Annotated in this window: 107 protein-coding genes, 2 tRNA genes, 1 pseudogene and 1 riboswitch (2 of these 111 only partly in view); of the genes and pseudogenes, 49 read left to right on the plus strand and 61 right to left on the minus strand. The window is 68.2% G+C overall.

Features of this window, described 5'->3' with window-relative positions; all coding sequences use genetic code 11:
• Positions 1–130, plus strand: the final stretch of a protein-coding gene (locus GON09_RS11875) for a pseudouridine synthase (protein ID WP_213934423.1). The gene continues 845 nt to the left of window position 1, outside the view; 130 of the gene's 975 nt are visible here — the last part of the coding sequence; the start codon falls outside the window, past its left edge; its stop codon occupies positions 128–130.
• Between the two features lie 73 nt (positions 131–203).
• Complete coding sequence (locus GON09_RS11880) at positions 204–992, plus strand: hypothetical protein (protein WP_213931943.1); 789 nt, start codon at positions 204–206, stop codon at positions 990–992.
• 15 nt (positions 993–1007) lie between these two features.
• Here the strand turns inward: GON09_RS11880 and GON09_RS11885 are convergent, their stop codons facing one another.
• Positions 1008–2036: an ABC transporter permease gene (locus tag GON09_RS11885; RefSeq protein ID WP_213931944.1), complete on the minus strand. Its 1029-nt coding sequence runs from the start codon at positions 2034–2036 to the stop codon at positions 1008–1010.
• A 130-nt stretch (positions 2037–2166) separates the two neighbouring features.
• Between GON09_RS11885 and GON09_RS11890 the strand changes: the two genes are divergently transcribed.
• The 3 genes from GON09_RS11890 (at position 2167) to GON09_RS11900 (ending at position 5729) form a co-directional block, all read left to right on the plus strand.
• Positions 2167–2724 carry a TetR/AcrR family transcriptional regulator gene (locus GON09_RS11890; RefSeq protein ID WP_213931945.1) on the plus strand — a complete coding sequence of 186 codons (558 nt, stop codon included), beginning with the start codon at positions 2167–2169 and terminating at the stop codon, positions 2722–2724.
• A gap of 91 nt (positions 2725–2815) precedes the next feature.
• Positions 2816–4441: a helix-turn-helix domain-containing protein gene (locus GON09_RS11895; protein WP_213931946.1), complete on the plus strand. Its 1626-nt coding sequence runs from the start codon at positions 2816–2818 to the stop codon at positions 4439–4441.
• A gap of 112 nt (positions 4442–4553) precedes the next feature.
• A complete protein-coding gene (locus GON09_RS11900; RefSeq protein ID WP_213931947.1) occupies positions 4554–5729 on the plus strand; it encodes a flavin-containing monooxygenase in 1176 nt (391 codons plus the stop codon).
• On the opposite strand, the pseudogene GON09_RS28980 reads toward GON09_RS11900, so the two are convergent.
• Together GON09_RS28980 and GON09_RS11910 are read right to left on the minus strand one after the other, a co-directional pair.
• A pseudogene (locus GON09_RS28980) lies at positions 5681–5794 on the minus strand (redox-regulated ATPase YchF); the annotation flags it as partial. The gene GON09_RS11900 and the pseudogene GON09_RS28980 overlap by 49 nt on opposite strands.
• The gene (locus GON09_RS11910; protein WP_213931948.1) at positions 5791–7554 is read right to left on the minus strand and encodes a GNAT family N-acetyltransferase; all 1764 of its coding nucleotides are present in this window, start codon (positions 7552–7554) and stop codon (positions 5791–5793) included. The gene GON09_RS11910 and the pseudogene GON09_RS28980, both read right to left, overlap by 4 nt.
• 55 nt (positions 7555–7609) lie before the next feature.
• On the opposite strand from GON09_RS11910, the gene GON09_RS11915 reads away from it, so the two are divergent.
• Positions 7610–8389 (plus strand): alpha/beta fold hydrolase, encoded by a 780-nt coding sequence (locus GON09_RS11915; RefSeq protein ID WP_213931949.1) that lies wholly within the window; start codon positions 7610–7612, stop codon positions 8387–8389.
• A gap of 141 nt (positions 8390–8530) precedes the next feature.
• Here the strand turns inward: GON09_RS11915 and ychF are convergent, their stop codons facing one another.
• Both ychF and GON09_RS11925 read right to left on the minus strand, forming a co-directional pair.
• Positions 8531–9610: a redox-regulated ATPase YchF gene (ychF, locus tag GON09_RS11920; RefSeq protein WP_213931950.1), complete on the minus strand. Its 1080-nt coding sequence runs from the start codon at positions 9608–9610 to the stop codon at positions 8531–8533.
• Between the two features lie 36 nt (positions 9611–9646).
• A complete protein-coding gene (locus GON09_RS11925) occupies positions 9647–10084 on the minus strand; it encodes a hypothetical protein (RefSeq protein WP_213934424.1) in 438 nt (145 codons plus the stop codon).
• Between the two features lie 154 nt (positions 10085–10238).
• On the opposite strand from GON09_RS11925, the gene GON09_RS11930 reads away from it, so the two are divergent.
• On the plus strand, positions 10239–11480 hold the full coding sequence (locus tag GON09_RS11930; protein ID WP_213931951.1) for an AI-2E family transporter: 1242 nt from the start codon (positions 10239–10241) through the stop codon (positions 11478–11480).
• Between the two features lie 7 nt (positions 11481–11487).
• Here the strand turns inward: GON09_RS11930 and GON09_RS11935 are convergent, their stop codons facing one another.
• Positions 11488–14466, minus strand: coding sequence for an AAA family ATPase (locus GON09_RS11935; RefSeq protein WP_213931952.1), 2979 nt, complete (start codon positions 14464–14466; stop codon positions 11488–11490).
• Positions 14463–15641: an exonuclease SbcCD subunit D gene (locus GON09_RS11940; RefSeq protein WP_213931953.1), complete on the minus strand. Its 1179-nt coding sequence runs from the start codon at positions 15639–15641 to the stop codon at positions 14463–14465. Before GON09_RS11940 ends, GON09_RS11935 begins: the two co-directional genes overlap by 4 nt.
• 77 nt (positions 15642–15718) lie before the next feature.
• On the opposite strand from GON09_RS11940, the gene GON09_RS11945 reads away from it, so the two are divergent.
• Positions 15719–16882, plus strand: a complete 1164-nt coding sequence (locus GON09_RS11945) for a DNA recombination protein RmuC (RefSeq protein WP_213931954.1) — start codon at positions 15719–15721, stop codon at positions 16880–16882.
• 54 nt (positions 16883–16936) lie between these two features.
• Complete coding sequence (locus tag GON09_RS11950) at positions 16937–17836, plus strand: DUF6542 domain-containing protein (protein WP_213934425.1); 900 nt, start codon at positions 16937–16939, stop codon at positions 17834–17836.
• Positions 17837–17915: 79 nt separating this feature from the next.
• Here the strand turns inward: GON09_RS11950 and GON09_RS11955 are convergent, their stop codons facing one another.
• Entirely contained in the window at positions 17916–18917 is a 1002-nt protein-coding gene (locus GON09_RS11955) for a 4-hydroxy-3-methylbut-2-enyl diphosphate reductase (protein ID WP_213931955.1), read from the minus strand.
• 100 nt (positions 18918–19017) lie between these two features.
• Here GON09_RS11955 and GON09_RS11960 point away from each other — a divergent pair, with 100 nt between their 5' ends.
• The 3 genes from GON09_RS11960 to GON09_RS11970 are packed head-to-tail and all read left to right on the plus strand — an operon-like array spanning position 19018 to position 21258.
• Positions 19018–19743 (plus strand): lipid droplet-associated protein, encoded by a 726-nt coding sequence (locus GON09_RS11960; RefSeq protein ID WP_213931956.1) that lies wholly within the window; start codon positions 19018–19020, stop codon positions 19741–19743.
• The gene (gene xseA / locus GON09_RS11965; protein ID WP_213931957.1) at positions 19740–20987 is read left to right on the plus strand and encodes an exodeoxyribonuclease VII large subunit; all 1248 of its coding nucleotides are present in this window, start codon (positions 19740–19742) and stop codon (positions 20985–20987) included. Before GON09_RS11960 ends, xseA begins: the two co-directional genes overlap by 4 nt.
• Before the next feature lie 13 nt (positions 20988–21000).
• Positions 21001–21258, plus strand: a complete 258-nt coding sequence (locus GON09_RS11970) for an exodeoxyribonuclease VII small subunit (RefSeq protein ID WP_213931958.1) — start codon at positions 21001–21003, stop codon at positions 21256–21258.
• 21 nt (positions 21259–21279) lie between these two features.
• Here the strand turns inward: GON09_RS11970 and GON09_RS11975 are convergent, their stop codons facing one another.
• Complete coding sequence (locus GON09_RS11975; RefSeq protein ID WP_213931959.1) at positions 21280–21849, minus strand: DUF4245 domain-containing protein; 570 nt, start codon at positions 21847–21849, stop codon at positions 21280–21282.
• 182 nt (positions 21850–22031) lie between these two features.
• Here GON09_RS11975 and glpX point away from each other — a divergent pair, with 182 nt between their 5' ends.
• On the plus strand, positions 22032–23066 hold the full coding sequence (gene glpX, locus GON09_RS11980) for a class II fructose-bisphosphatase (RefSeq protein WP_016693944.1): 1035 nt from the start codon (positions 22032–22034) through the stop codon (positions 23064–23066).
• A 90-nt stretch (positions 23067–23156) separates the two neighbouring features.
• Complete coding sequence (locus GON09_RS11985; RefSeq protein ID WP_213931960.1) at positions 23157–24572, plus strand: class II fumarate hydratase; 1416 nt, start codon at positions 23157–23159, stop codon at positions 24570–24572.
• Between the two features lie 124 nt (positions 24573–24696).
• Here GON09_RS11985 and GON09_RS11990 read toward each other — a convergent pair whose 3' ends face one another.
• Positions 24697–25287, minus strand: a complete 591-nt coding sequence (locus GON09_RS11990; protein WP_244865497.1) for an LGFP repeat-containing protein — start codon at positions 25285–25287, stop codon at positions 24697–24699.
• Positions 25288–25448: 161 nt separating this feature from the next.
• On the opposite strand from GON09_RS11990, the gene GON09_RS11995 reads away from it, so the two are divergent.
• Both GON09_RS11995 and GON09_RS12000 read left to right on the plus strand, forming a co-directional pair.
• Positions 25449–25871: a limonene-1,2-epoxide hydrolase family protein gene (locus GON09_RS11995; protein ID WP_213931961.1), complete on the plus strand. Its 423-nt coding sequence runs from the start codon at positions 25449–25451 to the stop codon at positions 25869–25871.
• 70 nt (positions 25872–25941) lie between these two features.
• On the plus strand, positions 25942–26361 hold the full coding sequence (locus GON09_RS12000) for a carboxymuconolactone decarboxylase family protein (protein WP_213931962.1): 420 nt from the start codon (positions 25942–25944) through the stop codon (positions 26359–26361).
• Between the two features lie 55 nt (positions 26362–26416).
• Here the strand turns inward: GON09_RS12000 and GON09_RS12005 are convergent, their stop codons facing one another.
• The 4 genes from GON09_RS12005 to GON09_RS12020 all read right to left on the minus strand — a co-directional run bounded on the left by GON09_RS12005 (position 26417) and on the right by GON09_RS12020 (position 31572).
• Positions 26417–27769: a PhoH family protein gene (locus GON09_RS12005; RefSeq protein ID WP_213931963.1), complete on the minus strand. Its 1353-nt coding sequence runs from the start codon at positions 27767–27769 to the stop codon at positions 26417–26419.
• Positions 27770–28145: 376 nt separating this feature from the next.
• Positions 28146–28832: an isochorismatase family protein gene (locus GON09_RS12010; protein ID WP_213931964.1), complete on the minus strand. Its 687-nt coding sequence runs from the start codon at positions 28830–28832 to the stop codon at positions 28146–28148.
• A 158-nt stretch (positions 28833–28990) separates the two neighbouring features.
• Complete coding sequence (gene glyA / locus GON09_RS12015; RefSeq protein WP_213931965.1) at positions 28991–30286, minus strand: serine hydroxymethyltransferase; 1296 nt, start codon at positions 30284–30286, stop codon at positions 28991–28993.
• Between the two features lie 95 nt (positions 30287–30381).
• The gene (locus GON09_RS12020) at positions 30382–31572 is read right to left on the minus strand and encodes a DUF885 domain-containing protein (protein WP_213931966.1); all 1191 of its coding nucleotides are present in this window, start codon (positions 31570–31572) and stop codon (positions 30382–30384) included.
• Positions 31573–31723: 151 nt separating this feature from the next.
• Here GON09_RS12020 and coaA point away from each other — a divergent pair, with 151 nt between their 5' ends.
• Entirely contained in the window at positions 31724–32656 is a 933-nt protein-coding gene (gene coaA, locus GON09_RS12025) for a type I pantothenate kinase (protein WP_213931967.1), read from the plus strand.
• Between the two features lie 36 nt (positions 32657–32692).
• On the opposite strand, the gene GON09_RS12030 is transcribed toward coaA, so the two are convergent.
• On the minus strand, positions 32693–33460 hold the full coding sequence (locus GON09_RS12030; protein WP_213931968.1) for an isoprenyl transferase: 768 nt from the start codon (positions 33458–33460) through the stop codon (positions 32693–32695).
• Positions 33461–33617: 157 nt separating this feature from the next.
• On the opposite strand from GON09_RS12030, the gene trhA reads away from it, so the two are divergent.
• Positions 33618–34286 carry a PAQR family membrane homeostasis protein TrhA gene (gene trhA / locus GON09_RS12035; protein ID WP_213931969.1) on the plus strand — a complete coding sequence of 223 codons (669 nt, stop codon included), beginning with the start codon at positions 33618–33620 and terminating at the stop codon, positions 34284–34286.
• A 74-nt stretch (positions 34287–34360) separates the two neighbouring features.
• A complete protein-coding gene (locus GON09_RS12040; RefSeq protein ID WP_213931970.1) occupies positions 34361–35278 on the plus strand; it encodes a mechanosensitive ion channel family protein in 918 nt (305 codons plus the stop codon).
• On the opposite strand, the gene GON09_RS12045 is transcribed toward GON09_RS12040, so the two are convergent.
• A complete protein-coding gene (locus tag GON09_RS12045; RefSeq protein WP_213931971.1) occupies positions 35275–37380 on the minus strand; it encodes an ABC transporter permease in 2106 nt (701 codons plus the stop codon). The two genes, GON09_RS12040 and GON09_RS12045, sit on opposite strands and share 4 nt — an antisense overlap.
• A gap of 187 nt (positions 37381–37567) precedes the next feature.
• On the opposite strand from GON09_RS12045, the gene GON09_RS12050 reads away from it, so the two are divergent.
• Positions 37568–38230 (plus strand): TetR/AcrR family transcriptional regulator, encoded by a 663-nt coding sequence (locus GON09_RS12050; protein WP_213931972.1) that lies wholly within the window; start codon positions 37568–37570, stop codon positions 38228–38230.
• Positions 38231–38240: 10 nt separating this feature from the next.
• Here the strand turns inward: GON09_RS12050 and GON09_RS12055 are convergent, their stop codons facing one another.
• From GON09_RS12055 to mca, 3 genes are read right to left on the minus strand one after another with little or no spacing between them, the layout of a single operon-like run.
• Entirely contained in the window at positions 38241–40235 is a 1995-nt protein-coding gene (locus tag GON09_RS12055) for a thioredoxin domain-containing protein (protein WP_213931973.1), read from the minus strand.
• A gap of 43 nt (positions 40236–40278) precedes the next feature.
• Positions 40279–40605, minus strand: a complete 327-nt coding sequence (locus tag GON09_RS12060) for a hypothetical protein (RefSeq protein ID WP_213931974.1) — start codon at positions 40603–40605, stop codon at positions 40279–40281.
• Positions 40602–41462, minus strand: coding sequence for a mycothiol conjugate amidase Mca (mca, locus tag GON09_RS12065; RefSeq protein WP_213934427.1), 861 nt, complete (start codon positions 41460–41462; stop codon positions 40602–40604). The genes GON09_RS12060 and mca overlap by 4 nt, the downstream gene beginning before the upstream one ends.
• 180 nt (positions 41463–41642) lie before the next feature.
• Here mca and GON09_RS12070 point away from each other — a divergent pair, with 180 nt between their 5' ends.
• Positions 41643–42071, plus strand: coding sequence for a DUF4307 domain-containing protein (locus tag GON09_RS12070; RefSeq protein WP_213931975.1), 429 nt, complete (start codon positions 41643–41645; stop codon positions 42069–42071).
• A 244-nt stretch (positions 42072–42315) separates the two neighbouring features.
• The gene (greA, locus tag GON09_RS12075; protein ID WP_016933815.1) at positions 42316–42810 is read left to right on the plus strand and encodes a transcription elongation factor GreA; all 495 of its coding nucleotides are present in this window, start codon (positions 42316–42318) and stop codon (positions 42808–42810) included.
• Positions 42811–42882: 72 nt separating this feature from the next.
• On the opposite strand, the gene GON09_RS12080 is transcribed toward greA, so the two are convergent.
• From GON09_RS12080 to GON09_RS12115, 8 genes are all read right to left on the minus strand, one after another.
• On the minus strand, positions 42883–44244 hold the full coding sequence (locus GON09_RS12080) for a C40 family peptidase (protein ID WP_213931976.1): 1362 nt from the start codon (positions 44242–44244) through the stop codon (positions 42883–42885).
• A gap of 149 nt (positions 44245–44393) precedes the next feature.
• Positions 44394–46304 (minus strand): SEC-C domain-containing protein, encoded by a 1911-nt coding sequence (locus tag GON09_RS12085; RefSeq protein ID WP_307854359.1) that lies wholly within the window; start codon positions 46302–46304, stop codon positions 44394–44396.
• 64 nt (positions 46305–46368) lie between these two features.
• The gene (locus GON09_RS12090; RefSeq protein ID WP_213931978.1) at positions 46369–47244 is read right to left on the minus strand and encodes an NAD(P)H-binding protein; all 876 of its coding nucleotides are present in this window, start codon (positions 47242–47244) and stop codon (positions 46369–46371) included.
• Positions 47245–47367: 123 nt separating this feature from the next.
• Positions 47368–48519, minus strand: coding sequence for a cystathionine gamma-synthase (locus GON09_RS12095; RefSeq protein WP_213931979.1), 1152 nt, complete (start codon positions 48517–48519; stop codon positions 47368–47370).
• Between the two features lie 13 nt (positions 48520–48532).
• Complete coding sequence (locus GON09_RS12100) at positions 48533–49918, minus strand: cystathionine beta-synthase (protein ID WP_213931980.1); 1386 nt, start codon at positions 49916–49918, stop codon at positions 48533–48535.
• Positions 49919–50022: 104 nt separating this feature from the next.
• Entirely contained in the window at positions 50023–50865 is an 843-nt protein-coding gene (locus tag GON09_RS12105; RefSeq protein ID WP_213931981.1) for a Bax inhibitor-1/YccA family protein, read from the minus strand.
• A 96-nt stretch (positions 50866–50961) separates the two neighbouring features.
• Positions 50962–52089, minus strand: a complete 1128-nt coding sequence (locus GON09_RS12110) for a class I SAM-dependent methyltransferase (RefSeq protein WP_213931982.1) — start codon at positions 52087–52089, stop codon at positions 50962–50964.
• A gap of 7 nt (positions 52090–52096) precedes the next feature.
• Positions 52097–52453, minus strand: coding sequence for a hypothetical protein (locus tag GON09_RS12115; protein WP_060651831.1), 357 nt, complete (start codon positions 52451–52453; stop codon positions 52097–52099).
• A gap of 158 nt (positions 52454–52611) precedes the next feature.
• Between GON09_RS12115 and GON09_RS12120 the strand changes: the two genes are divergently transcribed.
• Positions 52612–56097, plus strand: a complete 3486-nt coding sequence (locus GON09_RS12120) for a serine/threonine-protein kinase (protein WP_213931983.1) — start codon at positions 52612–52614, stop codon at positions 56095–56097.
• Between the two features lie 29 nt (positions 56098–56126).
• Complete coding sequence (locus GON09_RS12125) at positions 56127–57146, plus strand: magnesium transporter CorA family protein (protein WP_307854360.1); 1020 nt, start codon at positions 56127–56129, stop codon at positions 57144–57146.
• A 15-nt stretch (positions 57147–57161) separates the two neighbouring features.
• On the opposite strand, the gene GON09_RS12130 is transcribed toward GON09_RS12125, so the two are convergent.
• Positions 57162–57338: a hypothetical protein gene (locus GON09_RS12130; protein ID WP_213931985.1), complete on the minus strand. Its 177-nt coding sequence runs from the start codon at positions 57336–57338 to the stop codon at positions 57162–57164.
• Positions 57339–57457: 119 nt separating this feature from the next.
• On the opposite strand from GON09_RS12130, the gene GON09_RS12135 reads away from it, so the two are divergent.
• A complete protein-coding gene (locus tag GON09_RS12135; RefSeq protein WP_213931986.1) occupies positions 57458–57655 on the plus strand; it encodes a CsbD family protein in 198 nt (65 codons plus the stop codon).
• 61 nt (positions 57656–57716) lie between these two features.
• Here GON09_RS12135 and GON09_RS12140 read toward each other — a convergent pair whose 3' ends face one another.
• Entirely contained in the window at positions 57717–57911 is a 195-nt protein-coding gene (locus GON09_RS12140; RefSeq protein WP_213931987.1) for a hypothetical protein, read from the minus strand.
• A 220-nt stretch (positions 57912–58131) separates the two neighbouring features.
• Here GON09_RS12140 and GON09_RS12145 point away from each other — a divergent pair, with 220 nt between their 5' ends.
• Complete coding sequence (locus GON09_RS12145) at positions 58132–58278, plus strand: hypothetical protein (protein WP_213931988.1); 147 nt, start codon at positions 58132–58134, stop codon at positions 58276–58278.
• A 7-nt stretch (positions 58279–58285) separates the two neighbouring features.
• On the opposite strand, the gene GON09_RS12150 is transcribed toward GON09_RS12145, so the two are convergent.
• The gene (locus GON09_RS12150; protein ID WP_244865499.1) at positions 58286–59974 is read right to left on the minus strand and encodes a hypothetical protein; all 1689 of its coding nucleotides are present in this window, start codon (positions 59972–59974) and stop codon (positions 58286–58288) included.
• Between the two features lie 377 nt (positions 59975–60351).
• Positions 60352–60448: riboswitch (TPP riboswitch) on the plus strand.
• Positions 60449–60484: 36 nt separating this feature from the next.
• Here GON09_RS12150 and GON09_RS12155 point away from each other — a divergent pair.
• The 4 genes from GON09_RS12155 (at position 60485) to GON09_RS12170 (ending at position 63520) form a co-directional block, all read left to right on the plus strand.
• Positions 60485–61495, plus strand: a complete 1011-nt coding sequence (locus tag GON09_RS12155) for an ABC transporter substrate-binding protein (RefSeq protein ID WP_213931990.1) — start codon at positions 60485–60487, stop codon at positions 61493–61495.
• Entirely contained in the window at positions 61476–62261 is a 786-nt protein-coding gene (locus GON09_RS12160) for an ABC transporter permease (protein ID WP_213931991.1), read from the plus strand. The genes GON09_RS12155 and GON09_RS12160 overlap by 20 nt, the downstream gene beginning before the upstream one ends.
• On the plus strand, positions 62258–63031 hold the full coding sequence (locus tag GON09_RS12165) for an ABC transporter ATP-binding protein (protein ID WP_213931992.1): 774 nt from the start codon (positions 62258–62260) through the stop codon (positions 63029–63031). The genes GON09_RS12160 and GON09_RS12165 overlap by 4 nt, the downstream gene beginning before the upstream one ends.
• 144 nt (positions 63032–63175) lie before the next feature.
• Positions 63176–63520, plus strand: a complete 345-nt coding sequence (locus tag GON09_RS12170) for a hypothetical protein (RefSeq protein WP_213931993.1) — start codon at positions 63176–63178, stop codon at positions 63518–63520.
• A 113-nt stretch (positions 63521–63633) separates the two neighbouring features.
• On the opposite strand, the gene GON09_RS12175 is transcribed toward GON09_RS12170, so the two are convergent.
• Together GON09_RS12175 and GON09_RS12180 are read right to left on the minus strand one after the other, a co-directional pair.
• Positions 63634–63707, minus strand: a tRNA-Leu gene (locus tag GON09_RS12175).
• A 19-nt stretch (positions 63708–63726) separates the two neighbouring features.
• Positions 63727–64233, minus strand: a complete 507-nt coding sequence (locus GON09_RS12180) for a GNAT family N-acetyltransferase (protein ID WP_213931994.1) — start codon at positions 64231–64233, stop codon at positions 63727–63729.
• Positions 64234–64379: 146 nt separating this feature from the next.
• Here GON09_RS12180 and GON09_RS12185 point away from each other — a divergent pair, with 146 nt between their 5' ends.
• A complete protein-coding gene (locus GON09_RS12185; protein ID WP_213931995.1) occupies positions 64380–65633 on the plus strand; it encodes a lipase family protein in 1254 nt (417 codons plus the stop codon).
• A gap of 90 nt (positions 65634–65723) precedes the next feature.
• Here the strand turns inward: GON09_RS12185 and GON09_RS12190 are convergent, their stop codons facing one another.
• The 12 genes from GON09_RS12190 to GON09_RS12245 all read right to left on the minus strand — a co-directional run bounded on the left by GON09_RS12190 (position 65724) and on the right by GON09_RS12245 (position 78119).
• Positions 65724–65927 (minus strand): cold-shock protein, encoded by a 204-nt coding sequence (locus tag GON09_RS12190; RefSeq protein ID WP_016932996.1) that lies wholly within the window; start codon positions 65925–65927, stop codon positions 65724–65726.
• Between the two features lie 229 nt (positions 65928–66156).
• On the minus strand, positions 66157–67101 hold the full coding sequence (locus GON09_RS12195) for a Ppx/GppA phosphatase family protein (protein WP_213931996.1): 945 nt from the start codon (positions 67099–67101) through the stop codon (positions 66157–66159).
• Positions 67098–67625 carry a DUF501 domain-containing protein gene (locus GON09_RS12200; RefSeq protein ID WP_213931997.1) on the minus strand — a complete coding sequence of 176 codons (528 nt, stop codon included), beginning with the start codon at positions 67623–67625 and terminating at the stop codon, positions 67098–67100. The genes GON09_RS12195 and GON09_RS12200 overlap by 4 nt, the downstream gene beginning before the upstream one ends.
• The gene (locus GON09_RS12205) at positions 67622–68329 is read right to left on the minus strand and encodes an FtsB family cell division protein (protein ID WP_213931998.1); all 708 of its coding nucleotides are present in this window, start codon (positions 68327–68329) and stop codon (positions 67622–67624) included. The genes GON09_RS12200 and GON09_RS12205 overlap by 4 nt, the downstream gene beginning before the upstream one ends.
• Positions 68330–68337: 8 nt before the next feature.
• Positions 68338–69624: a phosphopyruvate hydratase gene (eno, locus tag GON09_RS12210; protein WP_213931999.1), complete on the minus strand. Its 1287-nt coding sequence runs from the start codon at positions 69622–69624 to the stop codon at positions 68338–68340.
• Between the two features lie 116 nt (positions 69625–69740).
• Entirely contained in the window at positions 69741–70517 is a 777-nt protein-coding gene (locus tag GON09_RS12215) for a lytic transglycosylase domain-containing protein (protein ID WP_213934428.1), read from the minus strand.
• Positions 70518–70638: 121 nt separating this feature from the next.
• Positions 70639–72015 (minus strand): sugar transferase, encoded by a 1377-nt coding sequence (locus GON09_RS12220; protein WP_307854361.1) that lies wholly within the window; start codon positions 72013–72015, stop codon positions 70639–70641.
• Between the two features lie 281 nt (positions 72016–72296).
• Positions 72297–74213 carry a putative bifunctional diguanylate cyclase/phosphodiesterase gene (locus GON09_RS12225; RefSeq protein ID WP_213932001.1) on the minus strand — a complete coding sequence of 639 codons (1917 nt, stop codon included), beginning with the start codon at positions 74211–74213 and terminating at the stop codon, positions 72297–72299.
• 13 nt (positions 74214–74226) lie between these two features.
• Positions 74227–76407: an Rv1355c family protein gene (locus GON09_RS12230; RefSeq protein ID WP_213932002.1), complete on the minus strand. Its 2181-nt coding sequence runs from the start codon at positions 76405–76407 to the stop codon at positions 74227–74229.
• Complete coding sequence (locus GON09_RS12235) at positions 76407–77159, minus strand: hypothetical protein (RefSeq protein WP_213932003.1); 753 nt, start codon at positions 77157–77159, stop codon at positions 76407–76409. The genes GON09_RS12230 and GON09_RS12235 overlap by 1 nt, the downstream gene beginning before the upstream one ends.
• A gap of 73 nt (positions 77160–77232) precedes the next feature.
• A complete protein-coding gene (locus GON09_RS12240; protein ID WP_213932004.1) occupies positions 77233–77658 on the minus strand; it encodes a hypothetical protein in 426 nt (141 codons plus the stop codon).
• Positions 77655–78119: a GyrI-like domain-containing protein gene (locus GON09_RS12245; RefSeq protein WP_213932005.1), complete on the minus strand. Its 465-nt coding sequence runs from the start codon at positions 78117–78119 to the stop codon at positions 77655–77657. The genes GON09_RS12240 and GON09_RS12245 overlap by 4 nt, the downstream gene beginning before the upstream one ends.
• A 236-nt stretch (positions 78120–78355) precedes the next feature.
• Between GON09_RS12245 and GON09_RS12250 the strand changes: the two genes are divergently transcribed.
• The 4 genes from GON09_RS12250 to GON09_RS12265 are packed head-to-tail and all read left to right on the plus strand — an operon-like array spanning position 78356 to position 82583.
• Entirely contained in the window at positions 78356–79612 is a 1257-nt protein-coding gene (locus tag GON09_RS12250; protein WP_213932006.1) for a class I SAM-dependent methyltransferase, read from the plus strand.
• Positions 79609–80397, plus strand: a complete 789-nt coding sequence (locus GON09_RS12255; protein ID WP_213932007.1) for a glucose-1-phosphate cytidylyltransferase — start codon at positions 79609–79611, stop codon at positions 80395–80397. The genes GON09_RS12250 and GON09_RS12255 overlap by 4 nt, the downstream gene beginning before the upstream one ends.
• A 36-nt stretch (positions 80398–80433) precedes the next feature.
• Complete coding sequence (locus GON09_RS12260; RefSeq protein WP_213932008.1) at positions 80434–81474, plus strand: NAD-dependent epimerase/dehydratase family protein; 1041 nt, start codon at positions 80434–80436, stop codon at positions 81472–81474.
• Positions 81471–82583 (plus strand): class I SAM-dependent methyltransferase, encoded by a 1113-nt coding sequence (locus tag GON09_RS12265; RefSeq protein WP_213932009.1) that lies wholly within the window; start codon positions 81471–81473, stop codon positions 82581–82583. Before GON09_RS12260 ends, GON09_RS12265 begins: the two co-directional genes overlap by 4 nt.
• Positions 82584–82590: 7 nt before the next feature.
• Here the strand turns inward: GON09_RS12265 and GON09_RS12270 are convergent, their stop codons facing one another.
• The 6 genes from GON09_RS12270 to GON09_RS12295 all read right to left on the minus strand — a co-directional run bounded on the left by GON09_RS12270 (position 82591) and on the right by GON09_RS12295 (position 89295).
• Positions 82591–83265 (minus strand): MazG family protein, encoded by a 675-nt coding sequence (locus tag GON09_RS12270; protein WP_213932010.1) that lies wholly within the window; start codon positions 83263–83265, stop codon positions 82591–82593.
• Positions 83262–86915, minus strand: a complete 3654-nt coding sequence (mfd, locus tag GON09_RS12275; protein WP_213932011.1) for a transcription-repair coupling factor — start codon at positions 86913–86915, stop codon at positions 83262–83264. The genes GON09_RS12270 and mfd overlap by 4 nt, the downstream gene beginning before the upstream one ends.
• 63 nt (positions 86916–86978) lie before the next feature.
• A complete protein-coding gene (locus tag GON09_RS12280) occupies positions 86979–87578 on the minus strand; it encodes a PIN domain-containing protein (RefSeq protein ID WP_213932012.1) in 600 nt (199 codons plus the stop codon).
• A gap of 60 nt (positions 87579–87638) precedes the next feature.
• Entirely contained in the window at positions 87639–87968 is a 330-nt protein-coding gene (locus tag GON09_RS12285) for a helix-turn-helix domain-containing protein (protein ID WP_213932013.1), read from the minus strand.
• A complete protein-coding gene (locus GON09_RS12290; protein ID WP_307854510.1) occupies positions 87965–88606 on the minus strand; it encodes a ScbR family autoregulator-binding transcription factor in 642 nt (213 codons plus the stop codon). Before GON09_RS12290 ends, GON09_RS12285 begins: the two co-directional genes overlap by 4 nt.
• Before the next feature lie 83 nt (positions 88607–88689).
• Positions 88690–89295 carry a TetR/AcrR family transcriptional regulator gene (locus GON09_RS12295; RefSeq protein ID WP_172506143.1) on the minus strand — a complete coding sequence of 202 codons (606 nt, stop codon included), beginning with the start codon at positions 89293–89295 and terminating at the stop codon, positions 88690–88692.
• 192 nt (positions 89296–89487) lie between these two features.
• Between GON09_RS12295 and GON09_RS12300 the strand changes: the two genes are divergently transcribed.
• The 6 genes from GON09_RS12300 (at position 89488) to GON09_RS12325 (ending at position 96378) form a co-directional block, all read left to right on the plus strand.
• Positions 89488–89559: transfer RNA gene (locus tag GON09_RS12300), tRNA-Gln, on the plus strand.
• A 79-nt stretch (positions 89560–89638) separates the two neighbouring features.
• Complete coding sequence (gene glmU, locus GON09_RS12305; RefSeq protein WP_213932015.1) at positions 89639–91114, plus strand: bifunctional UDP-N-acetylglucosamine diphosphorylase/glucosamine-1-phosphate N-acetyltransferase GlmU; 1476 nt, start codon at positions 89639–89641, stop codon at positions 91112–91114.
• A complete protein-coding gene (locus GON09_RS12310; protein ID WP_213932016.1) occupies positions 91111–92088 on the plus strand; it encodes a ribose-phosphate diphosphokinase in 978 nt (325 codons plus the stop codon). The genes glmU and GON09_RS12310 overlap by 4 nt, the downstream gene beginning before the upstream one ends.
• A 32-nt stretch (positions 92089–92120) precedes the next feature.
• A complete protein-coding gene (locus GON09_RS12315; protein WP_213932017.1) occupies positions 92121–92750 on the plus strand; it encodes a DUF2461 domain-containing protein in 630 nt (209 codons plus the stop codon).
• Between the two features lie 155 nt (positions 92751–92905).
• The gene (locus GON09_RS12320; protein WP_213932018.1) at positions 92906–93580 is read left to right on the plus strand and encodes a hypothetical protein; all 675 of its coding nucleotides are present in this window, start codon (positions 92906–92908) and stop codon (positions 93578–93580) included.
• Positions 93581–93798: 218 nt separating this feature from the next.
• Positions 93799–96378, plus strand: a complete 2580-nt coding sequence (locus tag GON09_RS12325; protein WP_213932019.1) for a LuxR C-terminal-related transcriptional regulator — start codon at positions 93799–93801, stop codon at positions 96376–96378.
• Here the strand turns inward: GON09_RS12325 and GON09_RS12330 are convergent.
• The 5 genes from GON09_RS12330 to egtA all read right to left on the minus strand — a co-directional run bounded on the left by GON09_RS12330 (position 96347) and on the right by egtA (position 101862).
• Entirely contained in the window at positions 96347–97573 is a 1227-nt protein-coding gene (locus GON09_RS12330; RefSeq protein ID WP_213932020.1) for an MFS transporter, read from the minus strand. The genes GON09_RS12325 and GON09_RS12330 overlap by 32 nt on opposite strands.
• A 75-nt stretch (positions 97574–97648) precedes the next feature.
• Complete coding sequence (gene egtD, locus GON09_RS12335) at positions 97649–98605, minus strand: L-histidine N(alpha)-methyltransferase (RefSeq protein ID WP_213932021.1); 957 nt, start codon at positions 98603–98605, stop codon at positions 97649–97651.
• Positions 98602–99351 (minus strand): ergothioneine biosynthesis protein EgtC, encoded by a 750-nt coding sequence (gene egtC / locus GON09_RS12340; RefSeq protein WP_213932022.1) that lies wholly within the window; start codon positions 99349–99351, stop codon positions 98602–98604. Before egtC ends, egtD begins: the two co-directional genes overlap by 4 nt.
• Positions 99344–100636: an ergothioneine biosynthesis protein EgtB gene (gene egtB, locus GON09_RS12345; RefSeq protein ID WP_213932023.1), complete on the minus strand. Its 1293-nt coding sequence runs from the start codon at positions 100634–100636 to the stop codon at positions 99344–99346. Before egtB ends, egtC begins: the two co-directional genes overlap by 8 nt.
• A complete protein-coding gene (egtA, locus tag GON09_RS12350; protein WP_213932024.1) occupies positions 100633–101862 on the minus strand; it encodes an ergothioneine biosynthesis glutamate--cysteine ligase EgtA in 1230 nt (409 codons plus the stop codon). Before egtA ends, egtB begins: the two co-directional genes overlap by 4 nt.
• Positions 101863–102017: 155 nt before the next feature.
• Between egtA and GON09_RS12355 the strand changes: the two genes are divergently transcribed.
• The 3 genes from GON09_RS12355 (at position 102018) to pth (ending at position 104678) form a co-directional block, all read left to right on the plus strand.
• A complete protein-coding gene (locus tag GON09_RS12355; RefSeq protein WP_213932025.1) occupies positions 102018–103196 on the plus strand; it encodes an aminotransferase class V-fold PLP-dependent enzyme in 1179 nt (392 codons plus the stop codon).
• 207 nt (positions 103197–103403) lie between these two features.
• Positions 103404–104012: a 50S ribosomal protein L25/general stress protein Ctc gene (locus GON09_RS12360; RefSeq protein WP_213932026.1), complete on the plus strand. Its 609-nt coding sequence runs from the start codon at positions 103404–103406 to the stop codon at positions 104010–104012.
• A gap of 93 nt (positions 104013–104105) precedes the next feature.
• On the plus strand, positions 104106–104678 hold the full coding sequence (gene pth, locus GON09_RS12365) for an aminoacyl-tRNA hydrolase (protein ID WP_213932027.1): 573 nt from the start codon (positions 104106–104108) through the stop codon (positions 104676–104678).
• 50 nt (positions 104679–104728) lie between these two features.
• Here the strand turns inward: pth and GON09_RS12370 are convergent, their stop codons facing one another.
• The gene (locus tag GON09_RS12370; RefSeq protein ID WP_213932028.1) at positions 104729–106366 is read right to left on the minus strand and encodes a fatty acyl-AMP ligase; all 1638 of its coding nucleotides are present in this window, start codon (positions 106364–106366) and stop codon (positions 104729–104731) included.
• 204 nt (positions 106367–106570) lie between these two features.
• Here GON09_RS12370 and GON09_RS12375 point away from each other — a divergent pair, with 204 nt between their 5' ends.
• Positions 106571–108280 (plus strand): peptide chain release factor 3, encoded by a 1710-nt coding sequence (locus GON09_RS12375; protein WP_213932029.1) that lies wholly within the window; start codon positions 106571–106573, stop codon positions 108278–108280.
• Between the two features lie 101 nt (positions 108281–108381).
• Positions 108382–108993: a hypothetical protein gene (locus GON09_RS12380; protein WP_244865500.1), complete on the plus strand. Its 612-nt coding sequence runs from the start codon at positions 108382–108384 to the stop codon at positions 108991–108993.
• A gap of 25 nt (positions 108994–109018) precedes the next feature.
• Here GON09_RS12380 and GON09_RS12385 read toward each other — a convergent pair whose 3' ends face one another.
• The 5 genes from GON09_RS12385 to GON09_RS12405 all read right to left on the minus strand — a co-directional run bounded on the left by GON09_RS12385 (position 109019) and on the right by GON09_RS12405 (position 112489).
• Entirely contained in the window at positions 109019–110059 is a 1041-nt protein-coding gene (locus GON09_RS12385; RefSeq protein WP_213932031.1) for an enoyl-CoA hydratase/isomerase family protein, read from the minus strand.
• Positions 110060–110109: 50 nt separating this feature from the next.
• Positions 110110–110781 (minus strand): pyridoxine/pyridoxamine 5'-phosphate oxidase, encoded by a 672-nt coding sequence (locus tag GON09_RS12390; protein WP_213932032.1) that lies wholly within the window; start codon positions 110779–110781, stop codon positions 110110–110112.
• A 33-nt stretch (positions 110782–110814) separates the two neighbouring features.
• A complete protein-coding gene (locus GON09_RS12395; protein WP_213932033.1) occupies positions 110815–111249 on the minus strand; it encodes a VOC family protein in 435 nt (144 codons plus the stop codon).
• A gap of 14 nt (positions 111250–111263) precedes the next feature.
• Positions 111264–111746, minus strand: a complete 483-nt coding sequence (locus tag GON09_RS12400; protein WP_016933056.1) for a nuclear transport factor 2 family protein — start codon at positions 111744–111746, stop codon at positions 111264–111266.
• Positions 111747–111880: 134 nt separating this feature from the next.
• The gene (locus GON09_RS12405) at positions 111881–112489 is read right to left on the minus strand and encodes a TetR/AcrR family transcriptional regulator (RefSeq protein WP_213932034.1); all 609 of its coding nucleotides are present in this window, start codon (positions 112487–112489) and stop codon (positions 111881–111883) included.
• A 99-nt stretch (positions 112490–112588) separates the two neighbouring features.
• Here GON09_RS12405 and GON09_RS12410 point away from each other — a divergent pair, with 99 nt between their 5' ends.
• The 3 genes in view from GON09_RS12410 to GON09_RS12420 are tightly spaced (at most 2 nt apart) and all read left to right on the plus strand, a layout consistent with a single transcriptional unit that may run on beyond the window.
• Complete coding sequence (locus GON09_RS12410; RefSeq protein WP_213932035.1) at positions 112589–114103, plus strand: acetyl-CoA acetyltransferase; 1515 nt, start codon at positions 112589–112591, stop codon at positions 114101–114103.
• On the plus strand, positions 114100–114894 hold the full coding sequence (locus GON09_RS12415; protein ID WP_213932036.1) for an enoyl-CoA hydratase/isomerase family protein: 795 nt from the start codon (positions 114100–114102) through the stop codon (positions 114892–114894). The genes GON09_RS12410 and GON09_RS12415 overlap by 4 nt, the downstream gene beginning before the upstream one ends.
• 2 nt (positions 114895–114896) lie before the next feature.
• Positions 114897–115343, plus strand: the start of a protein-coding gene (locus tag GON09_RS12420; RefSeq protein WP_213932037.1) for an acyl-CoA dehydrogenase family protein. The gene runs 708 nt beyond the window's last position; only the first 447 of its 1155 coding nucleotides appear in the window; it begins with the start codon at positions 114897–114899; the stop codon falls past the right edge of the window.

Consider the following 115343-nt stretch of genomic DNA (forward strand, 5'->3'; position numbering starts at 1 on the left):
ACCGGACGACCATTCGCTCCCGCTCCAACTTCTCGCGCGGGAACTGGAATTCGTCGACCCTCTGTCCGGAACCGAACGTCGGTTCGTCACGCAGCGCATCCTGGACGAAGCACCGCTCCCGGAAGGCTGAGGGTCCGAGCGGATTCCTGCTCGATCCTCCGAAAACTCCGACGTGTCCGGCTCCACGAAATACGCTGGTAGGCATGACCAAGATCGTCGACGGTTACCTCCGGTCACCGCTGTCGGGTATCGCACCGTGGATTCTCATGTCCGTCCTGTCGGCTCCGGGACGGTTCGAGGAAGCGGTGTGTTTCGCTCTCGGTCTGGTCCTGTTGACGATGTGGGTGGGCACGCGGCGCGGCATCAAGATCCACGCCCTCGATGTCTTCGGTGCCGCATTCTTCGTCGTGCTGGCCGCGGTGGGCCTGATCGCCTCGGACGGTGTCATCGACTGGATGGAGATCTGGGCCGGCGAACTCACCAACATCGCGCTCGCGGTGTTCGTGATCGCCACCCTGATCGCGCGTAGGCCGTTTACCCTCCCCTACGCGAAAGAGGAGACTCCCCAAGAATATTGGTCGTCCCCGCTGTTCACGAAGATCAACTACGTGATCTCCGCGGTCTGGGCCGGAGCATTCACCTTCTCCGCCGTCGTCGGGCTCATCGGCGACGCCGTGATGCGCGACCCGGGCAACTTCTGGACCGGTTGGGTGCTCCAACTCGCAGCGATCTTCTTCGCGGTGGCCTTCACCGAGTTCTATCCGGACTACGCGGGCGCGAAGGACGCGGCATCGCACGGGGCGGCCGAACCCGCGCCGTCGCTTCTGGAGCTGATCGACTGGTTGCCGACGTTCGTGCTGGTCGCGGGGATCTTCGGTTGGGTCACCGATTCGATTCCCGACGCCGTCGGGATCGGCATGATCGTCGTCGGCATCGTCGGGAGTGTGGTGCTCGGCAGACTGTCACCGAAGACCGAGAAGGCCTCCACGTGACGCCTGGACCGGCATCTACCCGGACGGACGCTCTGGCATCTCTTCGCCCGCGGCACCTCGCGTACCGACCGCATAGAGCAGGAGTCCCACGACGATCCATGCGACGAGGGTCCAGAATGCGACGAATCCGCCGGCACCGTCGAAGTATGCGGCCGAGCGCACGAGGGTTCCGGCCGCGCCCGGGGGAAGGATCTGACCGAACGTACCGAGTCCGGACGGCAGCCACGCCGACGTCGTCGAGATACCGGCCAGTGGATTTCCGAGGAACATCATGGCCATCGCACCGAGGGTGAACCCTTTGGCACCGAAGGCTTTCTGCAGCCCGGCCAGCGGAAGAGCAAGCGCAGCGATGCCGAGGGCCATGGACCCCACGACCGGCCAGAAGGCGGATTCGATACTTCCGAAGGCGAAGGTGAGCACGGACGAAACCACGATTCCCCCGGCTGCGGCGAAGACGAGCAGACCGGTCAGGTACCAGCCGACGCTGTGCGGCAGGATCTTCCGGAATGCGACGACCGGGACGATGCCACCGAAGACGAGCGGGAACGCGAGGCCGCCGATGCCGACACCCGTGGGGTCGGAGTCCGGCAGCGGGACGACGTCTTCGACGGTCACCTCGACCCCGAGCGCGCCGCCGACCGCCTGAGCCGTCCCGGCGAGCGAACCGGAGATGGCCGTCGACCCCGCACCGGCGACCAGTGTGCGAACGCCCGACTCGTCGACCACGAACCCTCCGATGACGTCACGGTCGCGGATGGCATCGCGTAGTTCCTGCTCGGAGGAGAAACGCTGCGAGGTGTAGGCGTCGGGGGCAGCCGCCGCGAGTGACGTCTCGAATTGGTCTGCTGCCGAGGATGTTCCTACGACACCGACCTGCAGGTCGTGCGGTCCACTCTTCAGCGACGGCATGATGAAGACCACCAGCATCAACACCAGGATCACTCCGAGCCCGCACGTCATTCCCACCAGCGTCAGGGCGGGATGATGCTTGCGCGCGGTGGAGTCACCCGCGCCGGGAACTGTCGTCGTAGCAGCGTCTGCCATCGCGTCTTCCTTGTCCGAACCGTTCTTAAGTGGATGATTTTCCTCCACTTATAACGGAGAATAATCCTCCGATTAGGATGGGGATGTCAAGCGAAGTTCCTCACAGCCCAGCCCGGAAGGAAGGCAACCGATGCGCGCCGATGCAGCAAAGCGCCGTCAGCTGATCGTCCAGGAGGCCCGTCGGCTGTTCGCAGCCCACGGGAGCGACGTCGCACTCGAAGCGGTCGCGGAGGCCGCCGGTGTCGGCATCGCTACCCTCTACCGGAACTTCGAATCCCGGGCCGCGCTGGCGGACGAGGTCGCGCTGGCGATCCTCGGCGACATGCACGCAGCGGGCACCGAAGGCCTGGAGCGGGTCGGCTCGTCACCCGAGGATGCGTGGGTGGGCTACGTGCAACGGCTGGTCGAACTCGACCTGGGCGCTCTCTCGGCGACGCTCGCCGAGTTCGTGACGGACGAGATCTCCGGAGCGGTGCGCGACGCTCAGGCCCGGACGCTCGCCGGGGTCGAGGAACTGCTCGACGCGGTGCGGGCCGCCGGCATCGTGCGTCCCGACCTCGACGCATTGGAACTGGTCCTGGCAATCGGTCTGATCACCCGCCCCCTTCCCGACGCCATCCGCGAAGTGACGCCGAATGTCGTGCCGCGATTGATATCGATCGTCCTGGCGGGCATGCGACCGTCGTGATCCGGCCGTCCGCCCCGGCAGTCGTGCAGAGGTCCGCGGGCGTAGGATCACAATCAGCCAGTGTCTGCGGCGCTCGATCGCGGGAGCGAAGATGGGCAGGTCGACGGTCCTGAACCACGCGCGGGCAGCGTTTTGCGCTCGCGACTGGCCGCGCGCCTTCGACGGATTCCGTAACGCCGACACACTCGCCGGCCTGCCCGCGGACGACCTCGATCTGTTCGCCCGGACCGCATACCTCACGGGCCACGACGACGACAGCGTCGCGCTGTACGAACGCGCTTTCACCGCGCATCTCGAAGCCGGTGAAACCGAGAGCGCGGGCCGCAGCGCGTTCTGGCTGTGTTTCCTCCTGATGGGACGCGGTGAAGTAGCGCGGGCAGGCGGTTGGTTGGAGCGGGCCCGACAGTCGGGCATTCCGGAGCGACCGGACTGCGCCATCAGCGGCTTCCTCATGCTTCCGGCGGCCGTACAGAACATGCACGCGAACCGGCCCGCCGAGGCGCTTCCGGTGTTCACCGTAGCCCAGCAGATCGGGCGGACGTGCCGCGACGCCGACCTCCTCGCGCTGAGTTCACTGGGTATCGGGCAGTGCCGCGTCCTGCTCGGCGACGTCGCCGGTGGGCTGCGCACACTCGACGAGGTCCTCGTCGCTGTCGGTCTGGGCGAGGTCTCGCCGGTCGTCTCCGGGCTGGTCTATTGCGCGGTCATCGAAACCTGCTACAGCACATACCATTTTCAACGGGCGAGGGAGTGGACCCATGCGCTCGGCCGGTGGTGCGACGACCAGTCCGGCCTCGTGCCGTTCCGGGGGCAGTGCCTCGTTCATCGCGCACAGATGATGCAACTCGACGGCGAGTGGTCCCAGGCCATGGATGTTGCCCTCCTTGCACTACAAAGACTTTCGGATCCTCCGGGACAGCCCGCGATGGGCATGGCCTTGTACGAGCAGGGCGAACTGCACCGTTTGCGCGGCGAGTTCACCGAGGCGGACGCCGCCTACCGATCCGCGGGCATGTACGGACAGGAAGTGCAACCAGGTCTGGCTCTACTGCGCCTGCGACAAGGCGACACCACCGCAGCGGTCGCCGGGATCCTGCGAGGTCTCGGCGAATCGTCGAATCTCGACCGACCGCGGATGCTGGCCGCCCACACGGAGATAGCGCTCGCCACAGGGGACGTCGCCGCCGCGCGCCGCAGCGCCGATGAGCTCGATGCGCTGACCCGAACACAGGACGCCCCGGCACTGGCAGCGATCGCCGACCACGCACAGGGCGCGGTTCTGCTCGCCGAAGGTGACCCCAACGGCGCCCTCGACCGGCTGCGACGATCCGGCAGACGCTGGCGCGAACTCGGCGCACCCTACGAACGCGCCCGGGTACGCGTACTGCAGGGCCGATGTTGTGCCGCCCTCGGCGACGACGATGCTGCCCGGCTCGAATTCGACTCGGCAGCATCGGTCTTCCATGATCTGCATGCGCTGCCGGATCTGCGTGAGCTCCGCGTTCCCACCGTCGCGAACGCACCGAACGGACTGACTCCCCGCGAGGTCCAGGTATTGCGGGCCGTTGCCACCGGCAAGACCAATCGAGCCATCGCCGACGAGTTCGTCCTCAGCGAGAAGACGGTGGCCCGGCATGTGAGCAATATATTCGTCAAGCTCGACGTGTCGTCACGATCGGCGGCGACGGCCTACGCGTACGAGCATCGCTTGCTCTGAATGGGTAGAACTACCCATACGCCGTCACCCCGGTTGCATATCTCGCCCGACGCGACCGATGAGCAGCGACGCCTAACGTCGTCGGTACAGTTCCTCTCCTCAGGGAGTCGTCATGACCATCCACAGCGCACCCCGACAGATCGACACCGTCGTGATCGGCGCAGGTCAAGCAGGCCTGTCCGCCGCGTACCATCTCGCCCGGCGGGGGCGTTCGTTCCTCATCGTCGACGCGAACCCGCGGATCGGTGACAACTGGCGCTGCCATTGGGATTCGTTGCACCTGTACAGCCCCGCCGGGTACGACGGACTGCCCGGCATGCCGTTCCCGGGCGACCCGCACCGCTCCCCCACCAAGGACGAGGTTGCCGACTATCTCGAGTCCTATGCCACCCGATTCGACCTGCCCGTGCTCGGCAGCACCCGGGTGCGCCGACTCTCCCGCGACGGCGACCGGTTCGTCCTCGACTGCGGCGACACACGGATCGAGGCGAACAACGTCGTCGTGGCCACGGGCACGTTCGGTCGAACCCCACGCGTCCCCGACTTCGCTTCCGAACTGGATCCCGGCATTGTGCAGTTGCATTCGAGCGAGTATCACGATCCGTCGCAGTTGCGTGACGGTCCGGTGCTCGTCGTGGGGGCTTCTCATTCCGGCAGCGAGATCGCCTACGAGCTGGCGGCATCCCATCCAACGATCCTGTGCGGACGCGACACCGGGCAGTTGCCGGTGCGTGTGGACAGTCCCGCCATGCGCGTGTTGTTCCCGGTCCTGTGGTTCGTGTGGGGACATGTGCTGTCCGTACGCACCCCGATGGGACGACATGCTCGCGAGGACGAACGGCGTCACGGCGCGCCACTGCTGCGGATCCGCCGACGGGAACTGGCCGCGCGCGGCGTCACCCGGATCACCGAGCGGGTGACCGGCGTGGCCGAACTCCGTCCCGCCCTGTCCGACGGCCGGATTCTCGACGTGACGAATGTGGTGTGGTGCACCGGATTCCGCCAGAACTACGACTGGATCGACCTACCGGTGCTCGACACGGATGGCTGGCCGCGCGAGGAACACGGCGTGGTCCCTTCGGTGCCCGGTCTGTACTTCACCGGTCTGTGTTTCCAGTCGTCGTTCCGGTCGATGCTCGTCGGCGGGGCCGGCGCGGACGCGGAGTACGTCGTCCGTCATCTTGTCGCGCGCGGCAGCCCCACGTCCACTGGAACGGATCCGGATCGGCACAGGACGCGCTACACGACGAAGCGGAGTTCCACCGCGTCGCCGTCGGCCATGACGTAGTCCCTGCTCTCCATGCGGACCTCGCCGCGGGCGTTCGCCTCGGCCATCGAGCCGCCCGACGTCAGAGCGCCCGCTCGAATCCGGCGTGGGTGCAGCCGTAGCCGAGCCGCGCGCCGAACGCCCGGGCCTGCTCGTCGGCCGGGTCCACGGCGATCTGCGCGAGCGTGGCACCCCGGTTGCGGCCGTGATCGTGAGCCCACTCGAGCATGGCCGTGCCGATGCCGCGGGAACGTTCGGACGAGGCGACCCGGATTCCTTCGACGAGCAGGCGGGTGGCACCACCACGGAACAGACCCGGCACGATCGTCAACTGCATCGTGCCGACGATCCTGCCGACCTCGTCGCGCACCACCGCGAGATAGTGCGAGGGGTCGCGGGCGACGGCGTCGTAGGCCTCTTCGTAACGGGCGAGTTCCGCACCGTCGCAGGGGGTCTGCTCGTCGTCGGAGAGCAGACCGACGATCGCCGGTACGTCGGATCGGCTGGCACGTTGCACCCGATAGCTCCTGTCGCCCAACCGGATCTGCCCGCCGACCGATTCGCGGGCGCGGGCCTGCAACCGGGCGATGAGCAGGTCCAGCCAGCCACCGACGTGCCGTCGGGCCTCGACGGTGTCGGGATAGCGGCACCGCAGGTGCAGACCCGACTCGTCGAGGATGAACCACAACATCACCCCGTCGGTGCGGATGGTCGCGCCGACGTACTGCGCCTCGAGGCCGGTGGCGTCGACCCGGACGGGAAGCCTGCGCAGATCCAGCCAGGAGATCGCGAACATGCCCGGGGCCTCCGGCATCCCACCCCACGGGCGCAGAATGTCCTCGAAAGGCCAGGATCCAAGGCGAACCGCCTCCTTGACCGCGTCCGCGGACGCACGAGGTTCGGGGACGGACGATTCGAGCACCGAATTGGTGATGAACCAACCGACGGAGTCGTGCCACGTGGCGTCGTAGCGGCTGTGCACCGGGAACACTGCCCGTAACGGGGATCCGGCCAGTTCGAGGGTCACCTCGGTCATGGCCGCGACCACCAGCGCGAGGGTGGACACCCCGTCGTCCGCGGCCTGGGCGGAGAAGGCGGCACTGTCGTCGACGTCGAGCACGTCGCGCACCTCCACGCGTTCGCGTTGGAGGCCCGCCACTCCGAGGGAGAGCGGGAAGCGCGGCATCACGTCGCCGCTGGCAGCGAGCACCTCGGCCCAGCGCTCGTGGACCTCGGCGGGTGCGGCCGGACGGTCCTGCAGTGCCCGGGTGTGTTCCGCGAAGGCCGGTGTCGGCGGCAGGGACGGTTCCCGTCCCGCGCGCACGGCGGCGAGGGCGGCGAGCAGGTCGCGGGCGATCACCAGCATGGACCACATGTCGACGTGCGAGTGATCGGCAGCCACCACGACGGTCGGTTCCGTAGCGGTCTCGAGCACGCACAGCCGGTGCGACGGCCGGTTGTAGGGCGAACATGCGCTGTCGAGGACGTCCCGGAGGGCGTCGTTGACGGCCTGACCGGGACCGATCGGATGTTCGACCCAGCCGCCCGGGCGGATCTCGGCCTCGTGCAGGCGCGGCTCACCATCGTCGCCGTGGGTGAACACCGAGCGTAGAGTGCCGTGCCGCGCGATCACCGCCAGCCACGCGGCCGCGAGGTCGTCGGGCGAGACCGGCTCGAACAGACGGAAGGACAGAGCCATCCAGGAGCCGGGACGATTACCCGCGCCGACGTGCCGCCGCTGGTCGAACGACACAGGAAGCGCCCGGCCGAGCCCCGCGACGATGACGTCGTAACCGAGCAGTCGGCCGAACGGCAGGCGCAGGTGCGCCACATTTGTCAGCCGCATGCCGGGTATCCTAGGCGCCTTCTCCAGCAACTGCTTTCCGACATCGGGAGACGACGTGCCGACCTTCAGTGTGCCGGGGGCCGAGCTCGACGTGGAGCTGAGCGACGAGGGTGGTCACCCGGTCGTCCAGCTCCACGGCCTGACCTCGAGCCGTCACCGCGACCGCCTCATGCACCTCGACCTGGGCCGTGGGCTCAGCGGCACCCGACTGCTGCGCTACGACGCACGGGGGCACGGCCACTCGACCGGGCGTGCGGTGCCGGAGGACTACCGCTGGCCGGTACTGGCCGACGACCTGCTGCGGCTGCTCGACCACTACTTCCCCGGCGAGCGGGTGCACGGGGTCGGGCCGTCGATGGGCACCGGGACCCTGCTGCACGCGGCGGTGAAGGATCCGGAGCGCTTCAGCAGCCTCACACTGCTGGTGCCGGCGACGGCCTGGGCCACCCGCGCCGCCAAGGCCGCCGAATACCGGGCCGCCGCCGATCTGATCGAGCAGCAAGGATTGGCAGCGTTCCTCACCCGCGATCTGAATGCACCCCGATTACCGGCCACCGTCGACGCGCCCGACACCGTCCCCGACGTCACCGAACAACTGCTGCCGTCGCTGTTCCGGGGCGCCGCACTGAGCGACCTGCCCGATCCGGAGGCCGTGTCCGGCATCGACATTCCGGTGAGGGTGCTGGCGTGGATCGACGATCCCGCCCACCCGGTGTCCACGGCGGAGGCGCTGGTGGGCCTGCTCCCCCACGCGAAACTGGAGATCGCGTACACCCCCGCCGATCTCGCACAGTGGCCGAGCATCCTCTGCGAAGACGTCGCTCGGCACGGTTGATTCCGTCGGCACGGCGGGCAGTTCCTGCCACGGCTACGGAATGGGGAGCGCCGAAACGATTTCGGTGTTCCCGACCTCGATATACGGGGTCGAGAACACCGAAATGTGGATGACTACGGAGGAACGCCCCGATGTCGTTCGTCAGACGTTGAAGCGGAACTCCACCACGTCGCCGTCGGCCATGACGTAGTCCTTGCCTTCCATGCGGACCTTGCCCTTGGCCTTCGCCTCGGCCATCGAGCCTGCCGCGTCGAGGTCGGCAAAGGAGACGATCTCGGCCTTGATGAAGCCGCGTTCGAAGTCGGTGTGGATCACGCCGGCCGCCTTGGGGGCCGTGTCGCCCTTGCGGATGGTCCAGGCGCGCGATTCCTTCGGACCGGCCGTCAGATAGGTCTGCAGACCGAGGGTGTGGAAACCGGCGCGCGCGAGCTGCTTCAGACCGGCCTCGGTCTGGCCGATGGATTCGAGCAGTTCCATCGCCTCGTCCTCGTCGAGCTCGAGGAGCTCGGACTCGACCTTGGCGTCGAGGAAGACGGCGTCGGCCGGAGCGACGGCCTTACACAGCTCCTCCTTGCGTTCCTCGTTGGTGAGGACCGCCTCGTCGGCATTGAAGACATACAGGAACGGCTTGGCGGTGAGCAGGTGCAGCTCGCGCAGCAGCTCGCTCTTCACCTCGGCCTGGGCGGAGAAGATGGTGCGGCCGTCCTCGAGGATCGCCTGCGCCTTCTTCGTCTCCTCCAGCTGGGCGACAAGTTCCTTGTTCTTCCGGGATTCCTTCTCGAGCCGCGGCAGTGCCCGCTCGATCGTCTCCAGGTCGGCGAGGATCAGCTCGGTCGCGATGACCTCGATGTCGGCCATCGGGTCGACCTTGCCGTCGACGTGGACCACGTCCGGGTCGTCGAACACGCGCACGACCTGGCAGATGGCGTCGGCTTCGCGGATGTTGGCAAGGAACTTGTTGCCCATGCCCTCACCCGCGGAGGCGCCCTTCACGATGCCGGCGATGTCGACGAACGAGACGGTCGCCGGGAGGATGCGCTCGGAACCGAAGATCTCTGCGAGCCGGTTCAGCCGCGGATCGGGCAGTTCGACGACGCCGACATTGGGCTCGATGGTGGCGAACGGATAGTTCGCGGCCAGCACATCGTTCTTGGTCAGCGCATTGAACAGCGTCGACTTGCCGACATTGGGAAGACCGACGATTCCGAGGGTAAGGCTCACGGAATCGGTATTCTACGCGGCCTCCCCCGGCTCACTTCACCCGCACGCCACGCGCACCAGTTGCGCGATGCGCGCAGCCTGATCCTCGTCGGGCACGGTCGACCCGTTGGTCGCGACTTCCTGAACTTTCGCGTTCACTTCCTGGTCGGATGCACCTTCATCGATGAGAGGACAGGTCTCGGTGACGATGGACTCGATGTCCTGCGTCTCCCGGTCGGCCGACAGTTGCGGATAGCCGGTGCGGAAGGCCGCGACGAAGACGTCGAGCTTCGCCTCGTCGAAAATGTCGCCGGCCCGCTCGGCCGCGCTGGACGCGACGCTCTGCACCGACGAGATCGCGCCCTCCGCCTGCTCCTGAACACTCGTGACCGCGACATCCGCCGACGAGCGCACGTCCTCGTTGCTGGAACTGTCGTCGGAGCTGCACGCGGTGAGCGCGAAGGCGGCAGCGATCGCCACGGCCGCCGCAGGTATACGCAGGCGCCGGGTCGGGCTCGTTCGGTTCGTCACGTTTCGAGAATGCCACGGCCGGGGACCCTTCACCGCCGTTTCCGGCGTGTCGTCCGGACCACGCGCGGCGCTCGGTGACCGTAGATTGGCGACTGTCGATCGGTATCGAGCTCGATACATGTCGGAAGGACCGTCGTTGACCGAATCGAAGACCGCGCCCAGCGGACGCAACAGTGAGAAGCCGTCGGCGAAACCCGACCGGGGAAGCATGCTGGGCACGGGCGGAATCTGGCTCGCCAAGTGGTCGGCCTGCCTCGTCGTCATCGCTGCTGCCGCCGTGGTGATCGGCTGGATCATCGAGAAGATGTGGGTGATCGTGCTGCCGGTCGCGCTCGCGATCGTGGTCTCCACCATCCTGTGGCCCCCGACCCGGGGCATGACCAAGCGGGGAGTGCCACCGGCAGCTGCTGCCGGTCTCACCCTGGTCATGTTCTTCGCCGTCGTCGGCGGCATCATCGCCGGCATCGTGCCATCGGTGATCGATCAGGTACCCGATCTGGCCAATAAGGCGACCCAGGGCATCAACACCGTGCAGGACTGGGTGAAGGGGCCGCCGATCAATCTGCGCGACGAGCAACTCGACAACGCGGTCAACGCCGTCGTCGAACGGGTGCAGGGCAGCGCCGCCACGATCGCCGGTGGTGTCTTCACCGGCGTGAGCACAGCAGGGTCGCTGCTCGTGACGCTCGGTCTGGTGCTCGTCCTGACGTTCTTCTTCATCAAGGACGGGCCGCGGTTCCTGCCGTGGTTGCACCGCGTGAGCGGTGGCCGCGCCGGACGTCACCTCGAAGAGGTACTCGGCCGCATGTGGGACACGCTCGGCGGGTTCATCCGCACCCAGGCACTGGTGAGCTTCATCGACGCGCTCTTCATCGGTATCGGCCTGGTGATCCTCGGAGTTCCGCTCGCACCCGTGCTGGCGATCCTCACCTTCATCGGCGGGTTCATTCCTATCGTCGGCGCGTTCGTCGCAGGCGCATTGGCCGTTCTCGTGGCGCTGGTCGCCAACGGCTTCACCACTGCCCTCATCGTGCTGGTCCTCATCCTTGCGGTTCAGCAGATCGAGGGGAACGTGCTGCAGCCTGTGCTGCAGTCGCGGTCGATGAATTTGCACGCGGCGGTGGTGCTGCTCGCGGTGACTGCGGGCTCGTCGTTGTTCGGTATCGTCGGCGCGTTCCTGGCCGTACCCGTCGCGGCGGTGGCTGCGGTCGTCATCCGCTACATCGGTGAGCAGATCGACGAGCGCGCCAACGAGGGCCAGGAGGAGACGAAGGCGCTACCGGCTCCGGGCGATACCTCGGTGCCCGATCCGAAGAACCCCAAGCCCGCCCCGCCGGAGCCGGCCGCCTCCGAGGAGTGAGGGGCGGTCAGCTCGCCACGCGAACGGTGGATCCCGAGCGGCCACGGATCACGTGCAGCCTGCTCGGGATGCGCTGGCGCATCTCGTCGACGTGACTCACCACGCCCACCACGCGGCCTCCCGCACGTAGTTCGTCGAGCACACCCATGACGGCCTCGAGGGAGTCGGCGTCGAGCGAGCCGAACCCTTCGTCGATGAACATCGTGTCGAGCACGAGCCCACCGGCCTCGGCGGCAACGACGTCGGCGAGCCCGAGGGCGAGCGCGAGCGACGCCTGGAAGGACTCTCCTCCCGACAACGTCTTCGTCGACCGCACGGCGCCCGTGTACTCGTCGTGGATGTCGAGGCCGAGACCGCCACGACGGCCACGACTCTCGGCCGCGTCGGAGTGCACGAATTCGTAACGGCCACCGGACATCCTGCGGAGTCGCTCGGAGGCCGCGTCGGCGACCTCCTCGAGTCGCGCCGCGAGCACGTACGAGCGGAGCGACATCTTCTTGGCGTTCGAGCCCATCCCGGCCACGACGTCGGCGAGCGCGGACAGCTCGGCGTGCTCGTCGAGCAGCGGAGCGAGTTCGGCGCAGGCGCGCTCGAGCCGCCGGGTGTAGGTCTCGATGTCGAGGCGCCGGCGCTCGGCCTCGGTGGCCGCGCTCAGGGCGGCCTCGACCGCGGCGGCACCGTCGTCCACCACCGTGCGGGCCGCCGTCACGTCGGCGACCTCGTCTCCGGTGAGGGCGGCGATCGCGGGGTCGTTCAGCGTGGAGGTGGCGACGGCGCGTTCGTCGTCGGCGGCGCGCAGGACACGGTCGATCTCGGCGAATCGCTCGGGCCGCCGGACCGCGGCGAGTGCACTGTCGAGGTCGGCGAAGCCCGCCTCGACGGCGGCGGTGCAGGCATCGGCGGCACGCTCGTCGGCAGCCGTCCGCGCCTGGAGAGCCGCGGAGCGGGCGTCGAGAAGTGCGGTCGCGGCGGCGGAGAAGGCGGCGACCGCCCTGCGTCGCGGGGCGAGCAGATCGAGGTCGCCGACGGCCTCGACGATGCGCTCCCGGATCTCGGTGATCTCGGCCGTGCGGACTGCGTCCTCGCGGGCGAGATCCGACAGTTCGGCGTCGAGCCGCTTCTCCTGTTCGGCCAGGACGGTGTCGCGTTTGCGTAGATCCTCGACCGCCGCGCGCAGACGGTCGAGCCGACCCGCGACGGTCGCGGCCTCGTCGTGGGCGCGAACCGCCTCGGCATGGGCAACGGTGAGCTCGGCAAGTTCGGCGTCGGCGCAACGCTGCCGGAGAACAGCGACGATCCCGGAGAGTTCGGTGACGGCCTCGCGCGCCTCGGCCAGCGCGGTGGCGGCGCGTTGCTCGGCAGCGTGGGCGCGTTCCTCGTCGGCTTTCGTCGCAGTGTCGGGGGCGGGGCGGGCGGGCGCGGGATGTTCGGTGGAACCGCAGACCGTGCACGGTTCTCCGTCGGTGAGACGTGCCGCGAGTTCGGCGGCCATCCCGTCGATCCGCCGTTGCCGGACGTCGAGGTGCGCATCGCGCGCGTCGTTGAACTCGGAGTGCAACTGCAGCACCCGGCCTTCGAGACGGTCGAGTTCGATTCGGCGCGAAGCGAGTTCGGTGGCGGCGTCGAGTGCGTCGGCGGCGTGGTCGCGTGCGGTGGACAGACCCGCGAGCATGGCCGCTGCCCGCTCGGCCTCGGCGACCGCATCGACGGCGGCGGCCGACCGCTCGGGCAGCGCGGCGCGCTCGTCGATCACCTGCTGCCGCTCATCGGTGAGGGCACGGCGGTGTCCGGCGAGCTTGCCTTGCTCGGCTTCGATCTCGGCGAGACGGCGCCGGCGGTCGAGGAGTACGTCGAGATGCGCTGCCTCCGAGGACCATTGCTCGCAGCGTGGACGGATGATGTCGCGATCGGCGGCGGACGGCGTGGGCCCGATCGCGGCGAGCAACTCGCGGCCTTCGTCGTCGTTCCCGAGCGGCGCCGCAGCTGCCTCGGCACGGGCGGCAGCCGCCTCGGCCTCGCGTGCGAGGCGGTCGGCTTCCCGATCGACGACGGCCACGCTCACCGCTCGATGCGCGGCGTCGCGTTCGGCCGCCATGGCGGCACGCTGTGACTGCGTCTGCTCGAGTTCGGCGAGGACGTCCAGTGCGTCGCGCCGCCTCCGGAGCCGGTCGGCAAGAGCGACGGTCTCGTCGAACCTACGCCGATTCGCCTCATCGACGGCGCGAACCCGCGCGAGCGCCGCGGCGGCGGCATCGCGGTTCTCGGCGGCGTCGGCGAGAAGCCGACCGGCCCACTCCACCGGGTCGGCGTCCGCACCCGCTTCGATCCCGGCGGACGCCGCGACCTTCGCGGCCAGTACTTCGACCTTCTTCTGTTGCTCGGCAAGCAGTTTCGTTCCGACCCCCCGGCGATCGCGGAACCATTGTTCGACGTCGCCGAAACGGGTGGTGTCGAACAATCGCTCGAGCAGCCTGCCGCGCTCTTCACTGCCGGCGCGGAGGAACCGGGCGAAATCGCCCTGCGGAAGAAGCACCACCTGGAAGAACTGTTCGGCGCTCATCCCCAGAAGCGACTTGACGACGTCGCCGATCTCCTGGATCCGCGACAGATTCTCCCCCGACCCGTCGAGCCACGTGAGATTCGCCTTGGCCTGTTGCTTGATCGTGCCGGTGCCGCGCAGCTTCGGGCGCTCGAACTCGGGGCTGCGTTCGATGGACAGCCGGCGACCCGCGACGGTCGCCTCGAGCCGGACCTTCGGCACCGCGCCCACACGCGCGTGGTCGGACAGCAACCGGCGACCGTCGGCGCGCGCCCCGGGGACGGTGCCGTAGAGCGCGAATGCGACCGCGTCGAGGATCGACGTCTTGCCCGCGCCCGTCTGACCGTGCAGCAGGAACAGTCCGTCGGCGCCGAGTTCGTCGAAGTCGATCTCGACGGTGTCGGCGAACGGGCCGAAGGCCGTGATCTCGAGGTGGTGCAGTCTCATGCCGGCACGTCCGTTCGCCACGACGGGTCGGTCTCGTCGCCGATACCGCGACGGCGGTCGACCTCCCGCAACGCGTCGTCGATCCAGCCGCATTCGCGATCGGACGGTTCGGAACGCACATCGGTGAGGAACGACGCAGCGATGTCGCGGTCGCTGCGTCCGCGCACCTTGTCGCGATAGCTGCCCTCCGTGGACCCGGCCGGTCGCCGCCACTCGACATGCACGGCGTAGGAGAACCGTTCCTGCAGACGACGCATGGCGTCGAGCGGGCGGATCGCGTCGGTCAGCACCGCGGAGACGTAGTGCTCCTCGACGTCGGCATGCGCCGGGTCGGCGAGCAGATCGTCGAGTTCGCCTTCGAGGCGGGTGAGTTCGCGGATCACCGGAAGATCCACGCGCTCGACCGAGGCGGCACCCGATGCGTCGAGATCGACGACGAACACCGCCTTGCGGTGCGAGCGCTCGCCGAAGGAGTACGGCAACGGCGAACCCGAGTACCGGACCGTCTCGCTCACCGTCTGCGGGGAGTGCAGGTGGCCCAGCGCGACATAGTCGGCGCCCTCGAACGACGACGCGGCGACCGTCTCGACACCGCCCACGGAGATGGACCGCTCGGAGTCGCTGGGCTCGCCGCCGACGACGAAGGCGTGGGCCAGGACCACGGTGCGGCCGTCGCGACCCGCGGCGTCGGCGCGCACACGTTCCATCGCCGCGTCGAGGATCTGCTGGTGTGAGCGGGCCTCGGGAACGCCGAGCTCGGACCGGGTGATCTCGGGCTCGAGATACGGGATGCCGTAGAAGCGGACCGGGCCGTGCTCGTCGTGCAGGACGACCGGGTCGTCGATCTGCGACACGCGGGTGATCAGGTGCAGACCGCCGTGCGCCGCGAAGGCGGCGCCGGCTCCGAGCCGGACCGGCGAGTCGTGGTTGCCGGAGGTGGCGACGATGATCGCTCCCGCTTCGCGGATGGCCTCGAGGCCGGCATTGCACACGGCCACCGCGTCGGAACTGGGGATGGACCGGTCGTACACGTCGCCCGGCACGACCACCACGTCGATCCCGCGTTCGACCACGAGGTCGGCGATGGCTCGCAGCGCACGCGCCTGATCGGCGAGCAGGTCGACACCGTGGAAAGTGCGGCCGATGTGCCAGTCGGAGGTGTGCAGGATCCGCATGTGACAGACGGTAGAGGAGAGGACCGACATCCCCGGATGTCGGGTGGATGTCGCATCGTTACGGCATCATCCGCCACATGACAGCACTCACGGCACTCGGCCTGCTCGTCGCGCTCGGTCTCGGGGTGGTGCTCGGCTGGCTGCTCCGAGCCTCCCGCGACGGCGAACGCGCAGCCCGTGCCGAGGCCCGGCTGGCGGCATTGCGCGACAACGAGGAGCAGTTGCGTCAATCGCTCGCGGCAGTGAGCGAGGATGCCGCCAGACGGCAGTCCGGTGCCATCGGCGACCAGGTGTCGCGGCTCGTCGGCCCGCTGAACGAGGCGGTGGGGGCGCTCGCCCGGCAGGTCGAGCACGTCGAACGCAACCGCGTGCACGCCTATGCGGGCCTGAGCGAGCAGGTCGAAGGCATGCACCGCGCGTCTCAGCTGCTGTCCACGCGCACCCAGCAGCTGGTCACCGCGCTGCGCGCGCCGCAGGTGCGCGGGCGGTGGGGTGAGATCCAGCTCGAACGCGTCGTCGAGCTCGCCGGGATGGTGCGGCACTGCGACTTCGACACCCAGGTGAGCAAGGCGGGGGTGCGGCCCGACCTGCTGGTCTATCTCGCCGGCGGTAAGCAGATCGTCGTCGACGCGAAGGTGCCTTTCGCCGCCTATCTGGACGCGGCCGAGTCCGAGGATCCCGACGAGCGCGACCGTCACCTCACGCGCCACGCGCGGCAGCTGCGTACCCACGTCGACCAGCTGTCGGCCAAGGCCTACTGGGAGTCCTTCGACCCGACGCCCGAGTTCGTCGTGTTGTTCGTGCCCGGGGACCCTTTTCTCGACGCCGCGCTGGCCGCCGATCCCGATCTGCTCGAGCACGCCTTCACCCGGAACGTCATCCTCGCCACACCGACCACGCTCGTCGCGCTGCTGCGCACGATCGCCCACACCTGGCGGCAGGAAGCGCTCTCCCGCGACGCCGCGACCATCCACCGGCTGGGCCGTGAGCTGTACCAACGGCTCGGTGTGGTGGGTTCGCACCTCGACCGGCTCGGCAATCAGCTCGGCAAGGCGGTCGATTCGTTCAACCTGACGGTCTCGTCGATGGACACCCGGGTGGGAGTGACGGCCCGCAAGCTCCATGACCTGGAGATCTTCGACGGCGAGGTGCCCGAGGTCCAGCGTGTCGACGCGTGGCCACGTCGGAGCACCCTGACGGAAAGAGCCGTCGCGAACGGTCCTGTCGACGAAGCGAGCTGACATCGTCACGCTAATGTCTACGTTGTGTCTGCAACCCAACGTGCACGTTCGGCGGTGCCGCTCGACATGCGGTCGTTGGTGCCTACGGTGCCCGGTGTGCCCTGGTGGGGTGCCGTGGCGATCGCAGCCGGAACGATGCTTCTCGGGGTGCTGCTCGACAGCGCACGCGGGAACGAACTGACCACTGCGTTCACCGTCTTCTATGTGCTCGGCTGCCTCGTGGCCGTGGTGGCGGTGCGCTATCGCGGACTGTTCACGGCTATGGCCCAGCCGCCCCTGCTGCTGCTCCTCGCGGTGCCGATCGGTCAGGAGTTCGTCTCCTCCGGCAGCACCGGTGGGTTGAAGGATCTCGCGCTCAACGTCGCCTATCCGCTGGTGAACCGTTTCCCGGCGATGTTGCTGGCGACCGTGCTGGTCTTGGCCATCGGCGGTTTCCGGATCTTCGCGACCCGCCAGAACACCGGAGTGCGTGCCCGCGCGCCGCGCGAGCGCGCGAAGCCACGTGCCGCAAAGGCCGGGGCAGCGAAGGACCGCCCGGCCCGGGCTGCAGGCGAGCGTCCGGCCCGTGCTGCGGACGACCGTCCGACCAGGCGCGCGAGCCGAGGACGACCGTCGACAGGCACGCCTGCGGATACGCCTCGTACCGCCACCGCGGGCCGAGGGACGTCGGCCGCGAAGGCGTCGGTCCGGGAGGTCACCGACACCCGTCCCCGTCGCCGCGCCCGTCCCGAGCCCCCGGCGACGGAGCAGCCGGATCCCCGTGCACAGCGCGTCCGCGCTGAGGGACCTGCTCGGCGTGCTCGTGCTTCCCGACCTGCCGAGCCGGTGCAGCCGGAGGGCCGCGAGCCGCGGCGCCGTCCGGCACCCGAGCCGGAACCCGGCCGGCCGGCAGCGGCACCCACGCAGGGCTACGAGCCGCCGCGTGTGCGGTACCGCGACCGCTACGAGGACTGACCCGTCCAACGACGAAGACGACCGGTCACCTGCCGATCAACGGCGGTGACCGGTCGTCTTCGCTTCAGGGACTACCGGTTCAGGAACGACGCGACGCGCGCAGTTCGCGCGGCAGGGCGAACACCAGGGTCTCGTTGGCGGTCGTCACCGACTGCACATCGTGGAAGCCGCGCTCGTCGAGGAATTGCACGACCCCCTGCACGAGGATTTCGGGGACCGACGCACCCGACGTGATGCCGACGGTCTCGACGCCCTCGAGCCAGGCCGGATCGATCTCCTTGGCGTAGTCGACCAGGTGGGCTGCCCGGGCACCTGCACCGAGGGCCACCTCGACGAGTCGCACGGAGTTGGACGAATTCCGCGACCCCACGACGATCACCAGATCACACTCGGGCGCCATCGCCTTCACCGCGACCTGCCGATTCTGGGTGGCGTAGCAGATGTCGTCGCTCGGCGGATCCTGCAGCTGCGGGAACTTCTCGCGCAGGCGCTGCACGGTCTGCATCGTCTCGTCGACGCTGAGGGTGGTCTGGGACAGCCAGATGACCTTCTTCGGGTCGCGCACGGTCACCGACTCGACGGCGTCGGGGCCGTCGACGAGCTGCACGTGGTCGGGGGCCTCGCCTGCGGTTCCCTCGACCTCCTCATGGCCCTCGTGACCGATGAGCAGGATGTCGAAATCGTCGCGTGCGAAACGCTTGGCTTCCTGGTGGACCTTCGTCACCAGCGGGCAGGTGGCGTCGATGGTGCGCAGCTGCCGGGCCGCGGCGGATTCGTGGACCGCAGGCGACACACCGTGCGCCGAGAACACGAGGACGGCGCCTTCGGGCACCTCGTCGGTCTCGTCGACGAACACCACGCCGCGTTCGGCGAGGGTGTCGACGACGTGGCGGTTGTGGACGATCTCCTTGCGGACATAGATCGGGGCACCGTACTTGTCGAGCGCTTTCTCGACGGTCTCGACCGCGCGGTCGACCCCGGCGCAGTAACCGCGGGGCTCGGCGAGCAGGACGCGCTTTCCGGAGGTGGAGGGGCCGGCGGACCGTGTGATCCCGACTTCGAGTGGAACAGGCGCAGACATACCTCCAGAGTACGGGGCGCGTCGGAGAGGGGCTTCCCAGCTCGCAACCGAGGTGCTCCCCCGGCTACCAATCACGCCGATCATCGGGCAGTCTTGGGGAATGATCCGTCCACCGTTCCTGGCACGGGTGGCTGCCGGCATTGCTGTCACCGCGTACGAAGAGACCCTCAAGCTGCCGAGCACAGCCGTGTCGTTGCCGATGACGACGGTGAGCCAGATCCTGCAGACGACGATGCGGGTACAACAGGTGATGACCTCGCTCGCCATCAAGGGCGACCAGTTCTTCGAGATCTTCGGAGCCGAGCCCGGCGAGACCGCACAGTGGGCGACCTTCGACGACGACGGCTCGACCCCCTCGGACGAGGCCGCGACCTCGACGAACAGCACCTCGAACGGCGCTCCCGGCCGGTTCGCCCTGTACTCGATCCCGCCGGCGACCGAGGCCGATGTGCCTGCAGCCCCCGCGGACGAGACGGTCGTCGCGCCGGCGACGTCCGGTGCTGCGACCTCGACGGCGCCCGCGAAGAAGGCGACAGCGAGGAAGACCGCTCCGAAGAAGACCGGCACCAAGTCCGCCGCCGAAGACACGGACACGAAGGTCACCCTCGGCACGGACACGAAAGTCGCCGACGCCTCCGGAGACCGGTCCGAGATCGTCGAGTACCTCGACTACGACTCGCTGACCCTCGCCCAGCTGCGGGCCCGTCTGCGCGCACTGTCGGTGGACGAACTCACAGCGTTGCTCGACTACGAGAATGCTCACGCCGCGCGTACTCCGTTCGTGACGATGCTGTCGAACCGGATCACGAGCGCGCGTAACAAGTGACGGCCGGACAGAACGCGGGACGACCGAACTCCGCGGAGCAGCCCTGGCCCGTCCGCACCGTGGCGCAGAAGGTCGCCGGGTGGATCGACAAGCTCGGCACCATCTGGGTCGAAGGGCAGATCACGCAGATCAACGCCCGTCCCGGGACGCGGACGGCGTTCCTGACCCTGCGCGACCCGTCGGTGGACATGTCCCTGCAGGTGACCTGCTCACCGCAGCTCCTGCAGCAGTCCGGGGTGCCGCTCACCGAGGGCAGCCGCGTGATCATGTTCGGGAAGATGACCTTCTGGCCCGGTCGCGGCAGTCTCGCGCTTCGGGTCACCGAGATCCGAGCCGTCGGCATCGGGGAACTGCTCGCGCGCCTCGAGCGGCTGCGCGCCTTGCTCGCCGCCGAGGGATTGTTCGATCCGCGGTTGAAACGCCCCCTGCCGTTCCTGCCGCGCCGCGTCGGCCTGGTCACCAGCCGCGGCAGCGCAGCCGAACGCGATGTGCTGTCGGTCGCGCAGCGTCGCTGGCCTGCCGTGCGCTTCGACGTCCGTCACGCGACGGTGCAGGGACCCACCGCAGTCACGCAGCTCATCGAGGCTCTCGAAGCGCTCGACAGCGATCCGGACGTCGACGTGATCGTCCTCGCCCGTGGCGGTGGCAGCGTGGAGGATCTGCTGCCGTTCTCCGACGAAGCACTGTGCCGCGCGATCGCCGCGTGCACGACCCCTGTGGTCAGCGCCATCGGCCACGAGCCCGACAGTCCGTTGTGCGATCACGTCGCCGACCTGCGGGCCGCGACCCCCACCGATGCCGCGAAGCGCGTCGTGCCCGATGCCGTCGCCGAACTCGATCTGGTCGACGAGCTGAAAGCGCGGTCGGCGGCCGCGCTGCGCAACTGGGTCCGCCGGGAGGAACACGTCATCGCGCAGTTGCGCGACCGTCCCGTCCTGGCCGATCCGTTCCGCGACCTCGACCGGCGATACGAGGAGATCGAGCGGCTGCAGCAGGCGGCACGACGCGACGTCACGCGGCTGATCTCGTCGGAGTCGTCGACGCTGGAACATCTGCGGGCGCGGCTGGGGACCCTCGGCCCCGCGGCGACCCTGGCGCGTGGCTACGCCGTGGTCCAGCGGATCGTGCCGGGCAGCGACCCGGAAGTGGTACGCACACTCGACGAGATGCCCATCGGCACCCAACTGCGGGTGCGGGTGGCGGACGGCGCGGCCCGCGCCGCCGTCATGGGACACGAACGATAAGGAAGACAGGACAGTGACGAACGCGGGAACCGACGACGCGAACGCCGATGTGCGGGAGTTCGGCTACGAGCGAGCTCGGGACGAACTCGTCAATGTCGTGAAGATGCTCGAACAGGGCGGGCTCGACCTCGACGACTCGCTGCAGCTGTGGGAACGCGGCGAGGCCCTCGCGAAACGCTGCGAGGAGCACCTCGCCGGCGCCCGCGAACGCGTCGAGCAAGCGCTCTCGCTCGCGGACGACGAAGACGACGAGTACGAGGACGAGGACTGACCTCGATAGACCCGACCCGGATCAGGGTTCGAGCGGCTCGGCTCTGCCAGCCGCGGTGGCCAGCGCCGTGAACTCGGCCTCGTTGCCGGAGCCGCCGATCAGGATGCGCACGTCACCGAAATCGGACACCCAGAGTGCTTCGACTCCCTCGCCGCCGTAGATCACCCAGTCGTACCCCTCGATGGAGCGGCTGTCGGTGGCGGTGCGGGCTCCCCCGGCGACGAATCGCACCAGTTCGTCCTCACCGGCATCCGACTGGGTGAAGCGCACGTAGCGACCTTCCGGAGTGATGAAACCGACGGTGCTCGAATCGCCGCCCTGGTTACCGGAGACGATGCTGCGGCTGCCGGAGTTGGGCTGCCAGCCCTCGGGTACCTCGGGATGACGGATGGGGAATGCGAGTTCCGTCGCGTCGTACTTCAGACCGGCATCGATGTCGAAGCTCGGCACCGGACCCGCCGTGGGTCCGCCGGGCTTGAACTCGCACTGGCTGGCGATCGCCGCGATGAACAGAATCAGCACGAGCAGCGGGATCAGCGACCACGCCATATCGCGACCGTCTTGCAGGATGCGAGGTTTCTTGGATGCCACCCGTCCAGTCTGACAGCTGCGGAACAGGCATGTTCAGGCCGGGCGGGTCCGACAGCCCACACCATCGGCCGTGATGAGACAATAGCCACGCGACACACACGGATCGTGCGGACGCCCTCGGCGACCGCTCCCTCTGCCGGCGCAACCCGCGTCGACCGAAAGTCTCCAGGAGGCAGTAGCCCATGACGGCCAGCACCCCACGCCGCGAAGCTCCGGACCGCAACCTCGCACTCGAACTGGTCCGCGTCACCGAGGCCGCGGCGATGGCGGCCGGCCGGTGGGTCGGACGTGGCGACAAGGAAGGTGGCGACGGCGCCGCTGTCGACGCGATGCGGCACATGGTCAGCTCCGTGTCGATGCAGGGTGTCGTCGTGATCGGTGAGGGCGAGAAGGACGAAGCGCCCATGCTGTACAACGGCGAGGAGGTCGGCAACGGCGACGGTCCGCTGTGCGACGTCGCGGTCGACCCGATCGACGGCACGACCCTCATGTCGAAGGGCGCTCCCGGCGCGATCGCGGTGCTCGCCGTGGCCGAGCGGGGAGCGATGTTCGACCCGTCCGCTGTGTTCTACATGGAGAAGATCGCCGTCGGTCCCGAGGCCGCCGACGTCATCGACATCACCGCCCCGATCGCGGAGAACATCCGCCGCGTCGCGAAGGCGAAGAACATCGCGCACGCCGACCTGACCGTGACGATCCTCGACCGTCCGCGCCACGCGCAGATCATCAAGGAGGTGCGCGAGGCGGGTGCCCGCATCCGTCTGATCTCCGACGGCGACGTCGCCGGCGCGATCGCCGCTGCACGTCCGGGTTCGGGTGTCGACATGCTGCTCGGCATCGGCGGTACCCCCGAGGGCATCATCGCCGCGGCCGCGATGCGCTGCATGGGCGGTGCGCTGCAGGGTCGCCTGGCACCGAAGGACGACGCCGAGCGTCAGAAGGCGATCGACGCCGGACACGATCTCGATCGCGTCCTCACCACCACCGATCTCGTCACCGGCGAGAACATCTTCTTCTGCGCGACCGGCGTCACCGACGGTGAACTGCTCCGCGGTGTCCGCTACTCCGCGGGTGGCGCGGAGACGCAGTCGATCGTGATGCGCAGCAAGTCGGGCACGGTGCGCATGATCGAGGCGTACCACCGCCTGCAGAAGCTCAGCGAGTTCTCGTCCATCGACTTCCACGGTGTCGCCGGCTCGCCGCCTCCCATGCCCTGATCCTCACCGATCGCTCCCGAAGAGGGGCACTGCCACGAGTTCTCGTCGCAGTGCCCCTCTCGTTCGTTCCGGCGGCATAACGTGGAGGACATGACCGACACCGAACAGTCTTCTCAGCAGTTCCGTATCGAACGCGACACGATGGGCGAGGTCCAGGTTCCGGTCGACGCCTTGTGGCGCGCCCAGACGCAGCGCGCCGTGGAGAACTTCCCGATCTCGGGGCGCGGACTCGAACGCGCACAGATCCGCGCGCTCGGTCTGCTCAAGAGCGCCTGCGCCCGGGTGAACAAGGACCTGGGTCTGCTCGACCCCGACAGGGCCGACGCGATCATGGCCGCAGCCGATGCCATCGCCGCCGGTGAATACGACGACCAGTTCCCGATCGACGTCTTCCAGACCGGTTCGGGCACGAGTTCGAACATGAACACCAACGAGGTCATCGCCTCGCTCGCCGCGAAGGCCGGCGTCACGGTCCATCCCAACGACGACGTGAACATGTCGCAGTCGTCGAACGACACCTTCCCCACCGCGACGCACGTCGCTGCGACCGAGGCGACGGTCAAGGATCTGATTCCCGCCCTCGAACACCTGCACGGAGCCCTCGCAGGGAAGGCCGAGGAATGGCGCACCGTCGTCAAGTCCGGCCGCACCCATCTGATGGATGCGGTCCCGGTGACCCTGGGCCAGGAGTTCGGTGGATATGCCCGGCAGATCGAGGCCGGGATCGAACGTCTTCGAGCGACACTCCCCCGCCTCGGCGAACTGCCGATCGGTGGCACCGCGGTCGGCACGGGCCTCAATGCGCCGGCGGATTTCGGTCCGCGCGTGGTGGCCGTGCTCGTCGAGACGACAGGACTCGAGGATCTGCAGCGTGCCCGCGACAGCTTCGAAGCGCAGGCCGCCCGTGACGCCCTCGTCGAGGTCTCCGGTGCGCTGCGCACCGTCGCCGTGTCGCTGACGAAGATCGCCAACGACATCCGCTGGATGGGATCCGGTCCGCTCACCGGCCTGGCCGAGATCCAGCTCCCCGATCTGCAGCCCGGCAGCTCGATCATGCCGGGCAAGGTCAATCCGGTTCTCCCCGAAGCGGTTACGCAGGTCGCCGCACAGGTCGTGGGCAACGACGCCACCGTGGCATGGAGCGGTGCAGCGGGAGCCTTCGAACTCAACGTCTACATCCCGGTCATGGCGCGGAACGTCCTCGAGTCGATTCGACTGCTCGCCAACGTCTCCCGATTGTTCGCCGATCGCTGCATCACCGGACTTGTCGCGAACGTCGAGCACCTGCGCACGCTGGCGGAGTCGTCGCCGTCGATCGTCACTCCCCTCAATTCGGCGATCGGCTACGAGGAGGCCGCGGCCGTCGCCAAGGAGGCTCTGAAGGAGAAGAAGACGATCCGCCAGACCGTCGTGGACCGCGGACTCGTCGGCGACCGCCTGAGCGAGGAGGAACTCGACCGTCGACTCGACGTCCTGGCGATGACGCGGGTGGACGAGGAGTCCTGACCCGCAGGGTCCGGCCGACCCGCCTGCGTCCACTACGAATTTCGCCATCCGCTACAGCAATTGTGCTGCAGCGGATGGCGAAAACGTGAGCGGATAGCGAAAGCTCAGCGGCTCGGGAGTCACCTCACTCCTGGACGACCTCCGTCCCGGCACCGGGCGCCCAGGTGATGTAACCGAACTGGAAGTTGCTGCGGGCACCGTCGGGAGTCTGCTCCTCGTCGGTGATCGGGAAGCCTAGATCGCCCTCGGCACCGCCTGCGGCCTCCCAGGCCGTGCGAATCTCACCCCACACGATGTGGGAGTCGGTGTCGGGACTCCACGCGATGATGCCGCCCTCGAACTCTGCGACGTTGCCGTCGCCGACTTCCTCCTGCTCACCGGTCGCCGCGCCGAGGGGGCTCGACGCACCGCCGACCTCGTTGTACTTCTGCAGGATCGGTCCGCTGAGTTCGACCTGCTCGCCGTCCGGACCGGGCACTGCGCTGGACTGATCCGCCGCGGGCTCGTCGGCCTCGGGCGAATTGTCGCCCTGCGTGATCGATTCGACGGCGCTCTCCGCCTGGGACGCCACACTCTCCGCGGCGGACTGGACCGCGCTGGTCGCACTGCCCACCGTATCCTCCGCCGACTGGTCGTCGCTGCAGCCCGCGACGACCAGTCCGACCGCCGCTGCGGCCGCCACCAACGCTGCTCTGCGCCGGGGAATTCGATTCATCGGTTCGCTCCTGTCGCCGAGAGGACGGGTACCTGATTTCAGGGTGCCCGACTCCCCCGCGACACAACCCGTTTTCCGGTGATTCTGTGGCATGTGCGAATCCGGTTCCACCGCCGGTCCGTGCCCGTTACCATGCGACGCAGCCGACGTCGAGGAGAACGATGAGCACACCGACCACCACCGGGCAGAACGCCGTCGCCGCGGTGACAGATTTTCTCGATGCGATGGCCACCGAGAACATCGACCGCGCTGCTTCGCTGATCACCGACGACATCGCGTGGCACAACACCTGGCTCCCCACCATCCGCGGCGCCTCCCGGGTGCGGCAGATCCTCGCCGGCCTCACACGACCTGCGGTGGGGTTCGGTGTCGTCGTCCACCACATCGCGGCCGACGGCGACATCGTGCTCACCGAGCGCACCGACATCCTGCGCTTCGGACCGGTGCGCATCGAGTTCTGGGTCTGCGGCACCTTCGAGTTGCGTGACGGACGGATCGCCGTGTGGGACGACCACTTCGACGTCCTCACCTTGCTCCGCGCCACCGCCTCGGGGCTACTCCGCGCCGCACTGCGTCGTTCCTGACCGTCGAGCGCCCGCATAGAATCCGTTCGTCACCGAACCGTTCGGTGACGGATCAGCAGGGAGCGATGACATGTCCGACGCCGAGCACACTCCGGGATTCACGACGGGTCTGGAGATCCGGCGCGAAGTGATGGGTGACGATTTCGTCGAGCGGGCGTTCGAGCGTTCCCGCGGCACCGACTCCGAGGCGATGCAGGAATTCGTCACCGAACACGCCTGGGGTGCCGTGTGGTCGCGTCCCGGCCTCGACCGGCGCAGCCGCAGCCTGCTCAACCTGGGCATGCTCATCGCGCTGCGCGCCGAGAACGAACTGCGCGGACACGTCCGCGGTGCACTGCGCAACGGACTCGGCCGCACGGAGATCGTCGAATCCGTCATCCATTGTTCGGCCTACTGCGGCGCCCCCGCCGGACTCGCTGCGATGCGAGTGGTCCAGGAGGTGCTCGAGGCCGAACTCGGTCCCCTCTCCGAGACGTCCGACGAGGCGTGACGGCAACGGCGCGTCCGGCGGGATGCCGGACGCGCCGTTCGACCGTACTCGGGGATCAGACGCCCGGAGCGAACTCCTCGAGCATCTCCGTCACCAGCGCCGCGATCGGCGAGCGCTCACTGCGGGTGAGCGTCACGTGCGCGAACAACGGATGCCCCTTGAGTTTCTCGATGACCGCCGCGACACCGTCGTGCCGGCCGACACGCAGATTGTCGCGCTGGGCCACGTCGTGGGTGAGCACGACACGCGAGCCCGCACCGAGCCGCGACAGGACGGTCAGCAGCACGTTGCGTTCGAGTGACTGCGCCTCGTCGACGATGACGAACGAATCGTGCAGGGACCTGCCGCGAATGTGCGTGAGCGGCAGCACTTCCAGCATTCCGCGGCTGAGCACTTCCTCGAGCACTGCCGAACTGGCGAGCCCTTCGAGGGTGTCGAAGACCGCCTGGCCCCACGGATTCATCTTCTCGGCTTCGGTACCCGGCAGGTAGCCGAGTTCCTGCCCGCCCACCGCGTAGAGCGGCCGGAAGACGACCACTTTGCGGTGGGTGCGTCGTTCCAGGACGGCCTCGAGTCCGGCCGTCAGTGCCAGGGCGGATTTGCCGGTACCGGCCTTACCGCCGAGGGAGACGATGCCGACCGATTCGTCGAGCAGCAGGTCGAGTGCGACGCGCTGTTCGGCCGAGCGCCCGTGCAATCCGAACGCCTCCCGATCGCCGCGCACGAGCTGGACTCGCTTGTCGGCGGTGACCCGGCCCAGCGCGCTGGACGAACCACCGAGCAATCTGATCCCGGTGTGGCACGGCAGGTCCCGCGCGTCGTCGATGTCGACGATGCCCTCGGCGAACATCTCGTCGATGAGAGCGCGCTCCACCTCGAGTTCGGTCATTCCGGTCCACCCCGAGATCACCACATCCTGGGCGTGGTACTCGTCGGCGTCGAGGCCGACGGCACCGGCCTTGACGCGTAACGGGATGTCCTTGCTGACGAGCACCACGTCGCGTCCCTCGGTGGCCAGGTTCAGGGCACACGCGAGGATGCGGGAATCGTTGGTGTCGGTGCGGAAGCCGGCGGGTAGGACCATCGGATCGGTGTGGTTGAGCTCCACGTGCAGGGTGCCCCCCTCGTCCCCGATGGGGATGGGCTGATCGAGGCGTCCGTGCCGCTGCCGCAGGTCGTCGAGCAGCCGCAGCGATTCGCGGGCGAACCAGCCGAGTTCGTGGTGATGCCGTTTGCCTTCGAGTTCGCCGATGACCACCAGCGGAAGGACCACTTCGTGCTCGGCGAACCTGGTGACCGCCCAAGGGTCGGAGAGCAACACTGAAGTGTCCAGCACGTAGGTGCGTACAGCGGATTCTTTCGCAACGGCAGAACCGGAGCGGGTGGGGACGGAGCGTGTTGCGTTCACGTGGGGCTCCTCGGCCCGGACGGCACCGTCCGGACGTATTCGGTGGGCCGGTGGGTCCCCGGTGTCGTCACGACCACGGAGGCCCGGTGCCGGCCCCCTCGCTCGGACTGTGTCAGCCACACGATCAGGGACCTCCCGTGTAGTCGGCACCTGCGCCGCCTACACCCCCGACGCTAACCCCGATACGGACGATTCGCTCGGCAGCGGAGAAAGCGTGTCGGTGAAGATTGCGTTAACGACACCTCGTAAGTACCCCTGAGCCTCATGACCCACGGCCGGCTCCGCCTCGAGGCGCGTCGTCGCGGCACCACCGAGAGAACTTCGGTGTTCTCGACGGCGCCGAGCGAGGTCGAGAACACCGAAACGCAGTCCTGGGTCAGCGCAGCGACGCGGTGAGCTCTTCGGTCTCGCGGTCGCGACGACGGGCCGACGCGGTGATCGACCCGATCAGCGCATCCGTGGTCTCGACGCGGCCGACCCGCTTCGCGACGTACTGCAACGCCATGAGGTGCTCGTCGCGAGAGAAGTCGGCGGTGGCGTCGAGAGCCATGAACGGTGCCACGTCGCTCATGAAGGCGTCGGCGGCGCTGAGCATGCAGCCCATGTGGGCGTAGACGCCGGTGACGATCAGCTGGTCGCGGCCGTTGTGCGCGAGCAACTGACGGAAGTCGGTGCGCTGGAACGCCGAGTACCGCCACTTGGTGACCTGGATGTCGTCCGGGCCGGGGGTGAGCTCGTCGATGACCTCCGTGTCGCGGCCGGTGCTCAGGCCGACGCCCCAGAAGTCGGCGAGGATGCCGCGACGCGACGGATGCTGGTCGCCGGGCTGCATCGTGTAGACGACGGGGATACCGGCGGCCAGGCACGCTTCGCGGAGGCGGACGATGTTGGGCACCACGGTCGCGAGCGGCTCGGCGTCGCGCTGGTAGGCGTCGATGAAGTACTTCTGCATGTCGTGGACGAGCAGTGCACAGCGGGACGCATCGAGCGTCCAGTCCACCCGAGCAGCGGGAATCTCGTCGCCGGTGGGCAACTCGTACGGATCGATGCTCGGGATGGCCATGCGACTTCCTTCTGCTGGTCGGGGTGCGCGTGCGGTCGCCGACGATGTCGGCATGCGTAGGCTACCCTAACCAACCCGTGCGGTGGGATGTGTCCGCCCGGATACGCAACCGGCCCGCACCGGAGATCGGTGCGGGCCGGTCGGCGACAGCAGGAATGTCAGATCAGACGCCAGTCCTCGAGGCCCTCGTACAGCGGCACGGACTGCGCCAGGGCGCTCACGCGGGTGCGCAGCGACTCGGCGTCGGCGCCACCGATGAGTGTCTGCGCGATGATCTCGGCGACCTCGGTGAACTGCTCGTCGCCGAAACCGCGGGTGGCGAGCGCCGGGGTGCCGATGCGGAGTCCCGAGGTGACCATCGGGGGGCGCGGGTCGAACGGCACGGCGTTGCGGTTGACGGTGATGCCGACCTCGTGGAGGGCGTCTTCACCCTGCTGGCCGTCGAGCTGCGAGTTGCGCAGGTCGACCAGGACCAGGTGCACGTCGGTGCCGCCGGTGAGCACCGAGATGCCCTTGTCGGCGACGTCGGACTGTGACAGACGATCGGCGATGATCCGGGCGCCGGACAAGGTGCGCTGCTGACGGTCCTTGAACTCGTCGCCGGCGGCGATCTTCAGCGCGACGGCCTTCGCAGCGATGGCGTGCATGAGCGGTCCGCCCTGTTGACCGGGGAAGACCGCCGAGTTGATCTTCTTCGCCCACTCCTGCTTGGCGAGGATCAGGCCGGAGCGCGGGCCACCGAGGGTCTTGTGCACGGTGGTGGAGACGACGTCGGCGTAGGGCACGGGCGAGGGGTGCAGCCCCGCGGCGACCAGGCCGGCGAAGTGCGCCATGTCGACCCACAGGTACGCACCGACCTCGTCGGCGATGGAGCGGAAGGCAGCGAAATCCTCGTGACGCGGGTAGGCGGACCAACCGGCGACGATGACCTTCGGCTTCTCGCGCACGGCGATGTCGCGGACCTCGTCCATGTCGATGCGGTGGTCGTCCTTGCTGACCCCGTAGGACGCGACGTCGTACAGCTTGCCGGAGAAGTTGAGCTTCATGCCGTGCGTGAGGTGGCCACCGTGCGCGAGATCGAGGCCGAGCAGCTTCTCGCCGGGCGTCATCAGCGCCATGAGCACCGCGGCGTTCGCCTGCGCACCCGAGTGCGGCTGGACGTTCGCGAAATCGGCGCCGAACAGCTCCTTGGCGCGGTTACGTGCGAGGTCCTCGACGACGTCGACGTTCTCGCAACCACCGTAGTAGCGACGGCCGGGGTAACCCTCGGCGTACTTGTTGGTCAGGACGCTGCCCTGGGCCTGCAGCACGGCGCGCGGCACGAAGTTCTCCGACGCGATCATCTCGAGCGTGTCGCGCTGACGCGACAGCTCGCCGGCCATGGCCTCGGCGACCTCGGGGTCGAGGTCGTTCAGTGCGGCAGTGTTCACGTCGGCGCCGGGCGCAGCGGTCATCGAGGTTTCTCCAAGCAGAGGGCGTCAGGGATACGACCTCCAGTCTACGAAGGCCGTCCACCGCTCCGGTAGCCGGTCCCCGAGCGACCTGCGGTTCACCGCAGGCTGCTGGGCACCAGGGGTTCGTCGAGCAGGCGGCGGAACCGCTCGGCACGTTCGACTCCCACCGGAACCTGCCCGAGCCAGCCGCCGAGGAGCCGGTAGCCCTCGACGTAGGTGCTGATGTAGGCGCGCCACAAGGGTGACGACAGGAACCGCAGCGACTGCCGGGCACGTTCGGGGCTCGACAGCGACCAGCGCTGCAGGAACTCGACGACGTCGTCGTGGCTGCGACCACGGTCGTGGAGCAGCAACGCGGCGTCCTGACGGACCGGCAGCAGTTGCTCGGACGCCTCGGACAGCTGCTCGGCGAGTTCGCCGTCGAACCGGAGCCCGAGATCGGCGTAGATCTCCTGCGCCCACTTCCCCCAGCCCGGGCCCACGATCGCTTCGAGCGCGAGATCGGCGAGGCCTTCGGCCATGAGGCATTGCGGGGTGTTGACGAGGAACAACGTCTGCTCGGCCTGCCCACCGGCGACGAGACCGGCCTCCTTGCGGCAATGCTCGGTGTGGTGCCCCGGGTACGCCTCGTGCGCGATCAGCCTCGGCAGGTGCGCCATGGTCTGTTCGAGATCGGAGTTGATCGCGACCCGCGAACGGTAGTCGCCGAGGTAATAGTTGAAACCCGACCACGGCTTGTCTCCGACGACCTCGTACTCGACGCGTTCGGTGTCGGGCAACGGATAGACCGCCCGCACCTTCTCACGCAGAGCGCTCGAGAACGCCTCGACGCATTCGGCGAGACGATCCGCGGGGATCACCTCGGACTTGCGGTGCGCCTGCATCCGTTCGGTGAGCGATCCCGGGCCGGGCAGCAAGGCGTCGAGACGACGATGCGCGTCGCGGTAGGCGTCCTCGTCGCCGGGGGCGATGCGCACGTCGAAGTACGCCTCGACCTCGTCGACGAAACCGATCTCCTCCCCCGCGAACTTGCGGGCCGAGCAGTCGAGCGCGCGCAGATGCACGTCGAGGAAACGGGTGCGCTCGTCGGACAGACCCGCGCCGGGGAGTTCGTTGCACAGGCGCCGCGCGATGTGTGATAGATCACGAGGATCGGGAGTCGGGGCGTTCTCGACCTTCCGCCGCAGTGCGGGATCGCCGGTGTAGGCGTCGACGAACCCTTCCTCCAGTCGGTCGAAAGCCAGACCCAGCAGCAGATATTCGTTCACGAAGTCGTCGGCTCCCATACCGGCCGAGCCTAGTACCTCGCCGGCGACCCGACACGGGAGAACCTGCCGGAGTGGGGACCCCGACGCGGCATCACCCTGTGTCAGCGAGCACAATCCGTTACATGGACATGCAACGCCGCATCCGCCGCGCCACCGGGAAGCCGTGCCGATGGCTCGTCTGAACGAACCGAGCCCGTATGTCGAGTTCGACCGCAAGCAGTGGCGGACGCTGCGGAAGTCGACTCCCCTCGTCCTCACCGAGGACGAACTCATCGGGCTTCGGGGCCTGGGCGAGCAGATCGACCTCGCAGAGGTCGCCGAGGTGTATCTGCCCCTCTCCCGGTTGATCCACCTGCAGGTCGCGGCGAGACAGCGGTTGTTCGCGGCGACGGCGACCTTCCTCGGGGAGAAGCATCCCGATCAGCAGGTGCCGTTCGTGATCGGCGTGGCCGGGTCGGTAGCGGTCGGCAAGTCCACCACGGCCCGTGTACTGCAGGCGTTGCTGGCCCGATGGGACCATCACCCGCGGGTGGATCTCGTGACCACCGACGGCTTCCTCTACTCCACCAAGGAACTGGTGCGGCGCAACATCATGCACCGCAAGGGCTTTCCCGAGAGCTACGACCGACGCAAGCTGCTGCGGTTCGTCACCGAGGTCAAGTCGGGCGCGAAAGAGGTTGCGGCGCCGATCTACTCGCACATCTCGTACGACATCATCCCGGGCCAGTACCACATCGTGCGCCAGCCGGACATCCTCATCATCGAGGGCCTGAACGTGCTGCAGACCGGTCCGCGGCTGATGGTCTCCGACCTGTTCGACTTCTCGATCTACGTCGACGCGCGAATCGAGGACATCGAGAAGTGGTACGTGGAGCGCTTTCTCGCACTGCGCAATACGTCCTTCGCCGATCCGGAGGCGCACTTCCACCACTACGCGAACCTGTCGGACCGGGACGCGATGAGTGCCGCGAAGGAGATCTGGCACTCGATCAACCTACCGAACCTGGTGGAGAACATCCTGCCCACACGGCCGCGCGCAACCCTGGTCCTGCGGAAGGACTCGGATCACGCCATCAACCGGCTCCGGTTGCGCAAGCTCTGAAGCAGCCCGCCGCGCGGCGCCGGATCGGCAGTCCGGTCAGGCGCCGAAGCGGCGGTGCCGTGCGGCGTAGTCGCGCAGAGCGCGCAGGAAGTCGACCCGGCGGAACTCGGGCCAGTACGCCTCGGTGAACCAGATCTCCGAGTAGGCGGACTGCCAGAGCAGGAATCCGGACAGTCGCTGCTCGCCGGAGGTGCGGATGACGAGATCCGGATCGGGCTGACCGGACGTGTAGAGGTGACTGTCGACGCCGTCGACCGTCACGGCCTGGACGAGGTCCTCACCGCGCAGTCCCTGCGCGTAGCGCACCCGCAGGAGTGATTGCACGGCGTCGACGATCTCCTGGCGACCGCCGTATCCGACGGCCACGTTGACGTGCGTGCCCGTCCGTCCGGCGGTTCCCGCCGCGGCCTCGTGCAGTCGCTTGGCGTGATCGGACGGGAGGAGGTCGGTGGTGCCGACGATCTTCACGCTCCAGTTCTGGCCGGGCGCGGAGATCTCCTCCACCACGTCCGAGATGATCTCGAGCAGTGCGTCGAGTTCCTCCGGCTCGCGCCGAAGGTTCTCGGTGGACAACAGATAGATCGTCGCCGTCTCGATGCCGGCGGCGTCGCACCAACCCAGCAGCTCGGCGATCTTCTTGGCACCCTCGCGGTGGCCGTGGCTGACGTCGGTGAAGCCGTTCTCACGCGCCCAACGCCGATTGCCGTCGCACATCACCGCGACATGTCGCGGATGCCGTGCTCCGTCGAGTTCCTTCAGCAGCCGGCGCTCGTAGAGCCGGTACAGCAGTCCGCGGACGCTCACCCCGTCATCACCACGCGAGTCACATTACGCCCAGGGATACGGGCGGTCGCGGCGGTGGTCACAGAGCCTCCCGCCGCACGGTTCCACACTGTAACGTGTCGACGGAACAAACCTACGGGTGCGTAGGTTACCGCTCGGTACCGGGAGGAGCGCACGTATGACGGCCTTCGGCCTCGAGGAACTGCCCGTCAAACCGCGGATGCGCGGATGGATCCACGCCTGGGCGTTCGGGGTGGCCGTCATAGCCGGTGCCGCGCTCGTCTCGGCCGCGGCCTTCCTCGCCGACCGCCCGGGCGCCGTGCTCCCCGCGACGATCTACAGCCTCACGGTGTGCGGCGTCTTCGGCGTCAGCGCGCTCTACCACCGCCTGGCCTGGAGTCCGCGCGCGCGGGTGTGGATGAAGCGCGCCGACCACTCGATGATCTTCGTTTTCATCGCCGGCAGCTACACCCCGTTCGCGACGCTGGCACTGCCACCCGAATCCGGACGGCCGTTGCTGATCGTCGTATGGTCGGGAGCGCTCGCGGGTGTGGCTCTGAAAATGTTGTGGCCGACTGCGCCGAGATGGGTCGGCGTACCGCTCTACCTGGTGCTCGGCTGGGCGATCGTTCCCGTCGCCGGACAACTGGTCGCCGAGGTCGGGCTCACCCCCATGCTGCTACTGCTGGTCGGCGGCCTGTTCTACAGCGGCGGAGCGATCCTCTACGCCACGCGCTGGCCCGACCCGTGGCCCGCGACCTTCGGACACCACGAGTTCTTCCACGCGGCCACGGTGATCGCGGCCCTGTGTCACGCGATCGCGGTGTGGCTCGTGATTCTGGGGTGAAACCTCACAAGCCACTTCGTGCAACTTCTCACACCACCTGAAGCGACTGTCACCCGTTTGTAGACTCGCGAGGGATGTCTATTCCGTTGCTCGCCTTCGAACTGACCGAGACCAACCGGGACTGGCTGATCCACCGGCCGCTGGCAATCCTGAGTTACATCGTCGCCGCCGTCGTGCTCCGCTACGTCCTCCACCGGCTGATCGACCGCATGACGAAGCCACGTGTGCGATCCGGGAAGCCGCGACGATCGTTCCTCGCGCCGCTGCAGGAACGAGCCGAGCGTGCCATCGGCGACCCCCAGGCCCGCGAACGCCGGGTCCAGCGCGCCCAGACCATCGGCTCGGTGTTCAAGTCCGGTGTGTCGATCGTCGTGCTCGCCTGGGTGGTGCTGCAGACGCTCGACACCCTCGGCTTCAACGTCGCCCCGTTCATCGCCTCGGCCGGTATCGCCGGTGTCGCGCTCGGTTTCGGCGCGCAGAACCTCGTGCGGGACTTCATCTCGGGAATGTTCATGCTGCTCGAGGACCAGTACGGCGTGGGTGACGTGGTGGACCTCGGCGACGCGGTGGGCACCGTCGAGTCGGTCGGTCTGCGCGTGACGACCGTGCGCGACATCGACGGCACCCTGTGGTTCTGCCGCAACGGCGAGATCCTGCGCGTCGGCAACATGAGCCAGGGACATGCCGTCTCCGTGGTCGACGTCCCGATCGCGCCGAGTGTCAACGTCGACCGCGCCTGCCAGATCGCGCTGCGCGCCGTCCTCGACGGCGTGGAACGCGAGGACATCGCGCCGGACGTGCTCGAGAAGCCCGAACTGCTGGGCGTCAACTCCGTCACCGCGGGTGCGGTGACCCTCCGCCTGACGGTGCGCGTACGCGCCGGCAAGCAGTGGGCCATCCGCCGCAGCCTCACCCGCGCGGTGCTCGAGGCCTTCGAGCAGAACGACATCGAGACCCCGAACGTCGCGCTGGCGGCTGTCCCGGCCTCCTAGCTCCGCACCGCCACGGCCTCCGGCTGCTCGCTCGGCTCATCGCTGCGAGCAGCACGGATGCGATCGATGACGATGACGCACAGCAGCGACACCGCTCCCCAGATCGCGAACGTGACGAGGTGCGGGCCGACGGCGTCACCCCCGAAGTAGAGGATCGACCGCACCGATTCCACGGCGGCCGGCATCGGCAGCACACCGTGCAGGAACCGGAAGACCTCCGGCGTCATGTACACCGACATCGCACCGTTCGAGGCGGGCACGCCGACGAACATGAGGATCCCGACAGCGGGGACGACGGAGAGCAGACCGAGCAGGCGGTGCAGCGCCAAGGTGAACATCGAGGTCGTGAACGTCGCGACGATCCCGACACCCCACAGCGGGAGGAAGTGCCCGTCGACGGCTCCGGTGATCGGGTCGGCGATCACCCACAGTACGGCCGGCATGAACAGCGCCCACCCCGCAGCGATGGGCACGATCTGTCGCAGGACCATCGCGGCGGGCTGCGCACCGCCGGCCACGACGATCACCATGAAACCGGACATGATCCAGCCCATCGCGACGTAGAGCGTCACCGTTCCCATCGTGTCGGAGCCCGGCAGCGGCGCGATGTTCTCGACGGTCAGGGGAAGCTGCATGCCTCCGGCGACCTGCTCGAAGACCCCCTGCACGACCTGCTGCTGGCTCATACCCGCAGCCTCGTTGGTGATCAGGTTCGCGGTGGGCGAGGTGGGCGACGGCAGAACGAAGGCCGCGACGATCTCACGGTCCTGCACGGCGGCGCGCGCGTCGTCGATCGAATCCGAGCTTTGCAGGTCGAACAGGCCCGCCATGTTCTGCTCGAGACCGGCAACCGTCTGTTCCGCCTGCTCGGCGGTCGCGCCGACCACGGTGACGGGCATCTCGCGCGGCGTCGGCTGGTACATCGCGCCGAGCATGATCGAGAGCATCAGCACGACCATGGCGAACGGGAAGAACGCCAGGGTCAGGTACCGGACGCGGTCGTTCGTGGGGCGCGGTCCGGGGGTGAGCGAGGGCATCGTGATCTCGGGGTCGCCCGCGTCGGGGTTACGGCGACGCTGGAAGGCATCGACGCCGAGGGTCGCGGCGAGGGCGAGCAGGGCACCGATCACCAGGACCGCGATGTGCCCGCCGAGTCCGTCACCACCGAAGTAGACGACCGACCTCAGGGCCTCCCCGGCGGCCGCGGTGGGCAGGAAACCGTGGAGCGGGACGTAGATCGACGGCAACGCGTAGACCGACATGCCCAGGTTCGACGCGGGGACGCCGAGCACCATCACGAAGAGCATGCCCACCAGGACCGCCATGGGTCCGAAAATGCGGGTGAGGAACAGCTGAACGGAGCCGACGGCGAAGATCGAGAGCCAGCAGATGCCCAGCACCGTCGCGGTGTTGCCCTCGACCGCACCGAGGATCGGGCCGGCGACGAGCCACACGAGGGTGCCGATCAGGACCGACCAGCCGGCGAGCAGGGGCACGATGCGACGGAATCGAAGCAGCTCGGGGGAGTTGGACAGCATGATGCTCAGCGGCATGTAGCCCGCGAGCATCAGTGCCTGCGCCATGAACATCACGCCCAGGCCGGCCATGTCGTGGCCCGGCAGCGGGGCGAGGTCCTCGGCGGTGAAATCCAGACCCTGCGCGAGCACCTGCGGCACCATCAGCCCGGTGACGACGGACGATTGCGACGCCCCCGCCGCACCTGCGGTGTACACGGTGGCGGTGCCCTGCGGGGACAGTGTGACCGCACCCGCGACCTCCCGTGAGAACACGAGGTCGCGCGCCTGCTCGTCGGTCCCGACGACGCGGACGTCGACCGCCTCCGGGTCGGCGTCCTCGAGCGCGCGGGCGAAGTCGTAGGCCTGTTGCGACGATCCGGCGACGGCGATCGGCATGTCGTGCGGTGCCGGCGCGTGCATCGCGTACAGATAGCCGGTGATCATCATCCCGACCATCAGGAACGGCATGACGAAGATCGCGACGTACCGTCCGATGTGTTCCTTGCGCGCGCGGGCGAGTTCGGCCGCGGTGGGGCCCTCACCTCCCGGTGGATTGTTCTTCTCGGTGGTGGCGGTGTCGGTCACTGACGAACTCCTCGATATCCGGACACGGACTGAACGTTTCCCGACCGGTACCGGCTACTCGGAAATACGCTGACTGACTTAAAACGCTACGCTGAGTGTCTTGAATCGACCAACCTGAGACACTGGTGACCTTCGTCCCACCCATCCTCGAGCCGTACGGCCGAATGAGAAAGCAGCAATCGACAGCGTGAGCACCTACGGCGACCAGGCACGACGAGCACTACTCGATTCCGCGGAAGAACTGTTCGCCACCCACGGGGTCGACGGGGTCTCGAACCGGCGCATCGCCGAACACGCGGGCAACGCCAACCACTCGGCGGTCAACTACCACTTCGGGAGCCGGGAGGAACTCGTCCGCGCGATGCTCACCCGCTACGCCGAGGACACCCGCCGCCGCCGAGGCGAACTCGTCGGACTGCTGGGACCCGAACCGGGACTCCGCGACTACCTGAGCTGCCTCGTCGTGCCGTTCACCGATCAGCTCGCCGCGATGCCCGTCCCCAGCCGGCGCGCCCGCTTCCTCCGCCAGCTGCGGACGGTCCCGTCGATGGTCGACATCGCGAGCCGGAACGCTGTCGAGGATCCCCACCTCGAGGCTCTTGTAGAACGGGCAAGGGCGTGCGTCGCCGACATCCCCGATGGTGTGCTCACCGGACGATCGTGGCTGCTGGGGAAACTCGTCGTCGACGCGTGCGCAGACTACGAGGCACGCCTCGAACGGGAGCGTGTGGAACCCGACTGGACCGGTTTCGCCCGGTTCCTCGTCGATGCGATCGCCGGAATGCTCGAGGCGCCGGTGACGAGCGCGGGCGACTTCCTCGGCTCGCGCACCGTCTCCGCCTGGCCCTGACCACCCCCCATCAGACCGTGGCCAGAGCCTCGCGCAGTTCGGTCACCGTCGTCACCGGGCGATCGCACACGAATCCCCGGCACACATAGGCCGCGGACGCCCCGTCGACGAGGGGGCGACCGGCGAGCAGCGGCGACGAGTCGGGTTCGCCGCCCACCACGATCGCTCCCCCGGGCGCGAGGCGGCGGGCCACGTCGAGGAGTTCACCGCCACCCGCGACGGCGACCTGCAGTGGACCGCGCACGGACGCCTCGGCGACCGTCAGCCAGTGCCCTCCCGCGCGCGGCGCCTTCTCGAACAGGATCGCCGCCGTCGACAGCGACAGCGCGGCGGAATCGGCATAGCGGGGGTCGTCGTGCACGAGCGCGGACAGACCGAGCAACGCCTCGGCGATCAGTGACGCTCCCGACGGCGTCGCCCCGTCGACCGGATCGCGCGGCCGGGCGACCAGCGATTCGGCATCGTGGGCAGTGTCGAACCAGCTACCGGGGCGTTCCGGATCCGCGAACTGCGCGAGGGCGACGTCGGCGAGTTCCCTCGCGCGCTCGATCCAGCGCCGATCGCCCGTCCCCTGGTGGACGGCGAGCAGCGCCGTGACGAGAGCCCCGTAGTCCTCGAGCACCCCTGCGGGTGATCCGACGGCACCCCCGAGCGACGCGCGGCGCAGCCGGCCGTCGACCAGGTGCCGGTCGAGCAGGAACTGCGCGCACGTCGCCGCGGCGTCGATCCAGGCTGGTTCACCCAACGCGACGCCGGCCTCGGCCAGCGCGGTGATCGCGAAGGCATTCCAGGCGGTGACGACCTTGTCGTCGCGTCCGGGCTGTGGGCGCTGTGCGCGAGCGGCGAACAGGCGGCCCCGCACATCGGCGAGTCGCGCCGGATCGTCCGGCTCGTCGAGCAGCTGCAACACCGAGGTGCCGTGCTCGAAGGTGCCGCCGGGGGTGACCGTGAACGCGTCCGCGGCCCACCGGCCGTCGTCCGGGCCCAGCACCTCGACGAGCTGGTCGGGCGTCCACACGTAGGTGAGGCCTTCGACCCCGTCGGTGTCGGCGTCGAGGGCCGAGGCGAATCCCCCATCGGGGGTGATCAGGTCGCGCAGCAGGAACTCGACCGTCTCCCGCGCGACGCGCGTCGGCAGTTCCGCACCGGTCACCCGCGCAAGGTGCGCGTACAGCCGCAACAGCAACGCGTTGTCGTAGAGCATCTTCTCGAAGTGCGGCACCGTCCAGGCGGCGTCGACGCTGTAGCGGGCGAAACCGCCCCCGAGCTGGTCGTAGATTCCGCCCCGTGCCATCGCGTCGGTCGTGCGCTCGACGAGACCGAGCGTGTCGGTGGAGCGGGTGCGCTCGTATCCGCGCAGCAACCCCTCGAGAAGGTTCGACGGCGGGAACTTCGGTGCGCCACCGAAGCCACCGTGTTCGCGGTCCTCGTCGGCGGCGATCGCGGTCGACGCCGCATCGAGCAGCGCGCCATCGATCGCGACACTCCCGGCGGGCAGTCCACCGCCGCTCCGACGGAGTTCGGAGACGACGGCCTCGGCGGCCTGCGCGACCTCGTCGCGACGGTTGTGCCACGTGTCGGTGATCGCATGGAGCAGCTGCGTGAAGGACGGCATGCCCCCGCGCGGCGTGCTCGGGTAGTACGTGCCGCAATAGAACGGGGCACCGTCGGGCGTGAGGAAGCAGGTCATCGGCCACCCGCCCTGACCTGTCATCGCGACGGTCGCGTTCATGTAGATCGCGTCGATATCCGGCCGTTCCTCGCGGTCGACCTTGATACACACGAAGTTCTCGTTCATGACGGCGGCGGTCGCCTCGTCCTCGAACGACTCGTGCGCCATGACATGACACCAGTGGCAGGCCGCATAGCCGATCGACAGCAGAATCGGCACGTCGCGCTCACCCGCCTCGGCGAGCGCGACGTCGCCCCATTCCTGCCAGTGGACCGGATTACCGGCGTGCTGCCGCAGGTAGGGGCTCAGCGCGTCGGCCAGTCGATTCGCCATGCCCCCACGCTACGGAAGGAGCACCCTCGGTGGCGGAAGGTCGTCAGCTTCCCTTGGTGGGTTCGGGACGCTCCGGATCGGTGACCTTCTTCGGCTCACCGGTCCCTTCCACATCCGCTGTACCGGGGATCGCACCCGGCAGCGTGCCGTCGTCCACGGCCTGGTCGGGCTCGGGATGCTCCGGCTGGAAGGTGTCGGGCAGCTTCCGCAGCCGCTTGTTCATGTTCCAGATCAGCAGAGCGGTCGCGACCAGCAGGACCACCACGATGGCGAGTCCGAGCGGGGACGCCTTGCCGAACTCGGGGCCGGTCGGCTCCTGGGCCAGAACCCCGACGGCCAGAACCTCGACCGCGAGCGTGCCTATCGTCATTTGCCCTGTCCGTCCTCGATGCCCGCGAACAGATCCGTCTCCGGAAGCTCCGTGCTCACGCGGGTCTTGGCCAACTCGAACTCCTCGGTCGGCCACACCTTCTGCTGGATGTCCAACGGCACCGCGAAGAACGATCCGTTGGGGTCGATCTGAGTGGCGTGCGCGCGCAGCGCGTCATCGCGCTTCGGGAAGTAGTCGCCACAGGTGATCTGGGTGGTCACGCGTCCCATGATGTCGCCCTGCTCGGTGCGCCACTTGCTGAGCCACTGCTCCATGGGGAACGGCTCCCCGCGACGCTCGTACTCCTCGCGGAACAGCTCGAGCCGCCTACGGATGAAACCGTGCGAGTAGTACAGCTTGCGCACCGCCCAGGGCTCGCCCAGTTCGGGATGGAAATCCGGATCGGCCGCTGCCTCGTACGCCGCGACCGACACCTCGTGGCATCGGATGTGATCGGGGTGCGGATAGCCGCCGTTCTCGTCGTAGGTGGTCATGACGTGGGGACGGAACTCGCGCACTGCCTGCACGAGCCGGCGGACCGGTTCGTCGAGCGGGATGACCGCGAAACATCCCTCGGGCAACGGAGGCTTGGGGTCTCCCTCGGGCAGGCCGGAGTCGACGAAGCCGAGCCACTGCTGGCGCACCCCGAGGATGCGGGCCGCCTCGGCCATCTCCTCCTGGCGCACCTCGCTCATGCGTTCGCGAATGCCCGGCACGTCCATGGCGGGGTTCAGGATGTCGCCGCGCTCTCCGCCCGTGAGCGTGACCACCAGGACCTCGTGCCCTTCGGCCGAGTACCGGGCCATCGTGGCCGCGCCCTTGCTCGACTCGTCGTCGGGATGGGCGTGCACGGCCATGAGCCGTAGTCCGCTCACGTGTTTTCCTCCACCTCACGTCGTCTGCTTCGCCGGAACCGTCCCTGCGCCCGCGTCGCGGTCGCACCGGATCCGTCCTCTATAGTTCCACCTGATAATTCCGTCGTCAGCCGTGGCCCTGCGGCGACGCCCGATCCATCCTCCCGCTGCGAAAGCAAAGTGATGAGCAACACCACCCCCACCGACCGGTACCCGTCCTCCCGGTACCCCGGCCCTCGCGTATCGACACGCGGCAAGCGCTGGGGTTTCACCGTGGCCGGCCTGCTCGCGGGGCTCGTGCTGGCGTTCGTGCTGTTCCAGAACAACTCGACTCCGATCGAGTCGGAGGTCGTCGCCTTCGACATCATCGACGACAGCACCATCGACATCCAGCTCAAGGTCACGCGCGACGACCCGTCGAAGGATTCCGTCTGCATCATCCGGGCTCGCTCGAAGGACGGAAGTGAGACCGGCCGGCGCGAGGTCCTCATCCCCGCGTCCGATTCGCAGACGGTCGTGCTCACTTCCACGGTGAAGACGTCCCAACGTCCCGGTATGGGCGATACCTACGGTTGCAGCACCGAGGCGCCCGATTATCTGCGCGCCCCCTGACCCCGCTCCCACGCCGTCTTCCAGCGCTTTCCCGGAGTGCGGACCGCAGGGATGCTAAAATAGCCGGATACACGGTTCCACCCTTTGGGGCCGTGTATTGCTGCATAAGAGCATCAACAGACAGTACGACTTCCGTTCAGCCTGAAGCCATGGGGGGACGACGGCGGTCGTGCTGTCGCGGTCGTTGCGTGTGCACGACTTGTCCACGGAGCCGGGGGCTCCAACCCGAAGGAAGTGATCGAGGATGACCGAGACCCAGGTGACCTGGCTGACGCAGGAGTCGTACGACCGACTCAAGGCCGAGCTGGACCAGCTCATCGCGAATCGTCCTGTCATCGCCGCCGAGATCAACGAGCGTCGCGAGGAAGGCGACCTCAAGGAGAACGGTGGCTACCACGCGGCCCGCGAGGAGCAGGGCCAGCAGGAAGCCCGTATCCGTCAGCTCCAGGAGCTGCTGGGCACCGCCAAGGTCGGCGTCGCTCCGACCGAGTCGGGCGTCGCCCTCCCCGGTTCCGTCGTGACCGTCTACTACGGAGGCGACGAGACCGACACGGAGACGTTCTTGATCGCGACCCGCGAAGAAGGTGCCCGCAACAGCGAGCTCGAGACCTACTCCCCCAGCTCGCCCCTCGGTGGCGCCCTGATCGACGCGAAGGTCGGCGAGACCCGCGAGTACAACCTGCCCAACGGCAACACCATGAAGGTGACGCTGGTGAGCGCGGAACCCTACCGCGGCTGATCTCGCAGGACAGAGGGCCCGACCGGACGTTCTCCGGTCGGGCCCTCCCGCGTTCACGGCAGGTACGCCTTCTCAGAAGATGCGACGCGCCTTCATATCGGGGAAGACCGGCCCCACCCGCACGACGTCGCCGGTAGTGGGTGCGTGCACCATCTGCCCGCCACCGATGTAGATGGCGACGTGGCCGGGCCCACCCGCCTGCCAGTTGCCGAACAGCAGGTCGCCGGGACGCGCCGCGTACAGCGGCACCTCGGTGCCGACGTGCCACTGGGTCTCGGACGTGCGCGGCAGCGCGACACCCGTCGCGGCGAAGACGGCGTACGAAGTCAGGCCCGAACAGTCGAATCCGCCGCCGGACGGCCCGTTGATGTTGCCGCCACCCCAGACGTACGGCAGGCCGAGGTACTTGAACGCGAGGTCGACGACGCGATTGCCGATGTCGCCGGCGCCGCCTCCGATACCCGCGCCCAGGAACGGCGAGAGCATACGGGCGAAGACATGCTCTGTCGCCCGGATCTTCGCGACGTAGGGCTTCGTCTGGTTCTCGTAGTCGGGATGACCGGACGGCATGCCGCCCGAGCGCTTCACCGCGCCGACACCGGCGTTGTACGCCGCGAGAGTCAGATCGAGCGTGTCGCCCTCGACCAGACCGCGCTTCTTCCAGTCGTCGATGAGCTTGTAGTTGTCGCACAGGAGGCTGCCCGACGCCATGACCGGATCGGCGATGCCGAGGATGTCGGCTTTGCCGTCACCGTCGGCGTCCTTGCCGTACTGGTCCCAGGTCCCGGGCATGAACTGCCCCGGACCGCGGGCGCCGACCGGAGAGACCGGCGCGGTCGGTCCGTACCGGAAACCGTTCTCGGCGGAGTAGAGGGCGGCGAGGACCGGCGCCGAGACGCCATCACACAGCTCACCGGCCTTCTTCAGCCACGGCGCGAAGACCGCGATCGCGCCGATGGGTGCGAGCCGCGTTCCCGGAAGGATCGCCGGGATCGACGGCAGCGCGAGCCCGGTGCCCGGGATCGTGGACCGTGGCTGCGGGTTTCCGAGCGCGCCGGCGACCGGCGGTTGCACCGGTATCCCGAACGGCCCGGGTCGGGCGGCCGGCGGTTCGGGCGCCAGGGCGGGCGGAGCCGCTTCCGGATCGGCGGGATGCAGCTTTGCGGCCGCCTCCTCGGGCAGGTGCGGCTCGATCGCCCCTGCGGCCGCCGCTGTCGCGTCCGCGACCGCCTGTTGGGCTCCCTGCTGCATCGGTTCGGGCAACGACGCGACGAGATTCGCCACGTCGGTGTCGGTGCTCTCCGCACCTGCCTCGAACGACTCGATCGCCCCGTTGATCTGATCCTTGATCTCTGCTGGTAGGTCCACGCCCTGCACGAGCGCACTTGCTGCCGTAGCCACTGCCACGATGACCGCAGACGGGTCCACCGACATCCGCTACCCCCACATCCATCCATCAACCGCTCCCACCGTAGCTGTGAGGTCGATCACCAGTACGGCTTCCGGATGTTCTTATCACATATATTCAGGAACACGTTCTAGTATCGGGACCAGTGGGATTACTGTGACTCGAGTGACCGGAGTTACGGTTCCGGATAGAACTCGGCAGCGTCCGGATGGGTCAGGACGTCCATGATGTCCACCGGATCGACCGTGTCCTCGGACAGCAGGGCGACGAGCGTCTCCCGCTGGTCCTCCGTCACCGGCTCGCATCCGCCCGGCATCACCCATCGGTCCTCGCCCACCGGCATGACGCGGGCGCACAGCAGCGTGCCGGCGGGCACCTCACCCGCGAGCCAGGGCGCGGATACCTCCACCACTCGGTCGGTGCGGACATCGCGCAACGTGAGCGTCTCCTCCGGCACGCTCGCCTCGACCTCGAAGACCGAGCGCTCGACGGCCAGCCAGGATCGGGCGAGCTCCGACTCGTCCTCGGGCAGCAACTCCGCGCGACGCTCGACGAAATCGGCGAATGCGCCGGCGTCGAACAGCAGGACGTCCTCGACGAGCGGATCGGCGACCGCCTCGGCCACGGCGTCGTCGTCCCCGTAACCCGAACGGGCCTCCGCCAGCGCGACCCGGTGTTCCGCCCATCCGGGTTCCAGAGCGTGCATGGCCGCCTTCATGTACAGCCAGTCGGATCGTTCCTCGAGCGAATGCTCGGCGCGACCGAGGTGACATGCCTTGTACTTGCGGCCCGACCCGCACCAGCAGCGGTCGTTGCGCCCGAGGCCCGGGACCTCCTTCGGCCGGTACCGGTCGAGCAGTTCGTAGAGGGGATGTTCGTCGCCACCCGGCACCCGGGCCAGCAGGGACAGACCCCGCACAGCATCCCCTCGGTCGGAGGCGAACCGTGCCAGATCGAACAACGGCAGGTCGAAGGCGGAATCGAGGTCGGCCGAACGTTCGTAGTGCCGTTCGGCCTCCGCGATCCGTCCGGTGGACTCGGCCGCGCGACCGGCGATCCAGTGCGCCGCCCCCGCCGCGCGCCGGGGCGCGTGGTCGAGCAGCCACAGCGCAGCCTGCTCGATCGCCTCGGGCGCAAGCTTCTCCCCCACCAGCTCGTCGTGGACGGTCTCGGCGATCTCGGGGTCGGACAGCACCGAGTACAGACCCGACTTCCCTACGGCGAAGCGTTCTTCGAGTTCGTCGTCGTCGCCGCGTTCGAATGCTTCCACCAGCGACGCGAACAGGGCCACACCCGGCACGGCGTCGACAGGGATCCCGAGTTGTTCGGCGTAGATCTCGAACATCGCCCGATCGGAATATCCGTCGAAATCGAAACCGTTCGGTGCCACCAGGTCTCCGCTGCGGGACAATCCCGCCTCGGCGAGGAGTTCCCCGAGCGGCAGGGCCGGTGCGGAGAATGCGTCGGGAGCTTCGGCGAGGACGTCGACGAACGTGTTCTCGAGGCCGGCCACCTGTTCGCGGGCGATCTCCTGTTCGAGCGCGTGCACGAATTCGCTCACGCTGCTTCGGGCTTCACCGTGCACCGGCGCGAACGACAGGCGGCCGTCCCGCGCGGTGAGGGCGAGCAGGTCGCCCGGCCCGTAACCCGCCAGCGCCCCTTCGGGAAAGACGATCGTCTCCCGATGGGAGATCTCGCCCGAATCCGGATCACCCTGCGGGGAACCATTTTCGGGTGCTCCGGGTTGCACGAGGTCGAACTCGTCGTCCTCGGAGACGAGTATCAGGAGCGGTTCGATATCGTCGACCGGGATCGAGTTCCGGGCGAGATCGTCGGCCGCGAGGCGGTGTGTGAGAGTCCTGCCCTCGAACAGCGCATCCGTCGCCGCGACACGATCGTCGGACAACCACAGCAGCAACGGATGTGGTTGCGACTGTTCGAGGTCGATCATTACCTGCTCGGCGGAGCCGAATCCGTGGTCTTCGAGATGGTCGGCCACCTCGTCGATCGTCATGGGTCCGTGGCGTCGTACCGTGTCGAGCACGGTGTCCCACAGGGCGGATTCGGGGTGTTCGCTGTCCGTCACCACTGGATCGTACGGCCCCCGGCACCGCTTCCGGGGGCTATGCGGTTCCTTCCGCACGTCGCCGTCACGCCTCGCAGACGGCCTTCAATCGGGTGCGTACCCAGCCGGCCAGCGCCGTCGGGGTCGTGGTGGTGAAGTCGCGGGGGTTCTCCGGTACGAATCCGTCGCGGATGCCGGCCGTCATGTCGACGATCGAGACGATCTGCTCCGGCGACATGCCGAAGCCTGCGAGTTCTTCGCGGACGTCGTCGTCGGAGACCTGACGGATGGTGACGGAACGGTCCAGCACCTCGCCGACCAGAGCAGCGACCTCACGGAACGAGAGGTCTTCCGGGCCGTGCACCGCCTGGACGTGCCGTCCGTGCCAGTCGGAGGAGAGCAACCGGGCGGCTGCGACGGCGGCGATGTCCTCGGGCGCCACCCACGGTAGCTTGCGGTCGGGATCCATCGCCGTCGTGATCGTGCCCTCGAGGATCGAATCGAGGTCGAACAGCAGGTTGGTGAAGAAGTATCCGCAGCGCAGGTGAACGACGTCGATGCCCAGTTCGTCGAGTGCCGTCTCGGTGACGGCAAGCCCGTCGATGTCGCCCATCCCCTGCCTGCATTCGGCACCCTGGCTCGACTGGAAGACGACCCTGCGGATGCCGTTGGCGCGGACCGCCGCGGCGAGACTCTCGGTGGCCTTCCGGTATCCGTCGAGCGGGTCGGGCACGGAGGTCGGCGGGTCCACCCAGTACAGGGCATCGACACCCGTCGTGGCCGCTACGACCGAGTCCACGTCCAATTGATCCACCCGCACAGCATCGACGCGGTCGCGGACTTCGGACGGCAGAGCGGACGGATGACGGAGCAGGACGCGGGGCCGGATACCGGCCTGTACGGCCAGACGCAGAACATGGCGGCCGACATTTCCGGTCGGTGTGGTGATCGCAACGGTCATGGAGCCGACACTCGCATAAGGGCCATCACGCGTTGTCACTTTTCATGCGAACGCAACGAGAAGAAGGCGCCCCGGAGGACGCCTTCTTCTCGTGTTCTCGTACGAGCTACCGGGACGTTCGCGTCAGCCGAGTGCCTGTTCGACGTCGGCGAGCAGGTCGGCGGCATCCTCGATGCCCACCGACAGCCGGACGAGGTCCTCGGGGACCTCGAGCAGCGACCCGGCCGTGGAAGCGTGGGTCATCGCGCCCGGATGCTCGATGAGCGACTCCACGCCGCCGAGCGACTCGGCGAGGGTGAAGATCTCGGTGCGCTTGCAGAAGTCGAGTGCGGCCTGCCGGCCACCTGCGAGTCGCACGGAGATCATGCCACCGAAGCGACGCATCTGCTTGGCCGCGTACTCGTGGCCCGGATGCGATTCGAGACCCGGGTACAGCACCTTGCTCACAGCAGAGTGTCCCGACAGGAAGTCGACGAGCTTCTCGGCGTTGTCGGAGTGCTTCTCCATCCGCACCGCGAGTGTCTTGATGCCACGCAGCGTGAGGAAGGCGTCGAACGGACCCGGCACGGCACCCGCGCCGTTCTGCAGGAACGCGAAGGCGGTGTCGAGCTCTTCGTCGTTCGTCACCAGCGCGCCACCGACCACGTCGGAGTGTCCACCGATGTACTTGGTGGTCGAGTGCAGCACCACGTCGGCACCGAATGTGATCGGCTGCTGCAGGTAGGGCGACGCGAAGGTGTTGTCGACGACGAGCTTGGCGCCGCCCTCGTGGGCGATGTCGGCGAGCGCCGAGATGTCGCCGATGTTGAGCAGCGGGTTGGTGGGCGTCTCGACCCACACGAGCTTGGTGTTCGGGCGGACGGCCGCGCGCACCTCGTCGGCGTCGTTGACCGCAGCCGGGGTGTACTCGATCCCCCACTGTGTGAACACCTTGTCGATGAGGCGGAAGGTGCCGCCGTAGGCGTCGTTGGGGATGACGAGGTGATCGCCCGGACGCAGCACCGAACGGAGCAGGCAGTCGGTGGCGGCCATACCCGAGCCGAACGCGCGGCCGTAGGTACCGTTCTCGAGCGCTGCCAGGTTCGCCTCGAGGGGACGCCGGGTGGGGTTGCCGGTGCGGGCGTACTCGAAGCCGTTGCGCATCTCACCGACGCCGTCCTGGGCGAAGGTCGACGACGCATAGATCGGCACATTGACGGCGCCGGTCTGGGGATCGGGCTCGTACCCGGCGTGGATGGCGCGGGTCGCGAAACCGTGCTGGTTCTGGTCGGTCATGAAGATCTGTGTCCTATCGGCCTTGAGAGATGAATCCGAGCAGATCGTGGCGGGTGATGACGCCGACGGGCTTGCCGTCGTCGATCACCATGAGCGCATCGGTGTCGCCGAACGCCTTGGTGGCGGCGTCGATGGACTCGCCCACGCCGATGTTCGGCAGCGGCGGGCTCATGTGCTTCTCGACCGGATCGGCGAGGTTCGCGCGACCCTCGAAGACGGCGCTGAGCAGTTCGCGCTCGCTGACCGAGCCGGCGACCTCACCTGCGGTGACGGGCGGCTCGGCACCCACGACCGGCATCTGCGACACGCCGTACTCGCGGAGGATCTCGATGGCGTCGCGCACCGTCTCGGACGGGTGGGTGTGCACGAGGTCGGGCAGGTCGCCGCTCTTGCCGCGCAGCACGTCGCCGACGGTGGAGTCGTCGGGCTTGCCGTCGAGCGGAGCGCGGAGGAAGCCGTAGCTGGCCATCCACTTGTCGTTGAAGATCTTCGACATGTAACCGCGGCCACCGTCGGGCAGCAGCACGACGACGACCGCGTCGGGGCCTTCGCGCTCGGCGACCTGCAGTGCGGCGACGACGGCCATACCGCACGAGCCACCGACGAGCAGACCTTCCTCACGGGCGAGTCGACGGGTCATCTCGAACGAGTCGGCGTCGGAGACGGCGATGATCTCGTCGGGGATCGACGGGTCGTAGGCGGAGGGCCAGAAGTCCTCACCGACACCCTCGACGAGGTAGGGCCGGCCGGTGCCACCCGAGTACACCGAGCCCTCGGGATCGACACCGACGACCTTCACCGCACCGTTGGAGACCTCCTTGAGGTACCGGCCGGTGCCGGAGATGGTGCCACCGGTGCCGACGCCGGCCACGAAGTGCGTGATCTTGCCGTCCGTGTCGTTCCAGATCTCCGGACCGGTGGTCTCGTAGTGGCTCGCCGGACCGCCCGGGTTGGAGTACTGGTTGGGCTTCCAGCCACCGGGGAGTTCGCGGGCGAGGCGGTCGGAGACGCTGTAGTAGCTGTCGGGGTGCTCCGGCGGGACGGCGGTCGGGCACACGATCACCTCGGCACCGTAGGCCCGCAGCACGTTGCGCTTGTCCTCGCCGACCTTGTCGGGACACACGAACACGCACTTGTAGCCGCGCTGCTGCGCGACGAGGGCCAGGCCGATGCCGGTGTTACCGGAGGTGGGCTCGACGATGGTCCCGCCCGGCTTCAGTTCGCCCGACGCTTCGGCCGCATCGATCATCTTCACCGCGATGCGGTCCTTGGAGCTGCCGCCGGGATTGAGGTACTCGATCTTCGCCGCTATGAGCCCCGAGCCGGGTTTCACCACCGAGTTGAGCTTGACGAGGGGTGTGTTTCCGATGAGGTCGACGACGGAATCCGCAATGCGCATGCCTCCATGTTCCCACGTCGTGACTTTCCGGCGGGGTGACGGTGTACACCCTCCCGGAACGACGAAGACCCCGGACCGTGGTCCGGGGTCTTCGCGACGTGCTGCTAGTCGTTCTGGAAGTAGCTGAGCAGTCGCAGGATCTCGACGTACAGCCACACCAGGGTGACGGTGAGGCCCAGGGCGACGCCCCACGCGGCCTTCTCCGGAGCCTGTGCGCGGATCAGCTGGTCGGCGGAGTCGAAGTCCAGCAGGAAGCTGAACGCCGCGATACCGATGCACACGAGGCTGAAGATGATGGCGAGCGGGCCACCGTCGCGCAGGCCGAGACCACCGTCGATGAAGAAGCCGGCGATGAGGTTGCCCAGCGCCAGGACCAGGACACCGACGAGCGCGCCGACGATCATGCGGGTCAGGCGCGGGGTGACGCGGATGGCGCCGGTGCGGTACACGACGAGCATGCCGAAGAACACACCGAAGGTGCCGAGGACGGCCTGGGCGATCAGGGTCGCGCCGCCCGTGCCACCGAAGGTGATGTCGGTGAACATGAACGACAGCGCACCGAGGAAGAAGCCTTCTGCCACCGCGTAGGCGAGGACGATGGCCGGGTTGTCCATCTTGCGGCCGAACGTCGCGACCAGCACCAGGACGAGGCCGATCAGACCGCCGCCGATGACGAACGGAGCTGCCAGGCCGACGTTGGAGTTGACCAGCACGTAGGAGATCAGTGCCGAGACGGCGAGCACGCCGAGCGTGATGCCGGTCTTGGTGACGACATCGTCGATCGTCATGGTCCGCTGGTCGGTGGGACGTGCCCACGGATCCGTCTGCGGCTGCCCGAATTGCTGAGTGACCTGCGCGGCGCCCGCCGTCGCAGAGCCGAACGTGGCGTATCCGCCGCCCTCTTGCTTGGGCAGGTTGCGGAACACCGGGTTACTGGTGGTGCGCACCGTGCACTTCCCTTCTCGTGGTCGCTTCTGTCCGTTCAACGAGGCAGTGACCTCACGAGTTCCCGAATCGTCGAGAAAGCTCGGACTAATCGGACTCTACCGGCTACGCACCGACCGGGTCACGGTGAACTTGCGGTTGCGGCCCTCGACGCGGGTCGCGCCGACGATCCCGGACAGCGCGGGGCGGTAGTCGAGGTGGCGGTTGTAGACCGTCCACATCTGTCCTCCCGGCCGGAGGATCCGGGCCGCAGCGTCGAACATCTTGCGGGCGGCACCGGTGTGCACGGCCGCGCCGATGTGGAAGGGCGGATTACACACCACCAGGTCGACCGATCCGGCCGGGATCGAGCCGGCGGCGTCGTCGCGGAGTGTGTCGACACGGTCGGACAGTCCGTTCGCGGCGGCGGTCTCCGCGGCGGAGGCGACGGCGGCCGCGGATTGATCGGTCGCGATCACCCGGGCGGCGGGAAGCTGCCGGGCGAGCATTGCAGCGAGGATGCCGGTGCCGCAGCCGAGATCCACCGCGACCTGCACGTCCGCGTCGATGCGGGGGAAGTGGTCGAGGAGGAATCGGGTACCGATGTCGAGGCGGGGGCCGGCGAAGGCAGCGCCGTGCGCGACGACCGTGAGGTCGAGTTCGGCGAGGTGCTCACGGACGGGAAACGAGGCGGATCCGGGCGTCGCCCCGCGCGCGATGAGCACCCGCGACTTCTGCCGTCCCCGGGACGCACGGACCTCGGCGAAGGAGGCACCGAGCACGTCGTTCATCGCGAGGCCGATGTGCTTGTCGCGGCCACCGGCGAACACGACGACCTCGGGGTCGGCGTGGCGGGCGATCGTCTCGGCGATCTCGGTGAGCGCCGACAGCGAGCGGGGAAGCCGCAGCAGCACCACGCGGGCCCCGGCGAGCAGATCGGCGTCGAGAGCGCCGGAGCGGTAGCGATCGGTGAGGCCTTCACGCTCGGCATTCGTGGTCAGGGCGCGCTCGGCCACCACGGAATCCTGATGCACCCGGATCCTCTCCGCCCCGAAGCGGACGGCCGCGCCCAGGGTCAGGGCGCCGTACTGGTCGTCGATGACGACGACCGTGCCCGGCGAGGCCGAGTCGAGCACGGGGGCGGCTTCGTCGAGGAGCAGGCGGTCGGCCCCGTCGACGGCGAACAGGTTGGGCGCTTCCACATCGGGGAAGCGCCTCAACCTGTCGTACAACTCGTCGATCAACACTCGACCGTCAGCACTCGCCCTTTCCGGCGTTCTCGATGGCACGCAGGGTGTCGGCCTGCTCCTCTTCGCTGAGGTCCTGCCATGCCGGAAGCTGCTGCTGCGCGTCGGCGACGGCCTGGGCCGCTGCGGCGCGGTCCTGACCCCACTCCTCGAGCTCGTCGAGGTAGGGCAGCAGTGCCTCGCAGTTCTCCTCGTAGCTCTTGCCGAGTTCGACGGTGGTGCCCGTGGTGGCGGCCTCCGAGGCCGAGGCGGTCGTCGTCGTGGTCGTGGTCTCCTCGGCCGAGTCGGATCCGTCCGAGGATCCGCACGCCGCCGCAAGCAGGACCACACCTGCACCGAACAGCGCCGCGAGAGTCTTCTTCATCTATGTCCCACTTCTGGTCGCAGTGTCGTTTGTCCGTTCCCGGTGATGCACCGTGGTCCGGCCGGACCACGGTAGACCAGGGGCGACGCACGATCTGCGGCGGGCGTGCACATTTCGAGACTATCCTGGGTAAACAGCTCACCGAGGTGATTGCGCCGATGCCCGAGAACGATCCGGCCACCACTCAACGCGCACCGATTGTCGACGTGGCCGAGTCCGATATCGTGCGCGCGCTGCACGACGCCGGTTTCACCGGCGCCGAGGAGATCGGCCGCGGCGGTTTCGGTGTCGTCTACCGCTGCAGGCAGGAAGCGCTCGACCGCGATGTCGCCGTCAAGGTGCTCCGGCGCGCGCCCGAACCCGCGGATCTGGAGCGCTTCCTGCGTGAGCAACGGGCGATGGGACGGTTGTCCGGGCACCCACACATCGTCACCGTGCTGCAGGCAGGTGCCACAGACGACGGCCTGCCCTATCTGGTGATGCACTACCACCCGCACGACTCGCTCGACACCCGCCTGCGCCGGCACGGGGTCCTGTCCTGGCCCGAGGCGGTCCGGCTCGGCGTCAGGATGGCCGGCGCGCTCGAAACCGCACACCGATCCGACGTGCTGCACCGCGACGTCAAACCGGGCAACATCCTGCTCACCGAGTACGGGGAGCCGCAGCTCACCGACTTCGGTATCGCACGCGTCGGCGACGGTTTCCGCACCACGGCCGGTGAGATCACCGGCTCCCCGGCGTTCACCGCACCGGAGGTGTTGCGCGGCCGGGCGCCGACACCCGCAGCCGACGTGTACGGACTCGCCGCGACGCTGTTCGCCGCGATCACCGGGCACGCGGCGTTCGAGCGGAAGGAGGGCGAGAGGGTCGTCGCGCAGTTCGTCCGTATCACCTCCGAACCGATCCCCGATCTGCGCGACGAGGGCATCCCCGACGACGTGTGCGCCGCGCTCGAACGCGGCATGGCCACCGACCCCGACGACCGGCCGCAGACGGCGGCGGCCTTCGGCGAGATCTTGCGGAACGTCCAACGAGCTCACGGTCTACCGGTCGACGAGATGGCCCTGCCCGGCCCTCCTCCGACAAGTCCTCCGCAGACACCGGCGGATCTGCCCGTCACGGGTCCCTCGTCGGGGGTGCTCTCGGGTCGTACGGGACCGACCATCGCGCCGTCGACCAGGTTCCGTCCGCCGTCGACCACCCGTCCGCTCGTCGAACGCCGCCGGTTGCTCTCGCTGTTGCAGGCCGGAGAACGACGTCGCCTCGTTGCCATCCACGCTCCTACGGGCTTCGGGAAATCCACTCTGGCCGCGCAGTGGCGGGACGTACTCGCCGCCGAGGGTGCGCACGTCGCCTGGTTGACGGTCGACGACGACGACGACAACGTGCTGTGGTTCCTCGCGCACCTGATCGAGGCGATGAAACAGGTGCGTCCGTCACTGGCACGCGAACTCGCCCAGATCCTCGACGTTCACGGTAACGACGCCGAGCGCTACGTGCTGTCCACGCTGATCGATGACCTCCATCGATCCGACACCGCCGTGACACTGTTCATCGACGATTGGCACCGGGTGAGTTCATCCGAGACGTGCGCTGCCCTCGACTTTCTGCTCGACAGGGGTTGCCACCACCTGCAACTCGTCGTGACGAGCCGTAACCGATCGGGTCTTCCTCTGAGCCGCATGAGGGTTCGCGACGAACTCGTCGAACTCGACTCGGCCGCACTACGTTTCGACGTGAACGAATCGAATTCGTTCCTGCGCGGCGTGAGCGGCATCGACCTCGGACCCGAGGACGTCGAGGACCTGAACAGGAGTACCGACGGCTGGGTAGCGGCACTGCAACTCGCGTCGTTGTCGTTGCGTGACAGCGACGATCCCTCATGGATGATCGAGAACATCACCGGCCGGCATCACGCGATCGGCGAATTCCTCGCCGACAACGTGCTGTCCACGCTGGAACCGCAGATGTACGAGTTCCTGCTGGCGACGTGCATCACCGAATCCGTCAGCGGCGGCCTTGCCGCAGCGTTGACAGGAGACCCGCGCAGTCAAGCCGTCCTCGAGGAAGCCGAGGAACGCGACCTGTTCCTGCGGCACGTCGACGACGAGCGTGTCTGGTTCCGATACCACCACATGTTCCTGGACTTCCTCCGGCGACGCCTCGAGCGCGACCATCCGGAGAGGATCGCCGGACTACACCGCACGGCCGCCGAGTGGTTTGCGCGGCATCACATGTTGCGTGAGGCCGTCGATCACGCGATGGAGGCCGGCGACACCGAATTCGCCGTCGATCTGCTCGCCGCCGACGGCATGTATCTGATGGAGCACGGGCACATCGCTCCCCTGCTCGCACTGATCGGCACGTTGCCGCCGCAGGCCGTCGCACGCGAACCACGGTTGCTGCTGGCTCAGGCGTGGGCGAACAGCGCGTTGCAGCGGCTGAGCCGCTCGCGCAGCATTCTCGCCACTGCGCGCGAACTCCTGGAACAGGGGGTCACTGCCGGGCAGGACCCGTACGCGCTGCGCCTCGAGGCCGACGCGATCGAAGCTGCCAATCTCATGAACGCCGACCGGCTCGACGGCATCGACGCGCTCGTCGCTCCGTGTCTCGACGATCCTTCGGCCGTGCATCCGTGGGTCGTCTCGGCCGCCTCGGATTTCGCGTCCTACGCCGACATCTTCCGTTTCGACTTCGATTCGGCCGTACGTCGCCAGGAATGGGCGGCGCCCTTCCATCGCGAGACCCGAGGGCCCTTCGCCGCAATCTACGGGCAGTGCCTGTGCGGCATCGCCGTCAACGAACAACTCGACGTCGAGGGCGCGGAGAAGTACTTCCGCACCGCGTTGCGACGGGCCCGCCGCAACGGCGGCATCCATACACATTCGGGCCGACTCGCCGCGGCGATGCTCGGAGAGTTGCTCTACGAACAAGGACGGACCACCGAGGCCGAGACACTGCTCGACGAGAGCAACCTGATGGGAATAGACGGCGGGGCAACAGATTTCATGATCGCACGACTCGCGACCGCCGCACGTCTGAAGATGCTGCGCGGTGATCGGGAAACCGCCGGGCAACTACTGGACGAGGGACTTCGCGCAGCCGCGCTCAACGACCTTCCCCGCTTACGGGCACGGATGGAGAACGAGCGCATGCGGCTGGGATTGGGTGTGGTCTCCGCACCCGCACGCACGATGCCCGACTCCGACCGGCCGAATCCGGACGGCACGGTGGAGATCAGGCTCCAACTCGAGGACGCCACCGCAATCCGGTTGCTCTGCGAGAGCGACGAACCCGGCGCCACGGAACGCGCGGTCGATTGGGCGCAGCTCTGGGTACGCCGCACTGCCGGCCTGCGCCCCCGTGCGCACCTGCAGGCCACCAGACTGCTCGTCTGCTGCCTGCACGCCGCCGGACGCACGGAGGAAGCCGAACGCGCCCTCGCCACGGTGGCTGCGGAATGCGGGAAACGCGGGATGGTGCGCTATCTCGTCGACGGTGGCCCACGAGCGACCCGCACTCTCGGGGCGCTCCACCGACGGATGCAGGAGGACCGGTGGCCGGACGACTGGGCACGGGTCGACGCGCAGTTCCTGGAACGCGCGGCACGACTCGCCGAGGACGAGAATCGTCCCGTGGTGTGAACACCGTGGGATTCGGGGACACTGCCGAGGTGACGGACCGAAACGACAAACCTATCCGGACCCGGCGATGGACCGACGGGAAGCTCGTCGACGAGGGCTTCCCCCTCTCCGCTGTGTCGGATCATCTCGCCGACGCCGACGCCCTCGTGTGGGTGGACCTGTGGAATCCCGAGCACACCGACCTGCTCGAACTCGCCGAGGAATGGAACCTCGACCCGCACGCGGTCGAGGATTCGCTCGCGCAGGGAGAACGGACCAAGGCCACCCGTTATGCCACGCACACCTTCCTCACCGTCTATGCGACGCACCTCTATCCGGATTCCGAGGACGAGGATCAGGCTCACGAGTCCCGGCTTCACACCACCCGGATCTCCGCGTTCATCCTGCCCCGGGGGATCGTGACGGTACGTCGCGGCAGCCCGTTCGACATCGACGAGGTGGTGCGTCGATGGGACGAGAACTCGGACCTGCTGCAGTACGGGCCCGGGGCACTGGTGCACGGCCTGCTCGACACGGTCGTCGACGGACAGTTCGAGACCATTCAGGAACTCGACGATGCCGCGGAGGACCTCGAGGACTGCCTGTTCGAGGAGCAGGCGTCCACTCGGTACATCCAGCGTCGCGTCTACCGTCTCCGCAAGGAACTCGTGCAACTTCGGCGAGTGGTGCTGCCGATGCGCGAGATCATCAATGCCGTCATGCGCACCCGCGCCGAGAACAACCGCCACCCCGAACTCGACAGCTCGTACAACGACCTGTACGACCACGTGATGCGTGCAACGGAATGGACGGAGTCGCTCCGCGAGATGGTGAACACCGTCTTCGAGACGAACCTGTCGCTGCAGGACGCACGCCTGAACATCGTGATGAAGAAGCTGACGGGATGGGCCGCGATCATCGCGGTCCCCACGGCCGTGACCGGTTGGTACGGCATGAACGTCCCCTACCCCGGTTTCGGCGAGTGGTGGGGCATGCTCACCGGAGTCGCGATCATCACGGTGTCGGCGGTCGCGCTGTATGCGCTGTTCAAACGTCGCGACTGGTTGTGACTCCCCGCCCTGCGCTCACAGGAACACGACGAGCAGCACGATGATCACGACGACCACCGCGACGGCGGCGAGCACACCTCCGACGGATCGACGGCGCTGCACGGGACCGTCACGGACCAGTTCCGGGTCGGCGTCCGGAGCGTCACCGATCGGGTCGTCGCCCTCGGGACCGGGATAGGTGGGATTCGACATCGATCTCCTCCTGGCTGTCTGTTGTCGCAGTCTGACACGGGCGGGTATGACGTGTTCGGTTTCGCTCGGTTCGGGTCGGGTACTCCGTAGGGGCAACGTTCGATGACAGAGGAGGACCCATGGCCGACTTCGTCGACAAGGCAAAGCACAAGGCAGAAGAAGCGGGCGGCAAGATCAAGGAGAACACCGGTCAGGCGACCGGTGATCGTGATCTCGAAGCCGAAGGTCGCGGCGATCAGACCTCCAGCGGCCTGAAGCAGGCCGGCGACAAGATCTCGGATGCCGCAGAGCACGTCAAGGACGCTTTCAAGAAGTAGTCCCACATACGCGCGGTGCCGGTAGTTGCAACTACCGGCACCGCGCGTATGTGTACGGCTCTTACTTCGAGGTGCCTTCGGTGTCGTCGAAGAAGTGCCAGGTGCCGTCCTGGTCGTTCTGTGCCTCCATGCGCCAGCCGAGTTCGCTGTTGTCGGCGCGCTGGTCGACGAACCAGGCGTGAGCGTCGTCCGCGCTCTCGATTTCCTTGGTGTCCACGACGTTACCGGTCGGGTCGATCACTCTGTAGGTAGCCATGCCGAGTGTCTTCCCACGCGACTCGCCGATCAAACGTCGCGTGAACCTTCTGGTGTAGGGTGGGATCATCGTTCGGCTCGCATATGATGAGCAACCTCGCACCTCGGTGCCCGAAGGTTCCGGACCGGACGTGAGAGTTCCCCGCCGTGTGTACCGCGGCCCCTCTTCTTCGCACTGCCCCACGGCCGGGGTCTACCCGGCCGCACCCGAAAGGACGGCCATGAGCCAGAACAAAGAATTCGACAACCCCCTCTTCCTCGCGCCCACCACCCCGGACGCCGACGTCGAGATCGAACCCGTCACCGCTGTCGTCGAGGCGAACGGCCCGCACGACTACACCTCGATCTTCTCCGCACGCGGCGCCTGATCCCGCCTCATCCGGCCGCGAAGTCGGCCAGCGCCTGCGACACCTGCTCGGGCCGCCCGTCGTTCTGTTCGGCCGCCGCGGTGAGCACGTCGATATGGTTGTAGCCGGACAGAACCCATCTGCGCTCGTTCGGATGATCCGTCTCGGGCAGTGTGACTCCGCCGCCCGCCACCAGCGTCACGACCGGATTGCGGGTGACGCCGTCGCGGTGGAGATGACCTTCGAAGCGGGTCGCCGACGCCAGATCGAACGGAAGCTTCGACGGAAAGTACCACTCGGTGAAATCAAGGGGTGGCTCCGACAGATTCCGCGCCAGCTCCGCGATCGACGTCACCTCGCTCCCCCGATCGGTGTACCGCGCTTCGTCGGGTGACGACGCCGCGGCGCCCACCTCGTCGTAGTCGAGCCACCGGTAGAGGATTCCCGGATCGGCGAAGACCTCCGGCGACGCCTTGGGTGCATCACCGAACAGACCGGACCCGAGCACCTCCGGAGTACCGGGGACAGGAAACAGCTTGTCGCGCACGGGCGCACCGGTGATGAATCCGACGCTCGCCTGCAGGAATCCCAACGGTTGCGAATTGTCGTCGAGGATCGCACCCAGCACGGCCTCGTTGGTCGCGTTCAGTGTCCGCACGTCCGGGTCGCCCGTCGCGAACATCGCGTAATCCCGCGACAGCAGAGTGCGCAACGTCCAGTCGACGTTCGGACTGTCGGGCATCCGCGGGACGATTCCGTCGGTTCCGTCCGGGTCGAGTCTCGCGGCGAGTCCGGTGAGTGCGAGCAGGTTCGTCGTCTCGGGATTGATGACCGCAGGAAGTGCCAGCACCGGGGACGCCGTGGAGATCGCACCGGCCACGGCATCGAGCGGCGCCGACACCGCATCGGGTAGATCCGGCAGGGCACCCCGCCCGGGGAACGGCGCGCCCGCCTTGATCACCGTGTCGAGCGCGAAGTACCCACCGCACTGGTTGTAGCCGGCGTCGCCGGTGGTGGCAGGATCTCCGTCGAAATCCCATTCCGCAAAGTAACCGGTGATGAAACCGCCGAGAGAATGTCCGCCGCACAACACTTTCCGCTTCCGCAGTGCCGGGTCGGGAAGTTCGTGACGTAACAGGTCGTACTGGTCGCGCAGTGTCTGCTCGAGTCCGACGTGGGAGAGCCACGCGACGTCGCCGCCGGTCGCGTGTCCGGCGAACCGCTGCCCGCCGATCTCGGCGCCGCCGAAATAGTAGTCGGTTGCGGTGTCGAGCGAACCCGTCCGCAGCGATGCCTGCACACCGGTGTGGTCTTCGAGGCAGTTCGATCGCCGGTCCAGTGCCCAGAACTCGATATGGGCACCGCGGGCCGCCGCCGCGATGACGGTGTTGCGTGCGACGCTCTCGAACGCGCCCGCTCCCTCGAAGATCCCGGGTTGGGCAACGAGGATCCGGTCGGCGTCGGCCGACCTCTCCGGACCCTCCGCCGATCGCCACCGCAGATACGACAACCGGTCGCACATGGCCGGTCTCGGTCCCGCCTCGGGCGGCAGCGGTGCGGGTATCGACACCACGGATCCGAGCACGTCGCCGGCCAGTGGCGCCGACGAGGCGTACGACATTTCGGTACGTCCCGTCGGCTCAGCCGACACCGCCGGTGCCGTCAGGACACTTCCGATCACCGCAGCAACTACTGCGGCCCCCATCGATGCACGCATCCCCATCCCCCGATCGGTTCGTGTGCATTGAACACCGCCGAACGGGTTCGCGCGCATCGAACACCGCCGAACGGGATCGTGCGCCCGGAATACCGCCGAACGGGGTCGGATCCCCGGAAACAGCAGAAGGAAGGGCCCGTCGGTGTTCACCGACGGGCCCTTCATCGTCCGCGCATCGGGGGAGTTGCGCGCGGAGCGATGGTCCCTGGCGTGGGGGAGGTGACCAGGACCATCACTCGAAGAGTCGGGACCTTCGACTCTTCCGTTACGGGTGAAATGTGAGGGTGATCTCTTGACCTGGGCATTTACGTAACTTCGTGTCACACCTTCGTTCTGCCGCCGCCCTGGAGGCGCCTGGGAGCCGCAGTGCTAGGGTCGCCGGTGACACGGGGTGCTCCGCACGAGCGGGGCTGAGATCACACCCGTCGAACCTCATCAGGTAATGCTGACGAAGGGATGTCCCGACATGACCATGCTTGTCCACACGCCGTTCCGTTCCCGACCCGCGCAGTGAACGCGCGGCGATCTCTCGCCGGACTGCTCACCCTCGTCGCCGCGCTCACCGCGGTCGTCGGGTGCTCGTCCGGTTCCGAGAGCGACACCATCCGATTCGCGCTGGACTGGACGCCCAACACCAATCACACCGGGCTGTACGTGGCGCAGCAGGAGGGCCTGTTCGCCGATGCAGGACTCGACGTCGAGATCCTGCCGTACAACAACGCGACGCCCGACACCCTCGTCGACGCCGGGAGCGCCGAATTCGGAATCTCGACGCATGCCACCTCGACCATTGCCAGGGCGGCCGGGTCCCGCACCCTCGCGGTCCTCGCACCCCTGCAGCACTGGGCGACGGGGATCGCCGTCCGGAGTGACAATCCCGATATCACGCGGCCGGCGGAACTCGACGGCAAGACCTTCGCGGGCTTCGCGAACCCCGGCGAAAACGAGATGCTCGCCGAGGTGATCCGCAACGACGGCGGTCGCGGGGAGTTCGAGGAGGTGACGCTCGGGACGTCGTCGTACGAGGCGGTCTACTCGTCCACCGCGGACTTCACCGTGTCGTACCTGGCCTGGGAGGGCCTCGAGGCCGAGCACCGCGGCCTGCCGATGCGGTACTTCCGCTTCACCGACTACGGCTTCCCCGACGCGTATGCGATCGTCGTCGACGGCAACGAGGACTGGATGACGGAGAACCCGGAGCAGGCTCGTGCCTTCGTGCAGGCACTGCAGCAGGGCTACCGGATCGCGGCCGACGACCCCGACCGAGGAGCCCGGGCCCTGATCGAGGCGAATCCCGGGGCCTTCGCCGACGAGGAACTCGTCTACGAGAGCCAGCGCATGCTCGCCGCCGAGTACATGCGGGACGCATCCGGCGCCGCCGGGACGTTCGACACCGGAAAGTGGTCGGGTTACGCCCGCTTCCTCTACGAGACCGGCGTGCTCTCGGGACCCGACGGCAGCCCGCTGACCACCGAACCCGACTGGTCGACCTACTTCACCGATGACTACCTCCAAGACTGAGCCCACCGGCCGCGTACGCCGATTCCTTCCCGCACTGCTCGTCGCGGGGGCGCTCGCCGGGATCTGGCAGACGTACGTCGTGGTGAGCGGAATCCGTCCGCAGGTGTTGCCCTCCCCCGCGCGCGTTCTCACGCAGGGGTGGGTGCATCGGGTCGACATCGCCGGGCACGCCTGGTCCACCCTCCAGGTCACCCTCGTCGGGTTCGCCGTGTCGCTGGCACTCGCGTGGGCGCTCGCCATCGCCGTGGACTTCTCACCGTGGCTGCGGCGGGCCTTCGTGCCCCTGTTCGTGGTGTCGCAGACCCTGCCGATCATCGCGATCGCGCCGTTGATGATCATCTGGTTCGGCTTCGGGCTGTTGCCGAAGATCCTCGTCATCGCCCTGGTGACCTTCTTCCCCGTCGCCATCGGACTCCTCGAAGGGTTCGCGGCGGCCGACCGGGAGGCGGGAGCGTTGCTGCGCAGCATGGGTGCGTCGCGGTGGCAGCAGTTCCGTTACGTGCGGCTACCGTCCGCGCTCCCCCGTTTCTTCACCGCCCTGCGGATCGGGATCACCTACGCGGTGGTCGGCGCGGTCTTCGCCGAATACGTCGGTGCGACATCCGGTCTGGGCATCTACATGAGTGCGCAGAAGAACTCGTTCCGAACCGATCTCGTACTCGCGGCGGTGGTGGTCACCGCCGTCCTGTCGCTCACGCTGTACGCGTCGACCTACGTCGTCGAACGGCTGGTCGCGCCGTGGGCACTCACGAAGGATGCGAAATGAGTGCGGTGACGATGGCATCGGTCCACAAGGCGTACGGCGACCGAGCGGTGATCGAGGGCATCGACTGTTCCGTGGAGCCCGGTGAATTCGTGTCCTTCATCGGACCGAGCGGGTGCGGCAAGTCGACGCTGTTCTCGATCGTCGCGGGACTCGAACAGCCCGACGCCGGTGAGGTTCTCGTCGGCAACTCCCACACCGCGCCCGGGCGGGTCGCGTTGATGCCGCAGAAGGACCTGCTGTTCCCGTGGCGGACGGTGCTCGACAACTGCACCCTGGGCCTCGAGGTGCAGGGTGTGCGACGGTCCGACGCCCGAGTCCGTGCCCGCGAACTGTTGCCGACCTTCGGCCTGGACGGATTCGAAGACGCGGCGCCGCAACAGCTGTCGGGTGGGATGCGTCAACGCGCGTCGCTCGCACGCACCGTGCTGCAGGGACGCGACGTGCTCCTCCTCGACGAACCGTTCGGCGCGCTGGATTCACTCACCCGCACCGAGATGCAGTTGTGGTTGCAGGAGGTGTGGCAGCACCATCGGTGGACGGTGCTCATGGTGACGCACGACGTGCGCGAGGCGGTGTTGCTGTCCGACCGGGTCGTCGTCCTCGGTCCGCGGCCGGCCCGGGTGCAGCACGAGGTGCGCGTGCCGCCGCCTCGGCCGCGAACGCTGGAGACATGCGCGTCGAGCGAGTTCGTGGCGCTCGAGCACGAACTGCTGGACGTCCTGCACCGTTCACGACACGGAAACGGTCAGCGGAGGATGCCCTCCAGATAGTCGCCGGTCGCTCTGCCCACCGGCGGTGCACCCGCTACAAAGTTCGCCAGCCGCTACAGAAATTGCCGTAGCGGATGGCGAGAACGGTAGCGGAGGTGTCCGACGAGGCGGGGTCGGAGCAGCCCCGCGTCAGCCCCCTGCATCGTGTCCAAGCACTCGACGCTCGCCCTGACCGAGTGCCTGAAGCTGGAGGTCGCGGCGGCGGGATACGACATCATCGTCGCCGCGGTTCTGCCAGGCCCGGTGGTCAGCAGGATCTTCGAACGGGCCGGCGGGGACTCGGAAGCCGGTGCGCTCGAACCCGAGGCGATGTTCAAGGTCGGCGAGACCGCCATGCCCGCGCTCGAGGCAGCGGAGCGGATCTTCGCGCAGGCAGCCGACGGTGCGTTCTACCTATCGACACATCCGGAGATGACCGGCTACCTGATGAACGGACGCGCCGAGCAGCTCCAGGCCCAGAGCGCTCCGCAACTGCCTGCGGAGGCATAACGCACCTCCGAGCTGTGGTCATCCATCCGCTGCAAGAATCGCCATCCGCTACGGCAATTGCTGTAGCGGATGGCAAGAGATGTCGCGGATGCATCGGGGCGATCCCGGACCTGTGCCCCCAGTGGGACTCGAACCCACACTTGGCGGATTTTAAGTCCGCTGCCTCTGCCAATTGGGCTATAGGGGCGTGGGGATCACATTAGCGTTCACGACTGTCCACCACCGCGCCGGGGCGCGAGATTCTTGAAGTACCGTGCGACGGGCCACCGTTCGTATCCGGCACCCTCGTAGACGGCACGCGCGCCGGCATGTCCGGGATCGCCGCCCGTCTCGACCATCATCATCGTCATTCCGGCGTCGCGGACGAGTCGGTCGGCGTGGTTCATCAAGGCCGTCGCCACGCCTTTCCGTTGATGACGGGGGTCGACGGCCAGTACGTGGATCTCGCCCATGCTGTCCTCGGGGTGCACGCGCACCGACACCCAGCCGAGCACCTCGTCGTCCTCGACGGCAAGGTGGACCGACTCCGGTTCGTCGTCGAGGACCCTGCCGAGATCGTCGATCTGCCGAGCCTCCCAGCCGTTCGGATAGAAGGAGTCGTAGACGAAGGCCGGGACGGCGGGTCGGTACGACTCGAAGACGGGACGCCACGCCCGGATGGAGAGATCGAGGACGTCGCTTCGTCGTTCGGCCGCATATGGTTCGATCCTCATTGCTCCTCGGCTCTCCTCGGATCCGACTCCGAGTGTGCGCCTCGGCCGGGCTGTAACGCACCTCGATTTCCGGCCGACATCCGTGCGGGGCACAAGTACACAGCGGACAGCCGGTGGTGGACCGGGCACGAAGAGAAGGAGCATGAATGCGCTTCACGACCTCACGACCACTGGCCGGGCGACTCGCCTCCGCGGTAGCCGTCATGGCTCTCGCAGCGACACCGGGCCTGGTGGCCACGCCCTCCGCACATGCCGAGGGCGTCGTCTATCCGGCGTCCCTGAGCGACTCCTTCTACAACACCCCGGACGACATCGCCGACCGGCAACCCGGTGATGTCCTCGCCACCCGCGTCGTTCCGGCCCCTCTCGGGTTCCCCGCCACCGATGCCGTCCAGCTGAAGTTCCGGTCGACGAACTCCACCGGCGAGCCGATCTCCGCCGTGACGACCGTGCTGTCACCCCAGGGCGGCGCGCCGGGTCGCCCGCTCGTCTCCTACCAGGCGATCATCAATGCGCTCGGGCTCGAGTGCGCCCCGTCGGCCGCGCTGTACGCGCCGAACCCGCTACGAGGGATCCGGGAGTCCCCCGGTCTGCTCATCGCGATCCAGCGCGGCTGGTCGCTGGCCGTGCCCGACCATCTCGGACCGAACAGCGCCTACGGCGCCGCACGAGTGGGCGCGCAGATCACGCTCGACGGCATCCGGGCCGCGCAACGTTACATCCCGCTCGGACTCGCCGACAGCCCCGTCGGCATCGCCGGCTATTCCGGCGGTGGGATGGCGACGGCGATGGCCGCGGCACTCGCCCCGACCTACGCGCCGGAACTCCCGATCGTGGGCGCCGCCTACGGTGGTGTGCCGATGGACATCGGCGAGATGGCGAACGAACTCGGAGGATCCGCGCATCCGGCCTTCGGACTGGCGATGGCGGCCGCGCTCGGACTCGAACGTGAGTATCCCGAGCGCATGCCGATCACGGAGCAGCTCAACGGGACGGGGCAGGAACTGCGCGACCGGATCGCCAACGCCTGTACCAACGAGATCCTGCTCGCCGGTGCCGGTCGCAGCATGGCCGACGTCGCCGATGCCGCGGTGGGCCTGGCTCTGCTCGACAGCCCCGCCGTTCGGGAGGTGCTGATGGAGAACAGCGTCGAGAACGTACCGACGGTGCCGAATGCCCCGGTGTACGAGTGGCATTCCCCGACCGATGTGCTCATCCCCCTCGATGCGATCTCCACGACCCTACGCAGGTACTGCGACGCCGGAGTGCCGGTGAAGTCCGAACTGGTTCCGAGCCCCGACCACATCACCGCCGCCGTGATCGGTCTGCCGGGTGCGCTCGACTTCCTCGACGGCCGGTTCGCCGGCACTGCACCGTCGTCGAACTGCGGGACGATCTGACCGGTTCCCCGGACATGCATCCGGCCCGCCTCGAATGACGAGGCGGGCCGGATGCATGTCTCGAATCCCCTGTGGGGACGGGAGATCGAATCAGATCACGGTGATTCCGGTGGCCTGGGGACCCTTGGCACCCTGACCGATCTCGAAACGCACGCGCTGGTTCTCGTCGAGGCTGCGGTAGCCGCCCGACTGGATCTCCGAGTAGTGCGCGAACACGTCAGCGCTGCCGTCCTCGGGAGCGATGAAGCCGAATCCCTTGTCGGCGTTGAACCACTTCACGATTCCCTCTGCCATGTCTGTCTCCTTCTGTCGTGTACTCGAGCTCCGCCGAGAGTTCGGTAGAGCGAGGCCGCCATCACATGCGGTGACTTCCGAAAGGAGACCAACCGCCCGCAACAAGGATTTGCGAGCGTGGGTAAGACGCGAACAAAAACTTCGACCGAGACACAGTCAACCACACATTCGCCGATTCGGGTGGATCGAGTCCCGGAAAGCGGGGCCGAACCCACCCGAATCGGCGAAACTAGCGGGCGACGGACAGGGCGATGCCGTCGAGGATGTCGTGTTCACTCACAACCAGTTCGGTGATGCCTGCACGACGCCCCAGTTCCTCGGCGAGGACGGTTGTGATGATCGAGCCACCACCGATGACGTCGACGCGGCCGGGATGCATGGGACCGAGCGCCGCTCGCTTCTCACGAGTCGCGGCGACGAGACCGTCGCACACCTCGCGCAGGCGGTCGAACGGCACCGACGACAGGTGGATCTTCTCCGAGTCGTATTCGTCGAGTTCGAGGGCGAGCGCGGCGAGGGTGGTCATGGTGCCGGCGACACCCACCCAGGTGTGGGCCCGCTCGACCGGCACACGCTCCAGTGCTTCGCGGATCTTCTCCTCCGCGACCTGCCGTGCCGCAGCGACCTGCTCGGCGGTCGGCGGATCGTCGTGCAGGCACCGTTCGGTCAGCCGCACACAGCCGATGTCGGTGGAGTAGGCCGCGTGCACTCCGTCGGCGTCGCCGAGCACGACCTCGGTGGACCCGCCACCGAGATCCACGACGACGAAAGGTCCACGCGCGGACTCGAGTTCGCCGACCGCACCGGCGAAGGACAGACGTGCTTCCTCGTCACCGGTGATGACCTCGGCCTCGGCGCCGGGGATCACGGCACCGAGCACCTCGCGGGTCATCGCGAAGAACTCCTCGCGGTTGCTCGCGTCGCGCGTGGCCGAGGTCGCGACCATGCGGACCGCGGTGGCGCCGGTCTCGCGGATGAGGTCGGCGTACTCCACCAGCGCGACCCGCGTGCGTTCGATCGCTTCGGGCGCGAGACGTCCGGTGGCGTCCACTCCCTGGCCGAGGCGCACGACCTTCATGAGGCGGGTGACGTCGGTGAGGGTGCCGTCCTCCGCGACGTCGGCGATCAGCAGACGAATGGAGTTGGTGCCGCAGTCGATTCCCGCGACTCTCACTGTTCTTCTCCGCGCAATTCGGCGTAGGTGGGCCAGTCGGCGGGAATCGCTGTGCCACGCAGACCCGCATCGGCGGCGAGTGCGACGGATTCGTCGCCGAGCGGATTGACGCCCGGTCCCTTGGCCAGCGAGTGCGCGATCAGCACGTGCAGGCACTTGACGCGCTCGGGCATGCCACCGCCGGTGAAGTCGGTGCCGAGCGACTCGATCGCGTCGCGTTCGGCCAGATACGACTCGTGAGCGCGCAGGTAGGCGGCGGCCAGCTCCTCGTCGGTACCGAGACGCTCGGTCATCTCCCTCATGACCCCGGCGGATTCCTGCCGGCTCGCCTCGGCCGTGAGGCGCGGGTCGGTGAGGTAATAGAGCGTCGGGAAGGGCGTGCCGTCGGACAACTTGGGCGCGGTCTTCACCACTCCGGGCGCACCGTCGGGGCAACGGTAGGCGATGGCCAGGACCCCGCGGGGTTCGCGCCCGAGCTGGGCGGCGACGGCGTCGAGGTCTTCTTGCGTGACTGGATCGGTCACCCGGGGACATCTCCTGGTTCTGGGGGCGCCACAGGCATCTGCTGCGGCACGGGTTCGGGCTCGGGTTCGGGCGCCGGTTCGGACACCGACAACCACAGGTCGCTGTACCAGGCGCCGGTCGTCGGCCGCTCGGGTTCGCGTTCTTCGCGTTCGGCCGGGGCGTCGCCCGGGAGTTGTACCTGGTAGGGAATGTCGCCGGGGACGACGAACCGCAGTCGCTCGCGGGCCTGGGCGCGGACCCAGGCCGGGTCCTCCATGCGGGCCTTCTGCTCCTCGAGGGCCGCGATCTCCTGTTCGAGCTGCACGCGTTCGGCCGCGAGCTGCTCGGCTTCGGAACGCTGGCTCACGTAGGTACGCAGCGGCACCGCGAGGGTGAGGGCAAGACCGCACACGACGAGGGCGAGTACCACGGCGCGGCCGGTGGACAGGCCCAGGACGGTGCGTTCGGTGCGGGGACGACGGGAGTCGCGGGGCGCGCCGACCCGGGTGGGCCGGGCTCGCCCCGAACCACCCGGCCGGCCGCGACCGGGCGACGAATGAACGGGATCCTCACGGCCGGCAGGCCGCGCACCCGCGTTCTCGACCGAGTGCTCGGCCGGGGCGGTAGATCCCGCGGGCCGGGCCCGGCCCGGACGCCGGACGCCGGACACACCCTCGGTGCGGGTGCGCCTCGCGCCGGGACGGGATCTACCGCGCTGACTCATGCCGGTGGTCAGCCCTCGACGGAGAACCGCGGGAAGGCGAGCTCGCCGGCGTAGCGAGCGACGTCACCGAGGGACTCCTCGATGCGCAGCAGCTGGTTGTACTTCGCGACACGCTCGGAACGGGCGGGCGCGCCGGTCTTGATCTGTCCGCTGCCGACGGCGACGGCGAGATCGGCGATGGTGGTGTCCTCGGTCTCCCCGGACCGGTGGCTCATCATCGTCTTGTAGCCGTTGCGGTGCGCGAGGTCGACGGCGTCGAGGGTCTCGGTGAGGGTGCCGATCTGGTTGACCTTCACGAGCAGCGCGTTCGCGGCGCCACGGACGATGCCGTCCTCGAGGCGCTCCGGGTTGGTGACGAACAGGTCGTCGCCGACGAGCTGGATCTTGTCGCCGATCGCCTCGGTGAGCGCGACCCAGCCCTCCCAGTCGTCCTCGCTGAGCGGATCCTCGATGGAGACCAGCGGGTACTGACCGAGCAGGTCGGCGTAGAAGGCGCCCATCTCGGCCGCCGTCCGGTTCTGGCCCTCGAACTTGTAGCCGGTGCCCTCGGTGTAGAACTCGGTGGCCGCGACGTCCAGAGCGAGCGCGACATCGCTGCCCAGCTTCAGGCCGGTCTTGGCGATGGCCTCGCTGATCAGGTCGAGCGCGGCCTTGGTGCCCGCGACGTCGGGGGCGAAACCGCCCTCGTCGCCGAGGCCGGTGGCCAGCCCCTTGCTCTTGAGCACGGACTTGAGGGAGTGGTAGACCTCGGCACCCCAGCGGAGGGATTCCTTGAAGGTCGGGGCACCGATCGGCGCGACCATGAACTCCTGGACGTCGACGCCGGTGTCGGCGTGGGCACCACCGTTGAGGATGTTCATCATCGGAACGGGGAGGATGTGGGCGTTCGGGCCGCCGACGTAGCGGAACAGCTCGAGCCCGGACGACTCCGCGCCGGCCTTCGCGACGGCGAGCGACGCGCCGAGGAGGGCGTTCGCGCCGAGGCGGCCCTTGTCGGGGGTGCCGTCGGCATCGAGGAGCGCCTGGTCGACGGTGCGCTGCTCGGTGGCGTCGAGGCCGATGATGGCCGGGGCGATCTCCGCGAGGACGGCCTCGACGGCCTTCTCGACGCCCTTGCCGAGGTAACGCTCGCCGCCGTCACGCAGCTCCACGGCCTCGTGCTCGCCGGTGGAGGCGCCCGACGGGACTGCAGCGCGGGCGAAACTTCCGTCCTCGAGCAGCACCTCGACCTCGACCGTGGGGTTGCCACGGGAGTCGAGGATTTCGCGGGCTCCTACCTGCTCAATGATGGCCACTGGCTGATTCTCCTTCGATGGACTTTCACGCTGCGGTGTCTGCACGCTGGGGACAGCCTAACGGTCGCGACCTGCGGGTGAGGCACAGGCGCGCTCGAGGCCCGGCGCGGTGCCGTCTACGGCCGCACTCCTACCCCGTAGGCGGCGGCGCGGTCGCGGACGAGCATGAGGTACTCGGTGGACCGGTTGTAGGCCATCAGGGCGTTCGTCCACCCTTCCGCGGTGGTCAGGTCGCCACCGCGATCGCACAGATAGCGGCCCGCGGCCAGGGCCGCGTCATCGATGTTGTCGGGGTCGGCGATGCCGTCGCCGTTCGCGTCGACTCCCCACCTCTCCCAGGTCTCGGGGATGAACTGCATGGGTCCGACCGCCCGGTCGAGGACCGGATCGCCGTCGAGCCGACCGCCGTCGGTGTCTCGGATCTCGGCGTTGCCCCGGGTGCCGTCGAGCGGGACACCCCGGATGGGAGGTGAGACGCTGCCGTCGGGTGCGAGGGACGCGCCGCCGAACCGGCCGTGGCTGCTCTCCACGTTGCCGATGCCGGCGAGGGTCGTCCACGACAGGCCGCAACCCGGCGTGCCGACGGCCAGGACGGCCGCCGCGTGCCCGTACGCCTCGAGGGCGGTGGCGGGGATGCCCAACTCCCGCGATTGGGGTTCGGCCCAGTCGGCCAGTTGCGCGGCCGTGCGGCCCGGACCGTTCACGTCGATGGGCGGGACGGGGAGGCCGGGTGCCGGCGGGACACCGTCGGGGATCTCGACGGTGTCCCGCCGGGGTGAGTGCAGGGCGGATTCGACCGCCACGAAGACGACGGCGACCAGCGCACTGAGCAGGACCACCGGCCACAGCCAGCGTCGGGGTTCTCGATCGGACGGCACCCCTCCATCTTCCATACGGGACGAAAACCCCATGTAGACGCACCGGCGCCGACGATCCCGCCTGATCGTCGGCGCCGGCCTCGGAGGGTGGAATCCGCGAGGGGTCGGACTCCACCGTTGTCTCGACATCGTCGTCTCAGTACGCACCGTCGCCGCTGAGAACCGCCCGGATGGTGCGGCGCAGGATGGACAGGTCGAGCATGAAGGTCCAGTTCTCGACGTACCGCAGGTCGGCGCGCACCGACTCGTCCCAGGACAGATTGCTGCGTCCGCTGACCTGCCACAGTCCCGTCAGTCCCGGCTTCACGAAGAGCCGCCGCGCTGCGCCGTCGTCCCCGTACCGGGCGACTTCGCATTCCAGCGGTGGGCGCGGGCCGACCAGCGACATATCGCCCTTGACCACGTTGAACAATTGAGGAAGTTCGTCGAGCGAGTATCGCCGGATGAACCGGCCGATCCGGGTCACCCGCGGATCCTCGCGGACCTTGAACAGCACCCCGGCACCGACGTCGCGGTCGGCGACGTCGTCCTTGTGCTCCTCGGCGCCCACGACCATGCTGCGGAACTTGTACATCGTGAACGAGGTTCCGCCGCGTCCCACCCGTTGCTGACGGAAGAGGATCGGCCCTCTGCTGCCCATCTTGATCGCGACCGCGACGGCGAGCAGTGCCGGCGCGATCACCGTCAGGATCAGCACCGCGAGGACCCTGTCGAAGACGTTCTTCACGATCCAGGCCGGGCCGCTGTAGCTGGGGGCGCTCATCTGCAGCAGCGGCAGTCCCGCGAGCGGTGAGATGTGCAGGCGTGGGCCCACGACGTCCATGAGCACGGGGGCGATGAGGAGGTCGGCGCCGATCTTTTCAAGGTCCCAGCTCAGTCTGCGTGTCCGCGCGTGCGGCCATCGGCCGGAGGGCAGGAGCGCGACGGCTTCGAAGTTGTGCTGCTCGGCGACGGTCAGGACGACGTCGTCGGTGCCGAGAACGGGGATGTCGTCGATGGCCACCGGCAGGGAGTCGGCGGTGCGGTCGACGGCGAGGCAGATGCCGTCGACCCGCCATCCGGCCTGACGGAGGCAGTCTGCTCGGGAGACCAGTTCGTGCACCTCCTCCACGTCTCCGGCCACGAGGACCGAATGGAGACATCGGCCGTCGGCGCGCGCCTTCGAGAGGTGGCGGCGGAGCACCGTCCGTCCCAGCAGGGTGAGCGCGAGAGCGATCAGGAGGGAACCGAACGTCCAGGACTGGCCCGCGGAGGTGCCCCACCCGTAGCCGGCCACCGCGAGTGCGGCGACGGCGAAGACGTATCCGCGGACAACTCTTCGGAACTCCTCGGGACCGGTGCCGAGAATTCTCTCGTCCCATGCTCTCTGGACCCCGAGGGAGACGATTGCTGCGGTCAGCGCGGCTCCGATGAGGACGGGTGTGCGCCACGAGTCGATCTGATCGAAGGAGTGGTATCCGACCGTGACGACCACGTGGGCCACCACGAGCGCGAACAGGTCGAAGCCGATCACTGCCGATCTGTAGCGCCGTTCGGTTCTCGGCCGGCGCATCGGTGGAGGAACGGTAGCGACGTGAGCTCCCGCCGGAAGCACGATGGCCGATCCGACCTTCCGTGCCCCGTTCGGTCCGGACCCAGCCTTCGTCGTCGGTGCGCCACGATCGGAATCGATGTCGAGAACCGCCGCGAAGTCGTTCTCACGCTTGTACATTCAAGGTCACCCCAGTCCGGAGTCACGGTTACCCCGACCCCCAAACCGTACCTTGAGATTGTTTTTCACGCAATAACAGACTTCTAGAATCCTGCGTGCGGTCGCCAGCCTCTCACGTCCTTCGTCGCCGCCCACGTGTCCGTGTTCCACGGCAACCGCACGCTCCCGGCCTGGAGCATCCACCGGAGCCGATCGGGCGTGGTGGGTCTGCTCAGCAAAAATCCTTGCGCCCGTGTGCAACCCAGGTCCAGAAGCTGCCTCACCGCACCGACCGTCTCGACCCCCTCCGCGACCACCTGCAGGCCGAACGACGAGGCCAGTCCCACGATGGAATCGACGATGACGCGATCCTCTTCGCTGTGTTCGAGATTCTGCACGAAACCCTTGTCGATCTTGAGCGTGTCGACGGGAAGGGCCTTGAGATGGCCGAGCGAACTGTAACCGGTACCGAAATCGTCGATCGCGACCCACACTCCGATTCGTTCGAGCCGCCGTAGGGTGTCCTTCGTCCGCTGGAGGTCGCCCACGACCACATTCTCGGTGATCTCGAGGCACAGTTCCGACCCCACCAGGCCGTGGCGGTGCAGCACAGACCTCACCGTGGCATCGAAATCCATCGACACCAACTGAACCGGAGAAACGTTGACGCTCATCGTGATCCGCAGATCGGGGATCTCCCGTTTCCATTCCGCGAGTTGCGCGCAGGCCCGTGTGACGACCCACTCCCCGAGTTCACCGGCAAGATTGGTGGCTTCGGCGACCTCGACGAATTCCCCGGGCTGGAGCACCCCCAGCGGCGAACGATTCCACCTCACGAGCGCTTCGACACCGAGGATCGTTCCCGTCCGGAGGTCGATCTCGGGTTGGTACTCCAATGTCAGATGGTCGTCGTCGATCGACGTACGGAGGTTCATCTCGATGATGGTGCGCCGCTCTCCCTTCTCGTTCATGTCCTCGGTGAACACACCTACACCGTTGCCACCCTGCCGCTTGGCCACCATCATCGCCTGATCGGCACGACTGAGCAGGGTCGCCGAACTCACCTCACCCGGCGTCCCGAGTGCCACCCCCACACTGACCCCGCGTCCGACGGTCCGATTGCCGAGCACGACGGATGCTCCCACCACCTCGTGGTACACCTCGGCCCGCTCCATCGCCTCCTCCGTCGACGACGGGCCGGCCAGCACCACGACGAACTCGTCGCCGCCGAGCCGGGCGACAAGATCCTCGGGTCTGCTGCCCTTCGCGAGACGAGCCGCGATGCGGCAGAGATACGTGTCGGCAGCGTCGTGCCCGAGGAAGTCGTTCAACGCCTTGAGGCGATCGAGGTCGAGAAACAGCACTCCGACCGGACCCTCGGCGCCCGGTTCGAGTCGGTTGTCGAGATATTCGAACAGGGCGCGGCGACTTGCGAGGCCGGTGAGGGAGTCCTCGTAGGCCGCCCGTCGCAGGTCCTCCTCGGCGCGGATGCGTGCCTGCACCTGCGCGAGCAGGACCGCGATCAAGGTCAGTGCGTTGACCTCGTCCTCGCTCCACGGCCGGCCACCCTCGTTCACGAACCCCAGGACACCGGTCGTGACATGCCCGGACACGAGCGGCACAGCCACCATGGAGACTTCCGCCCACCCCGACGCAGCAAACACACGCTCGGTGTAATCGGGTGACTCCACCACCGGATAGGACGCGTCGCCGGCACCCGCCAGCAACGGTTCCTTCAGATTCTCGACTGCCGCGAAAACGGGATCCGCATCCCGGAAGTAGACGACACCGAGGGGATCGGGGTCGGGGACGTTCGCCCGCGGCGGCCACTCCGCGACAAGGACCGTCGCCCCGATCTCATGGTCGTTGTACCTCAGGAAGCAGGTGTCGACGCCGAGCTGCTCGACGAGGTCCTGGAGGACGAGACGAACCACCTCCTGATGCGACGCCGCGTCCGCAGGCATCAGGCGTGCTGCGACCCTGGTGACCAGACTCTCGAGTGTTCCTCTCGTACCGGACATTGCACCCTCGTCGTCAGGCTCGAGCGGGGATGAGTCCGTCGGCGTCGCTGACGTGGCGCACGCGGTCGGTACGGCGCCTGCTGTGTACCGCCTCCCCCGAGACCATGCCGAAGCGCAACAGCAGTGCGATTCCTCCGTCCTCGGGAAGGTTCAGGACAGCGGCCAGGTCCTGTCGGAGTGCGTCGAGATCGTCGGCATGATCGGGGCACAGGCGCTCGAGATCGCTTCGGGTGTCGGCATACAGGAAGACCGGTGACACGGGCTGAACGGCCAGACCGATCTCCTGCGCTGCGATCCAGACACTCTCGACGACCGCACCGGCCCGGATGTAGTCCGCAGGCGACCGGCCCTCCGTGAACACCGCGACGAGTCCGGCGCTTCCGAGCACGCGATCGCGCATCATCTTGCCGAGTCCCCTCCCGAGTCCCCATTCCCCGAGCCGGTCGAGGGCGTCGTCACGCAGCACGACGTCGAGCATCGCCGCCTCCGCGGTATCGAGCCCGAGCGAGTCGATCTCGATCCCGCTGTCGAGGTCGGAATCGCCCGGCCACCGCAACTCGCCGACCATCTCGGCGCGGAGCCGTCTGTCGAGGTACCGCACACGATCCGACTCGGCGAGGAGCTCGGCGAGGACGGCGATATCGTCGCTCCCGGTAACCACTCCGATACGTCCGCCTGCGAGACGGGCGGCCGCGTGCATCGCCTCGAGTTCGTCGTCCGTGACCGTGTGGGGCTCACCGGGCGATCGGTTGGTCGCGCGCGCGAGCATGCCCGCGTGGTACGCCGCGAGCTCCGGATCGGTGTCGGTCCCCCACTCCAGATGGACCAGCGGGACGCCGGCGTCCGGTTCCCCGGGATGGTCGATCACCGTGTCCGGACCCAGAATCCCGTGATTCGCGGCGGCCACCCGCGCGTTGTGCAGGGCCGCACCGAGCGCGACGAGACTCCCCCGCCGGTGCAGGTCCATCAGGACCGGCTCCGGTTCGGGTGCCAGGGCGAACGTCAGGCGGTCGGGTTCGACGACGATCGACCACGGTTGTGCGTTGCCACCGGACGGTGCCCGGATCGCGGCATCCACCACGGCAGCCACCGGATCCTCCGGCGGAGTGTCGTCCGGCAGGCTCCCGTCCGACGCGGTCGTGTCCGGTGAGGCGGCGTCCTCCCGCTCGTCGACGGTCGCATCCGGCGCTTCGAGCTCGTCGAGGTGGCGGTCGAGGTCGACCCGGCATCGGCCGGACGCGACCGGACGACCGAGAACGATCGCGCGCACCGTCGCGGACACGGTCGCACCACCGAGACCGACGTCCGCTCCGAGCTGCGGCCACGTCTCCAGTGATTCACCGACCTCGAGCATCGAGGCCGCCATCCGCACGGAGATCTCCTCGGCATCGAGCAACCGCAACACGTACGGGACCTTGTCTCGGGTGGACAGGGTCCGCAGCGTCTCGGGGCCGATGTCGCCGAGCAGTCCGTGGAAGGGCAGCCGGTCGCCCTCGAGGTCGAATCGCTCGACGTCGAGCAGCCCGCGATCGCTGGTATGCATCACCACGGGTAGCCGGTGACGTGCGGCTTCCGTCCGGATCTGCAGCTTCACGTCGAGCGAATCGCACTCGTCGACCACCACGTCGAGCTGCCGGCAGAACGCCGCGACCGAGTCGGGCGCGACACCGTCGGTCCACACCTCGACAGGCAGGTACGGGTCGAGTTCGGCGATACGCCGCGCCGCGATCACCGCCTTGTTCACGCCGAGATCCATCACCGACACGGGCAATCTGTTCATATTGGACAGTTCCAGCGCATCGAAATCGGCGAGACGCAGTGCGCCGCAAGCTCCCTCGAGGGCGAGGGTGTAGGCGACGGCGTAGCCGACACTCAGTCCCACCACACCCACCGTCGCGGAACGCAGACGGGTCTGCTCGTCCGCGGTGATCTTGTTGCGGTTGCGGTCCAGGCGGAGCCGGTCGAATCCGGCAGGACCGAGGATCCTGACCGCCGTGCCGTGCCACGGATAATAGGCCCATCGTGGCGCTTCGTCGCGGAGGTCGCCATCGAGCGCGGCAAGACCTGCCCGTTGGTCGTCCAGTCGATCCCTCAGGTCCACGCCGTCGCGACGCAGCCGATCGAGAACTGCCATGTCCGCTTCACGGTCTTCGGCGAGCAGCAGCGCCGCGTGCGGTATGTCCTCCGAGGGCATCACGTCTCCCCACCCGAATCCTTCAGGTCACCCCTTTCCAGCGAGCGTAAGGGAAGCTGAGCGGGCATATACGTGAATCCGGGCGCCGCCTCGGATGCAAGGAGCTTCTCGAGCTCCCGGCTCCGCCGTTCCGATCTGCACCGTTCGACATCCCACACGATCAGATGCGTCCGGTAACGGTCGTCCGGATAGGGACAGGGTGGTATTTCGTCCACGACCTCGGCGCCCGACTGCTGCCAGCGTGACACCGCGGTGCTCGCCGACGTGGCGACAAGATACCTCGTTCCGAGCAGTTCCATCGAATAGGTCAGCGTGCGGGCCACTCCGGCACTCAATTGCGATCGGTGCGGCACATCGGGTTCCACCCATGTGCTCTTCACCTCGAGGAGACCGTGAGGGACGTAGGCATCGAGGATCCGGGCGATCTCCGCTCGGACCTCGGGATCGGACCACTCCAAGAATGCGTGGGACTCGCTCCCGCTCCCGTACGGACCGAGCGCTCGGGATCCCCCGTGCACGACCCCCTCCGTCGTCACGGCGGCGAAGAACAAGGCCGTGCAGGCACCGTCGCGGATCGAGTCGTATTCGAGAGCGGCCTCGGCATCGAAACGACGGTAGGCGGCGCGGGCACCGTCGAGGAACTGCGACCACAGTTCCGGCTCACCGTCCGGTGTGGCGGCGACGAAGTGATATCCCGAGTCCTCGTCCCAGAAATCGAGCGTGCGGCGCGTGAAGAGCGGTTGGGGATCCACGGACGAACCTTTCCGCCCGCGGTTCGTCGAGCGCCCCCCGACGAGGTTGTGCGCTCGACGAACCGGGGCATGCTCAGACCACGGAGATGTACAACACGGGTTCGCCCCGCTCGGGTATGACCGCCAACTCCTGGGTGTAGGCGCGGTTGATCGCGCCTTCCTTCTCGGCCATCTCGACTTGCCGCCACAGATCCTTGTACAGGTCGGGGGACGGCCCGTCGGGCACGAAACGTGCTGCGTACCGCTCACCGACCCGGATCATCGAGTCGCCGATCTCCAGTTCGTCCGGATCGTCCAGCCGGTATCCGAAGACCGCGGACCATCCCACGCGCGGATGGCAGGTGAACACGGCCATGAGGTCGCGAATCTTCCTCAGCCGCAACCGCTCCAGGGTGAAATCGGTCAGATCGCCCGATTCCCCGAAAACTCCCGGCTCCGCCCCTGGGACCACCAGACCACCGACGAGACAGGGTTCCGCCTTCACGACCGTGAACGTCATCGGTCCTCCCTCAGCCTCGGGTCGACGATCGCGACGTAGAGTTCGATCCCGAAGGCGTGCGGGTAGGTCTCGAAATCGCCCGTGAAAGCGCGGGTGATCTCACCCCCCGCTTCGGCGTCCCAGATCTGGCGCCACAGCTCGTCGAAGACGTCCGTGAATCGACTTCCCACCGCGGAGAACTTCGCAAAGGTTCCGGCCGGAACACGGGATACGACATAGCCTTCGGGGACGTCGTCGACCGACGAGCAGCAGAACCCCACGGTCTGCGTGTAGTACGAATCTATGTCTTCCGCATGATCGGTGTAGGTGGCGGCGAACGGTCCGTACGTCTCTCCGTTCAGCAGCGCAGCCCATGCCTCTTCGAGGTGCGGATCTCGGAGTTGGCCGAGAGCTCGGCGCGGGCTGCGAACCGGAACACCGGCAACGAGGGTTTCGTGGCGGTCCACGATTTGGAACGACATCGGGCAGTACCTCCAAACACGTCCAGCTTCCCCCCTGCTTCGCGTGCACTGCCCGACACCGGCACGACGAATAGGACTGATATGAGATTAGAGGGTGAAACGGCCGGTTTCCAGCAAACCCGAAAACCAAACTAAAGTCTTTTTTCGGCTTGTTTCCCTTCTTTGAGTATGGTTTATTGGGGACACCGAGTTCGGGCGCCGGCCCGGACACGCTCTTCCAGCGAGGGGGCACCCGCATGAAGTGCCGACTGTGCAATTCGGACCGCCTGACCAGCATCCTGGATCTCGGAGCCACTCCTCCGTGCGAACGATTCCTCACAGCCGAGCAGCTCGATCTCCCGGAATGCACCTACCCACTCCACCTGCGCCTGTGCGAAGACTGTCTGCTGCTGCAGATACCCGCGCTGATCACGCCGGAGGACACCTTCACCGAGTACGCCTACTTCTCCTCGTACTCGCAGTCGTGGGTCGATCACGCCCGGAGCTTCGTGCACGACGCACTGGGAAGCGGACGACTCCGGCCCGACTCGACCCTCATCGAGGTCGCGAGCAACGACGGTTATCTCCTCCGTCACGCGGTGGACGCCGGTATCAGGTGCCTGGGCATCGAACCGTCGGTCAACGTCGGGGAGGCGGCCAGGGCCGCCGGCGTGCCGACCCACACCGGGTTCCTCGATGTCGAACTCGCCGAACTCATTCGGGCAGAACACGGCCCGGCGGATCTCGTCGTCGCGAACAACGTCTACGCCCACGTACCCGACCTCGTCGGATTCACACGTGCACTGCGCCTGCTCATGGCCGACGACGGCTGGCTCAGCATCGAGGTCCACCACGCCCTGAACCTGGTGGCACTCGGGCAGTTCGACACGATCTACCACGAGCACTTCCAGTACTACACGGTACTGTCGGCCGCACGTGCACTGGCGTCCGGAGGCCTCCGGATCGCCGACGTGGAACTGCTCGACACCCACGGTGGTTCGATCCGCGTGTGGGCGCGACCCGAACAGGTGGCACACAACCCGACCTCCCGTGTCAACGACGTGCTCGAAATCGAAAGACGCGCAGGACTACACGATCCCACAGGCTACTTCCGGCTCGAGCCGCTCGCACGCACCTCCCGCCTCGAGCTGCTGCGCTTCCTCCTGCAGTGCCGGGACGAAGGCCTCTCCGTCGTCGGCTACGGAGCACCCGGCAAGGGCAACACGCTGCTCAACTACTGCGGCATACGACCGGATCTGCTGTCCTACACCGTCGATCGGAATCCGTACAAGCACGGACGTTTCACGCCGGGGACGCGGATCCCCATCGAGCCCGTCGAACGGATCGCCCAGGACCGGCCGGACATCGTCCTCGCGTTGCCCTGGAACCTCGAGCCCGAACTGACCCGCCAGCTCGCCTACATCGCGGACTGGGGCGGACGCCTCGTCTTTCCTCTGCCCACCATCCACACGGCCATCGGCGAATCCGAATTGTCCTGGAGGACCACATCATGAAGGTTGTACTGTTCTGCGGCGGTTACGGAATGCGTATGCGCAACGATCGCAACGACCAGATCCCCAAGCCGATGCAGATGGTCGGTCCACGCCCGATCCTGTGGCACATCATGCGGTACTACGCGCACTTCGGCCACAAGGAGTTCATCCTCTGCCTCGGCTACGGCGCATCCAAGATCAAGGAGTTCTTCCTCGACTACCACGAGGAACAGTCGAACGACTTCGTCCTGCACGGCAATCAGGTCGACTGCCTCAGCACCGACATCAGCGACTGGAAGATCACCTTCGTCGACACCGGACTCGAATCGGCGATCGGCGAACGCCTCCGCCGCGTCCGCAAGTATCTCGACGGTGACGAGTACTTCCTCGCGAACTACGCGGACGTGCTGACCGACGCCCCACTCGACACCATGGTCGATGCCTTCCACGCCTCCGGCGCCACGGCCTCGATGCTCGTCGTGCCCCCGCAGTCGTCGTTCCACTGCGTCGACGTCGCCGAGAACGGGGAGATCAAGGAGATCACCCCGGTCAGCGATTTCCCGATTTGGGAGAACGGCGGATACTTCGTCCTGAGTCAGGCGATCTTCGACCTGCTGCCGCCCGGGGGCGACCTCGTCGCCGACGTGTGCGGACCACTCGCAGGACAGGGAAAATTGTTCGGGTACCGCCACTTCGGGTTCTGGAAGCCGGCCGACACCTTCAAGGAACGCGCCGAACTCGACGACAACTTCGCACGCGGTATCCATCCGTGGACGGTGTGGGAGACCACGGCGGTGACCTCGTGAACCTCGTGACCGCCGGCGAGCCCGGGAGAGAATGACATGCGCGTACTGGTCACAGGGCATCAAGGATATCTCGGATCCGTCATGGTGCCCGAACTGCTCGCCCGCGGTCACGAGGTCGTCGGCCTCGACACGGGCCTGTTCGCGGAGTGCACCCTCGGGACGGCGCCGCAGGATCCGCCCGGGATGGCCGTCGACATCCGGGACGTGGGAGTGGAGCATCTCGCGGGATTCGACGCCGTCATCCATCTGGCGGCCTTGTCGAACGACCCGCTCGGCGCGTTCGCACCCGAGATCACCTACGACATCAATCATCTCGGATCCGTCCACCTCGCACGGTGCGCCAAGGAGGCCGGTGTACGCCGATTCCTGTACGCCTCGACCTGCTCGGTGTACGGGAGCGCCGGCGACGATCTCGTGGACGAGAGCGCCCCGCTCCGTCCGCTGACGCCCTACGCCGTCAGCAAGGTCCGCGTGGAGGACGACGTCGCGGCACTGGCCGACTCCGGCTTCTGCCCGGTCTTCCTCCGCAACGCCACGGCGTTCGGATACTCGCCGCGGCTCCGTGCGGACATCGTCGTGAACAATCTCGTCGGCACCGCGGTGCTCACCGGCGAGGTGCGTGTGCTGTCCGACGGTACCCCGTGGCGCCCCCTCGTCCACGCCAAGGACATCGCCCTGGCATTCGCGTGCGCGCTCACCGCACCGGAGAGCGACGTGCACTGCGCCGCATTCAATGTCGGCACCGAATCGAACAACGTCCGGGTGCGCGACGTCGCAGAGTCCGTCACTCGGGCGGTCCCCGGCTCCTTCGTCTCGATCACCGGTGAGACAGGCCCCGATCCACGGTCGTACCGGGTGGACTTCTCGGCCATCCGCCGCGCCATGCCGGCCTTCGTCCCGTCCTGGAGTGTCGACGCGGGCGCAGCCGAACTGTTCCGGCACTTCGTCGCCGACGGCCTCACGAAGGAAGACTTCACACAGCGCTTCACGCGTCTGGCACACCTACGGCGGCTGTCCGATGCGGGACGCCTCGACCCGACGCTGCGCCCACGGTCGGCGAGCGTATCCCGCGAATGAACAGATGCCGTGCGTGTGGCCACGATCGCCTCGAGCGCGTCCTCGATCTCGGAGCGGTCCCACCCGCTGATTTCTTCCCTCCCGGGGAAACGCTCCCGTCGCCCTCGGAATGCGGCCACGAACTGGCGATGGATCTGTGCACCGGATGCGGACTGGCGCAGCTGGCCGAGGACGACACCGTTCCGGACGAACCCCGCGGCATCGAACCGGAAGCCCTGCGCGAGCAGGCGCGCCAGGCCGTCGAGGCCGTCGAGAAGGCGAGCCGGCTGAAGGGTCGTACGGTAATCGAGTTCGGGAGCCCGCACGGAGGGACCTGGCTGCCCCTGTTGTTCGAACGTGGGTTCCGGCCCGCATTCCCCGGGGTCGCCGCGTCCCTGGTCCTCGACAGCTTCGGCATCATGCACGAAGCCGACCAGCGCGCCGCCTTTCTCACACGCGCAGCGTCGCTGGCCCCCGACGGTGTCCTGCTGCTGCAGTTCCACACCCTCTCGGCCATCGTCTCCCAAGGGCAGTGGAATGCATTGCGGCACGGCCATTTCGCGTACTATTCGCTGACCGCGCTGCGGCGACTGCTCGAGGACGTCGGACTCCACATCGCCGAGGCCTGGACCTTCGACCTCTACGGCGGCACCGTGCTGGTCGCCGCCGAACGAGATCCGTGGACGAATACGGGACTGAGCGCGCGCCGGCTGCTCGCCGCCGAGCGCGCCACCGGCATCACGAACCCCGCGACGCTACGCACCCTGCAACGGCAGGCCGACCGCCAGGTGGACGAGCTCGTCACCTGGCTGCGGAAGACGGCCTCCGAGAACCTCCGGGTGTTCGCCTACGGTGCGGCGTCCCGGGCCGTGGCGCTGTTCGCGCGCGCCGGCATCGACCGCTCCCTCCTGCACGCCGTCGCGGACGGTTCACCCGCGAAGACCGGACGCCGCATGCCGGGCACCGACGTTCCGATCGTCGACCTCATCGCCCTGCGCGAGGCGTCCCCCGACCGCATCCTGCTCACCGTGCCCGACCTGCTCCCGGAGGTCAGGGCGCAGTTCCCCGAGTTCGACGGACGCTGGTACCTCCCACCCGACAGCCGGCACGGGGTCCGGCAGGCCGGGTGAGAGCCGCTCAGGCGCGACGCTCGTCCACAGAGGCCCAATAACGGCGCCACGCGCGCTCGTCGAGCCCGCCGTGCGGAACGCCGTCCTCGTGCGCTGCCTTCTCCGCCGCCCGGATCGACGCGGCGAACGCGAGGATCGCCGACCGGAGCGTCGACTCCGTGTCGCCCGTGCCGGTGATCCGGACGACCCTCAGCTCGTCGGGCACCAGATCATCCGGGAACCCCGCCCGCATCGCACGCTCGATCACCTTGTCGGCCAGGGAGAGTGCAGGCTGCGCCGTCGCGATCCCGTCGAGACACGACGCCCGTGCCTTCTCCGCCTTCTTCGCGACCTCCCACGCCGCTTCCTGTTCGGCGACGTCGAGCGGACCCGTGTGCCCGTTGGTCAGGTGCGGGCTCCGCGCGGCCAGCTTGGCGACGAGCGTCGCGGCCACGTCGTCGACCGTGAAGTGCCCGTTCGCCTCGGCGATCCGCGAGTGGAACAGCACCTGCAGCAGCAGGTCGCCGAGTTCCTCACGGAGCTCGTCCGGGTCGCCCGACTCGACGGCGTCGAGCACCTCGTAGGTCTCCTCTATCAGATAGCGGCGCAGACTCTCGTGGGTCTGGGTGACCTCCCATCCCCCGAACGACCACAGTCTGTCCATCACGGCCGCCGCTTCGACGAGAGCGGTGTAGTCGGTCATGCATTCACCGTGGCCGCGCTGTCCAGGTCCACCGTCCCCTGCGGTTTGCCGTCGAGCGCCAGCAGGAAGTCGGCGATGTACTGCAGCAACGCCACGTCCCGCACCCGATCCGATCCGACACCCCCGGTCCGTGGGATCGGCAGCTGCACGAGGCCGCTCGTCGCGCGGTACTGGGCGCCGGGATACAGCCGCTTGAGTCGCATCTGTTTCGAGTCGGGCAGTTCCATCGGCGAGATCCGGATCTGGGTGCCGGTGACCGCGACCTCCTCGAGGCCGTACTCGCGGCACAGCAATCGGAGCCTGCCGACGGACACGAGCCGCTGGACCTCCTCGGGCAGCGGGCCGTACCGGTCGACGAGTTCGTGGACGACGGTGGCGATCGCCGCATCGTCGTTCGCGGCAGCGAGCTTGCGGTACGCCTCGAGACGCAGCCGATCGGACGCGACGTAATCGGCGGGGATGTGCGCGTCGACGGGAAGGTCGATCCGCACCTCCTTGGGTGCTTCGTCGGTGGTGACGGTCCGGCCGTCGGCCGCTGCCCGATACGCTTCGACGGCCTCACCGACGAGCCGAACATACAGGTCGAAGCCCACCCCGGCGACGTGACCGGACTGCTCACCGCCGAGAACGTTTCCGGCACCGCGGATCTCGAGGTCCTTCATGGCAACGGCCATACCCGCGCCGAGATCGGAGTTCTGCGAGATCGTGGCGAGCCGGTCGTAGGCGGTCTCCGTCAGCGGCTTCTCCGCCGGGTACAGGAAGTACGCGTAGCCGCGCTCCCGCGAACGCCCGACGCGCCCGCGCAACTGGTGCAGCTGCGACAGGCCGAGCGCATCCGCCCGTTCGACGATGAGCGTGTTGGCATTGGAGATGTCGAGACCGGTCTCGACGATCGTGGTGCACACCAGCACGTCGAACTCGCGCTGCCAGAAGCCTTGCACCGTCTTCTCGAGCGTGTCCTCGTTCATCTGCCCGTGCGCCACCGCGACCCTCGCCTCGGGAACGAGGTCGCGAAGTCGCTTGGCGGCCTTGTCGATCGAACTCACCCGGTTGTGGACGTAGAAGACCTGACCGTCGCGCAACAACTCCCGCCGGATGGCCGCGGCGACCTGCTTGTCGTTGTACGCGCCCACATAGGTGAGGATCGGATGCCGTTCCTCGGGCGGAGTGAGGATGGTCGACATCTCGCGGATCCCGGCCATGCTCATCTCGAGGGTGCGCGGGATCGGTGTGGCCGACATCGTGAGCACGTCGACGTGCGTGCGCAGTGCCTTGATGTGTTCCTTGTGCTCGACGCCGAAACGCTGTTCCTCGTCGACGATCACGAGACCGAGGTCCTTCCAGCGGACGCCGGTCTGCAGCAGACGGTGGGTGCCGACGACGATGTCGACGGTGCCGTCGGCCATACCCTCGATGATTGCGCGCGAGTCGGCCGCGTCGGTGAACCGGCTCAGCCCCTTGACCGTCACCGGGAAAGCCGCCATCCGCTCGGTGAAGGTCTGCAGATGCTGCTGCGCAAGCAGAGTCGTGGGGACGAGCACCGCGACCTGCTTGCCGTCCTGCACGGCCTTGAACGCCGCGCGCACGGCGATCTCGGTCTTGCCGTAGCCGACGTCGCCGATCACGACGCGGTCCATCGGTACCGGCTTCTCCATGTCGGCCTTGACCTCGGAGATCACCGTGAGCTGGTCCTGCGTCTCGGTGAAGGGGAAGGCGTCCTCCATCTCCTTCTGCCACGGCGAGTCGGGCGCGAAGGCGTGGCCGGGTGAGGCCTGCCGCGCCGCGTACAACCGCACGAGTTCACCGGCGATCTCCCGAACCGCTTTGCGTGCCTTGCGTTTGGTGTTGGCCCAGTCGGATCCGCCGAGCTTGCTGACGGACGGCAGTTCGCCACCGACGTAGCGGGAGAGCTGGTCGAGTTGTTCCATCGGAACGAACAGCTTGTCGCCGGGCTGACCGCGCTTGCCGGGTGCGTACTCGATGACGAGATACTCGCGGCGGGCGCCACCGACTGTCCGCTCGACCATTTCGACGAACTTGCCGATGCCGTGCTGGTCGTGGACGACGAAGTCGCCGGCGTTCAGGGCGAGCGGGTCGACCTGATTGCGGCGCTTGACGGGCGTCTTGCGTCCTTCGGTGACGACGCGGTTACCGGTGAGGTCGGCTTCGGTGACGACGACCAGGCCCGGCACCACGTTGTCGTCGTTGCCGGGGAGGACCACGCCCTCGTGCAGGCAACCGCGCATGACACCGACCTGCCCGCGCACCGGTTCGGAGCCCGGCTCGAGTTTCTCGGCGGGGACCTCGTTCTCCTTCAGCCGCTCGAGGACGCGCTGCCCGGTGCCCGTGCCTGCGACGACGATCACCGCGCGCCCACCGGCGGTGACGTGCGCGCGCAGGTTCACGAACAGCATCGACAGCAGATCCTCGGAACCGCGGACCTCGGGGGCCGGCTGCACGTCGAGGACGACTTCGGTCTCGGAACCCGAAGCGAGCGGGCTCAGCGTCCACCACGGTGTCCCCGCCGCCTGCGCGGCCTCGCGCACCTGGCGCAGCGATCGGTAGGCCGACTCGCCGAGATCGAGTTTCTTCCCGTCGACCCCGTTGAGATTCGAAGTGTCGAGCGGCACCGCACCACCGAGGGAGGCCGCCGTCCACGACGCCTCGAGGAACTCCTGCCCGGTGCGGGCGAGATCGCTCGCCCGGGTACGGACCTTCTCCGGATCGCAGATCAGCACGTGTGCCCCCGCGGGCAGAACGTCGGTGAGCAACTGCAACTCGCCGGACTGCAGCACCGGCAGCAACGCCTCCATGCCCTCGACCGGGATGCCACCGGCCATCTTGTCGAGCATCTCGACGAGCGCCGCGTCGGCGGGGTTGTCCTGGGCGAGCTGCGCGGCCCGGGCCTTGACCTCCTCGGTGAGCAGCAGTTCGCGGCACGGCGGCGCGATGAGCACCGGCACGTCGACCTCGGTGATCGACCGCTGGTCGGCGACGGAGAAGCATCGCAGTTCGGTGACCTCGTCGCCCCAGAATTCGACGCGGACCGGATGGTCGGCGGTCGGCGGGAAGATGTCGAGAATGCCGCCGCGCACCGCGAACTCGCCGCGCTTGCCGACCATGTCGACACGGGTGTAGGCGAGTTCGACGAGTCGCTCGACGAGCTCCTCGAAGTCGTGTTCGGTGCCGACGCGCAGCGTGACGGGATCGATCTCGCCGAGTCCGGGTGCCATCGGCTGCACCAGCGACCGCACGGTGGCGACCACGACCCTCAGTTCGGGTCCGAGGTCGCGGTCGTCGGGACGGGCGAGGCGACGCAGGAGGTGCAGGCGGCGGCCCACGGTGTCGGCGCTCGGCGACAGACGCTCGTGCGGAAGGGTCTCCCACGAGGGGAACTGTGCGACCGTCCGGCCGAGCATCTCGGTGAGTTCGGCGGTGAGATCGTCGGCCTCGCGCCCGGTGGCGGTGACCACGAGCAGAGGCGTCTTCTCGGCCAGCGCCGCCGCGACGAACGGCCGCGCGGCGGGCGGTGCGACGATCTCCTGTTCGGCGGAACCGGCGAGCTCGCCGATCCTGCTCAGTCGGTGGTCGGCCAGCGCGATCCGCGCCAATCCGGACAGTGGGACAGCGGCCGGGGGCACAGCAGACAAGGAAGGCGCTCCTGAGTGTGGGACGAGAACCTTGTCGAGTCTATTCCGCCGTCCCCTCGCGCGTCACCGCGCCGGGGCGCGAGGAGGATCACCGCGCCGGGGCGCGAGGAGGTCGGCACTGTTCGCACCGAGCTCGCGCGCCGCCCAGTCGGCCAGCCTGGTGAGCAGTTCGTCGTCGCCCGCCTCGCATCGGATGTCGTCGGTGAGCCAACGGCGTCGCACCATCCTCAGCAGGGCTGTGCGGGTACGGACGGGATCCGCGTCGAGCGCGAAGGTGACGAACGCGTCGGGAGTCCACGCTTCGATGCCCGACCGTTCCAGCGCCCCGGTGAGCTCGGGGTCGGCGGTGATCACGGCGTCGGCGTGGCACAGCAGCGCCACCGACGTCACGTGCGCTTCCCGAGGGCCCGTCACGTGCGGTACCTCGCGCAGCACGGTGGTGGGCCAGACCACGCGGGCGTCGGGGAAGGCGCGATCGAGCTCGGCGAAGAGGAAGTCGCGGGCGGGGCGCAACAGCTCCTGCGGAAGCCGGCGGTCCACCTCCGCGATGATCCCGTCGCTCCAGAACGGTTGGTACAGGCCCTCTTCGGCCAGGGCGAGGGCAACATCACGTAGCCGGGGACGGGAGAGCACCGTCGCACCGAGCACCACTCGAACCGGCATCGTCACCCTTCGTCGAATCGTGGGCCCGTCCGTGCTGCCGTAACGGGTCGCACAGTGCTGTCAGAACGGGTCGTACAGCCCGTCGCGACGCGTGAGGTCGGCGAGACCGTCGAGGACCGTCGTGATCACCTCCGCCTGCTGCTTCGCGAGTTCGAGGACGTCGGAGCGCGATACGCGGCGGTGCAGGCCGTGGAAGTCGGCGGCGAGCGCGCCCGTGTCCACCAGGCGGGCGACGTAGCGGCGGGAACAGCCGAGGACGTCGGCGGCCTGCGCGATCGTCAGCAGCGGCGGCACAACACCGATGGTCACGGCAGTGTCGGGACCGAACTGGTCGAGCAGGCTCGCGAGTGCTGCGGGCGCCTCTCCGGCGGCGAACGGCCCGAAACTCACGACGGCAGCCGCAGGCGGCGCTCCACGAACTGCCGGAAGTATTCGAGCTTGTTCGCCGGCACCAGCGCGGGCAGGATCATCCGCCACATCGCGCCCGTCTGTTCGGCGAGCCGTTCGGTCGCCTTGAGGGCGTTCGCCATGATCCTGGCGCCCATCGCCTGCTCGAGCAGCAGCAGGGAGACGGCATGGACGTCGACGTCCTCGACGAGGTCGCCCTCCTCGGCCGCCCTGGTGGCCAGCTCCTGCAGAGTGCTCTGCCAGGTCTCGTAGGGCCGGTGCTCGGTGCCCTGGTAATCGCCGATCTCGACGAGCAACCGGAACATCGCCCGCACCACGGGATCGGTCTCGGCCATGTCGACGTGCAGGACGGACAGATCGATCAGTGTCTCGAGCGCCGGAGAGCGGCGGTCCACCTTGGATTCGGCGGCGGCCGCGAAGCGCAGATATCCGGAGTCGATCACTCCGCGCGCCAGTTCTTCCTTCGAACCGAAATGGAAGTACAGCGCCCCCTTGGTGACACCGGCTTCCTCGATGATGTCGCCGAGGTTCGCGTCTGCGTATCCGTCGCGGACGAATACGGTCGCTGCGCCTTGCAGCACAGATTCGCGCGTCACCTCTGCGCGTACTTGTCGTCCCACCACAGCCTGCCTTCTCACGGGTATCCCTACGATAACGCCACTTACCTGGAAGTAGAGAGCAGACGGTCCCGAAAACGAGAGGACTATTCGGAAATCGGGGGTTCCCCGAGCTTCGGGTCCGCTTCCAGGCCGATCAGGCCGTTCCAGCACAGGTTCACCAGGTGGGCTGCCACATCTTCCTTGGAGGGGGTGCGGCGATCGAGCCACCACGTCGCGGTGGTGGCGACCATACCGACGAGCGCCTGAGCGTAGAGCGGAGCGAAGTCGGGGTTGAGGCCCCGGCGGGAGAAATCGCCGGACAGCAGCTCCCCCACCTGCCGCATCGCCTCGTTGAGAAGACTCGAATAGGTGCCTTCCTCGGCCGACATCGGAGAGTCACGCACCAGGATCCGGAAACCGTCGGTGCGTTCCTCGATATAGGTGAGCAGGGCGAGTGCCGCGCGCTCGACGCGGATCCGCGAGCGGTTCCGCGTGAGACTCTCGGTCACCATCGACATCAGGACCGTCATCTCGCGGTCCACGACCACCGCGTAGAGACCCTCCTTGCCTCCGAAGTGTTCGTAGACCACCGGCTTGGAGACCTGTGCCCGCTGGGCGATCTCCTCGATGGAGGTGCCCTCGTAGCCGCGCTCGGCGAAGAGGGCGCGGCCGATCTCGATGAGCTGTTCCCGACGCTGCGTGCCCGTCATCCGGATCCGCGGAGTGCGCTCGGTTCGCTTCTGCGACGCCTGCGACACATGTCCTCCTTGGGCGGCGGGGCGTACTCGAACGTTCGACAGCCTATCCATTCCCGATCGCGCCACCCCAGGTTCGACGTCGGCGCCGTCTCGTGCAAGGATCGGGGGCGCACGTCCGCCGGTTCCGCCGCGGATGTGTGGCAGTCCGCCGTGGTGTAATCGGCAGCACCTCTGATTTTGGTTCAGATAGTTCAGGTTCGAGTCCTGGCGGCGGAGCGGGAACCGTCCCGGGGAGCCTCAGCGCTTCCCCGGTGCACGCACGGACCGGCGTGCAGAAACGTGTCGAGGGAGCTACATGCAGGTGCAGACCGCGATCGTCGTGCTGGCAGCCGGAGCAGGAACAAGAATGCGGTCGAAGACACCGAAGGTGTTGCACACCCTCGGTGGCCGCACGATGCTCGCCCACTCCCTGTACGCCGCCGCCGCGCTCGAGCCCTCCCACCTCGTCACCGTCGTCGGGCACCGCCGCGAGGAGGTCGCCGCCGAGGTGACCGCCGTCGCCGAGAGTCTCGACCGCGAGATCCGGGTGACCGTCCAGGAGGATCAGCTCGGCACCGGCCACGCCGTGGAGTGCGGTCTGGGTGCCCTGCCCGAGGACTTCGACGGCACGGTCGTCGTCACCGCGGGCGACGTCCCGCTGCTCCACCCCGACACCCTGCGCGAGTTGCTCGCCGCGCACCTCGACACCGAACCGGCCGCGGTCACCGTTCTCACCACGACGGTGTCCGAGCCCACCGGTTACGGCCGCATCGTGCGCACAACCGACGGTGATGTCGCCGGGATCGTCGAGGAGAAGGACGCGTCCACGACGCAGCGCGCGATCCAGGAGATCAACACGGGCGTGTATGCCTTCGATGCTGCCGCGCTGCGGTCGGCCCTGGGCAAGTTGAGCGACGACAATTCACAGGGCGAGCTGTACCTGACCGACGTCGTGAAGATCGCCCGCGGAGAGGGCCTGACCGTCCGCGGTGTGCACACCGACGACGCCGTGCAGGTCTCCGGCGTCAACGACCGCGTACAGCTGGCCGCACTGACCGCCGAACTCAACCGGCGGCTGCTCGAGCACTGGATGCGCGAGGGTGTCACGGTGATCGACCCCGCGTCGACGTGGATCGACGTCGGCGTCGTCCTCGGCAGCGACGTCACCATCCATCCCGGTGTGCAGTTGCGCGGCCGCACGGTCGTCGCCGACGACGCGGAGATCGGCCCCGACACGACCCTCACCGACGTGCAGGTCGGCGCCGGCGCCAGCGTCGTGCGCACCCACGGCTCCGAGGCGGTGATCGGCGCGGAGGCCACCGTCGGGCCGTTCACCTACCTGCGTCCCGGCACCGAACTCGGTGCGTGCGGCAAGCTCGGCGCATTCGTCGAGACGAAGAATGCGCAGATCGGCGCGCATTCGAAGGTCCCCCACCTCACCTATGTGGGCGACGCGGAGATCGGCGAGCACTCCAACATCGGAGCGTCGAGCGTGTTCGTCAACTACGACGGGGTGCAGAAGTACCGCACGGTCGTCGGATCGCACGTCCGCACCGGGTCGGACACCATGTTCGTCGCCCCTCTCACGGTGGGCGACGGCGCCTACACGGGCGCCGGAACAGTACTCCGTCGCGACGTTCCTCCGGGGGCGCTGGCGGTGTCGGGTACGCCACAGCGCAATATTGAAGGGTGGGTCCAGCGCAATCGCGCCGATACCCCGGCTGCCGAGGCAGCATCGAGAGCACAGCAGCAGCACGACCACGATCGCCAGAAGGACGGCCAGAACCAGTGACCAATTGGATCGACAACCAGAAGAACTTGATGCTCTTCTCCGGCCGGGCCCATCCCGAGCTGGCGGAGCAGGTCGCGAAGGAACTGGGCGTCCCCCTCACCCCCCAGACGGCACGGGACTTCGCGAACGGCGAGACGTTCGTGCGTTTCGAGGAGTCGGTGCGCGGTTCGGACGCCTTCGTGCTGCAGAGCCACCCGTTCCCGCTGAACCAGTGGGTCATGGAGCAGCTCATCATGATCGACGCCCTCAAGCGTGGTTCCGCCAAGCGCATCACCGCGATCCTGCCGTTCTACCCCTACGCCCGTCAGGACAAGAAGCACCGCGGTCGCGAGCCCATCTCCGCTCGTCTGATCGCCGATCTGCTCAAGACCGCCGGCGCCGACCGCATCATCACGGTCGACCTGCACACCGATCAGATCCAGGGCTTCTTCGACGGCCCGGTCGATCACATGCACGCACAGGGTCAGCTCGCCGAGTACATCCGCGGCAAGTACGGCGTCGAGAACATCGCCGTGGTCTCCCCCGATTCCGGTCGTGTGCGTGTGGCCGAGAAGTGGGCCGACACCCTCGGTGGCGCGCCGCTGGCATTCATCCACAAGACCCGCGACCCGCTGGTACCCAACCAGGTGAAGTCGAACCGCGTGGTCGGTGAGGTGGAGGGCCACACCTGCATCCTGATCGACGACATGATCGACACCGGTGGCACCATCGCCGGCGCCGTGAAGATCCTCAAGGAGGCCGGCGCGGGCGACGTCATCATCGCCGCTACCCACGGTGTGCTCTCCGACCCGGCCGCCGAGCGCCTCGCCGCGTGCGGCGCCAAGGAGGTCATCGTCACCAACACGCTGCCGATCCCGGAGGAGAAGCAGTTCGACAGCCTGACCGTGCTGTCGATCGCCCCGCTGCTCGCGCAGACGATCCGCGAGGTCTTCGAGAACGGCTCGGTGACCTCGCTGTTCAACGGGGTCGCCTGACCTTCGGTTCGACGACGGGGCAGACTGTCCGGGTGTTCACCGGATTTCCCGTCGCGGCTCTCGACTTCTACGACGATCTCGAGGCCGACAACAGCAAGGCATTCTGGGCCGCGCACAAGGCCGTCTACGACGACTGCGTGCGCGGCCCGATGCTTTCCCTGCTCTCGGAACTCGAGGAGGAGTTCGGGGAGGGCAAGGCCTTCCGCCCGTATCGCGACGTGCGGTTCAGCAAGGACAAGTTGCCGTACAAGACCCATCAGGGCGGATTCGTCTCCGTTGCGCAGAGCGTCGGCTACTACGTCGAGATCAACGCTGCCGGGTTGAGGGTGGCCGCCGGCCTGTTCCACGGGTCGTCCGAGCAGATCGCCGGCTACCGCACAGCGGTCGATCACGGACGTCGCGGTCCGGAACTCGGGAGGATCGTGCGCAAGCTCGAACGGTCGGGATACGAGATCGGGGGTGACCGGCTGAAGTCCCGGCCGCGTGGCGTGGACGCCGATCATCCCCGCATCGAACTCATGCGGCACCGGTCGCTGTGGGCGGGTCGCACCGAGATCTCACCGCCTTGGATCGACACTCCGCGCACTCTCGAGGAGGTCCGTTCGGCGTGGCGGGAGTTCCGGCCGTTGGTGCGCTGGCTCACCGCCGCCACCGCAACGTGATCCGGCAGACCGAGTGGTATGGAAATGCTGTGTGGCGCAATGGTTTGAGGACGCGCCGGGACGAGAATGATCTTCGTCACGCCGCGTGAAATCGTCGCAGGTCGGGCGGGACCCACTGCCCTGCATAACTCCGCTTTCACCTAAAGTGGCACCTCGTGACCGACGCGCAAACTCTCGAAGCCCCTACGGAAAACGCGACAATCCGAACGGTCCGACGATGGTCGCCGGGTGCGTGCGTCTGGTGTGGCGACACCGACTCGGTCGAGCTGTTCCGCAACGAACCTCGCTGTGCCACATGCCGTAAGCACGAGGCCGCCATCGACGAGGCCCGCAAGTTCATGGGCATGTACGGCCTGCGCCCCATCGGCGGCACCCTGCAGTCCGACGACGAGGAGGAGTACGAGCACCGGCTCGCCGCCCGCGAAGCCCGTCGTGCCCTCAACGACATCCGCCTCGCCGAGCAGCCCGATCCGGCACTCGTGCGCAAGGCCCTGCGGCCACGCGCCGCCGCGATCACCGAGAATCACGCCGGTACCTCCGCTCAGGCGTCGGCGCGTCCGGCTGCCGTGACCCGGAGTTCGTCGGCTTCGAAGCCGGCGAAGTCCGCTGCTCCGGTCCGCACGGACGCGGTGGACGTCGAGGAGATCCAGACCCGGGCCCTCGCGCTGCTCGACCAGCTCTCCGCGATCGATGCGCAGCTCATACTCGTCGCCGAGCAGAGCGGCCTCGCGGCCCGCGCCCGACGCAGCGATCTGGAGAAGCAGAAGGCGACGATCCTCCGCACCCTCGCCGCACTCGAGAAGGCACGTCTGAGCGCATCCGGCCGTTAGTCGCCGGACCACGATCGCAGCCCCGCCCGCACCGACGAGTTCGCTCGACGGTCCGGTGCCGGGGCTGCCGTCGTTAGCGCACCTCACAACTGCTCTCGTTACCGCACCTCACGACAACGGACCAGGTAGTCTGTGATCGACCAAGGGCCTGTCGGGGGGCACTGCTCGGGCCTTCCCGCCTGCGCAGATCCGGGCCGAAGCCTTCCGAAGGAGTGCGCGTGAGTGTGTCCGACTCCCCTCGCGTCGGTGCACCCGCGTGGCGTTCGCTGTCCTCGGCCCTGGCGCGCCCCCGATTGTTCGCATGCCTCGACCGGGGTTCCACGCTGACGGTGATCGACGCTCCCCCGGGCTTCGGGAAACGGACCCTGGTCGCGGGATGGCTCCATCAGGGCGGTGCACCCGACCACACGATCGTGTGGGTTCCCGAGCTCCCCTCGTCGGGCGACGGCGACTTGACCGAGCGGGTGCTCGAGGCCCTCACCGACCATCCGACCGCCGACGTCGCCGCCGACGATTCGCCGTTCGAACGGGTGATCGGGACCATCCGCGATCTGGGGTCGCCCTGCCTGCTCGTCCTCGCCTGCGTGTCCGCGCAGAACTCGGCCCAGGTTCTCGCGGCGACCCTGCTGCTGCTCGACCGCTGCCCGCGGCTCGACGCGATCGTCTGCCTCCCGGGCAACAGCACCGACTTGGCCGAGGTCGTCATCCGCGGGATCGACTCCACCTACGTCCCGGCATCGGATCTCGCGTTCACCGTCGAGGAGACGACGACGCTGCTGTGCAAGGCCGGACCCGAGCGCTCCGACAGCGAGTGTGAGACCGTGTGCCGCGTGCTCGGTGGTGTGCCCGCCCTGGTCTCGGCGGCCACGGCCGTCGCGCGGAGCCGGCCCCAGCGGTTGATCGACACCCGAGGACTGCCGACCCCGGCACTGGCCCGCCTCGTACGGACGTACGTCGAGAACCGGATCGACGAACTCGACGACGAGCATCGCGAATTCGCGTACTCGGTCGCCGCGGCTCACAGCGTCACCGCCGACCGGGCAGCCGACCTGACCGGCGTGGCCGACCCCGACGCCGCACTGGCGACGCTCGCCGCCGCCGGCCTCGTGATGGATTCGCCCTTCCACGATCCCCGGACCTGGCGGTGGCCCGACGCCGTCCGCTCGTGCGTGCTCGACATCTCCCGCCGGGAGCAACCCGGACGTGTCGACGCCCTGCTCGTCGAACTCGCCCGGGAGCATCGCGACGCCGGCAAGCCCGCCGAGGCGTCGATCTACGCCGTCGAGGCCGGTGACTGGGACACCGCGGTGACGATCGTCGAGGAATCCTGGGCGCGCATGGTGGACAGCTCCTTCGACGTTCTCGTCAAGGTGCTCCGGCAGATCCCCGACGAGGAACTCTCCGATCATCCGTCGGTGCAGGCCGGTCGCGCGCTGTTCACGCAGATGCTCGACGAACATTCGATCCTGCACGCCTCCCTGCCCACGGATCCCGACGAACTCGCCGATCTCGGGAAGCGGCCCGAGGCCGCCCAGGCCGTCTACGTCGCGACGGTGCAGAGCCTGACCCTGCGGGTCTCCGGCGAGTTCGGCGAGGCCGCCCGGCTGACCCTGTTGCTGCGTCCGCTCGTCCATTCGATCCTCGAACACCGCCCCGACGATCTCGGACCGCAGCTTCCGCTGCTGCGCGTGCAGTGGGCGATCACGCTGCAGCTCGCGGGATGTCTGACCGAATCCACCACCGTCTTCCGGCGGGCCTACCGGGGTGCCTACGCCGCGAACATCGCGTTCGTCATCCAGAACGCCGCGGGAAGCTCCGCCCTGAACTGGGCGGTGACCGGCGACAACCCACGCGCCCGGGAATGGTTGCGCACCGAGAGCCATGCCGAGCCCACCGAGGGCCGCTGGGGCGAGATGGTCAAGGTGGGCGGCCGCGTGGCTTCCACACTCGTCCGGCTCGACTCGCTCGACCTCGAGCATGCTGCCCGGCACCTCGACGAACTGGGCATCCCGCGCGTCTCGGAGGAACTCTGGGGATTCGTCGCCTACGTCCGGGCCTACTACAACCTGGCGACGGGCAACGCCTACGACGGACTCACCGAACTCCACCGGCTGATCGAGTCGCACCACGATCTGCACGACCGCGGGGCGTTCTCCCGCATCCTGCTCGGAGCCGCCGAGATCGACCTGCATCTGGCGCTCGGCAACGGCAACCTCGCTCGCGCCCTCGCCGAGGAGGCGCCGCAGAGCCATCCGATGCTCGTCGTGACGAACGCGCGCGTCGAACGGTTCACCGGCCATCCCGACGTCGCGCTCAAGAAACTCAAGCGTGTGCCGTGGACGGAGTGCGGTTTCCCGCGCGCACATCTCGAGGCGTTGCTCGTCGAGGCGAGTGCCCACCTCGATCTCGACGACGAGGGCGCCGCGCTGCGCAGCTGGCAGCGGGCCTGCACGCTCGCCGAGGCACTCGGCAATCGTCGCGCCTTCACCACGCCGGCCGACGGTCTCGCGCAGCGTTTCGCCGACCTCGGCGGTCCCCCGATCCCGGGCGGTCCGGTCGCGTCCGTCTTCACCGAACCGGTCACCCACGTCGAATTGTCCCGGCGCGAGACGGACGTCCTCGAGTTGCTGGCACTCGGATCGACCCACGCCGACATCGCGAAGAAGCTGTTCGTCTCGCACAACACGATCAAGACCCAGTTGCGCAGCATCTACCGCAAGCTCGGGGTCCATACCCGGGTGGAGGCGATCGGCCGGGCGCGCGATCTCAGGCTGCTGCCGGTCCGCCGGTCGTTGTAGACGAGGTCGGCCGCATCCGGGCCGCGAGCCGCATGTCGAGCGCCCATACGACGCCCGCGAGGACCGCCAGACCGACGCCGAGCACACACACCGCAGGCCACCCGCCGGCCGTCCACGCCACCGTGCCGAGCGCCGATCCCGATGCGGCACCGACGAAGTAGCCCGTCATGTAGACGGAGTTCACGCGAGAGCGGGCGTCGGGATCGAGGGCGTACACGATGTTCTGATTGGTGATGTGCACGAGATTCAATGCGAGGTCGACGACGAGCATCCCCACGACGAACCACACCAATGAGCTCCCGCCCGCGGCGAGCGCGGCCCACGACGCGACCAGCGTGACCACGCCCACGGCGGTCGTCTGCGGTCCGTACCCGCGGTCGACGAGCCGCCCCGCGACGGTCGCGGCGACCGCACCGGCCACCCCGGCCAGACCCACGAGACCGATCTGCAGGTCGTCGAGGCCGAACGGAGGGTCGGACAGCAGGAACGCCATCGTCGAGAACAGCGCGCCCACCGATGCGAAGCTCAGTCCCCCGAGAATCGACCGGGTCCGCAGGCGGGGGTGCCGGACGATCAACGTCCCGAGGGATTTCACAGTGCTGACGTAGCCCTGCCGGACCACCGGTGGTGTTGCCGGAAGTACCCGCCACAACGCAAGGGCCACGATCACCATGGCGACCGCGCTCACCCGATAGACCGTCGTCCAGCTGTCGCCGAGTTCGGCGAGGATGCCCGCGACACTCCGGGCCACGAGGATCCCGACGAGCAGGCCGCTCATCACGGTGCCGACCGCCCGCCCACGCGATTCGGGGGTGGCGAGGGTCGCCGCGAACGGCACCAGCACCTGCGCGGCGACCGAGAACAGACCGGCGATCGCGGTGCCCACGACGAGCACCCCGATGCTCGGTGCGAATCCGCTCAGCCCCTGCCCCGCCGCGGCAGCCAGCATGAGCATCACGGCCAGTCGCCGCTGCGGGAACATGTCGCCGAGCGGGACGAGGAACAGCAGGCCGAGAGCGTAGGCGACCTGCGCGACCGTCACGGTGGAGGCCGCAGCCGACCGGGAGGTGTCCAGCGCCTCGGCGATGGAGTCGAGCAACGGCTGGTTGAAGTAGTTGCCGCCCACGCACAGACCCGTCGCCACGGCCATGAGCAGCAGGACCGGGGTCGTCAGCACGGAACGAGAGGACGTCATGTCTTCCAGCCTCCCGTGCCGGCGCAGCGGGTGTCGAATCCGCTCGGCGGCCGAACCGCGGATTTTCTGGGGGGTTTACTGCCGGGAGGCGCCGATCAGGACGAACCGACCGTCGGGATCGACCCATTCGTGCCGGACGACGAATCCCGCATCGGCGAGTTCCTGCGCGAGACCGACGAGCCGGAACTTCGCGGAGATCTCGGTCCGGATCTGTTCGCCTGCCGTGAAGGAGATTTCCAGGTCGAGGCCCGGGATCCGGACGTCCATCGCCTCGGTGGCCTCGAGCCGCATCTCGATCCACTCGTTCTCGGCGTCCCAGACGGCACGGTGCACGAACTTCTCCGGGTCGAAGTCGGCGCCCAGCCGGTCGTTGAGTACGCGCAGGACGTTCCGATCGAACTCCGCCGTCACTCCGGCCGCGTCGTCGTAGGCGGCGAGCAGGGTGTCGCGGTCTATGACGAGTCCTGCGCCGAGGAGCAGCCATTCGCCCGGGTGGAGGATCGCGGCCGTGCCGGTGAGGAACTGCGCGCGTTCGCTCGGGACGAGGTTGCCGATGGTGCCGCCGAGGAACGCGATCGCGCGCTTCCCGCCGGCAGGAAGATGCGCGAGCGAATCGGTGAAGTCGCCGACGACGCCGTGCACCGTCAGGTTCGGGTACTCCACCGTCAATCTGGTGACGGCCGAACGCAGCGCCGGCTCGGAGACGTCCTGCGGCACGTAGGTGTGGAGGTACGGTTCGAGGGCATCGAGCAGCACGTGTGTCTTCTCGGACGAACCGGAACCGAGTTCGACGAGCATCTCGGGACGGGCCGATTCGGCGAAATCGGCGGCGTGCTGTCGCAGCAGGGAGAACTCGGTGCGCGTCGGGTAGTACTCGGGCAGCCGCATGATCTCCTCGAACAGTCGGCTGCCCCGCGCGTCGTACAGCCAGGTGGGCGAGAGGTACTTGGGATCGGACGTGAGGCCACGCCGTGCGTCCTCGCGCAGTTTGGCGTCGAGGTCCTCGGGGCGCAGGTGTACGTCGACGATCACGGTGAGCCGACCTCCAGTGGTGAGACGATGAGTTTGCCCGGCATGGCGGCGACGAGATGCCGGTCCGGTACGGGTTTCCAGCGACTGTCGTCGTCGAACGGTTCGGACGCCACGATCGCGATCTGCTCGTCGACGAACGTCCACAGCGAGTGGTACCAGGCCGTGGCCCAGATACCGGACTCGTTGCACAACAACATGTTCAACCGCGAATCCGGGGCCAGCCCCAGCACGTCATGGGTGAGCGAGATCAACGCAGGCTCCGGGTCGGCCGAACGCAACCGCGACTGCAGCAGAAGCCACAGCGTGGCGGCGTCGGTCGGGGATTCGAGCCGCAACAGTTCGGCGACGGGCAGCGCGCCGGCGAGGGTCACGAGCGAACCCGGCCACCCCCGGACCACACCGTTGAGGCTGAAGGCCCAGCGGTCGTCGGCGAAGGGCGCCGCCGCCGACCGCTCGACAGGCATCGCCTCGGTGGCCGAGCGGGTCGCGGCGACGACCGTACGCGACCGCACCGAGCCGAGCCCTTCACGGACGAAGGGATCGGACCAGATCGGCGAGGCCGACCGGTACCGCCCGAAGGTGCCCTCCGCACTCCACCATCCGACACCGAACCCGTCGGCGTTGATCGTCCCGCCCCCACGCATGTCGGTGGGTGCCCAGGACTGGCGGAGCAGCGAATTCGTTCCGGTCGACAGCAGTGTGGCGACATTCGTCTCCGGTCCGATGTACGCCAGATGTCTACACATCGCCCGTCCCGTATGCGACGCGCAGCCCGGCGAAGATCTGACGGCGGATGGGCAGGTCCCAGTTGCGGAAGGTGCCGCGGCACGCGACCTCGTCGGTTCCGAACGATCCCCCGCGCAGAACCCGGTGGCCGTCGCCGAAGAAGACCTCCGAGTACTCGCGATACGGGAAGGCGCGGAAGCCCGGGTAACCCGTGAACGGTGAGGCCGTCCACTCCCACACGTCGCCGATCAACTGGTGCACTCCGAGCGGTGACGCCCCCTGCGGATAGGCTCCGGCCACGGCGGGACCGAGATGGCGCTGGCCGAGGTTGGCGTGTTCGGGGCCGATATCCCCGTCGCCCCAAGGGAATCGACGACTGCGACCGGTGACCGGATCCCAGCGCGCCGCCTTCTCCCATTCGGCCTCGGTCGGCAGACGTCCCCCGGCCCAGCGGGCGAATGCCTCGGCCTCGTGGAAGCACACGTGGACGACGGGTTCGCCGGGATGCAGCGGTACCGTTCGACCGAACATCGTTCTGCTCCAACCGGTATCGTCGCGACTCCAGAACTGCGGAGCCTCGAGCCCGGCATCGAGACGGTGCCGCCAGCCCACCTCGCTCCACAGTTCGCGCCGCGCGTACCCGCCGTCGTCGACGAACTCGAGATAACGCCCATTGGTGACGGGCGCCGCGTCGAGTTCGAACTCCGGCACGTCGACGACGTGGGCCGGCCGCTCGTTGTCGAGGGCCCACGGATCGGTGGACGTGCCCATCTCGAACGCACCGGCCGGAATCCGGACCCGCGCGGTGTCGGGAACGCTTCCGGTGCGCGGCGCCTCCGGAGCGTCGAGCAACGGAGGCCCCTGCCGCAGTTGATGTGTCGCAAGCATCGTCTCGGCATGCTGCTGTTCGTGTTGCGCGACCATCGCGAAGACGAAACCCTCGCGGGACAGCTCGTCGTCGAAGGCACTGTGCTCGAGCACGTCCCAGGCGAGCTCTCGGACGGCACGCGCATAGCGGCGGGCCCCGTCGGGGTCGAGCAACGGCAGCTCCGTGCGGGTCGCGCGCGGGTGCCGGAACGCGTCGTAGAGATCGTCGATGTCGCCGCGCACGGGTGGCCGCCCGCCCGCGACCCGCACGAGCCAGCGCTCCTCCTGGTTGGCGATGTGCGCCAGATCCCACACGAGGGGGCTCATCAACGGTGAATGTTGTGCGGTGAGATCGCGTTCCGGCACGGAGGTGAGTACCTCGGTGCGGGCACGCGCCCGCTCGAGGTGACGCCTGAGCGCAACACGAGCAGGGGTCACCGCACCTCCTCACCCGGCGCCAGCCCGCGCAGGCATCGCGCCGCGGCCGCGTCGAGCGCCGCGGTGAACCGCATGTCGCGCGAGGACTCCGCTGCGAGTGAGAGCAGACCCGCTGCGGCAGCACGCAATTCGAACGAGCGGAGACCCACCCGGGCCGACTCGGCCCACTGGTCGCGCACCGGGGCGACGATCGCACACGCCTCCGCGGAGACCTCCGGAGCGGAGAGCAACGCCTCCAAGGCCGCGACGGGCACCTGCCACGACTCGGCCGGCTGGGCATCGAGGTAGCGCACCTCGAGATGCCCGCACGGACGAACGGGCGGGAACAACGTCGTCATGTGGTAGTCGAGATCGTCGACGGTGGGTCGGCGACGGATGTCGGCGTCGAGGTCGCCCGCGAGCCACGCCGCGAAGGTCGCGCCGGGCGGTGCGTGCCACTCGGGCTGATCGGAACGCACACAGGTCAGCGGCGCGTCGAGAACCCACGCGGGGTAGTCGCCGGGGTGGTGGACGTGGGTGAGGTCGGGATCGAGCTCGAGCCACGTCCGCATCCGCTGCGACACCCAGTCGCCCTCCGGAGCACCCCGCAGCCGGGGCGAGCACGCGAAGGCCGCGATCATCGCCGGGCCGATGGCGTGCAGCAGCTCCCAGCGCCGCACTATCTCCGCCTCGTCGCGTCCCGCGTCGACGGAGACCTGAACCGACGCAGTGCTGTTCATCATCAGCCGGCCCATCGGGCCGATGCGGTCGTAGCGGAGTTCCATCGCGCCGTAGCGCGGGGTTCGCAGCAGACGGTGTGGAGGCCGCACCTCGTCGGCGGCGCGGTCGAGCATGATCACCGACCGGCGGGCGAGCAGCGCCCGGAGCATGCGGAGATCGGCCGTGAGCCGGTCGCACACCTGCCGCGCCGAGGAACACGGCACGCTGGACAACTCCACCTGGCCGCCCGGCTCGACGCTGACCGCACTGCCCGACGGCAGGGGCCGCGCGGACGACGACGGCGCCACCGCGTGCGGTGCGTGCGGTCCGAGCGCTTCGACGAGCGTCGCGAGTTCGGGACGCGACTCGGTGCCGTCGGCCCGGGCGGTGAGCCACTCGAGTTCGACCCCGATCAGCCTGGGAACTCCCAGCCGGAACGCCCTGCTGCGGACATAGTCCTCGGCGTCCGCGCGGGAGCCGAGTACCTTGCGGGCACGGGAGGCTGCGGCATCGACTGCCATCGCCATTCGTCCACCCCCTCGGCCGGTGCGCCAGGTATGCGGTCGAGACTAACCCGCCCGGGGACACGACGCGCGGATAACGCACCGGTGCGTGCGCGAACGGACACCAGCGGGCAGGCTCGACCCCGACGATACGGTCGACAGAAGGAGGTGCGGGGTCCGTGCTGGACGTGCAGGCGGCTCGACGCGACACACCGGGATGCTTCGACCGGGTCTTCCTCGACAGCGCGGGATCGTCCCTGCCCCCGACTCCGGTGCTGGACACGATGCTCGCGCACCTGCGCCGCGAGGCCGAGGTCGGCGGGTACGTGGCGGCCGACGAGCGGCTCGACGACCTGACCGCCGTGAAGACCTCGCTCGGCCGACTGTTCGACGCACCGGAGACCTCGATCGCACTGTCCGACGGCGCCTCGCGGGCGTGGACGTCGTTCTTCTACGCCGTGCCGCTGCGACCGGGTGACCGCATCCTGATCTCGCAGGCCGAGTACGCCGCGAACGCGATCGCCGCACTGCAGCGCGCACGGACCACCGGTGCCACCGTCGAGGTCGTGCCGTCCGATCCGTCCGGTCGCATCGACGTCGAGGCACTCGACGGGATGCTCGACGAACGCGTGCGGCTCGTGTCCGTCGTCCACGCCCCCACCAACGGTGGGCTGGTCAATCCCGTACGGGAGGTCGCCGACGCCGCACACGCGGTCGGTGCGCTCGTACTGCTCGACGCGTGCCAGTCGGTGGGGCAGCTGCCGGTGAGCGTGCCCGAACTCGACGTCGACGCCCTGTCGGGCACCGGGCGCAAGTGGCTCCGCGGCCCCCGCGGCACCGGTTTCCTCTATGTGCGGCCACGGCTGGTGACCGACCTCGAGCCGGCGGTGCTCGACCTGCACAGCGCCTCGTGGACCGCGCCCGACAGCTACGAACTCGCTCCTGACGCCTCCCGCTTCGAGATGTGGGAGAGCGGGGTGGCGGCCCGGCTCGGGCTCGGCGCGGCAGTGGACTATCTCCTCGATCTGGGTGTGGACGCCGTGGCCGAGGCGGTGGCGTACCGCGCCGGGCACGTGCGCGACGGGCTCGCGGGCATCGACGGTGTCACCGTCACCGACCTCGGCGAGCAGCACAGCGGCATCGTCTCGTTCACCGTGGACGGCCGCGACCCGCGGGAGGTCCGCGACGCCCTGGCCGAGCGGTCGGTGACGGTCACGGTCAGCGGCCGCAGTTCGACCCTGCTGGACATGACCGCGCGCGACCTGCCGTCGGTGGTGCGGGCGTCACCGCACTATTTCGTCTCCCCGGCCGACGTCGACAGGTTCCTCGCCGCGGTGCACGATCTCACCCGGTCGTGAGGTCGCACGAGGGCTGTTTGTCCCTGCCCGACGTCGTCCGGTAAAGTGGTTCGAGTTGTCTCGGCGAGGGTGAACCGCAATATCGCTGGATCACCGTGATCGACGCGGCTGCGACGGAAGCAATGTGCTCCCCGGTCGCACGTGTCGGATCCGTTCGTTCGAGAACACCCGACCACGAAGTGCCACCAGCGTAGGAGCCGTCACATCATGTCCGACGAGAATCGTCTCGTAGCCAGCGTCCGCACCGAGTTCGGCAAGGGTGCCGCACGCCGCGCCCGTCGCGCCGGCCAGGTCCCCGCCGTCCTCTACGGCCACGGCACCGAGCCCCGGCACCTCGGCCTCCCCGACCTCGAGTTCGCAGCCGTGCTGCGTGCCCACGGCACCAACGCCGTCCTCACTCTCGACATCGACGGCGACGAGCAGCTCGCGCTGACCAAGTCGGTCGTCGTCCACCCGATCCGCCGCTACATCGAGCACGCCGACCTGCTGGTCGTGAAGAAGGGTGAGAAGGTCACCGTCGAGGTGCCCGTCGTCCTCCAGGGCGAGCCCGCTTCGGCGACCCTCGTCGTCAACGAGGTCAACACCATCAAGCTCGAGGCCGACGCCCTGAGCATCCCCGAGGAGATCACCGTCTCGATCGCGGGCGCCGAGGCCGGAACCCAGATCCTGGCCGGTGGCGTCGAGCTGCCCGCCGGCTCCACCCTCCAGGACGATCCCGAGCTGCTGCTCGTGAACATCGTCGAGGCTCCCTCCGCCGGTGCCATGGAAGGCACCGAGGGCGGAGAGGCCGCCGAAGAGGCTTCCGAGGAGGCCTGAGCCTTCACCGGCTCCCCGTAAGTCACTCGTGCGGCGCGTCATCCTCCGGGGTGGCGCGCCGCACGTCGTTCGAATGCACGGAAGGATCTGCACGTGGGCGACGACACCGCGCTCGTGGTCGGTCTCGGCAACCCCGGGCCGAAGTACGAGAACACCCGGCACAACATCGGATTCATGGTGGCTGACGTGCTGGCCGGACGCGTCGGCGGAAAGTTCTCCGCTCACAAGCGCAGTAACGCCGACATCGTGCAGGCCCGGCTCGACGGCCGGCAGGTGATCATCGCCGAACCGCGCACCTACATGAATCTGTCGGGTGGGCCGGTCGCCGCCCTGGCGAAGTTCTTCTCGGTCGAACCCGCGAACGTGATCGTCGTGCACGACGAACTCGACCTGGACTTCGGGACGATCCGGCTCAAGCTCGGCGGTGGCGAGAACGGGCACAACGGCCTGCGGTCGACCTCGTCGGCGCTCGGCACCAAGGATTACCTGCGGGTGCGGATGGGCATCGGTCGTCCGCCCGGCCGGCAGGATCCCGCCGATTTCGTGCTCAAGCCGTTCTCGGCCACGGAACGCAAGGAACTCGACGTGTGGTGCGAGGAAGGGGCCGACGCCGTCGAACTGCTCCTGAAGCTCGGTCTCGAGGGCGCCCAGAACCGCATCCACTGACGGTGCGCGTTTCCGGTAGCAGGTGCTACCGGAAACGCGCACGAGCGGCGTCAGCCGCGCGTCAGCAGCGCCAGCGACGTACCGCGACGCAGCTTGCCCGAGGAGGTCTTCGGGATGCTGCCGGGCCCGAGCACCGCGACGGTGCGGGGCCGCACGCCCACCTCGGCGACCACCGCATGCACGACGTCGTGTTCGATGCGGCGCACCTCCTCCGGTCGGTCGAACAGTTTGGTCTCCACCGCCACCGCGAACGATTCGCGCTTGTCCCCCGCGTCGAGCCGGATGGCCACAGCGTTGCCGGGACGCACCCCGTCGACGGTCCCCGCCGCACGCTCGATATCGGTGGGATAGATGTTGCGGCCGCCCATGATGATGACGTCCTTCACCCGGCCGCACACCACCACGAGCCCTTCCTCGGTGAAATAGCCGACGTCGCCGGTGTCGAGCCAGCCCTCGGCGTCCTGTGCGGGCACCGGTCCGTCCACGGTGAGATAGCCGTGCGTGACGGACTCGCCGCGCAACTGGATGATGCCCACACCGCGGGGCGGCAACGGCTGCCCCTCGTGGTCGACGGCGCGGCCCTCGAGACCGGCCACGAGACGCCCGAGGGTCGGTATCCGGCGGGCATGGGGGCGAGTGGTCGGCACGGCCATCCCGCCCGCTTCGAGCAGGTCGGGATCCACCACGTCGAGCACCATCCCCCGCCCCGGATCGGGGACCGACACCGCGAGCGTGGTCTCGGCCATCCCATAGGACGGGGCGAGGGCGGACGGGTCGAGACCGAAGCGCTCACCGGCCTCCGCGAGCGCTTCCATCGTGTCGGGGTCGACCGGCTCGGCGCCGTTCCACATCCAGCGCATCGACGACAGGTCGAGTGAACCCTCCGGTGCCTGCGACAATTTCCGGGCCAGCAGCGAGTACGCGAAATTCGGTGCAGCCGTCAGGGTTCCGCGATACTTGCTGATCAGTTCCGCCCACAGGATCGGTGAGCGGAGAAAGTCCAGCGGCGTCACCGAGACGACCTCGGCGCCCACCTGCATGGGGACGCTGAGGAAGGCCACCATGCCCATGTCGTGGAACAGCGGCAGCCAGCTGACCATGACGTCGTCGTCGAGCGAGAACTTGACGCGGTCCATCATCGCCGTCGCGTTGGCGTAGAAGTTGCCGTGCGTGATCCGCACCGCCTTCGGCGAGCCGGTGGACCCGGACGTGAGTTGCTGCAGCACGACGTCCGACTCCGCCGTGTCCACGGGGTCGACAGGCTTCCCCTCCCGCATCCGCTCCACGGTGACGACGGAGATGCCCCGTTCCCGCAACAGCGACTCCGCGATCTCGAAGGGTGCGCCGAGGACGACGGCGCGGGCGTCGATCATCCGCAGGACCACCTCGGTGTCGCGCGACCACATCTGCAGGTCGGTACGCGGGGTGGGTTGGTGCAGCATCGTCACGCTGCCGCCGCGCATCCACACCGCCTGGCAGACCGGGGCGATGTCCACGGGCTGTCCTGCGAGGACGCCCACCGAGTCGCCGGGGCCGATGCCCACGGCGGCCAGGGCACCGGCCATACGGCGGGCCTGCCGGTGGATCTCTCCCCAGTTCTGCCGCAGCGGCGTATCCGGTTCGCCGGTGACCAGAGCCCCGGAGTCCGACTCCGCCGTCGCATACATCTCCTCGGTGAACCTGCTCACGACCCGCTCCTCGTCCGGTGGTGCACGACCTCGATCAAGATCCGGTAGTTGCACATCAGCGTGCGCCTCCGAGGGGTGGACGTGGGGCCGCCTTCGGGAAACGTGATCGAATCTGGCGGAAATCGACACCGAATCGCCGAGTAACATGGACGAGTTGGCGGCGATAGCGCCCCTACTCCCTGCCCCCTTCGAGAGGTTTTCCCGTTGAGCACCCCGCACGCTTCGGCCGACAGTCAATCCACCGGCACGACGGAGCCTGCGCAGTCTTCCGGCGCCTCGAAGCTCACATCGGCAAAGGAGGTCCGAGCCGAGGCCGAGCGCAGACGCACCTTCGCCGTCATCTCGCACCCCGACGCCGGCAAGTCGACGCTCACCGAAGCGCTCGCCCTGCACGCGAAGGTCATCTCCGAGGCCGGCGCGGTCCACGGCAAGGCCGGCCGCAAGTCGACGGTCTCCGACTGGATGGAGATGGAGAAGGCCCGCGGCATCTCCGTCAGCTCCACCGCCCTGCAGTTCAACTACACCCGCTCGGACGTCGCGGGCACCGACGACGAGGTCGTCAACGTCGTCAATCTCGTCGACACCCCCGGCCACTCCGACTTCTCGGAGGACACCTACCGGGTTCTCACCGCCGTCGACGCCGCCGTCATGCTCATCGACGCGGCGAAAGGTCTCGAACCGCAGACCCTGAAGCTGTTCCAGGTGTGTCGCCACCGCGGCATCCCCGTCGTCACCGTCATCAACAAGTGGGACCGTCCCGGCCGGACGCCGCTGGAACTGCTCGACGAGATCGACGAGCGCATCGGACTGACGCCGACTCCGCTGTTCTGGCCCGTGGGCATCGCCGGCGACTTCCGGGGTCTGCTGCGTCGCGGCGAGGACGGCGCCCCGGCCGAGTACATCAAGTTCACCCGCACGGCCGGCGGTGCCAGGATCGCGCCCGAGGAACATCTGTCCGCCGACGAAGCGCTCGCACTCGAGGGCGACACCTGGGTCGAAGCCGCCGAGGAGTCCGAACTGTTGTCGGCCAACGGTCAGGACCACGATCAGGAGATGTTCCTCGCGGGTCAGACCTCGCCGGTGATCTTCGCGTCGGCAATGCTCAACTTCGGCGTGCGGCAGATCCTCGACACCCTCGTCACGCTCGCACCGCCGCCGCGGGCCCGCACCGCTGTCGACGAGACGCCCCGCGAGGTCGACGACCCGTTCAGCGCCGTGGTGTTCAAGGTGCAGGCAGGTATGGACACCGCCCACCGCGACCGGCTCGCGTTCATGCGTGTCGTGTCGGGTGTCTTCGAGCGCGGCATGGTGGTCACGCACGCGCAGACCGGCAAGCCCTTCGCCACCAAGTACGCGCTGACGGTCTTCGGCCGCGAACGCTCCACGGTGGAGAACGCCTATCCGGGCGACGTCGTCGGTCTGGTCAACGCCACCGCGCTGGCGCCGGGCCACACCCTCTACGTCGAGAAGAAGGTGGAGTTCCCGCCGATCCCGTCGTTCGCCCCCGAGCACTTCGCGATCCTGCGGGCCGAGAGCGCCTCGAAGTACAAGCAGTTCCGCAAGGCCGTCGACCAACTCGACTCCGAGGGTGTCGTGCAGATCCTCCGCAACGACATCCGCGGCGACGCGTCGCCGGTGATGGCGGCCGTGGGTCCGATGCAGTTCGAGGTGGTCGCCGCGCGGATGAAGGCCGAGTACAACGTCGACCCGAGGATCGAGAACCTCGGTTACACGCTCGCGCGGCGCACCGACGCGGCCTCGGCCGACGAGCTGAACCGGCAGCGCGGCGTCGAGGTGTTCACCCGCTCCGACGGTGTGCTCCTCGCTCTCGTCAGCGACAAGTGGCGGTTGCAGTACATCCTCAAGGAGATGCCGGAACTGACCCTCGAACCGTTGGTCGCCGCAACCGACTGAGCGTTCCGGCGGCGCCGGACGGGTAGTGCGTCCAGCGGATTTTACTGATACTTTCCCTTCCGTCGATCCGACGTATTCGGGTGGAATCAGGAGTTGTGTCGATGAACGACGACGTACCGGCCGCAGCCGGCGAGGAACTGTCGTCCGGAAGGACGGCGGATGCGAGCAGACGATCCGGACGCGCGAAGCGCTCGGGAACCTTCGTCTACCCGCTGCCGAGCACTCCGCTTCCGAGCAGTACCCCACTGACGAGTACGCCGGATCCCGGAACACACCGCACGAGCGTGGGGGACGCATCGTCGCTCGCAGGTGACCCGGCCGGCGGGGTGGGCGCCGGCAATTCCGAGGAAGGAACGACCCTGGTGAGCAGCACCGGCACGAACGGCTCCGCGAGCGGGCCCGCCACCACCACGACGACGGCCACCGAGAGCCTCGGCTCGATCACCGCAGCGAGCCCGGTCCCGTCGCGACGCAACTCGATGGGTGTGGCGTCCGTGCGGATCGCCGCGCGACTCGCACAGAACGAACTGACCTCGCGCGACTCGCGTAGCACCGGCTCGCACGGCGACCCGATGGCGAACGACGACGAACTGCTCACCCTGCTCGGCGAGTACCTGCTGGCCGGTGGTCTCGAGAAGCCGGAGATCCACGCGACCCTCGGTGGGCAGCCCATCGTCGTCGACCTGCAGGTACCGCAGCGCCACGCCCGCTAGAGCGAACAGAGCAACCGGGCGCGGGTTATCGGTCGCCGAACAGAGCGGCGATCGCCCCCGGGTCCACGTCCACGAGGGTCGCGGGCGACCAGCCCGGATCACGGGTCTTGTCGACGAGGACTGCGCGCACACCTTCGGCGAAGTCCGGGGTCGCGGCGACCCGCACGGCCACGTCGAGTTCGCGGGCGAAACACTCCTCGAGGGTGCTCTCCGCACCGCGGCGGAGCAGTTCGGCCGTGGCCCACACGCTCGTCGGCGACAACGACCGCAGCGCCGCGCGGGTCTGCTCGGCCCACGTCGCGTCGATGTCGGTGAGAACGTCGAGCCGGTTCACCATGTCGAGCACCGTCCCGTCGCCGAAGACCGTCTCGATGTCGGGGAAGCGTTGCGCCAGAGAGGATTCGGGGGACGGTTCGACGAACTCGTCGAGAGCGTCGCGCCACTGCCCCGCGCGGATGCGGTCGGCGAAGTCGTCGATGCGTGCGCTGGGCACGTAGTGCGTGGCCAGGCCGACGGCCAGCGCGTCGCCGGCGTCGATGCGGGCACCGGTGAGCCCGAGATACATACCCACCGCGTCGCAGCGCGCCGTGGTGCCGCGCAGTCGCGGGAGGAAGTGGCTCGACCCGATGTCGGGGACGAACCCGATGGCCGTCTCGGGCATGGCCATGGTGGTCTTCTCGGTGGTGACACGCACCGCGCCGTGCACCGAGATACCGAGGCCGCCGCCCATCGTGACCCCGTCGAGAACCGCGAGATAGGGCTTGGGGTAGGTGGCGACGAGTTCGTCGAGGCGGTACTCGTCGGCGAAGTACTCCCGGACGGTGTCGAAGCGTCCTTCCAGCGCCACCTCGCGTACCGGTTTGACGTCGCCACCGGCACAGAACGCGCGGTCGGACGTGCTGGTGACGAGCACGGCCGTGACGGCCGGGTCGTCGCGCCAGGCGAGAAGCGACGAACGGACGTCGCGGATCATCGACCGATCGAGCGCGTTGAGCGCGCCGGGACGGTCGAGTTGCACTTCGCCGACTCCGTTGACGACGCGTGTGCGGATGAAGGACTCGTTCACGGGCGGGAGCCTACCGGTCGCGGGGGGATGGATCCCCGCCACGCGACACGTCACGGATGAAGTTCTTCGGCGACCCATCGATCCCCCGCCCGCCGGTAGCGATGACGCAGGTGCCGCCGGCCGGCATCCGCCTGCCAGAACTCCACCATCTCGGCGGCGACGCACCACGCGGTCCAGTGCGAGGAGACGAGATCGGGATCGTGCTCGAGCGCGGCCAGACGTTCCTGTACGAGACGGTCGTACTCTGCGGGATCGGCGAGGACCTCACTCTGGTGACCCGTGGACGCCACAGCCCGGGCGAAGACCGACCGTTCCCGGAAATCGCGGGCGCACACCTCGGGCGGGCCGGCCAGGACGGGCCCGCGCACGCGGACCTGCCGGCCGAGTTCGCGCCAGTACACGGTGAGCGCGGCCGCCGGCGTCGCGTCGAGCTGGCGGCCCTTCGGCGAGCGGTCGTCGCCGGAGAACCACCAGCCGTCGTCGGTGACGTCCTTGATCAGCAGCATGCGCGCGTCAGGCCTCCCGGACGGGTCGACGGTCGACAGGGTGGCCGCGTGCGGCTCGGCGATGCCGACCTGAACGGCCTCGGTGAGCCACCGAAGGAAGGTCTCCTGCGGCGTCGGTGCCGGTTCGAACGGCGGCGCGGACGCCGCAAAGGTGGGCAGCGCCCGGATCCAGCCGCGGGTGTCGGGAAACTCACTGCGACGCGCGATCTCGCTCATCGCCGCATGGTACCGAGCAGGGACGGACGCGGCTCACTCCCGAGGGGGCGGGAGCTTGCCGGTCAACGGACCGACGAGCATCCAGCGATGCCCGAAGGGGTCGAGCAGCGTGGCGTTGCGATGGCCGTGGGCCTCGTTGATCCACCTCTCGACCGAACCACCGGCCAGCCGGGCGCGGGTGAGCACGGCGTCGGTGTCGGCAACTTCGAGCATCAGGCTCACCGAGACCGCTCCCTCCTGCGGCGCGGTGAGTCCGAGTTCCGGGAATTCGTCTGCAAGATAGATCATTCCGCTGGGGAACCGTAGCTCCGCGTGGCCCACGCGACCGTCGTCCATGACCACCGGCTCGGCGGTCAGCGAAGCCCCGAAGACCCGGGTGTACCACTCGATCGCGTCGTGTGCCCGCGGCACCGTGAGGTAGGGCAGCGCACCCGGGCGCGGGAAATCACCGGCGACTTCGGAGACCATCTCGCCGTGCCTACTCAGGACGCTTTCGGCTGCTGCAGCATCGCCCACCGGTTGGTGGTCAACCGAACCGACGTGGAGTCGCCCATGCATGTGACAGTCTCCCAGTTCCGCTGATATCCGGTGCGGCTGATCCGCCAGCATCCGTCGTCGTCCAGGCTGTAGCGATCGTGGTAGTAGGCCGAGCCGCGCAACAGCATCCCGTCCTCGGGAATGATCACGGTGTCGGACAACAACCACACCCCGGTGGCGCTGCGGCCGTCGTCGGCGATGTCGATCTCGGGATGGGAACACGTGTGCTCCGTGATCAGGCGCGTGCCCAGCGTGTTCTCGAGGAAACCGATGAAGGCGTCGCGCGAGTCGAAAACGAGATGCTCTCCGTAGACGGCATGCGCGTCGGGGGTCAGAGTGTTCGCGAGTTCGTCCCAGTCCTTCGTGTCGAGGGCTCGCGCATAACGGTATTTGAGCCGCGTGATCTCCGCTACCGCCTGCACATCCATCGTCGGCCTCCCATTGGGACCCCCCTGCGAGTATTCGAATTCCAGGCTAGCCCGGAAGACCCGGGCAGACGGCCGGAATCACACTGTTACCAGGCCTCACTGGGTCGCGATTCGGTCACGGGAGTACTCGTCGGTCACTGTTCCGGACGGCGCAGCGCGCGGATGGTCGCGTCGACGACGAGTTCGGCGTACTCGTCGTCGACGCCCTGGCCCGGCGTGGTCAACGCGAACAGGGCGTGGCTGAGCACGGTGCCGGTGACCATCTCGAGCAGAAGCGTCGCCGAGGTGTCGGCAGGAAGTTCGCCGCGCTCGACAGCCCGGTGCACGATCGTGCGGGCCGCGAGCACACGACTGCGGTTGAGTGTGAGGGTCAGCCGGGCGAGCAGTTCGGGATGGGCGCGGGCGTCGAGCGCGACGCGCAGGCTCACCAGACCGGGGGTGGTCCGGTAGCCGCGCAACAACTGCCGGGCGAGTTCGACGAGATCCGACCGGAGCGCGCCGGTGTCGATCGGGACGGGCAGCGGACTGCGCGCCTCGAGCGCTTGGACCAGCAGGTCGTCCTTGCTCGACCACCGGCGGTAGAGGGCGGCGCGGCCCACCCGCGCGCGTCGCCCCACGGCATCGAGCGTGAAGCCACGCCAGCTCGTTTCGGAATACACCTCGAGTACGGCGTCGAACACACGGTCCTCGAGATCGGCGTCGCGGGGGCGGCCGCGGCGCCGCGGGACAGGAACTTCGGTCACGTCGGGCAAGTGTGCCAGACCACTCTCCAATTTACAGACTGAAATAGTCCGTATTAAGCTGGCGGCGCCCTCCTCCCCCGAGCAGACCGAAGGAACGCCATGACCGACCCCACCCGGGTGCCCGTCGTGATCGGCGTCGGCGACCTGCGCTCCGGCCGTGCCGGTGCGCCCGCCGACCCGCGTGAACCGCTCGACCTCATCCACGAGGCCACTCTCGCCGCAATCGCCGACGCCGGCGCCGATCTCGCCACGCGGATCGACACCATCCACGCGATCAAGACCGCGAGCTGGAACTACGACGACCTGCCGGGCCTGCTCGCCGCACGCCTCGGCGCGACACCCGAGCACACGTCGACGACCCCGATCGGCGGCCACTGGCCGGCGGCCCTGCTCGATCGCATCGGCCACGACATCGCCGCGGGCACCAGCACCGTCGCGCTTCTCGTCGGCGGTGAGGCACAGGCCTCGGCGACCAACTCGTACAAGGCCGGAACCGATCCCGCCACGCTCGGATGGACCACCGCCCCGGGCGGTCCGGCACCGATCGGCAACGAGGACCTCGGCAGCCCTGCGATGCAGCGCGCCGGCATGATCGTCCCCACGCGGGTCTACCCGCTGTTCGAGAACCGGCTCAGCCACGATCTCGGGCACTCCCGCGAGAAATCGCTCGACTGGTCGACGACCCTGTACGCCGCCTTCTCGGAGTTCGCCGCCGAGAACCCGGCGTCCTGGAACCCGGAGCGCCGCACCGCCGACGACATCCGCACCATCGCCGGCAAGAATCGTCTCGTCACCGACCCGTACCCGCTGCTGGTCAACGCGATGCCGTTCGTCGACCAGGCCGCGGCCGTGGTCGTCACCTCGCTCGCCGTGGCGCGCGAACTCGGCGTCCCGGACGGCCACCTGCTCTACGTGTGGGGCGGAGCCGGCGCGACCGAGCCGTCGGACGTGCTGGCGCGCGGCGACTTCGGACGTTCCGCCGCACTCGACGACGCGTTGCGCCGTACCCTGGCGGCGACCGACCTGCGCCCCGGCGACTTCGACATCATCGACGCCTACAGCTGCTTCCCGGTGGTGCCGAAGCTGCTCGTCGAGCAGCTCGGCCTCCCCCGCGACACCGTCCCGTCGGTGACCGGCGGTCACTCCTTCTTCGGTGGACCGCTCAACAGCTACACGCTGCACTCGGTGGTGTCGGTCGCGAAGCGTCTGCGCAAGGACGGCGAGCTCGCCCTCGTGCACGGCAACGGCGGTTATCTGACCTACCAGCACGTCGTGGTCCTCGGTTGCGCTCCCCACACCGACGGATATGTCGGCGACCCGGAGCACGTACTGCTCGAACCGTCCGCACCCGAGGCGGTGGCCGACTACACCGGCGAGGTGCAGATCGTCACGGCCACGGCAGAATTCGGCCGCGACGGCAAGCCGTCGGTCGGTTTCCTCGTCGGCCTCACCCCCGACGGCCGTCGCGTCTCGGGCCAGACCGACGCCACCGGCGCCGCGGTCCTCGCCGCCGGAGCCGACATCGTCGGCGAGAACGTGCACGTCACCGACAACGGCGGTCATCTCACCGTCACCCGCATCGAGCACCTGTCCCCCGAGGAGTCCCAGTCGTGAGCGAACCCGTCGTTCTCGTCGAGAAGCGCGAGCACGTTCTGCTCGTCACCATCAACCGTCCCAAGGCTGCCAACAGCATCAACGCCGGCGTACACCAGGCACTCGGTGAAGCCTGGGACCGCGCCGAACAGGACCGCGACGTGCGCGCCGTGGTGCTCACCGGCGCAGGCGACGCCGTCTTCTGCGGCGGCGCCGACCTCAAGGCACTGGGCACCAAGGGACCGGACGGCGTCACCCCGCCGGAGACCGCCCACTGGGGCTTCGCCGGTGTCGTCAAGCACCACATCTCCAAGCCTGTCATCGCGGCGGTCAACGGCACCGCGCTCGGCGGCGGCACCGAACTCGCCCTCGCGAGCGATCTCGTCGTCGCTTCGGACACAGCCGAATTCGGTCTGCCCGAGGTGCACCGCGGCCTGATCGCCGGTGCCGGCGGCGTGTTCCGCATCGGGCAGGTCATCCCCCGCGCCGTCGCGATGGAGCTGGTTCTGACCGGCAAGCCGATGTCATCCGCCGACGCCCTGCGCTGGGGACTCGTGAACCGGGTCGTCCCCCAGGCCGAGGTGCTCGACACAGCCCTGGCTCTCGCGAACGACATCGCAGCCGGCGCACCGCTCGCCGTGCAGGCGAGCAAGACCGTCGCCCGCGGCATCATCGACGGCAACATCCCCGCCGAGGACCTGCCCTGGGAGCTGACCGACAAGGCCCTCGCGCGCCTCACCACCAGCGCCGACACCCTCGAAGGCGTCATGGCCTTCATGCAGAAGCGCGCACCCGTCTGGAAGGGCGAATAAGCATGACCACCACCGAAGTGATCCGCTGGGACACCGACGAGCAGAAGGCGCTGCGGCAGCTCGCCGCCGACTTCACCCGCAAGGAGATCGTCCCCCACCTGGACGAATGGGAACGTGCCGGCGAGATCCCGCGCGAACTGCATCGCAAGGCCGCCGACGCCGGTCTGCTCGGAGCCTCGGTCGCCGAGGAGCACGGCGGCTCGGGCGGCACCGCCCTCGACATGCTCGCGATCCTCGAGGAGATCATCCTCGCCGGTGGTTCGTCGGGCCTGATCTCGGCGCTGTTCAGCCACGGCATCGCCACTCCGCACATCGTCTCCTCGGGCAACACCGACCTCATCGAGCGGTTCGCGCGACCCGCTCTCGAAGGTCGCGCGATCGGTTCGCTCGCGATCTCCGAGCCCAGCGGCGGCTCCGACGTCGCGAACATCCGCACCACCGCACGTCGT

Origin of the sequence: Rhodococcus sp. B50, from assembly GCF_013602415.1 — a bacterium.
Lineage (GTDB): Bacteria > Actinomycetota > Actinomycetes > Mycobacteriales > Mycobacteriaceae > Rhodococcus.

Bases quoted from the DNA above. Each gene is read 5' to 3' on its own strand.
- GON09_RS12400 (WP_016933056.1), bottom strand. From the start codon at position 111,746: ATGGATGTGCAGGCGGTAGCGGAGATCACGCGGCTCAAATACCGTTAT.
- GON09_RS12160 (WP_213931991.1), top strand. From the start codon at position 61,476: ATGACTACCTCCAAGACTGAGCCCACCGGCCGCGTACGCCGATTCCTT.
- GON09_RS12240 (WP_213932004.1), bottom strand. From the start codon at position 77,658: ATGACGTTCACGGTCGTGAAGGCGGAACCCTGTCTCGTCGGTGGTCTG.
- GON09_RS12380 (WP_244865500.1), top strand. From the start codon at position 108,382: ATGAACGACGACGTACCGGCCGCAGCCGGCGAGGAACTGTCGTCCGGA.
- GON09_RS12020 (WP_213931966.1), bottom strand. From the start codon at position 31,572: ATGGGAGCCGACGACTTCGTGAACGAATATCTGCTGCTGGGTCTGGCT.
- GON09_RS12245 (WP_213932005.1), bottom strand. From the start codon at position 78,119: ATGTCGTTCCAAATCGTGGACCGCCACGAAACCCTCGTTGCCGGTGTT.
- GON09_RS11995 (WP_213931961.1), top strand. From the start codon at position 25,449: ATGAGCACACCGACCACCACCGGGCAGAACGCCGTCGCCGCGGTGACA.
- GON09_RS12095 (WP_213931979.1), bottom strand. From the start codon at position 48,519: ATGACCGACCAGAACCAGCACGGTTTCGCGACCCGCGCCATCCACGCC.
- egtA (WP_213932024.1), bottom strand. From the start codon at position 101,862: ATGGCGATGGCAGTCGATGCCGCAGCCTCCCGTGCCCGCAAGGTACTC.
- egtC (WP_213932022.1), bottom strand. From the start codon at position 99,351: ATGTGTAGACATCTGGCGTACATCGGACCGGAGACGAATGTCGCCACA.
- trhA (WP_213931969.1), top strand. From the start codon at position 33,618: ATGACGGCCTTCGGCCTCGAGGAACTGCCCGTCAAACCGCGGATGCGC.
- mca (WP_213934427.1), bottom strand. From the start codon at position 41,462: ATGGCCGTGCACGCCCATCCCGACGACGAGTCGAGCAAGGGCGCGGCC.
- GON09_RS12100 (WP_213931980.1), bottom strand. From the start codon at position 49,918: ATGCGCATTGCGGATTCCGTCGTCGACCTCATCGGAAACACACCCCTC.
- glpX (WP_016693944.1), top strand. From the start codon at position 22,032: ATGACGGCCAGCACCCCACGCCGCGAAGCTCCGGACCGCAACCTCGCA.
- greA (WP_016933815.1), top strand. From the start codon at position 42,316: ATGACCGAGACCCAGGTGACCTGGCTGACGCAGGAGTCGTACGACCGA.
- GON09_RS12330 (WP_213932020.1), bottom strand. From the start codon at position 97,573: ATGACGTCCTCTCGTTCCGTGCTGACGACCCCGGTCCTGCTGCTCATG.
- GON09_RS12130 (WP_213931985.1), bottom strand. From the start codon at position 57,338: ATGTCGAATCCCACCTATCCCGGTCCCGAGGGCGACGACCCGATCGGT.
- GON09_RS12040 (WP_213931970.1), top strand. From the start codon at position 34,361: ATGTCTATTCCGTTGCTCGCCTTCGAACTGACCGAGACCAACCGGGAC.
- GON09_RS12225 (WP_213932001.1), bottom strand. From the start codon at position 74,213: ATGTCCGGTACGAGAGGAACACTCGAGAGTCTGGTCACCAGGGTCGCA.
- GON09_RS12060 (WP_213931974.1), bottom strand. From the start codon at position 40,605: ATGACGATAGGCACGCTCGCGGTCGAGGTTCTGGCCGTCGGGGTTCTG.
- GON09_RS11885 (WP_213931944.1), bottom strand. From the start codon at position 2,036: ATGGCAGACGCTGCTACGACGACAGTTCCCGGCGCGGGTGACTCCACC.
- GON09_RS12165 (WP_213931992.1), top strand. From the start codon at position 62,258: ATGAGTGCGGTGACGATGGCATCGGTCCACAAGGCGTACGGCGACCGA.
- coaA (WP_213931967.1), top strand. From the start codon at position 31,724: ATGGCTCGTCTGAACGAACCGAGCCCGTATGTCGAGTTCGACCGCAAG.
- GON09_RS11945 (WP_213931954.1), top strand. From the start codon at position 15,719: ATGACAGCACTCACGGCACTCGGCCTGCTCGTCGCGCTCGGTCTCGGG.
- GON09_RS11955 (WP_213931955.1), bottom strand. From the start codon at position 18,917: ATGTCTGCGCCTGTTCCACTCGAAGTCGGGATCACACGGTCCGCCGGC.
- GON09_RS12185 (WP_213931995.1), top strand. From the start codon at position 64,380: ATGCGCTTCACGACCTCACGACCACTGGCCGGGCGACTCGCCTCCGCG.
- GON09_RS11890 (WP_213931945.1), top strand. From the start codon at position 2,167: ATGCGCGCCGATGCAGCAAAGCGCCGTCAGCTGATCGTCCAGGAGGCC.
- GON09_RS11960 (WP_213931956.1), top strand. From the start codon at position 19,018: ATGATCCGTCCACCGTTCCTGGCACGGGTGGCTGCCGGCATTGCTGTC.
- glyA (WP_213931965.1), bottom strand. From the start codon at position 30,286: ATGACCGCTGCGCCCGGCGCCGACGTGAACACTGCCGCACTGAACGAC.
- GON09_RS12070 (WP_213931975.1), top strand. From the start codon at position 41,643: ATGAGCAACACCACCCCCACCGACCGGTACCCGTCCTCCCGGTACCCC.
- GON09_RS12390 (WP_213932032.1), bottom strand. From the start codon at position 110,781: ATGAGCGAGATCGCGCGTCGCAGTGAGTTTCCCGACACCCGCGGCTGG.
- GON09_RS12395 (WP_213932033.1), bottom strand. From the start codon at position 111,249: ATGGTCTCCGAAGTCGCCGGTGATTTCCCGCGCCCGGGTGCGCTGCCC.
- glmU (WP_213932015.1), top strand. From the start codon at position 89,639: ATGCAGGTGCAGACCGCGATCGTCGTGCTGGCAGCCGGAGCAGGAACA.
- GON09_RS12000 (WP_213931962.1), top strand. From the start codon at position 25,942: ATGTCCGACGCCGAGCACACTCCGGGATTCACGACGGGTCTGGAGATC.
- GON09_RS12215 (WP_213934428.1), bottom strand. From the start codon at position 70,517: ATGGAAGATGGAGGGGTGCCGTCCGATCGAGAACCCCGACGCTGGCTG.
- GON09_RS12410 (WP_213932035.1), top strand. From the start codon at position 112,589: ATGACCGACCCCACCCGGGTGCCCGTCGTGATCGGCGTCGGCGACCTG.
- GON09_RS12055 (WP_213931973.1), bottom strand. From the start codon at position 40,235: ATGGCGAATCGACTGGCCGACGCGCTGAGCCCCTACCTGCGGCAGCAC.
- GON09_RS12190 (WP_016932996.1), bottom strand. From the start codon at position 65,927: ATGGCAGAGGGAATCGTGAAGTGGTTCAACGCCGACAAGGGATTCGGC.
- GON09_RS12280 (WP_213932012.1), bottom strand. From the start codon at position 87,578: ATGCCGGTTCGAGTGGTGCTCGGTGCGACGGTGCTCTCCCGTCCCCGG.
- GON09_RS11990 (WP_244865497.1), bottom strand. From the start codon at position 25,287: ATGAATCGAATTCCCCGGCGCAGAGCAGCGTTGGTGGCGGCCGCAGCG.
- GON09_RS12150 (WP_244865499.1), bottom strand. From the start codon at position 59,974: ATGCGTGCATCGATGGGGGCCGCAGTAGTTGCTGCGGTGATCGGAAGT.
- GON09_RS12265 (WP_213932009.1), top strand. From the start codon at position 81,471: ATGAACAGATGCCGTGCGTGTGGCCACGATCGCCTCGAGCGCGTCCTC.
- GON09_RS12135 (WP_213931986.1), top strand. From the start codon at position 57,458: ATGGCCGACTTCGTCGACAAGGCAAAGCACAAGGCAGAAGAAGCGGGC.
- GON09_RS12230 (WP_213932002.1), bottom strand. From the start codon at position 76,407: ATGCCCTCGGAGGACATACCGCACGCGGCGCTGCTGCTCGCCGAAGAC.
- GON09_RS11930 (WP_213931951.1), top strand. From the start codon at position 10,239: ATGTCGGAAGGACCGTCGTTGACCGAATCGAAGACCGCGCCCAGCGGA.
- GON09_RS11900 (WP_213931947.1), top strand. From the start codon at position 4,554: ATGACCATCCACAGCGCACCCCGACAGATCGACACCGTCGTGATCGGC.
- GON09_RS12120 (WP_213931983.1), top strand. From the start codon at position 52,612: ATGCCCGAGAACGATCCGGCCACCACTCAACGCGCACCGATTGTCGAC.
- GON09_RS12140 (WP_213931987.1), bottom strand. From the start codon at position 57,911: ATGGCTACCTACAGAGTGATCGACCCGACCGGTAACGTCGTGGACACC.
- GON09_RS12360 (WP_213932026.1), top strand. From the start codon at position 103,404: ATGTCCGACGAGAATCGTCTCGTAGCCAGCGTCCGCACCGAGTTCGGC.
- GON09_RS12090 (WP_213931978.1), bottom strand. From the start codon at position 47,244: ATGACCGTTGCGATCACCACACCGACCGGAAATGTCGGCCGCCATGTT.
- GON09_RS11895 (WP_213931946.1), top strand. From the start codon at position 2,816: ATGGGCAGGTCGACGGTCCTGAACCACGCGCGGGCAGCGTTTTGCGCT.
- GON09_RS12080 (WP_213931976.1), bottom strand. From the start codon at position 44,244: ATGTCGGTGGACCCGTCTGCGGTCATCGTGGCAGTGGCTACGGCAGCA.
- GON09_RS12255 (WP_213932007.1), top strand. From the start codon at position 79,609: ATGAAGGTTGTACTGTTCTGCGGCGGTTACGGAATGCGTATGCGCAAC.
- GON09_RS12145 (WP_213931988.1), top strand. From the start codon at position 58,132: ATGAGCCAGAACAAAGAATTCGACAACCCCCTCTTCCTCGCGCCCACC.
- GON09_RS12270 (WP_213932010.1), bottom strand. From the start codon at position 83,265: ATGACCGACTACACCGCTCTCGTCGAAGCGGCGGCCGTGATGGACAGA.
- GON09_RS11880 (WP_213931943.1), top strand. From the start codon at position 204: ATGACCAAGATCGTCGACGGTTACCTCCGGTCACCGCTGTCGGGTATC.
- GON09_RS12260 (WP_213932008.1), top strand. From the start codon at position 80,434: ATGCGCGTACTGGTCACAGGGCATCAAGGATATCTCGGATCCGTCATG.
- GON09_RS11935 (WP_213931952.1), bottom strand. From the start codon at position 14,466: ATGAGACTGCACCACCTCGAGATCACGGCCTTCGGCCCGTTCGCCGAC.
- GON09_RS11910 (WP_213931948.1), bottom strand. From the start codon at position 7,554: ATGCGGCTGACAAATGTGGCGCACCTGCGCCTGCCGTTCGGCCGACTG.
- GON09_RS11985 (WP_213931960.1), top strand. From the start codon at position 23,157: ATGACCGACACCGAACAGTCTTCTCAGCAGTTCCGTATCGAACGCGAC.
- GON09_RS12010 (WP_213931964.1), bottom strand. From the start codon at position 28,832: ATGGCCATCCCGAGCATCGATCCGTACGAGTTGCCCACCGGCGACGAG.
- GON09_RS12115 (WP_060651831.1), bottom strand. From the start codon at position 52,453: ATGAAGAAGACTCTCGCGGCGCTGTTCGGTGCAGGTGTGGTCCTGCTT.
- GON09_RS12295 (WP_172506143.1), bottom strand. From the start codon at position 89,295: ATGACGGGCACGCAGCGTCGGGAACAGCTCATCGAGATCGGCCGCGCC.
- GON09_RS12205 (WP_213931998.1), bottom strand. From the start codon at position 68,329: ATGAGTCAGCGCGGTAGATCCCGTCCCGGCGCGAGGCGCACCCGCACC.
- GON09_RS12250 (WP_213932006.1), top strand. From the start codon at position 78,356: ATGAAGTGCCGACTGTGCAATTCGGACCGCCTGACCAGCATCCTGGAT.
- GON09_RS11940 (WP_213931953.1), bottom strand. From the start codon at position 15,641: ATGCGGATCCTGCACACCTCCGACTGGCACATCGGCCGCACTTTCCAC.
- GON09_RS12180 (WP_213931994.1), bottom strand. From the start codon at position 64,233: ATGAGGATCGAACCATATGCGGCCGAACGACGAAGCGACGTCCTCGAT.